The organism is Streptosporangium sp. NPDC006930 (genome assembly GCF_040635605.1).
Lineage (GTDB): Bacteria > Actinomycetota > Actinomycetes > Streptosporangiales > Streptosporangiaceae > Streptosporangium.
Window position 1 is genome coordinate 1 of sequence record NZ_JBEYID010000027.1, and the last position, 113359, is coordinate 113359.

111 protein-coding genes and 1 pseudogene (1 of these 112 cut by a window edge) are annotated in these 113359 nt (G+C 68.0%); 57 read left to right on the forward strand and 55 right to left on the reverse strand.

All coding sequences use genetic code 11. The features are described from left to right. The first annotated feature begins 81 nt into the window (after window positions 1-81). Together ABZ664_RS33705 and ABZ664_RS33710 are read left to right on the forward strand one after the other, a co-directional pair. The gene (locus ABZ664_RS33705) at window positions 82-336 is read left to right on the forward strand and encodes a hypothetical protein (protein WP_362519256.1); all 255 of its coding nucleotides are present in this window, start codon (window positions 82-84) and stop codon (window positions 334-336) included. 1255 nt (window positions 337-1591) lie between these two features. Beyond that, window positions 1592-3244, forward strand: coding sequence for a hypothetical protein (locus ABZ664_RS33710; RefSeq protein WP_362519261.1), 1653 nt, complete (start codon window positions 1592-1594; stop codon window positions 3242-3244). Window positions 3245-3297: 53 nt separating this feature from the next. On the opposite strand, the gene ABZ664_RS33715 is transcribed toward ABZ664_RS33710, so the two are convergent. The 7 genes and pseudogenes from ABZ664_RS33715 to ABZ664_RS33745 form a co-directional block, all read right to left on the reverse strand. Next, window positions 3298-3810, reverse strand: coding sequence for a Pycsar system effector family protein (locus ABZ664_RS33715; RefSeq protein ID WP_362519267.1), 513 nt, complete (start codon window positions 3808-3810; stop codon window positions 3298-3300). Then, window positions 3807-4568 (reverse strand): hypothetical protein, encoded by a 762-nt coding sequence (locus ABZ664_RS33720; protein ID WP_362519271.1) that lies wholly within the window; start codon window positions 4566-4568, stop codon window positions 3807-3809. The genes ABZ664_RS33715 and ABZ664_RS33720 overlap by 4 nt, the downstream gene beginning before the upstream one ends. Beyond that, window positions 4561-6513 carry a hypothetical protein gene (locus ABZ664_RS33725; protein ID WP_362519274.1) on the reverse strand — a complete coding sequence of 651 codons (1953 nt, stop codon included), beginning with the start codon at window positions 6511-6513 and terminating at the stop codon, window positions 4561-4563. Before ABZ664_RS33725 ends, ABZ664_RS33720 begins: the two co-directional genes overlap by 8 nt. Beyond that, the gene (locus tag ABZ664_RS33730; protein ID WP_362519277.1) at window positions 6506-7339 is read right to left on the reverse strand and encodes a hypothetical protein; all 834 of its coding nucleotides are present in this window, start codon (window positions 7337-7339) and stop codon (window positions 6506-6508) included. Before ABZ664_RS33730 ends, ABZ664_RS33725 begins: the two co-directional genes overlap by 8 nt. Window positions 7340-7428: 89 nt before the next feature. Beyond that, window positions 7429-7755 carry a helix-turn-helix domain-containing protein gene (locus ABZ664_RS33735; protein ID WP_362519646.1) on the reverse strand — a complete coding sequence of 109 codons (327 nt, stop codon included), beginning with the start codon at window positions 7753-7755 and terminating at the stop codon, window positions 7429-7431. Beyond that, window positions 7756-8103: pseudogene (locus ABZ664_RS33740) on the reverse strand (cyclic nucleotide-binding domain-containing protein); the annotation flags it as partial. Window positions 8104-8267: 164 nt separating this feature from the next. Further along, window positions 8268-8741, reverse strand: coding sequence for a transposase (locus tag ABZ664_RS33745; protein WP_362519282.1), 474 nt, complete (start codon window positions 8739-8741; stop codon window positions 8268-8270). A 55-nt stretch (window positions 8742-8796) separates the two neighbouring features. On the opposite strand from ABZ664_RS33745, the gene ABZ664_RS33750 reads away from it, so the two are divergent. Together ABZ664_RS33750 and ABZ664_RS33755 are read left to right on the forward strand one after the other, a co-directional pair. Further along, a complete protein-coding gene (locus ABZ664_RS33750) occupies window positions 8797-9075 on the forward strand; it encodes a CopG family transcriptional regulator (protein ID WP_362519285.1) in 279 nt (92 codons plus the stop codon). Next, on the forward strand, window positions 9072-9497 hold the full coding sequence (locus ABZ664_RS33755) for a PIN domain-containing protein (RefSeq protein ID WP_362519288.1): 426 nt from the start codon (window positions 9072-9074) through the stop codon (window positions 9495-9497). Before ABZ664_RS33750 ends, ABZ664_RS33755 begins: the two co-directional genes overlap by 4 nt. 199 nt (window positions 9498-9696) lie before the next feature. Here the strand turns inward: ABZ664_RS33755 and ABZ664_RS33760 are convergent, their stop codons facing one another. Then, the gene (locus tag ABZ664_RS33760) at window positions 9697-12003 is read right to left on the reverse strand and encodes a polysaccharide lyase 8 family protein (RefSeq protein ID WP_362519291.1); all 2307 of its coding nucleotides are present in this window, start codon (window positions 12001-12003) and stop codon (window positions 9697-9699) included. 287 nt (window positions 12004-12290) lie between these two features. Between ABZ664_RS33760 and ABZ664_RS33765 the strand changes: the two genes are divergently transcribed. From ABZ664_RS33765 to ABZ664_RS33810, 10 genes are all read left to right on the forward strand, one after another. Further along, on the forward strand, window positions 12291-13292 hold the full coding sequence (locus ABZ664_RS33765) for a sigma-70 family RNA polymerase sigma factor (RefSeq protein ID WP_362519294.1): 1002 nt from the start codon (window positions 12291-12293) through the stop codon (window positions 13290-13292). Between the two features lie 62 nt (window positions 13293-13354). Further along, a complete protein-coding gene (locus ABZ664_RS33770) occupies window positions 13355-13717 on the forward strand; it encodes a VOC family protein (RefSeq protein ID WP_362519297.1) in 363 nt (120 codons plus the stop codon). A gap of 137 nt (window positions 13718-13854) precedes the next feature. After that, window positions 13855-15360: a serine hydrolase domain-containing protein gene (locus ABZ664_RS33775; protein WP_362519299.1), complete on the forward strand. Its 1506-nt coding sequence runs from the start codon at window positions 13855-13857 to the stop codon at window positions 15358-15360. A gap of 70 nt (window positions 15361-15430) precedes the next feature. Next, window positions 15431-16126 (forward strand): response regulator transcription factor, encoded by a 696-nt coding sequence (locus tag ABZ664_RS33780; protein WP_362519302.1) that lies wholly within the window; start codon window positions 15431-15433, stop codon window positions 16124-16126. A 13-nt stretch (window positions 16127-16139) separates the two neighbouring features. Further along, entirely contained in the window at window positions 16140-17723 is a 1584-nt protein-coding gene (locus ABZ664_RS33785; protein ID WP_362519305.1) for a histidine kinase, read from the forward strand. A gap of 657 nt (window positions 17724-18380) precedes the next feature. Next, window positions 18381-19049: a Crp/Fnr family transcriptional regulator gene (locus ABZ664_RS33790; RefSeq protein ID WP_362519308.1), complete on the forward strand. Its 669-nt coding sequence runs from the start codon at window positions 18381-18383 to the stop codon at window positions 19047-19049. A gap of 103 nt (window positions 19050-19152) precedes the next feature. Next, window positions 19153-20079, forward strand: a complete 927-nt coding sequence (locus ABZ664_RS33795; RefSeq protein ID WP_362519311.1) for a hypothetical protein — start codon at window positions 19153-19155, stop codon at window positions 20077-20079. Between the two features lie 43 nt (window positions 20080-20122). Next, on the forward strand, window positions 20123-22093 hold the full coding sequence (locus tag ABZ664_RS33800) for a hypothetical protein (protein WP_362519314.1): 1971 nt from the start codon (window positions 20123-20125) through the stop codon (window positions 22091-22093). Then, window positions 22090-23214 carry a hypothetical protein gene (locus ABZ664_RS33805; protein ID WP_362519317.1) on the forward strand — a complete coding sequence of 375 codons (1125 nt, stop codon included), beginning with the start codon at window positions 22090-22092 and terminating at the stop codon, window positions 23212-23214. The genes ABZ664_RS33800 and ABZ664_RS33805 overlap by 4 nt, the downstream gene beginning before the upstream one ends. Beyond that, window positions 23207-24538, forward strand: coding sequence for a DUF4407 domain-containing protein (locus ABZ664_RS33810; RefSeq protein WP_362519320.1), 1332 nt, complete (start codon window positions 23207-23209; stop codon window positions 24536-24538). Before ABZ664_RS33805 ends, ABZ664_RS33810 begins: the two co-directional genes overlap by 8 nt. A gap of 154 nt (window positions 24539-24692) precedes the next feature. Here the strand turns inward: ABZ664_RS33810 and ABZ664_RS33815 are convergent, their stop codons facing one another. After that, a complete protein-coding gene (locus tag ABZ664_RS33815; protein ID WP_362519326.1) occupies window positions 24693-25235 on the reverse strand; it encodes a hypothetical protein in 543 nt (180 codons plus the stop codon). A 415-nt stretch (window positions 25236-25650) separates the two neighbouring features. Here ABZ664_RS33815 and ABZ664_RS33820 point away from each other — a divergent pair, with 415 nt between their 5' ends. Further along, window positions 25651-26526: a hypothetical protein gene (locus ABZ664_RS33820; protein WP_362519331.1), complete on the forward strand. Its 876-nt coding sequence runs from the start codon at window positions 25651-25653 to the stop codon at window positions 26524-26526. 195 nt (window positions 26527-26721) lie between these two features. Here ABZ664_RS33820 and ABZ664_RS33825 read toward each other — a convergent pair whose 3' ends face one another. Both ABZ664_RS33825 and ABZ664_RS33830 read right to left on the reverse strand, forming a co-directional pair. Next, window positions 26722-27201, reverse strand: a complete 480-nt coding sequence (locus ABZ664_RS33825; RefSeq protein WP_362519336.1) for a hypothetical protein — start codon at window positions 27199-27201, stop codon at window positions 26722-26724. Between the two features lie 177 nt (window positions 27202-27378). Next, on the reverse strand, window positions 27379-28383 hold the full coding sequence (locus tag ABZ664_RS33830; RefSeq protein ID WP_362519340.1) for a rubrerythrin family protein: 1005 nt from the start codon (window positions 28381-28383) through the stop codon (window positions 27379-27381). A 582-nt stretch (window positions 28384-28965) separates the two neighbouring features. On the opposite strand from ABZ664_RS33830, the gene ABZ664_RS33835 reads away from it, so the two are divergent. The 3 genes from ABZ664_RS33835 to ABZ664_RS33845 are packed head-to-tail and all read left to right on the forward strand — an operon-like array spanning window position 28966 to window position 31387. Further along, complete coding sequence (locus ABZ664_RS33835) at window positions 28966-30120, forward strand: RNA ligase RtcB family protein (protein ID WP_362519343.1); 1155 nt, start codon at window positions 28966-28968, stop codon at window positions 30118-30120. Then, window positions 30117-30740 (forward strand): peptide chain release factor H, encoded by a 624-nt coding sequence (prfH, locus tag ABZ664_RS33840; RefSeq protein ID WP_362519350.1) that lies wholly within the window; start codon window positions 30117-30119, stop codon window positions 30738-30740. Before ABZ664_RS33835 ends, prfH begins: the two co-directional genes overlap by 4 nt. Beyond that, on the forward strand, window positions 30737-31387 hold the full coding sequence (locus tag ABZ664_RS33845; protein ID WP_362519353.1) for an MOSC domain-containing protein: 651 nt from the start codon (window positions 30737-30739) through the stop codon (window positions 31385-31387). Before prfH ends, ABZ664_RS33845 begins: the two co-directional genes overlap by 4 nt. 191 nt (window positions 31388-31578) lie before the next feature. On the opposite strand, the gene ABZ664_RS33850 is transcribed toward ABZ664_RS33845, so the two are convergent. After that, the gene (locus tag ABZ664_RS33850; protein ID WP_362519356.1) at window positions 31579-31761 is read right to left on the reverse strand and encodes a hypothetical protein; all 183 of its coding nucleotides are present in this window, start codon (window positions 31759-31761) and stop codon (window positions 31579-31581) included. Window positions 31762-32031: 270 nt separating this feature from the next. Here ABZ664_RS33850 and ABZ664_RS33855 point away from each other — a divergent pair, with 270 nt between their 5' ends. From ABZ664_RS33855 to ABZ664_RS33865, 3 genes are all read left to right on the forward strand, one after another. Next, entirely contained in the window at window positions 32032-32877 is an 846-nt protein-coding gene (locus ABZ664_RS33855) for a peptidoglycan-binding protein (protein WP_362519359.1), read from the forward strand. 211 nt (window positions 32878-33088) lie between these two features. Continuing rightward, window positions 33089-33991 carry a peptidase inhibitor family I36 protein gene (locus ABZ664_RS33860; RefSeq protein ID WP_362519363.1) on the forward strand — a complete coding sequence of 301 codons (903 nt, stop codon included), beginning with the start codon at window positions 33089-33091 and terminating at the stop codon, window positions 33989-33991. Between the two features lie 57 nt (window positions 33992-34048). Next, window positions 34049-34999: a SpoIID/LytB domain-containing protein gene (locus ABZ664_RS33865; protein WP_362519366.1), complete on the forward strand. Its 951-nt coding sequence runs from the start codon at window positions 34049-34051 to the stop codon at window positions 34997-34999. A 165-nt stretch (window positions 35000-35164) separates the two neighbouring features. Here ABZ664_RS33865 and ABZ664_RS33870 read toward each other — a convergent pair whose 3' ends face one another. From ABZ664_RS33870 to ABZ664_RS33890, 5 genes are all read right to left on the reverse strand, one after another. Next, window positions 35165-36199 (reverse strand): NBR1-Ig-like domain-containing protein, encoded by a 1035-nt coding sequence (locus tag ABZ664_RS33870; RefSeq protein WP_362519370.1) that lies wholly within the window; start codon window positions 36197-36199, stop codon window positions 35165-35167. Between the two features lie 330 nt (window positions 36200-36529). Further along, on the reverse strand, window positions 36530-37033 hold the full coding sequence (locus ABZ664_RS33875; RefSeq protein WP_362519649.1) for an SRPBCC family protein: 504 nt from the start codon (window positions 37031-37033) through the stop codon (window positions 36530-36532). Then, window positions 37033-37389, reverse strand: coding sequence for a metalloregulator ArsR/SmtB family transcription factor (locus tag ABZ664_RS33880; protein ID WP_362519373.1), 357 nt, complete (start codon window positions 37387-37389; stop codon window positions 37033-37035). The genes ABZ664_RS33875 and ABZ664_RS33880 overlap by 1 nt, the downstream gene beginning before the upstream one ends. A 189-nt stretch (window positions 37390-37578) precedes the next feature. Beyond that, entirely contained in the window at window positions 37579-38457 is an 879-nt protein-coding gene (locus ABZ664_RS33885) for a bile acid:sodium symporter family protein (RefSeq protein ID WP_362519376.1), read from the reverse strand. Window positions 38458-38834: 377 nt separating this feature from the next. After that, on the reverse strand, window positions 38835-38999 hold the full coding sequence (locus ABZ664_RS33890) for a hypothetical protein (protein WP_362519379.1): 165 nt from the start codon (window positions 38997-38999) through the stop codon (window positions 38835-38837). 531 nt (window positions 39000-39530) lie between these two features. Between ABZ664_RS33890 and ABZ664_RS33895 the strand changes: the two genes are divergently transcribed. Then, window positions 39531-40586 (forward strand): transglycosylase SLT domain-containing protein, encoded by a 1056-nt coding sequence (locus tag ABZ664_RS33895; protein WP_362519382.1) that lies wholly within the window; start codon window positions 39531-39533, stop codon window positions 40584-40586. A 208-nt stretch (window positions 40587-40794) separates the two neighbouring features. Here the strand turns inward: ABZ664_RS33895 and ABZ664_RS33900 are convergent, their stop codons facing one another. The 5 genes from ABZ664_RS33900 to ABZ664_RS33920 form a co-directional block, all read right to left on the reverse strand. Then, the gene (locus ABZ664_RS33900; RefSeq protein ID WP_362519385.1) at window positions 40795-41166 is read right to left on the reverse strand and encodes an STAS domain-containing protein; all 372 of its coding nucleotides are present in this window, start codon (window positions 41164-41166) and stop codon (window positions 40795-40797) included. Between the two features lie 102 nt (window positions 41167-41268). Further along, window positions 41269-41862: a GNAT family N-acetyltransferase gene (locus ABZ664_RS33905; protein ID WP_362519388.1), complete on the reverse strand. Its 594-nt coding sequence runs from the start codon at window positions 41860-41862 to the stop codon at window positions 41269-41271. Further along, window positions 41859-43331 carry an APC family permease gene (locus ABZ664_RS33910; RefSeq protein ID WP_362519391.1) on the reverse strand — a complete coding sequence of 491 codons (1473 nt, stop codon included), beginning with the start codon at window positions 43329-43331 and terminating at the stop codon, window positions 41859-41861. The genes ABZ664_RS33905 and ABZ664_RS33910 overlap by 4 nt, the downstream gene beginning before the upstream one ends. A 27-nt stretch (window positions 43332-43358) precedes the next feature. Next, window positions 43359-44054: a GPP34 family phosphoprotein gene (locus tag ABZ664_RS33915; protein WP_362519394.1), complete on the reverse strand. Its 696-nt coding sequence runs from the start codon at window positions 44052-44054 to the stop codon at window positions 43359-43361. A 462-nt stretch (window positions 44055-44516) separates the two neighbouring features. Next, on the reverse strand, window positions 44517-45716 hold the full coding sequence (locus ABZ664_RS33920) for an esterase-like activity of phytase family protein (protein WP_362519397.1): 1200 nt from the start codon (window positions 45714-45716) through the stop codon (window positions 44517-44519). A gap of 699 nt (window positions 45717-46415) precedes the next feature. Here ABZ664_RS33920 and ABZ664_RS33925 point away from each other — a divergent pair. The 6 genes from ABZ664_RS33925 to ABZ664_RS33950 all read left to right on the forward strand — a co-directional run bounded on the left by ABZ664_RS33925 (window position 46416) and on the right by ABZ664_RS33950 (window position 52439). After that, window positions 46416-46667 (forward strand): hypothetical protein, encoded by a 252-nt coding sequence (locus tag ABZ664_RS33925; protein ID WP_362519401.1) that lies wholly within the window; start codon window positions 46416-46418, stop codon window positions 46665-46667. Between the two features lie 433 nt (window positions 46668-47100). Further along, entirely contained in the window at window positions 47101-48240 is a 1140-nt protein-coding gene (locus ABZ664_RS33930) for a glycosyltransferase (RefSeq protein WP_362519406.1), read from the forward strand. Further along, window positions 48237-49304 (forward strand): glycosyltransferase, encoded by a 1068-nt coding sequence (locus ABZ664_RS33935; RefSeq protein WP_362519410.1) that lies wholly within the window; start codon window positions 48237-48239, stop codon window positions 49302-49304. The genes ABZ664_RS33930 and ABZ664_RS33935 overlap by 4 nt, the downstream gene beginning before the upstream one ends. Window positions 49305-49310: 6 nt before the next feature. After that, window positions 49311-50795 carry a glycosylase gene (locus tag ABZ664_RS33940; RefSeq protein WP_362519413.1) on the forward strand — a complete coding sequence of 495 codons (1485 nt, stop codon included), beginning with the start codon at window positions 49311-49313 and terminating at the stop codon, window positions 50793-50795. 215 nt (window positions 50796-51010) lie between these two features. Beyond that, a complete protein-coding gene (locus tag ABZ664_RS33945) occupies window positions 51011-51568 on the forward strand; it encodes a helix-turn-helix domain-containing protein (protein WP_362519418.1) in 558 nt (185 codons plus the stop codon). Continuing rightward, window positions 51561-52439 carry an SRPBCC family protein gene (locus ABZ664_RS33950; RefSeq protein ID WP_362519421.1) on the forward strand — a complete coding sequence of 293 codons (879 nt, stop codon included), beginning with the start codon at window positions 51561-51563 and terminating at the stop codon, window positions 52437-52439. Before ABZ664_RS33945 ends, ABZ664_RS33950 begins: the two co-directional genes overlap by 8 nt. Window positions 52440-52478: 39 nt before the next feature. Here the strand turns inward: ABZ664_RS33950 and ABZ664_RS33955 are convergent, their stop codons facing one another. Beyond that, entirely contained in the window at window positions 52479-53591 is a 1113-nt protein-coding gene (locus ABZ664_RS33955; protein ID WP_362519424.1) for a M12 family metallopeptidase, read from the reverse strand. 559 nt (window positions 53592-54150) lie between these two features. Between ABZ664_RS33955 and ABZ664_RS33960 the strand changes: the two genes are divergently transcribed. After that, on the forward strand, window positions 54151-55932 hold the full coding sequence (locus ABZ664_RS33960; RefSeq protein WP_362519427.1) for a helix-turn-helix transcriptional regulator: 1782 nt from the start codon (window positions 54151-54153) through the stop codon (window positions 55930-55932). A 25-nt stretch (window positions 55933-55957) separates the two neighbouring features. Here the strand turns inward: ABZ664_RS33960 and ABZ664_RS33965 are convergent, their stop codons facing one another. Next, window positions 55958-58603 carry a CHAT domain-containing tetratricopeptide repeat protein gene (locus ABZ664_RS33965; protein ID WP_362519430.1) on the reverse strand — a complete coding sequence of 882 codons (2646 nt, stop codon included), beginning with the start codon at window positions 58601-58603 and terminating at the stop codon, window positions 55958-55960. 232 nt (window positions 58604-58835) lie between these two features. Here ABZ664_RS33965 and ABZ664_RS33970 point away from each other — a divergent pair, with 232 nt between their 5' ends. From ABZ664_RS33970 to ABZ664_RS33985, 4 genes are all read left to right on the forward strand, one after another. Beyond that, window positions 58836-60278: a S8/S53 family peptidase gene (locus ABZ664_RS33970; protein WP_362519433.1), complete on the forward strand. Its 1443-nt coding sequence runs from the start codon at window positions 58836-58838 to the stop codon at window positions 60276-60278. 66 nt (window positions 60279-60344) lie between these two features. Beyond that, window positions 60345-60923, forward strand: coding sequence for a sigma-70 family RNA polymerase sigma factor (locus ABZ664_RS33975; RefSeq protein ID WP_362519436.1), 579 nt, complete (start codon window positions 60345-60347; stop codon window positions 60921-60923). A gap of 168 nt (window positions 60924-61091) precedes the next feature. Next, window positions 61092-61526, forward strand: a complete 435-nt coding sequence (locus tag ABZ664_RS33980) for a hypothetical protein (RefSeq protein WP_362519439.1) — start codon at window positions 61092-61094, stop codon at window positions 61524-61526. Between the two features lie 136 nt (window positions 61527-61662). Beyond that, window positions 61663-62253: a hemerythrin domain-containing protein gene (locus tag ABZ664_RS33985; protein WP_362519442.1), complete on the forward strand. Its 591-nt coding sequence runs from the start codon at window positions 61663-61665 to the stop codon at window positions 62251-62253. Between the two features lie 136 nt (window positions 62254-62389). On the opposite strand, the gene ABZ664_RS33990 is transcribed toward ABZ664_RS33985, so the two are convergent. Next, on the reverse strand, window positions 62390-63514 hold the full coding sequence (locus ABZ664_RS33990; protein ID WP_362519445.1) for an iron-containing redox enzyme family protein: 1125 nt from the start codon (window positions 63512-63514) through the stop codon (window positions 62390-62392). 411 nt (window positions 63515-63925) lie between these two features. Between ABZ664_RS33990 and ABZ664_RS33995 the strand changes: the two genes are divergently transcribed. Together ABZ664_RS33995 and ABZ664_RS34000 are read left to right on the forward strand one after the other, a co-directional pair. After that, window positions 63926-64381, forward strand: coding sequence for a hypothetical protein (locus tag ABZ664_RS33995; RefSeq protein ID WP_362519448.1), 456 nt, complete (start codon window positions 63926-63928; stop codon window positions 64379-64381). Window positions 64382-64649: 268 nt separating this feature from the next. Continuing rightward, window positions 64650-65120 (forward strand): MarR family transcriptional regulator, encoded by a 471-nt coding sequence (locus ABZ664_RS34000; protein ID WP_362519451.1) that lies wholly within the window; start codon window positions 64650-64652, stop codon window positions 65118-65120. A gap of 171 nt (window positions 65121-65291) precedes the next feature. On the opposite strand, the gene ABZ664_RS34005 is transcribed toward ABZ664_RS34000, so the two are convergent. The 3 genes from ABZ664_RS34005 to ABZ664_RS34015 all read right to left on the reverse strand — a co-directional run bounded on the left by ABZ664_RS34005 (window position 65292) and on the right by ABZ664_RS34015 (window position 68257). After that, window positions 65292-66230, reverse strand: coding sequence for a sensor histidine kinase (locus ABZ664_RS34005; protein ID WP_362519454.1), 939 nt, complete (start codon window positions 66228-66230; stop codon window positions 65292-65294). 73 nt (window positions 66231-66303) lie between these two features. Further along, window positions 66304-66663 carry a DUF3140 domain-containing protein gene (locus ABZ664_RS34010; protein WP_362519457.1) on the reverse strand — a complete coding sequence of 120 codons (360 nt, stop codon included), beginning with the start codon at window positions 66661-66663 and terminating at the stop codon, window positions 66304-66306. Between the two features lie 256 nt (window positions 66664-66919). Further along, entirely contained in the window at window positions 66920-68257 is a 1338-nt protein-coding gene (locus ABZ664_RS34015) for an aminotransferase class I/II-fold pyridoxal phosphate-dependent enzyme (RefSeq protein ID WP_362519460.1), read from the reverse strand. A gap of 443 nt (window positions 68258-68700) precedes the next feature. Here ABZ664_RS34015 and ABZ664_RS34020 point away from each other — a divergent pair, with 443 nt between their 5' ends. The 5 genes from ABZ664_RS34020 (at window position 68701) to ABZ664_RS34040 (ending at window position 75780) form a co-directional block, all read left to right on the forward strand. Continuing rightward, window positions 68701-69309: a helix-turn-helix domain-containing protein gene (locus ABZ664_RS34020; protein ID WP_362519463.1), complete on the forward strand. Its 609-nt coding sequence runs from the start codon at window positions 68701-68703 to the stop codon at window positions 69307-69309. A 339-nt stretch (window positions 69310-69648) separates the two neighbouring features. Beyond that, window positions 69649-71382, forward strand: a complete 1734-nt coding sequence (locus tag ABZ664_RS34025) for an ABC transporter ATP-binding protein (RefSeq protein WP_362519466.1) — start codon at window positions 69649-69651, stop codon at window positions 71380-71382. Window positions 71383-71486: 104 nt separating this feature from the next. Further along, window positions 71487-73397 carry an ABC transporter ATP-binding protein gene (locus ABZ664_RS34030; RefSeq protein ID WP_362519469.1) on the forward strand — a complete coding sequence of 637 codons (1911 nt, stop codon included), beginning with the start codon at window positions 71487-71489 and terminating at the stop codon, window positions 73395-73397. A 285-nt stretch (window positions 73398-73682) separates the two neighbouring features. Then, a complete protein-coding gene (locus ABZ664_RS34035; RefSeq protein ID WP_362519472.1) occupies window positions 73683-74720 on the forward strand; it encodes an FAD-dependent monooxygenase in 1038 nt (345 codons plus the stop codon). A 199-nt stretch (window positions 74721-74919) separates the two neighbouring features. After that, complete coding sequence (locus ABZ664_RS34040) at window positions 74920-75780, forward strand: NAD(P)H-binding protein (protein ID WP_362519475.1); 861 nt, start codon at window positions 74920-74922, stop codon at window positions 75778-75780. A gap of 14 nt (window positions 75781-75794) precedes the next feature. Here the strand turns inward: ABZ664_RS34040 and ABZ664_RS34045 are convergent, their stop codons facing one another. The 4 genes from ABZ664_RS34045 to ABZ664_RS34060 form a co-directional block, all read right to left on the reverse strand. Beyond that, complete coding sequence (locus ABZ664_RS34045; protein ID WP_362519477.1) at window positions 75795-76973, reverse strand: hypothetical protein; 1179 nt, start codon at window positions 76971-76973, stop codon at window positions 75795-75797. Continuing rightward, a complete protein-coding gene (locus ABZ664_RS34050) occupies window positions 76970-77518 on the reverse strand; it encodes a DUF4365 domain-containing protein (protein WP_362519480.1) in 549 nt (182 codons plus the stop codon). Before ABZ664_RS34050 ends, ABZ664_RS34045 begins: the two co-directional genes overlap by 4 nt. 325 nt (window positions 77519-77843) lie before the next feature. Further along, complete coding sequence (locus ABZ664_RS34055; protein ID WP_362519483.1) at window positions 77844-78680, reverse strand: MBL fold metallo-hydrolase; 837 nt, start codon at window positions 78678-78680, stop codon at window positions 77844-77846. Continuing rightward, entirely contained in the window at window positions 78674-79249 is a 576-nt protein-coding gene (locus ABZ664_RS34060; RefSeq protein ID WP_362519486.1) for a dihydrofolate reductase family protein, read from the reverse strand. Before ABZ664_RS34060 ends, ABZ664_RS34055 begins: the two co-directional genes overlap by 7 nt. A gap of 95 nt (window positions 79250-79344) precedes the next feature. Here ABZ664_RS34060 and ABZ664_RS34065 point away from each other — a divergent pair, with 95 nt between their 5' ends. After that, on the forward strand, window positions 79345-79830 hold the full coding sequence (locus tag ABZ664_RS34065) for a helix-turn-helix domain-containing protein (protein WP_362519490.1): 486 nt from the start codon (window positions 79345-79347) through the stop codon (window positions 79828-79830). Here the strand turns inward: ABZ664_RS34065 and ABZ664_RS34070 are convergent. Next, window positions 79806-80393: a hypothetical protein gene (locus ABZ664_RS34070; protein WP_362519493.1), complete on the reverse strand. Its 588-nt coding sequence runs from the start codon at window positions 80391-80393 to the stop codon at window positions 79806-79808. The genes ABZ664_RS34065 and ABZ664_RS34070 overlap by 25 nt on opposite strands. Window positions 80394-80555: 162 nt before the next feature. Between ABZ664_RS34070 and ABZ664_RS34075 the strand changes: the two genes are divergently transcribed. Then, window positions 80556-81440, forward strand: a complete 885-nt coding sequence (locus tag ABZ664_RS34075; protein ID WP_362519496.1) for an NAD-dependent protein deacetylase — start codon at window positions 80556-80558, stop codon at window positions 81438-81440. On the opposite strand, the gene ABZ664_RS34080 is transcribed toward ABZ664_RS34075, so the two are convergent. The 3 genes from ABZ664_RS34080 to ABZ664_RS34090 form a co-directional block, all read right to left on the reverse strand. After that, window positions 81429-82157, reverse strand: coding sequence for an HAD hydrolase-like protein (locus ABZ664_RS34080; protein WP_362519499.1), 729 nt, complete (start codon window positions 82155-82157; stop codon window positions 81429-81431). The genes ABZ664_RS34075 and ABZ664_RS34080 overlap by 12 nt on opposite strands. Window positions 82158-82232: 75 nt before the next feature. After that, entirely contained in the window at window positions 82233-83120 is an 888-nt protein-coding gene (locus ABZ664_RS34085) for an endonuclease/exonuclease/phosphatase family protein (RefSeq protein ID WP_362519503.1), read from the reverse strand. A gap of 285 nt (window positions 83121-83405) precedes the next feature. Further along, window positions 83406-83864 carry a hypothetical protein gene (locus ABZ664_RS34090; protein WP_362519507.1) on the reverse strand — a complete coding sequence of 153 codons (459 nt, stop codon included), beginning with the start codon at window positions 83862-83864 and terminating at the stop codon, window positions 83406-83408. A gap of 261 nt (window positions 83865-84125) precedes the next feature. On the opposite strand from ABZ664_RS34090, the gene ABZ664_RS34095 reads away from it, so the two are divergent. After that, window positions 84126-84686 (forward strand): sigma-70 family RNA polymerase sigma factor, encoded by a 561-nt coding sequence (locus tag ABZ664_RS34095; RefSeq protein WP_362519510.1) that lies wholly within the window; start codon window positions 84126-84128, stop codon window positions 84684-84686. Next, window positions 84683-85630 (forward strand): hypothetical protein, encoded by a 948-nt coding sequence (locus tag ABZ664_RS34100; RefSeq protein WP_362519513.1) that lies wholly within the window; start codon window positions 84683-84685, stop codon window positions 85628-85630. Before ABZ664_RS34095 ends, ABZ664_RS34100 begins: the two co-directional genes overlap by 4 nt. 133 nt (window positions 85631-85763) lie before the next feature. On the opposite strand, the gene ABZ664_RS34105 is transcribed toward ABZ664_RS34100, so the two are convergent. After that, entirely contained in the window at window positions 85764-86126 is a 363-nt protein-coding gene (locus ABZ664_RS34105; RefSeq protein WP_362519517.1) for a helix-turn-helix domain-containing protein, read from the reverse strand. Window positions 86127-86179: 53 nt separating this feature from the next. Between ABZ664_RS34105 and ABZ664_RS34110 the strand changes: the two genes are divergently transcribed. After that, complete coding sequence (locus ABZ664_RS34110; protein ID WP_362519520.1) at window positions 86180-86569, forward strand: DUF4440 domain-containing protein; 390 nt, start codon at window positions 86180-86182, stop codon at window positions 86567-86569. 69 nt (window positions 86570-86638) lie between these two features. On the opposite strand, the gene ABZ664_RS34115 is transcribed toward ABZ664_RS34110, so the two are convergent. The 5 genes from ABZ664_RS34115 to ABZ664_RS34135 all read right to left on the reverse strand — a co-directional run bounded on the left by ABZ664_RS34115 (window position 86639) and on the right by ABZ664_RS34135 (window position 91344). Beyond that, window positions 86639-87424 carry a dihydrofolate reductase family protein gene (locus ABZ664_RS34115; protein WP_362519523.1) on the reverse strand — a complete coding sequence of 262 codons (786 nt, stop codon included), beginning with the start codon at window positions 87422-87424 and terminating at the stop codon, window positions 86639-86641. Between the two features lie 236 nt (window positions 87425-87660). After that, window positions 87661-88971 carry a sigma-70 family RNA polymerase sigma factor gene (locus ABZ664_RS34120; RefSeq protein WP_362519526.1) on the reverse strand — a complete coding sequence of 437 codons (1311 nt, stop codon included), beginning with the start codon at window positions 88969-88971 and terminating at the stop codon, window positions 87661-87663. Next, window positions 88958-89323: a YciI family protein gene (locus ABZ664_RS34125; protein ID WP_362519529.1), complete on the reverse strand. Its 366-nt coding sequence runs from the start codon at window positions 89321-89323 to the stop codon at window positions 88958-88960. The genes ABZ664_RS34120 and ABZ664_RS34125 overlap by 14 nt, the downstream gene beginning before the upstream one ends. 131 nt (window positions 89324-89454) lie before the next feature. After that, window positions 89455-90093, reverse strand: coding sequence for a class I SAM-dependent methyltransferase (locus tag ABZ664_RS34130; RefSeq protein WP_362519532.1), 639 nt, complete (start codon window positions 90091-90093; stop codon window positions 89455-89457). Between the two features lie 114 nt (window positions 90094-90207). Next, window positions 90208-91344, reverse strand: coding sequence for an epoxide hydrolase family protein (locus tag ABZ664_RS34135; protein ID WP_362519535.1), 1137 nt, complete (start codon window positions 91342-91344; stop codon window positions 90208-90210). A gap of 62 nt (window positions 91345-91406) precedes the next feature. On the opposite strand from ABZ664_RS34135, the gene ABZ664_RS34140 reads away from it, so the two are divergent. Further along, window positions 91407-92345: a YafY family protein gene (locus tag ABZ664_RS34140; protein ID WP_362519538.1), complete on the forward strand. Its 939-nt coding sequence runs from the start codon at window positions 91407-91409 to the stop codon at window positions 92343-92345. A 68-nt stretch (window positions 92346-92413) separates the two neighbouring features. On the opposite strand, the gene ABZ664_RS34145 is transcribed toward ABZ664_RS34140, so the two are convergent. Next, window positions 92414-93415: an ADP-ribosylglycohydrolase family protein gene (locus ABZ664_RS34145; RefSeq protein WP_362519541.1), complete on the reverse strand. Its 1002-nt coding sequence runs from the start codon at window positions 93413-93415 to the stop codon at window positions 92414-92416. 183 nt (window positions 93416-93598) lie between these two features. On the opposite strand from ABZ664_RS34145, the gene cpt reads away from it, so the two are divergent. From cpt to ABZ664_RS34165, 4 genes are all read left to right on the forward strand, one after another. After that, window positions 93599-94132: a chloramphenicol phosphotransferase CPT gene (gene cpt / locus ABZ664_RS34150; RefSeq protein ID WP_362519543.1), complete on the forward strand. Its 534-nt coding sequence runs from the start codon at window positions 93599-93601 to the stop codon at window positions 94130-94132. A gap of 272 nt (window positions 94133-94404) precedes the next feature. Then, window positions 94405-95466, forward strand: coding sequence for an ABC transporter substrate-binding protein (locus ABZ664_RS34155; protein WP_362519547.1), 1062 nt, complete (start codon window positions 94405-94407; stop codon window positions 95464-95466). A gap of 85 nt (window positions 95467-95551) precedes the next feature. Then, window positions 95552-96385: an ABC transporter ATP-binding protein gene (locus ABZ664_RS34160; RefSeq protein ID WP_362519550.1), complete on the forward strand. Its 834-nt coding sequence runs from the start codon at window positions 95552-95554 to the stop codon at window positions 96383-96385. A gap of 10 nt (window positions 96386-96395) precedes the next feature. Beyond that, the gene (locus ABZ664_RS34165; RefSeq protein WP_362519553.1) at window positions 96396-97253 is read left to right on the forward strand and encodes an ABC transporter permease; all 858 of its coding nucleotides are present in this window, start codon (window positions 96396-96398) and stop codon (window positions 97251-97253) included. A gap of 162 nt (window positions 97254-97415) precedes the next feature. Here the strand turns inward: ABZ664_RS34165 and ABZ664_RS34170 are convergent, their stop codons facing one another. Further along, window positions 97416-97925 carry a hypothetical protein gene (locus ABZ664_RS34170; protein ID WP_362519556.1) on the reverse strand — a complete coding sequence of 170 codons (510 nt, stop codon included), beginning with the start codon at window positions 97923-97925 and terminating at the stop codon, window positions 97416-97418. A gap of 425 nt (window positions 97926-98350) precedes the next feature. On the opposite strand from ABZ664_RS34170, the gene ABZ664_RS34175 reads away from it, so the two are divergent. Beyond that, window positions 98351-98938: a hypothetical protein gene (locus ABZ664_RS34175; RefSeq protein WP_362519559.1), complete on the forward strand. Its 588-nt coding sequence runs from the start codon at window positions 98351-98353 to the stop codon at window positions 98936-98938. Window positions 98939-99130: 192 nt separating this feature from the next. Here the strand turns inward: ABZ664_RS34175 and ABZ664_RS34180 are convergent, their stop codons facing one another. The 4 genes from ABZ664_RS34180 to ABZ664_RS34195 form a co-directional block, all read right to left on the reverse strand. Further along, window positions 99131-100129 carry an LCP family protein gene (locus tag ABZ664_RS34180; RefSeq protein WP_362519562.1) on the reverse strand — a complete coding sequence of 333 codons (999 nt, stop codon included), beginning with the start codon at window positions 100127-100129 and terminating at the stop codon, window positions 99131-99133. Window positions 100130-100131: 2 nt separating this feature from the next. Continuing rightward, window positions 100132-100263 (reverse strand): sigma factor-like helix-turn-helix DNA-binding protein, encoded by a 132-nt coding sequence (locus ABZ664_RS34185; RefSeq protein WP_362519652.1) that lies wholly within the window; start codon window positions 100261-100263, stop codon window positions 100132-100134. Window positions 100264-100269: 6 nt separating this feature from the next. After that, window positions 100270-100713, reverse strand: coding sequence for a sigma-70 family RNA polymerase sigma factor (locus ABZ664_RS34190; RefSeq protein ID WP_362519565.1), 444 nt, complete (start codon window positions 100711-100713; stop codon window positions 100270-100272). Between the two features lie 156 nt (window positions 100714-100869). After that, window positions 100870-101622 carry a DUF429 domain-containing protein gene (locus tag ABZ664_RS34195; protein ID WP_362519568.1) on the reverse strand — a complete coding sequence of 251 codons (753 nt, stop codon included), beginning with the start codon at window positions 101620-101622 and terminating at the stop codon, window positions 100870-100872. Window positions 101623-101755: 133 nt separating this feature from the next. Here ABZ664_RS34195 and ABZ664_RS34200 point away from each other — a divergent pair, with 133 nt between their 5' ends. The 3 genes from ABZ664_RS34200 (at window position 101756) to ABZ664_RS34210 (ending at window position 103580) form a co-directional block, all read left to right on the forward strand. Beyond that, window positions 101756-102007 (forward strand): hypothetical protein, encoded by a 252-nt coding sequence (locus tag ABZ664_RS34200; protein WP_362519571.1) that lies wholly within the window; start codon window positions 101756-101758, stop codon window positions 102005-102007. Between the two features lie 137 nt (window positions 102008-102144). Then, window positions 102145-102963, forward strand: a complete 819-nt coding sequence (locus ABZ664_RS34205; protein WP_362519577.1) for a sugar nucleotide-binding protein — start codon at window positions 102145-102147, stop codon at window positions 102961-102963. Window positions 102964-103136: 173 nt separating this feature from the next. Then, on the forward strand, window positions 103137-103580 hold the full coding sequence (locus ABZ664_RS34210) for a GNAT family N-acetyltransferase (protein WP_362519582.1): 444 nt from the start codon (window positions 103137-103139) through the stop codon (window positions 103578-103580). A 12-nt stretch (window positions 103581-103592) separates the two neighbouring features. Here ABZ664_RS34210 and ABZ664_RS34215 read toward each other — a convergent pair whose 3' ends face one another. Together ABZ664_RS34215 and ABZ664_RS34220 are read right to left on the reverse strand one after the other, a co-directional pair. Beyond that, the gene (locus ABZ664_RS34215; protein ID WP_362519586.1) at window positions 103593-104018 is read right to left on the reverse strand and encodes an SRPBCC family protein; all 426 of its coding nucleotides are present in this window, start codon (window positions 104016-104018) and stop codon (window positions 103593-103595) included. Beyond that, entirely contained in the window at window positions 104015-104353 is a 339-nt protein-coding gene (locus tag ABZ664_RS34220) for a metalloregulator ArsR/SmtB family transcription factor (protein ID WP_362519589.1), read from the reverse strand. The genes ABZ664_RS34215 and ABZ664_RS34220 overlap by 4 nt, the downstream gene beginning before the upstream one ends. Window positions 104354-104441: 88 nt before the next feature. Here ABZ664_RS34220 and ABZ664_RS34225 point away from each other — a divergent pair, with 88 nt between their 5' ends. Next, entirely contained in the window at window positions 104442-104930 is a 489-nt protein-coding gene (locus ABZ664_RS34225) for a DUF1579 family protein (protein WP_362519592.1), read from the forward strand. Between the two features lie 404 nt (window positions 104931-105334). Here ABZ664_RS34225 and ABZ664_RS34230 read toward each other — a convergent pair whose 3' ends face one another. After that, a complete protein-coding gene (locus tag ABZ664_RS34230; protein ID WP_362519595.1) occupies window positions 105335-105865 on the reverse strand; it encodes a DUF6879 family protein in 531 nt (176 codons plus the stop codon). A 659-nt stretch (window positions 105866-106524) separates the two neighbouring features. Between ABZ664_RS34230 and ABZ664_RS34235 the strand changes: the two genes are divergently transcribed. Then, entirely contained in the window at window positions 106525-107406 is an 882-nt protein-coding gene (locus tag ABZ664_RS34235) for a TIGR03619 family F420-dependent LLM class oxidoreductase (protein ID WP_362519598.1), read from the forward strand. 168 nt (window positions 107407-107574) lie between these two features. Here ABZ664_RS34235 and ABZ664_RS34240 read toward each other — a convergent pair whose 3' ends face one another. Beyond that, entirely contained in the window at window positions 107575-108450 is an 876-nt protein-coding gene (locus ABZ664_RS34240; RefSeq protein WP_362519601.1) for a phosphotransferase, read from the reverse strand. A gap of 646 nt (window positions 108451-109096) precedes the next feature. Between ABZ664_RS34240 and ABZ664_RS34245 the strand changes: the two genes are divergently transcribed. Next, window positions 109097-109897 carry a hypothetical protein gene (locus tag ABZ664_RS34245; protein WP_362519604.1) on the forward strand — a complete coding sequence of 267 codons (801 nt, stop codon included), beginning with the start codon at window positions 109097-109099 and terminating at the stop codon, window positions 109895-109897. A gap of 197 nt (window positions 109898-110094) precedes the next feature. Here the strand turns inward: ABZ664_RS34245 and ABZ664_RS34250 are convergent, their stop codons facing one another. From ABZ664_RS34250 to ABZ664_RS34260, 3 genes are all read right to left on the reverse strand, one after another. Continuing rightward, window positions 110095-111288: an IS701 family transposase gene (locus tag ABZ664_RS34250; protein ID WP_362519607.1), complete on the reverse strand. Its 1194-nt coding sequence runs from the start codon at window positions 111286-111288 to the stop codon at window positions 110095-110097. 178 nt (window positions 111289-111466) lie between these two features. Continuing rightward, window positions 111467-112510 carry an ATP-binding domain-containing protein gene (locus tag ABZ664_RS34255; protein WP_362519610.1) on the reverse strand — a complete coding sequence of 348 codons (1044 nt, stop codon included), beginning with the start codon at window positions 112508-112510 and terminating at the stop codon, window positions 111467-111469. Window positions 112511-112551: 41 nt separating this feature from the next. Continuing rightward, window positions 112552-113359, reverse strand: partial view of a DUF1998 domain-containing protein gene (locus ABZ664_RS34260; RefSeq protein WP_362519613.1) — the 3' portion only. The gene runs 1067 nt beyond the window's last position; 808 of the gene's 1875 nt are visible here — the last part of the coding sequence; its start codon lies beyond the right edge, outside the window — the gene reads right to left on this strand; the stop codon is at window positions 112552-112554.

The following is a 113359-nucleotide window of genomic DNA, read 5'->3' on the forward strand; positions in this document are numbered from 1 at the left end:
TATGGATCAACAAACCATCCACGCCCCTCCAGATCGAGACCTCAGCACAAACGCCACAAGTAGCCTGATGTCTCAGCAGGTTTGACAGGTTCCGGAGCGTTCATCGACGCGCACACCAGCTGGCTGCTGGTCTACCGGTTTCCCGCTCACGCACCCGAACTCAACCTGGCCGAGGAGGTGCGCGCCTGCCTGCGCGACAAGCTGCTCAACCTCGCCGTCGACGGCATCGACCAGCTCACCCTCGTCATCCGCAGCAAACTGAAACGGCTGCAATACCAGCCGACACTACTGGACGGCTTCGTCACCGAGACCGGGCTGTCCCTCCAACTGCCATAACGCCCAGCCTTCATCCTCAGTAAGGCGGGTGTCGCATGTTCGAATCATGCCGGGGGCACTCTTCTGACCAGCGATCACGCCCTTGAGCTGGGCGTGTTTGTTTGACCTCCACCCGCCCGCGCAGCCGTGTGCCACTGTAGGCAGCTGCATGTCAGAGCCCGTGGGATATACGCAAGATGGATCTTGAAGCGACTCCACAGAGAAGCGAAGGCAATACGGTGGAACCTTCCTAAAGATCTTCACGTTCGAGGCCGAGCTCCGAGAACTCTGCATGCCCTATCACATCACAGTGGCCGCGATCGTACACAGTTTCGCCACGGGAGTACTCACTCCGTCCCGCTGGCCTCCTGAAGGTCCTGCTTCCCTGTACGGCAGGCCGTTGCGGCGTTAGGATTCGGCGATCTGCCGCAAGATCTGCAAATTTTAGGATCTAATACGCTACCGCCATCCCCAACGATCTCCAAGAGGCCCCATGGCGCCAGACAACCGAAAAGTCCAGACAGCGGTCCTCGCTGACCCTCAATCCGATCACCCTTTTTCCCTTCCGGAAGATCATTGGAACGCCAAGCCCTATCTCATGAAGTATGAGGGACAGACATTCTGGTGCGGCGAGTTGCTCGGCGGATGTGGCTGGCGGCTCATGAGCAAGGTCTACAAGGACAGGGTGTGCCACTTCGCACACTTCCCCGACCTGGACGGCAGAGCCCCCGAGTGCAAGCGTAGGCATATCGGAGCCGACAGCGCTGACCACCTCTACATCCACCGAGGACTTAGTAACGCGTTCGGATCAACTCGACCACAGCGGTTCCAAGGACGTATGACTGACGGGCAGTGCACGGATCTGGTTGTAAGAGTTCCAGGAAACAGCTCTCTGATCCAGGTGCAGCTCACCAATATTTCCCAGGACAGATGGGACGAGGCGGACCGGAAACTCCGCCGGGGCGCTCGTAGAGTCGACTGGATAGTCGGACCGAAAGCGGGTCTCACTGCGCGATACCTCATCAATCGGGATGGATACGCCCTTTGGGTCCGATGCGAGACGGAGAATGGGGTTCGCATCGTCAAAGTGGGAACCGAAACTCGCGACGGCGATCTCATCTGGAACGATCTAAGCGAGTGCAATATCTCCGAACGAGGAATCGTCACCCCCGTCCTCCGGGATGCCCAGCGACTCCGTCTCATCGAATCTCGCGAGCAAACCACTGGACCTGAGGGTTTCCCTCTGCTCACCGAGGCATTGACGATCCTTCCCAAGATGGGTGTCATGAAGCCGGTCGGTGGCCCTGGAATTCTGCCAGGCTCGCACGCGGTGGCAGTGGACGCCATCTCTGAATCCACTGGAAGGATCATGGCGGCCCGTGTCATGCTTCCTGACGCTTTGCCCCTTCTGCCTGGAACCCCTTACGAATTGGTCGGTCCAGCCGTGGCCAACGCGGTATGGCAGGAGGAAAAATCTAAAATTATCTGGACCATCTACGCGCAAGGCCTCATCCCACTTGCCGAGGAGGAGACACAGACAAAGGCTGCCGCCGTCCAGCCATCTGCCGACGCGACCTCAACGGCTCGCATCGTCAATGATCGGATGCTTCCACAGGATGAGGAATGGGTCCGCGCCAACCTAATCTCGCTGACCAGCCAGCTTCGCAGAGCACAGAAAACTCGGGACACTGAGGTTGTGGCCCAATTACTCGCCAAGATAGACAACCTCTTATCGGTAGGCAACAGAGCGACATTGCTGGTGCTGCCGAGATTCCGACGCACACGTGAAGAGCTCATGGAGTTCAAGCGGTGGCTGTCGGCTCATAGGGCCTCGCAGGCGAAAGTCCCTCAAACGACAACACGCAAAACGCCTACTGACCAAGGAATGATCGCGAGCACTGAGTCTTCGACTAAAAGGCCGCGAACCATCCAGTTTCGCCAGGCAAGCCATCATGAGCAGCAGTGGGAAATCCGTGATCAGATGTACAACCTGCTAAGCCAGATGAGGAGCGCGAAGAAGCGGAAGAACACCGTTCTGATGACCGATCTGATCGTCAGGGCGAAAAATTTGATGACTGCTGCCCCGACCCAGAAGTTTAAGAGTGAGCGAAAGCAGATCGCAAGTTATGAAAAATGGCTGGAAACCTACCCTGCCTTGAATGAACGCACCATCAGGCCCGCGACAGCCGTCCCCCCTTTCACCAACACCAATTCCCAGATGGCGTCTCATGCAAATGTTAAGCAGCGGTTGCGTACCATCATCGACCAGCTCCAGGAGGCGCAGTTATCTGAGAAAAGTGATGGCGCACAGCCCTTGCTGTACGAGGCGACACGCATCCTCGCCAAGTCTCCAAAGTCGTCTTTCCCTCACGAACGGAAACAGATCGCAGACAGCGCCCGATGGTTGACTACTAGGTTGGCAGCGTTAAGAGAGGCCAGCCCGCCCGCACCCAAAAAAAGCCGAACGGCGCTTTTCGTAGATGAATCCCCCACGCCAAAATCAGTAAAACAAAAACCTGGAAGGCTTGAGAGGGAGCCATTTACGCCGGCAAAGAAACTGGCTTTGGTGAACGATGTACGCCGTCTCTTAATTGGTGTCGCACAGGACCAGTCAACTATCGGTTGGGAGCATGTCACAGATCAAGTGGCTGGGTCTATTTTCATAAACCGAACTGAGTGGGTTACGGTACTCGTTACCATGGACTTGTGGGCCGCTGACGTTCTCCCGATGCTGTCGGCGCTCATCACATTGCCTGACGGCAGTGTGGATCCGGCGTTTCGCCGCGTGCTGAAAGGGCTTGGATTCCAGGTTCCTCAAACAGATCGAGCACTTCACCTGGTATGGGAACGTGAAGTGGAACGCGCACATGCACGCTATGCCAAGCCGTCGCGTGTGATGCCTCCACGCCTGGTGCCACGACAATCTTGATACCTGAAGGCGAACACCTCGTCCGACCATACGAAGATATCGAAAGATCGGCGCTAATGTTGCGTCGCAAGGTCCACGAAAGTAACACATACGAAAATGGCCCAGCCGGACGCCATTAACCACAGGCCTCTGTTGATGTATTGGTATTTGATTTGACACAAGTGACTGACGTGCCAGATCTGATCAGCGAGTGCCTCAAGCCAGTCGTTCTGGCTCTGGCGCAGTATTTTGACGAGATCACCGGGACTCGATAGCCGTCGAACGTCGCCAAAATAAGCGATTCGTCCGGCGCTTGATGCGTAGTCACGGTTGATTCGCGGCTTGATCGCTGCGACCAGAAAGCCTGAGCTAACAGTAACAGCCATGACCGCCAACCACCAGGAGATCGCGATAAAGGGATTTAGGTGATAAGGAAGAGCACCACTAGATGAGGCTTTATTCAGTATGGCGCCGACACCGATTCCGTTCACTGCTAAAAGAATTCCAGCTTTGGAGTCAGCACGCCCCAGCTCTTCTCTCGTATATTCGAGGACAGCAGCCGCTTGCGGGGGAATATTGTTAGTCATAACGCCCCGTTGAATTGCCTAGTAGCCAGCATTTGTTCGGCCAGGTCTGGACGCTCGTAATTGCCGAGCATTTGAGCGAGTTGGGAGATGAGGTACTTCCTCGCTTCTGGTGTGAGCTCACGGACGAAGGTCTCGAGGATAGATGCCGCCTCATTTCGCTCTGGCGCTTCTTCCGGTGTGCCGCTGAGTAGCCTAACTGCGATTTCGAAAGGGTCCTTTTCGTCGCCGTTTGAAATCTTGGCCAGTTCGACCAGGCGACCAGGGTCGTCGTTCAACCACCAAAGCCGGGCCATCGAGGAGCTCGCCAAAATGTGTTCGCGCATGAAGCCGAGCCGTCGGGCCTGCTCCCGGGCTCGCATCTCAGCAAGCGCCGTCTCCTGGATAGCTGCCTCGCGCGACCGTGCTGCTTCGACCGCTCCCAAGCCAGCGGAAAGTCGAATCCGGACACCGTCGAGCCGTACATTAAGATCCGGCATTGAGGCGACCTGTTCACGGTTCAGTTCGATGGTGATGGCAGCGGCGGCCCCGTCCAAATCGAGTACTGAAAACGTGGCGCTGATAGCGGACGCTCGCTCCTCCAGCCTTCTGTGCACCTGTGCCTCTTGCGTCGCTTGATCGCGGTCAAGCAAGCCTAAGACCTCGATGGTCGCATCAAAGTTGGCGTGCTGGAGTTCGCTAGGAAGCCGAGTTCTATAGATGTACTCGTTCGAGTACCTTCCTGTCCATCCGGAAAACTGCCGCCAGAATCCGTTATTCATCGGCTTGCTCTTCCTGTTCCTCGTTCTTCATCAGAAGCGCGAGGGACATGGATTCTCTGGTCGCGGATCTGCTCACAGCCACGATACCGTCGATGACCTGATGGAAGATCGTTTCTCGCGAGACCACTGCCTCCCCCGACGTCTCGCGAATCCATCCGTAGATGGCACGGAAGAGCACGCTCTCATTGATAGCGCTGCGAGGAACCGAGCCCAGCACAGCGACGACCGTAGAGAGGGATGCCTCTGCTTGAGCTGCCGCCTCCAACCACTGGCACATGCCTGCCAGTACTGCCTCTTCCGATACAGGACTCTTCAGCAGTGATCTCCACGCATCCGACAGCACTTGCCTCCATCTGGGATCGGTGTCCACGAGCATCAAAAGATGGCCGTCGTCCAGGTCGCGGAGCTGCAGGATATTCAGCAGAGCCTCAGCGGCCGCAGTGCGACGCTGTTCTGGCGCGCTTGGATTCAGCCAGCGCACGAGTTCGTCGAGGACGTCGCGACGTAGTTGCGGCTTGCTGGCCAGGTGTATCAGGGCAGCCACTAACTGCTTTTGGATGTTGACATCATTGTTGATGGCCACGTGCTTGAGCCGGGTGAGTGCCACACGGGGGAACGCTTCGGCGAGCTGGCTGGAGCAGGCCGCTACTACGGCGGAATGTCGGGTCGGGGTGTTACGGGACCAGTCGTACAGCATGCGACGAGCAGCTCGGCCAAGCTCGTCGCTCGTGGCTGCGCGAGTCAGGAGCGCGACTCCGAGATCAAACGTTCCTGGGTCGTCCAGGTAACCGGTTGCCAGTGAGTTCAACAAGCCGAAATGTCGCTGTCGGATGGCGAGATCGGCCACCCTGTCCGCGATCAGTGATCCGTCGTTCGGCAGCTTCTGAGCGAGTCGGCGGAACCACTGTCGGAGATCGTCGTGCAGCTGCGGCCAATGAGTCCAGACGAAGTCGAGAGTCGAGGACGCGAATGCCGTGCGCGAGAACACGACACGACCGTCATCGTAGTGGGCGGAGATATCCTCCAGGCGCTTTCTGGTGCTCGGGCCGACCAATCCGTGTCCCGTTTCTGGAGAGAGGTCGAGGACATCGGAAAGCTCCCTGGCTGCTACGAACACCGACGTCGGCCCGCTCCCTTCCAGTATTGCCGCGGAAAGACGCAGAGCTCGACTCCTGCCTTCCTTATGCTCGTCATCGTGCGTCCCCACGGAGAATACGCGCTCAAGCTCTTCTTCCCAGTTGCTGTAGGCCTGGAGCACCTCGTTAACTGGCCGTTCCGTGAGACCGTGAGCTTTCGCCATAGCCTCCTCGACGAGGTCAGTAAGCCGTACGGCGTCACGGGGACCAGCAGATCTCAAACACTCGATGATGCCTGGGATGACGGTCCATTCGCGAGCCGCCATATCTCCGAGAGATAGCGCCAGGTGCCGATTGAAGATGTCAAGAGCTCGCGCGGGAACCACGGCAATCTCTGGCACCCCATCAATATAGATACGACGCCAGACATCCGGAGTGACGCGTATGACGATCGGTAGACCGCGCTCACGCGCCGATCCTATACAGGCGCGCAAAGGCTTAGGCCTACTTGCCAGATCGTCGGCGTAGACGATGTATCCCATGTTCGGTGGTCCGAGAAGTTCACCCGCGTCATCTTCATCGAGGGGGACCTCACGCGGCTGGAGCCCAATTTCAGCCAGCAGATTGATCGCTGTGATCCGCCGGCCGCTGCCTTTCGCGCCCACCAATGCGATTGCGCCGTGCATCTTGAGACGGTCGGCGAGGCCGTCCATAACAGCCGTCCTCACGAACAGTGCTCGCTGCCGCTTGATCTCTTTCTCGTCAAGCGCGTGGGATTGAATCGTTGAACTGTTCAGATAGATGCGTTCCGCGATGTTTGCCTGTGCTACGGGAGCATAGAATGCAGAGGCGGCTGGGTTCTCACTCACCGCGATCCCCTTCGGACTCTCGGCCGAAAAAATCAGATGGCAGCGTTTGACTTACGTGCATTTCGTGTGCGTTGTTGCTCTGACCGACAGGTCCATGGAAAACCGCTATCGGAGTGTCCCCCATGCTCCGCCGATCTACTTCATCCTTGTCGGAGGCCACTGTCGCGGAAGTGTCGTTTTCGCTGCTCGCGCTTCGTGAGGGACGCGGGACATATAGCCATGCGGGCTCGACGAAATCCTTCCCGGGAACCTCAGCCGTCACCGGCGTGAACTCGCTCGGATGTAGCGTCGTGTACCCCGGCCGGATGACATCTTCGAACACTCGCTGCGAAATGATGACCGCAGTCTGGGTCACACTGGGATGGGAGTGCTTCAGTGCGTTGTTAATCACGGTCGAACTGAGCAGGCGGAAGGTTGTGACGGTCGGTTCGCCGATGCGGTCGCGCCATGGATCGCCAGAATCGAGGACGGGGCCGACGTGGAGCGCGGCTCGCAAACGCAGGCGTAGGTCCCGATCGCGTGCGGCCAGCTCGTGATCCACTTCTTCGAGTACGATTTGAAGACTTCCCATAAGTGGAGAGATCAGGAGCGGCAACCATTTCGGATCGGTACCAAATACGTAGTCGTCTCCCGCGCTATCAGGGAAGCGGCGTGAACCCCATATCTCTTGGAGGCCAGACAGGCTCATGGCACGTTCTAGGACTTGGGGAATCAGCTGGCGCATATCTCCGAGGTAGATTCCCTGAGCGCGACTGAATTTGACGATATCCACGGCCAGAAGCGCTCTGTAGGGCGGCAACAACCGCGTCGAGCTGTTTTGCTCCATGCTCCCTCGCTCTCCTTGTGTTCTCGTCCACGATCACGGAGGTTGAGCGAGCTAACTATCCAGAATCAGACACAGGCTGGATGTTTCCGTTAGCGGTCCACGAGGATTCGTCGAAGCGCGATCGCGTCCAGAACTTCTAGGCGACGACGGCCAGTGGCGACCAGTCCGGCTTGACGCAACTCTGACAGTTCAGCGGCCACGGCAGCTCGTGACAGGCCAACGGCGCCTGCCAACTCGTCTTGGCTGATCTCAACCACCTGCGTTGCCGACCCATCGCAAGCGGAGAAGCGGAGAAGCGCAGCTACTACGCGACGCTTGGCGGAGAGCTGCGCCAGCTCGCTGCGGAGATCTTCGCCTTCCCTGAGACGTTCGACGACGTGACGGATGAGTCGATCGGTGAGTCGATAGCTGTCCACGATTGAACGGAAGCGCGCGGCGGGAAGTGCGTATGCGACGCAGCGTTGAAGAGCTATCACTGTCGCCGACCGCGGGCCTCCATCGATGACTGCGATCGCGCCCACCACTTCGCCTGGCCCGCGCACAGCGAGAAGCAGTTCTGATCCATCAGACTCACTGCGTGTCACCTTGACCCTGCCTGAAGTGAGGCACAGGACATACGTGCCCGCTTCTCCTTGCCGCATCAGGACTTCCCCGACGGCGTAGGACCGAGCTGCGCCGACTCTGATCAGCGTGTCCCATGCCTCTGCAGATAAAGCGCCACCGAGCCCTTGGAGTCGTCTACCGATGTTGACCACCCTCTCCATTTACACAGGTTTATTGGCACGATCAAGGGACGATCCGGGGAGAGATGCGTGAGACGCGCGGTTCGCTTGAATGGGCGGATTGAGAGGCGTTCCGAGACAGATATCGGATAAGGACGGCGATTGTTGGCGAGGTGCTCACGTCTACTGAGGATGAAGGCTGGGCGTTATGGCGGTTGGAGGGACAGCCCGGTCTCGGTGACGAAGCCGTCCAGTAGCGTCGGCTGGTACTGCATCTGTTTCAGTTTGCTGCGGATGACCAGGGTGAGCTGGTCGATACCGTCGACGGCGAGGTTGAGCAGCTTGTCGCGCAGGCAGGCCCAGACCCCCTCGGCCGGGTTGAGCTCAGGTGCGTAAGCGGAAAACCGGTAGACCAGCAGCCAGTCGGTGTGCGCGTCGATGAATGTCCGCGTCGCGGCGTAGACATGCGCGGGCAACCTGTCCCAGACGACCATGATCGGCCCGCCCGACCGCTGGTGCGCCGCGCTCAGCAGAGCGGTGAAATCCCCCGGCCCGAACCCCTTCGCCTCCCCTTTGCGGCGATGGTAGGTGATCGTCCGATAGATCAGCCTCGTGCGCATTCCCTGCTTGATGCGGACCAGCCTGGCGATCGACACCCTGCCCGACCCACTGCCCGGCACCCGCCGGAATGGATTAGCTGGTAAGAAGGTCGACACCTGAAGTATGGTCTTAAGTATGGCAACGAAGAAGGTAACGGTGACGATCCCCGAGGAGCTCCTTGACGAGATCCGCGCGGATGCGGCCGAGCGAGGCCTATCGGCGTACGTCGCCGAGGCTTTGCGCTTCAAGCGTGATCGGGATCGATTGCTGGAGCTGGTGAACTGGCTGGAGGAAGAATACGGGTCGGTCACCGATGACGAGCGCGCGGCGGCACTCGAGGAGCTGGAAGACCTCGACGCTGAGCACAAGCGTCGCCGTGCGAGCGGAAAGCGCAACGCAGGAGAAGCTGCGTGAGCCAGCGAAGCGGTGACCGCGGGCAGCCGCCGCTACGGATCTTCGTGCTCGACTGTCAGGCATTGTCCCTGGCCGTGCGTGGCGACAAGAAGATGATCGCCTGGCTCGACCTCGCGGCCCGGGGGCAGGCGGAAGTGGTGACGTCTCCGATGACGGTGGTTGAGGCCTACGACGGCAGAATCACCGAGCAACGCTGGGATTGGGTGCTCTCCCGGCTCAACATCCCCAATATCGGGAAGGACGAGGCCCGTCAGGCCCGCCGACTTCTGGCCGACGCCAAGCTGCACGGCCACAAGTACGCGATCGACGCGGTCCTCGCCGTTATCGCACGGCAGCAGAAGGGGCAGGTCACCGTCTTTACTTCGGACGTAGATGACCTGGAGAAGCTCGTCCCGGACACGATCGTCGTCAAGAAGGTATGACCTCGTAGGCTCGTCACCAGATCTGTGCTCGCCTTGAGGAAGGCTGGGGCGCTCTGCTTTTTCCCGACATGATGCCCAGACAGGGTGCCGGCCGCTCTGGGGGCAAGAACCACAAGCTGGATCAAGGTGCTCTTTGTCGTGATGCCGTACGCGATCCGCTCATCGGTCTCGTCCCCCATCGACTCCGAGCACCTCAAAGTCAGACGCGCACCTCCGCAGTATGCGCATGCCCGCGACTCCCCCCCACCTCCACCTTCAGTGCACCCCTGGCCTTCCGCACACTACGGTCGCTCTCCCTCACCGATTTCACCCGCCAGGGCAACGTCACCTTCACCTCGTCAACGGTCCTGGACGGGTCGGACACCGCGAGCCGTACCCGCTCCCCCACCCGCCGCACCAACAGCGTGCAGGGGCCGTCCACGCTGAGCGGCCCGTCCTGAGTCTCGACGGTCCCCGCGCGCCAGAAGACGGCCGCGATCACGCCATCACGCGAGATGGCCTGCACCGCTCCAGAGTTGGCGAGGATCTCGACCCGCCCCGCATATGCCTCCATCTGCGTGATGGAGGCGTCGGGCAGCACGGCGTAGGCGTAGCGCGCCTTGCGGGGGTTGACGCCGTGGTCGATGACGATCGTCGTGTAGTGCCTGGTGACAGGGGTGGTGTCGCCTCCGGTGGTGGCGCCCTTGTCGATGTCGCGCCAGCGGCCGGTGCGTTTCTTGCGGATCACCTTCGCGTCGGCGCCGTCGAGGAGCGCGTAACCGGCCACGCCGGGCAGGTGGATCCAGCCGTCGCCCCGGGTCAGTGTTGGGTGCCGGTCGTGGGTGTTGCGGTTCTCCACGATGGTCTCGATGCGACGGCCGTCGGAGGCGGTGATGCCGGTGCCGAGGGCGATCACCGCGTCGTCGAGCATGAACCACGCTTTCTTGGCTCGTAGCGAGGAGCCTCCGGCGATCAGTTTCATCGCGGCCACGCCGTACTCGCCGTCGAGGGCCACGCCGCCCGCCCACGGGGTGGGGGGCAGACGGCGGTGGTCGTGCGGGAGGTCGGCGCGTCTGCGGGTGTCGACCGTCGTTCCCGGTAGCCGGTACGGGTCGATCGTGGGCCACAGGTCGTCGTTCCAGTGGGTGAGGTCGCCGGTGTAGAGGTAGGTCATGCCGTCGCCGGTGTACCAGCCGTGCAGGTTCTCCCGGTTGATGGCCTCGGCTGCGCCGATGCGCTGCGAGCTCATCGAGATCGCGTACGCCCAGGTGGGGCGGCGGTGTACGACCCGGTCCATGTCGGCGAAGACGTACGTTCCCGTCGTGCGCTCACCGACCGGCACCGCGGGGTCGGTGAGCAGGGCCGTGGCTCTGGCGATGCTCGCCGGGGGTGCGTACGTGCCGTAGGGGATGGCCTGGTTGCGGGTGAGCCAGCCTTTGACGAGCGGTCGCCAGCGGCGGGCGTGGCGTTCGGGTGCCGTTTCCAGCAGGGTGAGGACGGCCTCGACCGCCTTGTGTCCCGAGTGGTGGTCGCGGTGGCCCTGCACCGAGATCTGCCGGCCGCGTACGCAGTCCATCATCAGCCCGTCGAAGACGAACGGCACGAACGTGCGGTTCACGAGGTCGTAAATGTTGTCGATTCCGGTGATCTCCCACGGCGATCTGGAGAGCATGGCGATCAGCTTGGCCACGCTCTCCAGGTAGTCCACGCCGTAGCTGCCTGTGTAGGGGTACACGTCGTGCTGGATGAACGATCCGTCGCGGTAGAAGCCGTCGCCCGGCCCCCTGGTCGGCCGCAGCAGATCGGAGACCGCCTTTCCCGCCCGTCTGACGAGGCGGGCGTCGTGGGTGAGCACTCCGCGCATCGCCACCGCCATCGCCTTGCCCGCGCGGTTGGCGCCGGTCTCGACGACGCCGGGGTGGCTGACGCGGCGCTCAGGGTCGGGGCACCAGCGGTGCAGGGGGCGTAGCCAGCGATCGAGGCGACCTGCGGGCAGGCCGTCGTACAGCAGGGCGCAGGTGTCGGTGAGCGCGCGGGGGACGCCGATCTCCCACCAGTACCAGTTGCTGCCCCGCCGGTCGAGCCCTTCGTGGTACGCGTGCTCGTACAGGAAGTCCAATGCTTGGACGGCGGTCTGGGCGACCTGGCCGTCGTGGTGCATCGCGGTGCCGGGTGTGGCCCAGGCGAGCGCGAGGGTGCGCATGCGGTTGTAGGAGCGGTTGAAATTGCCGGTCCGGGGGTCCGAGAGCGGCAGGTCGGGCCACAGGCTGGGGCGACCGGGAGCGGGTTTCAGCTTGCGCAGCACCGCGTTGGCCGAGCCTTCGAGCGCCCGCGCCCTGTCGATATAGGTGCTGTCGGTGTGAGCGGAGTCGTCCGCCCCACCGGCCATCAGGCTCACCCACCGCTCACGCGCGTCGTCGAACGCGGCGGTGCCGGCAGCCGCCTCGACCGGTCTGTCCCACAGGGCGAGACCGGCCACCGTCGCGGCGCCGAGCAGGGCGGACCGTCGACTGAGGGGGTGGTTCATGGCGGCTCTTCCGGCAATGGTGCAAATATCAGACGAAAAGATCATAAGTCGACATGAGGGTGGATCATCCGGCTCCTCTGACGGTGAGCGGCGGTGAGCGGCGGTGAGCGGGCGTACGAACGTCGTCGGGAACGCGCGCTACCCGGCTCGGGCGATGACATGCCGGACCGTTCGGCCGACGGCGTCTCACCCGCTGGAGTATCCCAAGCTTCCGGCCTACCCGACCGAACAACAAAGTCATCGGTCTCCCCCCGTGATGTGTCGGTGGCGGCGCATATGGTCGGGGAATGGCTGAGACGCTGACCGGTGAAGGCTCCCGGCTGGAGCCGTTCCGGGGCGAACTGACCGGTTACTGCTACCGGCTGCTCGGCTCCGGTTTCGAAGCCGAGGACGCGGTGCAGGAAACGCTGCTGCGTGCCTGGCGAGCGTTCGACCGCTACGACGAGCGACGGGCGTCACTGCGTACCTGGCTTTACAGCATCGCCACCAACATCTGCCTCGACATGCTGCGCAGCACGCAACGCCGGGCCTTGGCCACGGATCTCAGCCGGGCCGCGGACGGCGGACCGAGCATCGGCGAGCCGGTGTCGGAGCGGGTCTGGGTCCAGCCGGTTCCGGATGGTCTCGTGCTGCCGATGGACGGCGATCCTGAAGAGCTGGCCGTGCGGCGGGAGACGATCCGGCTGGCGTTCGTCGCCGCGCTGCAGCACCTGCCACCTCGGCAGAGGGCGGTGCTGATCCTGCGCGACGTGTTGCGGTGGAAGGCCGGGGAGGTCGCGGATCTCCTGGAGACCACCGTCGCGTCGGTGACCAGCGCGCTGCAACGGGCGAGGTCGACGCTCAGGACGGTCGACGCCATGCCCGGTGAGCCGTTCCGGCCGTCCGACCCGGGCCAGCGCGAGCTGCTCGCCCGCTACTGCAGCGCGTTCGAGCGTCACGACATCACCGCGCTCGTCGCCCTGCTGCACGAGGACGCGACGATGTCGATGCCTCCCTTCACCTGGTGGCTTCGCGGCCGTGACCTGATCGAGCGGGCGCTGCTGGACCCGAACGCGTCCTGCGCGGGCGCGCGCCTCGTCCCGGCCGCGGCGAACGGCTCGCCGGCGTTCTGGCAGACCAGACCCGGTCCCGATGGCGTTCACGTGCCCTTCGGGCTGGTTCTTCTGGACGTGTCCGAGGGTCTGATCAGCGGCATCACCACATACCTGGACACCGACCGGCTGATACCGCTTTTTGGCGCTCCGGCGGTGTCTTTCCCGCCATCGCGATTGTTTCCCGCACACCGATGAGTTTCGTGACGCCACGGCGTATCTCCATGGACGGCTACTCACCGCGAACCGGAGGAACAACCATGGCGACTGTCCAGCCCATCATCGTCACATCCGACCTGGGTCGACTGCGAGCCTTCTACGAGCGCCTGTTCGGGGCGACGGAGGTGAGCCGCTTCCCCGACGACGGACCCGCGTTCTTCGTGAACCTGAAGTTGGGTGACTCGGAACTCGGACTGGTCAGCGAGGCGGCGACCGACCTGTCCGCCCCGCAGCGGATCCTGCTGAGTGTGAAGGTCGACGACGTCAACGGCCTGCTGGACCGGGTCGAGTCGGTCGGCGGACGAGTGCTCGGCCCGTCCAACGACATGCCGTGGGGAGAACGTGTGGCCCATATCCACGACCCTGACGGAAACAAGGTCAACCTGACGCAGCCCCTCCAGTAGAACGCCGGACGGCTCAGGCGATGACGCGCCGCGGCGACACTGTCTCGATCGTCCTGCCCTATTTATAACGAAAGTCAGGTGAGGTCCGGTCGATCGTACGCTGTGTGGCCCTCCGCCCGGCTCCTAGCGTTCGTCCCATGTGGACGAAGACCTCTCAAGGGCTCTCGGTGACGATAGGAAAAGTCGCGGCGATCATCGGTGTGGTGCTCGCGATGGGGGTGACGGTGACGAGTGCCTTCGCGCGGGCGCCGGAGAGCGGCGGGCTGAGCGCGACCGCGATCGACCGGCACATGCGCGACTACATCGAGCGGACCCGGCTGCCCGGCGCCATGATCGCGGTCACCAAGGACGACCGGGTCGTGTACGCCGCGGGTTACGGCCACACGGCCGGCGGCGAGGCGATCACGAAGGACACGCCGATGCCGCTCGCCTCGCTCTCCAAGTCGTTCACGGCCCTGGCGGTGCTGCACCTCGCCGACGAGGGCAGGATCGGCCTGGACGACCCCGTCCGCAAGCATCTGCCCGAGTTCGCCATGGCCGATCCACGCGCCGGGAGGATCACCGTGCGGGAGCTGCTCCAGCAGACCTCGGGGATGAGCGACCGTACCTTCCCCGAGCTGACGCTCACCGCGCCGGACACTCTCGAAGACGCCGTCGCGATGCTGCGGACCGCCCCGCTCGCCGCCGACCCGGGTACCAGGAAGATCTACCACAACCCCAACTACTCTCTCGCGGCGCGGCTCGTCGAGGTGGTGGCCGGGGTGCCGTTCGGCGACCACATGACCACCGTCGTCTTCGACCCGCTCGGCATGACGTCCACCAGGACGGTGAACACCACCGTGGACCTCCCCGGCGCGGGCGAGGGTTACGTCCGCGCCTACGGCCAGGTCGTCAGGCGTTCTCATCCGAAGTGGTTCGTCAACGGCGCCTACGGCGTCGTGAGTACCGCCGACGACATGGCCAAGTGGCTGATCACGCAGAACGGCGCAGGCCAGGTCTTCCCCAGGGAGACCATCAAGATCGCCCAGACCGCGTCCGGCGTGGGCGGCAGCGGCTACGGCATGGGATGGGACACCGGGAGGACCGCGGGGGGAGCGCCCCGGCTCCGGCACACCGGCTGGCTGCTCACCCACAACTCCGCGCAGACCCTCCTGCCCGCGAGCGGATACGGCATCGCCGTCGTCACCAACACCGGGATGATCTCCGGTGACGACGCGGTCATCCTCACCGACGGCCTGGTCGACATCGTCGAGGGCCGCCCAGACGCGGGCACCGTACCCTTCAGCATGACCGCGGACCCCTGGCTGGGCGGCCTGGCGCTGCTCAACCTCGGGCTCGGCCTCGTGGGGGTTCACCGCGCCCGCACCTGGGCCCGCCGCCGTGCGGGCCGCCCCGCGTGGCGCCTGGTCGTACGGCTGGTCCCCTACGCGGTGCCGATCGCGCTCTTCGTCGGCCTCGCCGATCTGATGGGCTTCGTGATGAATCGGGTGGGCACGCTGGATCAGATCACCTACGTCTGGCTCGCGCTGTACGTCTGGGCCGGCACCGGCGCGCTCGCCGCCGTCGCCGTCGTCGCCTCCCGTCTCGTCCACACCGTTCTCGCCCGCCGCGCGGGCGTCTCCGCCCCTCCCCCCGTCGGGTAGCGTGCCTGCGTGGCCTGGCGGTATGCGGAAAGTGGCCTGGCGGTGTACGGAAGAACGAAGGCGGGGGCCGATGATCCGAGTGCTGCTCGCGGACGACGAGGCGATGATCCGGGCCGGCATCCGGGCGATCCTCAGCACGGCCGACGGCATCGAAGTCGTCGCCGAGGCGGCCGACGGGCACCAGGCCGTCGACCTCGCGCTGGGACACCGTCCGGACGTCTGCCTGCTCGACATCCGGATGCCTCGGCTCGACGGGCTCCAGGCCGCGGCCGAACTGCGCCGGGTCCTCCCCGAGGCCGCCGTCGTGATGCTCACGACCTTCTCCGAGGACGAGTACATCGCGAGCGCGCTCGGCTCCGGCGCGGCCGGCTTCCTCCTCAAGTCGGGCGACCCGCGCGAGCTGATCGCCGGCGTCCAGGCCGTCGCCGAGGGCGGCGCCTATCTCTCCCCCACCGTCGCACGGCGGGTCATCACCCACCTCGGTACGCGGCGGTTCGACAGGCAGGCGATCGCCCACGCCCACGTACGGGAGCTGAGCGCCCGCGAGCGCGAGGTCCTCGCCCTGGTCGGGGCCGGTCTGTCCAACGCCGAGATCGCCCGGCGCCTGCACGTCGTCGAAGGCACGGTCAAGGGGTACGTCAGCCAGATCCTCGCCCGTCTCGACCTCAGGAACCGGGTGCAGGCCGCGATCCTCGCGTACGAGGCGGGTCTCGTTCCCGAGCAGGAAACCTCAGAGGCGCCGGCGCGCGGGCATCGGCGGTCCTGAGCCCATGCGCGGCGTGCCCGGTCGGCTTTCCCTTCTCTTCGACCTCGGACTGTGGCTGACGGTGTGCGTGCCGCCGGTCACGGCGGCCGTCTCCCTGCAGGGACGGGACGTGATGACGGCCGCCGTGGGCGTCCCGCTGCTGGGGGCCGCGGTGACACTGAGCCGGAGATGGCCGCTGGCGGCGCTGGCCGTACCGGTGGCGTTGAGCCTCGCCCTGGACGCGCGGATGTCGAGTCCCCTGTACTGGACGGCGCTGGTGCTCTTCGGCTACCTGGCCGGGCAGCGGATGGCGAGTGCCCGTCCGGCGCTGTGGTTCTTCGGTGCCGTCGCCACCGCCGGGCTGCCACTGTGTGCGCTCGTCCTGCGGGACCTGTGGGCCTGGCCCATGCAACTGCTCACCCTGCTGCTCACGGTGGGGGTGCCGTGGTTGCTCGGCCGCTACCGCCGCCAGTACGCCGAGCTCGTCGGTACGGGCTGGCGGCTCGCCGATCGGCTGGAGCGCGAGCAGCGGGCCGTCGCCGACCGTGCCCGTATCCGGGAACGGGCCCGCATCGCGGGCGACATGCACGACTCCCTCGGCCACGACCTGACGCTGATCGCGGTGCGGGCCGGTGCCCTGGAGCTCGATCCCCGGCTGGACGCCCGGCAGCAGGCAGCCGTCGGCGAGTTGCGGGAGGCCGCAGGGGCCGCGACCGAACGCCTCAGGGAGATCATCGGCGTGCTGCGCGCGGACGACGAGCAACCGCCCAGGGTCCCGCCCGCGGAGAGCGTCGAGGTTCTGGTCGAACGCGTGCGGAACTCCGGGGTCACGGTCACGCTGGAACGCCTGGGCGACACGGGCGACCTGCCGCCCATGGTCGGTCTCGCCGTCCACCGCGTGGTCCAGGAGGCCCTGACGAACGCCGCCAAACACACACCGGGTGCCACCGTACACGTCCGGCTCGTCAGGGACGGGGCGACGCTCGGCCTCAGCGTGGTCAACGACCCGGCCACGGTGGCCCCGCTGCCGGGCGTGGCCTCGGGCGGCTCCGGACTGGTGGGACTCGACGAGCGGGTACGTCTCGCGGGCGGCACGCTGCGCACCGGTCCGACCCCCCAGGGCGGCTTCGAGGTCGTCGCCGAACTACCGGCCACGCGCACCGATTCGACCCCCGAAGGCGGCTTCGAGGTCGTCGCCGAACCGCCGGTCACCGGTAGTACGACCCCGCGCACCGCGATCCGGCCCACCGTCTCCGCCGGAGAGCTGGCCCGTGCTCGGCAGCAGGTGCGGCGTCGGCTGTTGCAGACCATCGTGGTGCCTCTCGCGGTGCTGGCCGGGATCTTCCTGCTCATGATCCCCATCAGCTTCGTCAGCTCCTCCCTCTCGGTCCTGGATCGGGACCGGTACGAGCGGCTGGAGGTGGGCGACACGCGCGACGAGGTGTGGTCTCGGCTACCCGCGTTCACCAGGGACGGCCCGCCGGACGGCGCCCCGCCCACGCCCAGGGGTGAGGAGTGCGTGTACTACGGCACGAGAACGGCCTCGGCCGACGCCTACCGGTTGTGCTTCACCCATGATCGTCTCGCTTCCAAGGCGATCGTCAGAGGTGCGCGGTGACCGGGAGACGCTGTCACGCAGGGCCGCCCATCCGATCCAGCCCGGCCGCGGACCACTTCTGGATCGACACAAGAAAATCTATTGTGCACTGAGTTCACGATGCGCTTTACTTGTGACGCACGCCCAGCCCGACAAGGAATCCCCGCGACGGACTCGCCCTACGGGTGCGTCTCGCGCGGCCTTCCATCGCGACCACCAGCCGAGCCTTCACGAGGACCCTGACGTGCCCATGGCTCCCCGTACGCGAAAACGAAGCGTCCTGAACGACAGCGCCATGCCGGAGGAGACGCCTGACGTTCCGCCGCCTGCCGGCCAGAGAAAAGGAAGGGCCTGCTGATCAACGAGATCGATCCAGTGCGGGATAACCGCGCATATCGCAAAAGCCCCAACAACAGCCCTAAAGGCACATAGGCCGCGAACCGCTGCCGACGTTCCGCCAGGTCAGGCCGATCACCGGAGTGCTGTTCCACCCCTGAAAATTCCGGCCCATCCTTCGCGGCAAGCCGGACAATATCTCCAATATCCACACCGATAGCCATCCAACCTGGCCACCATATATTCCAGGGTGTAGCTTCCAGCAGCTTCACATCGATGACTCAAGGCGCTTAATCCGTGATAAATGATCAAATCCCCGCCAGGTGGCCCGTCGGCACCCTCATGGACAGAATCAGCCCGGAGGAGCGGAAGGAACTTCTGAGTCTCGCGCCGCCGTCCCCGCGGCAGGCCGGCGAATCACTCATCTATCACGGAGACCCAGAGAGGTCCGAGGTCTATCTCCTGAGGTCCGTCCCGGGCCAGCGGATCACCGCGTGCGTGAAGGTGACGGCCTACCTGGAATCGGGCGCATCGGCCATATTGGGCATCCGGGTCAGCGGCGATGTGGTCGGCGAGCTGGCGGCTCTGCGCAGGGAGCCCAGATCGGCTGCGGTCACCGCGTGCAGTCCGATGTGGGTGCACGTCATCCGCGCGGAGGTGTTCACCGACTTCCTCGACCGTCATCCGGCGGCGTGGAACGCATTCGCCAGGATGATCGCCGACCGGCTCGACTGGGCCAACCGCAGAAGAACCGACTTCGCCCAGTTCAGCGTGCCCGTACGGGTCGCGAACGTGCTCGTGGAACTCTCCGGCCGGCATGGGGTCGACCGGACGGACGGCAAACGGGAACTGGGAGTCGATCTCACCCATGAGGAGATCGCCAATCTCGTCGGGGCCGGGAAGGACGCCGTCTTCAAGGCCATCCGACGTTTCAAGGAGCTTGAACTGATCGCCCCCGGTCATCGCCGGAAGATCGTCATCGACCCAATCGGTCTGTCCAATTATCGGTAAAACGTACTGGTACGTCTTGAGGCGATGCGACCTTCGCCAGACTCATCCCCGGCGATCTCCCCACCGCTCTGGTGGATCTTTCTCGCAACCACAAGGTGACGTGATGTTCGATTCTGATTTCAGCCGCCGCCTGGTCATGGCGGTCGACGCGGAGGGATACGGCCGCGGCGACGACCTACGGCACGACTCGATCCAGTCGGGCCTGGCCCAGATCATGGACCGTGGCGCACGAGAGGCCGGCCTGCGCCGCGAGACCTGGGCCCGCCAGGAGGCCGGCGACGGCGAGGTCATCGTCATCCCGGAAAGGGAGGGCGAGCTTCGGGTCGTCGACGACCTGGTCCACCGCGTGCGCAAGGCGCTCCACGACCACAACCGTGAACGCCGAGACGACGCCCGCCTGCGGATCCGCGTCGCGATCGGCCACGGCGTCGTGAAACGCGGTGCGATGGGTTTCGTCGGCCAGGTCGTGGTGACCACCGTCCGACTGCTCGACGCGGAGGCCGCCCGTACCGCCCTGAAGGTGAACCCGCGCGCCGACCTGGTGCTGATCCTCACCGATCGGCTCTACGAGGACGTCGTCCGACAGCTCCACACCTCCTACCGACCGGAGGCGTTCACCCGGTTGGAAGTACCGACCAAGGAACGCACCGAGATCGCCTGGATGTGGATTCCTTCCGAAGACCTGGCTCAGAGAGGAACTCTCGACATGGACAACCTGCCCGAGGTCGCCGACACCCTGTGGGCTCTCATCGCCGGGGGTGCCATCGAGCGTCTCGGCGCCTACGGCACCGAGACCGGCCTGGGTGGAGCACGCAGACTGCTCGCGAAGATCAAGAAATTCCGGTCCGAGCAGGGCCAGCCGGCCGCCCCGGAGTCGCGTGACGACCTGCTGGAGTCCCTGGAGAAGCTGGTGCGGGCCGACCCTACCGCGAAGCAGTTCGCGCAGCAGTTCAACGCCGAGCAGATGACCGTAAACATGATCACCGCTCCCATCTCCGGGGAGGAGATCAACTTTGGTATCCGAAACTGATTCGCCGCCCGATGGCGTCCTGATCGGCGAGGCGGCCACGCCGGTGGATCTGACCGATCAGGCCGAGGCGACGGACGAAGGTTTCGCGCAGGTCTCCCAGGTCCAGACCGTCATCAACCACATCCACGGCAACGTGGGAGACGCCTCTTTCGGCATCTCGGGTTCCCGCCCCAGATCCCGCCGCACCTCGGGACCCGTGTCCGCCGACGAGATGGCGGAGGCCCGCACCCGCCACGTGCGCCACGCCACCTACGAGGCCGCCGCCGAACAGCTGGGCAGATGCAACGTGGTGGCCCTGATCGGCACTGCCGGCACCGGCCGCCGGACGGCGGCGCTCAACCTGCTTCAGGACTTCGTCGCGGAACGGCGCGAGGTGGTGGAACTCAGCCCGGCCTACACGCTGGAGAAGCTGGCCGCCCGCGAATACCGGAAGGCCCACGGCTATTTGCTGTGCGACTGGCCCAAGGACGACGTCGACGGAAGCATCGCCGACTTCCACGTACGGGAGATCAGGCGCCGGGTGCGCGATGCCGGGGCCTACCTGGTGATCACGACGACGGAGACCTCGCTGCCGGAAAGAGACCGGATCGCCTGGCGACCGCCGCCGGCCCGCGACGTCCTGCTGGCTCACCGGGTGGCGCCCGAGGTCGCCGACGAGGCGGCCGCACAGATCACCGCCGACCATGCCATGGCCGACGTGGTGACACTCGCGCGCGATCTGGCCTCGGGGATTTCACTGGACGACGCGCTCGACAGGCTGGAGTCCGCCGGGCGGCGCGATGTGGTCGCCTGGTTCGACGGCTCGCGTACTCGGGGGGAACTTTTCGAGATGGCCGCCATGGCCTTCACCGCCGGCCTTCCGGAAGCCGGCTTCGAGTCGTTGCTCGCCCGGCTGGAGTCGATCGCCGGTATCGGTGCCGAGGGTGCGGTCACCGTTTCCGCGGACGATCCGATGCCGAGCCGCCGCCTGCTTCGGGTGGCGGAGGGCTCCCTTTTCAGCCTGTCGCCGGGGCGCAGGCTGGAGTTCAGGGTCCCGAGTCATCGAACGCACGTGATGCGGGAGCTGTACCGGCGACACGGCATGCGGTTGTGGGAGCCGGTCACCGAATGGCTCCATGAGTGCGCGGCTCTCCGCGACCCGAGCGCGCAGGCGGAGATCGCCAGGGGGGTGGCGGTTCTCGCCTCCGTCTCGGACTACTCGTACGTCGAGAGCACTTTTCTCACCCCGTGGGCCCGTGGAAGAGGCGTGATGCGCAGCCAGGCCACCGCCGCGATGGCCATCTCATGGTTGTGCCTGGACGAGACGACCCGTCCGGAGGTGCTGCGTACCGTCAGCTCGTGGACGAGGGCGTCCGCCGCCAGACCCAAATTCACCGCCACCCTCGCCTGGTCCGGTGAGCTGGGCATCCGGTTCCCGCTGGAGGCGGTCCGGATGCTCTGGATACAGATCAGGGGCAGTGAGAAGCCCGTCCGGCACGCGGAGATCGCGCTCGCCCGTCTGTTCACGGCGTTGACCGAGGCCACCGGCAACGCTCTGCCGATGCTCGACTGGCTGGCGCGTCAGATCGGCAACGACAGGCGGATCGGCCGTGCCGTCGATCCGCTGATTCGAGCGATCTTGAGTGTCCTGTCGGCTCGCGCGGACGGCGTCGGGACTCCCACGGTCACCGCTCATCTGCGCAGTTGCCCCGGTTCGGCCGTGCCTCTCGCCAGACTCTGGTCCGCGGTTCTCGTCAAGCGCCCTCACCGCAAGGACGCGCTGGCCGCCCTGTACGACGCCGTCTGCGCCTTCGATGACCGCGACGGCGATGACCGCGACCGTGTTCACGCCCTGTTCGCGGCACTCGTGGAGGCGCTCCCAGAGAAGGAACGACCACTGCTCGCCCATGACCTGCGGCGTTATGCCATCTCCCGCGACACCGACGAGAACCGGCTGGAGATTCTCCTGTCGCTGCTCCGGGTCTTCCTGAGCCCGGCTGTTCTGTCCCTCGACACCATCGGAAAGCGTCCATGACTTACCCCGTGATCAGCCAGGTCTCCCTTGATCCTGTCGCCAGGCAAGGGTTCCTGAGCAAACCCCGGCGGCCGATCACCAGCCTCCCCCGCCAGCTCCCGCACCAGCGGCTCGTCTTCGAGTACGACGGCACGTTCGTGCTGGGCGACCGGCTGCTGCGCGGCGACGAACCGCACGTGCTGCACGCCGCCAGCGTCAGCGTCGTGGACGTGACCAAGGATCACCCCACCATGATCCGGGTGCCGATCAACTCCTCCGGCGCCCACGACTTCATCGTCATGATCCACTTCCGCTGCACGGTCGACGAACCGATCGAGGTGGTGCGCGCCGGTCTGACCGACGTCACCGAGCACCTGTTCACCTACATCCAGGCCTACCACAAGCTCTTCGAACTCGGCCGTGGCCACGGGTTGCACGAGGTCCACGAGTTGTGGACACTCGTGCACGCCCAGGTGAAGGCGTACACGACCGTGGTGCCCTGTGTGCTGCCCGGCATGACGGCCGAGTTCTCCGGCCTCAACGTGCACGCCCCCGACGAGATCGCCCAGAAGCGGCGACACTACGAGACCAGCCTGCACAACATCCAGGGCGAACACGGCCTCCGCGACGTCAAACGCAAGCTCGATCGTGACTACGAACTCGACGAGCAGGATTACCTGCACGCCAAGGGCCACAGCGCGAACGACTTCACCCGGCAGGAGGCGGCCCTCGACCGGGATCAGCAGATCACCGAGGCCAAGAAGATCAGGGACCTCCTCAACAGCGGTCCCGGCGCCGCCGACGGCCTGTACGTCACCGTCCGCGGCCTCAGCGAACAGCAGATCGCCGAACGTTACGCCGCCCTGGGCGACCGGGAGTACAGCGCCACCCAGCGCGGAATCCAGCGGGAACACGAGTTGCAGGTCGTTCAGGCCCGTGCCCGGGCCGATGTCGTCCGGGCGGCGATCGCCCAGGGCCTGTTCAACGAGACGACCGGCAAGGAACTGCTCGCCACCTTCGACGACGTCGAGCCGGAAGCGGAGGTGAGAGACCTCGAAAGGCCCGCTTACGAGGCCCAGGCCGAGGTGACGGCAGGCGACAACGACGACGACTTCTTCATGGAGGAGGACGTCCGTGGTTGACATCCTCCACGGCCCCAAGGCGGCCCAGCAGCACAGACGGCACCCCCGGCGCCGGGAGAGGCCCGATCTTGGAAGGTTCTTCCGGCGGTTCACCGGAGTCGACGAGAAAATCCTCGCGAGCGTTCCTCAGGAACGCTCCCGCTACACCAGCCTCGGCGGAATCGTGGCCAGCACCGCGCTCATCGCGGGCGCCTCCCTGCTGGGCGCGCTGACCCTGATTTTTTCGGCGTCTCCGCTGTATCTGTTGCCGGTGGCGGCGCTGTGGGGCCTGAACATCGCCAACATCGACCGTTTTCTGATCACCAGCCTCGCCGGTGACAGCGACGGCTGGTCCCGCTGGGGCAACCTGCTGGTCCGGCTCGCCCTCGCTGTCGTCATCGGCGTCTTCATCGCCGAGCCGCTGACCCTCAAGCTCTTTCAGGAACGGCTCGACCGGCAGATCATGGCAGAACGCGACCAGGTGATCAGCCTGACGGAGAGCCGGTACAAGCAGTGCAACCCCCTCAAGGGACCGGCTCCCGGAGGTGTCGACTGCGCCGATTTCATCCTCGACGGCGGCGACCGGGCACTCGCCGTCGAAGGCAACATGACGCAGAGGCAGAGCGTCCTCAAGGCCGCGGAAGACCGGCTGGCAGCGGACACACAGGAGGAGGAGAAGCTGAAGGGACGCCGCGACCGGGAATGCTATGGCCTCAAGGTCCTGGGCCAGACCACGGGCGTGTTCGGCAACGGACCCGAGTGCAAGGTCAGAAAGAACGAGTTCGACACCTTCGTCGCCAACCATGACATCCCCCGGCAGCGGGCGGAGGTGGCGAGACTCAAGGCGGAGCTCGGCTCTCTCGCGGCCGATCGCGCCAGTGCGGAAACGGAACGCGCGACGGCGCTCAGCAAGAAGATCACCGAGCGCGTCGAGGAGAAGAAACGGGCCTACACCCACATCGGCCTGCTTGAACGATGGGAGGCATTGGGCACGGTCGCAGGGCAGAGCGGCATGGTCAACTTCGCCCACTGGTTGCTGCGCGTCATCTTCGTGCTGCTCGACTGCATGCCGATCATCTCGAAGATGCTGAACGGCAAGACCGAGTACGACCGCCTTCTCACTCAGGAGCTGCGCGCGGGCTCGGCCTGCCACGAGGCCGAACTGAACTTCACCACCCGGCAGAGGACCGGCGAGTACGAGATCAAACTGCGCGAGGAAGAGCGCCGGCTGAAAGCCGAACGCGGCCGGATCGACCGAGACCAGCGCGTGGACGAGGCTTCCAAGGACGACGAGATCGACCGCCTCGCCCGTACTTTCATGAGCTCGATGCCCACACATCGATAAGGACCGGAAACCCCATCCCCTCGGCATCCCCTCGACCGCGAGTCCTTTCGCGGACGCCCCGGGCGACTTCCTGAGGCGACGTGTCCTTCGGTTCGTCGGTACGAGGCCAGGTTCGCCGGACCGTCGGGCACCGCCGTCGTGCGTTCCCACCCCTCTAGAGATAGAGGATCACCAGAGCGGTGAGGCAGATGCTCAGGGCTATGAAGCCCGGCGTTCTGGGCTGCCGGGCGGCCTCCTTCCGTGAGGAGATCACCAGCACGGCGCCCACGGCCGCCGCGACCAGCAGGTGCAGGCCGTACCAGATGGGGATGGGCGGTTTCCCGAGGATTGTGCCGTACAGCAGATCGTCAGCGGCTCCGTAACCGAAGAGCCCGGCGAGCAGGGCCAGGCCCAGTGCCGCGAAGGCGTGCCGGAACCGGCCGAGCAGGACCCAGAGGATTGTTCCCAGGACGAGAAGAATGGAGGAAGTGTGGTGCAGTTGCCGGATGAACAGGCCACCGCGCACGTCGAAGCCGAGGTTCAGGAGCGAGTTGTAGGCGGCGCTCATGGGAGTTCCCCACAGGGGCTCGTAGGGGCCGCTGTAGATCACCGTCTGGCCGCTGGGCACGTAGAAGAAGGCCAGGAATCCCCCGCTCAGCAGAACGGCCACAAAACAGTAGACCAGCATCTCGCCCACCAACTGCCTCGCGCGCTCCATTCGGCATATTTCACCACATCGGACAGGCTTCGGCTCGGCGACAAGGACCGTGGGCGCGAGGAGGACAGAAGTTCGGGAACTCACTAACGGGGTTTCAGTAGTATCGATGGAATTTCCTAACTCGTTTCTCTAAGGCCTTTTGTCGTCGTATGTCGCACCGGCCTGGCAGAGAGGGGGACGGACGCGGGTGAAGCGCCGTTTCCGCATGATGGCGGCTGTAGTGCTGATGGGAGTCTGCGCCTGCGGACCCGCCGTACCGCCGTCGGCCACCGAGGAACAGGCTCCGATCCTCCCTTCCGGAATCGGCCGGCCGGAGACGCCCCCACCCGTGCCCCCTCCCGTTCGGAAGGCCGAAACGCCTTTCGCACGGGCCTATCCCCGGGCCAGGATCCTGTGGATCCCTGCCAGGGACACGATGTCCCGTTCCGTCATCGGTGCCCTGCCCGACGGGCGGTTCATCGTCCGCAGGTTCTCCCGCTACCTCCCGTACCTCGACCACGTCGACATCCTCGACCCCGCCACCGGCCGCAGCACGCTGTTGCACCGCAAGAACAGGGAGTCGTACACCGCAGCCGCGGCGGCGCACGGCACCCGCGTGGTGAAGGTCCTCGGAAACGACGAGCCCGGCGGATGGATTCTCGAGGTCACCGACATGCGCACCGGCCTGACCCGGCAGATGCTGAACACCTGGGGCGTTCCCGGGGGACACTGCGGGACCGGCTGGCGATACCCCGTCGACCTGCAGTTCCATCGGGGTGAGCTCTACTTCTCCAGATGCGTCACCGGCGCCACCGGAGACGTGGGCGTCTACCGCATGGGGCCCGGCGACAGGACTCCCCGGCTGTGGCTGCGCGGACTGTACGACATCGCCTGGGAGGGCGACACCTTCCTCGCGAGGTCCCCTGTCGTGGCGGATTCGTCGGATCCGGGGGAGTTCACCGGCTCACCGCCGGCCCGTTACGGCCCGGACGGGGCCAGGCGCGACGCTCCCGATCCGACCTCGTACATCGCCCGGGTGGGCAGGGACTGGAACAGCCTGGAGTACAACGACGGCACCGTCATCGGCCTGAGCGCGGGTGCCAAGAACGTCGGCATCTCGCTGTACGGGCGCTTCGCGGCGTGGCGTGAGGGCGGGGCCGGATGGCTTCTCGACGCACGGACACGGACCGCGGTGCGCCTGCCGGGCCGGAAGACGGACAAGGTGAGCATCTCCAATGCCCGGTACCTCCAGTGGAAGACGGCGGACGGCTACCACGTCCTGGACCTGGCGACCCTGAACAGCCGGGGTTGAGCGTCCTCGTCTCCGGCGAAAACCGGACTGTGCGGCCGGGCTCTCGGCAAGAACGCCCCCTCTTTCGTCCGGAGTGATGCCGTAGCACCGGAAGTCGATGTGGCGGACGAGCGACCGAGGGTTCCCCGGTAGTCCGGACTACCGGGGAACCCTCGGTGTCCGGACTACCGGGAAATCTCGGTGCGGGTGCGGGACTCACTTGCTCCAGACGCTCTCGGCTCCGCTATGGCCCGCCCGGACCATGGCGACGGTGCCTCCCACACCGCCGACCAGGGCGAGGATCACCAGGACGATCATCGCGCCGGTGTACCACCGCGGTCGCGTGCCGACGCCTTCGCGGGGCGAGTGCCTGCCGTGTCCCATGAACCGGGTCGCCAGGGAGAGGCCCAGCGCGGCCAGCCAGAGCACGATGGCGAACGGCAGCACCTGCTCGCCCTGCTCCTCGTGGGCCTCGATGAGCGCGTTCTCCCCGACCGTGTCCGCCAACGTCTCGCCGCTGCTGACCGACAGCGGCACGGCGATCAGCGCGACGGTGGCGACGAACAGCACCGCCGGCCACAGCCGGCGCGCCGCCGCGGGCCAGAACGCCATCAAGATGGTGCCGAGCGCCGCGAGCGGCAGGCACACGACGGCGGCGTGCACGACCAGCGGGTGCAACGGCAGGCCGAAGAACATGTCCGTCTCCTGATCTCGCGCGACGCCGGACACCGGATCGCGACCGGTGGGAAGCGCCGATGGCCGCGGGCGATGCCGACGGCCATGGCCTCTGAGAAGCGCCGATGGCCGCGGGCGGTGCCGACGGCCATGGCCTTCGTGGCCTCCGGTGTCGAGCGGCCGGAGCCCGTCATCTCCTCACGGTGAGTCCGCCGCCGGAGGCTGCTCGGGCTGCTCGGGAAGCCGATCCAGCGCACGCTGGAAGGCGCGGGCGTGTCCGGCCTCGTCCTCGGCGTTGTTCGAGAAGCGTTCGGCCGCCTGGCTGTCGCCCGCCGCCTCGGCACGCTTGGCGAAGGCCGGGTACATGGTCCGGGACTCGTACTGTTCGCCGGCGATGACCTTGGTCAGGTTGGCGTGCGTGCTGCCGACCAGCCCGGCCAGCTTCGCCTCACTGGCGAAGTGCTCGTGCAGCTCCACCTCGGAGGTGCCGCGGAACAGTTTCGCCACGGCCGGGTCCTTGGCGTGCTCGGCGTACTGGTGGTACTTGGCGTACGCGAGCGCCTCACCGTGCAGGGCCGCGTCCAGATCGGCCTTGGTCTGTTGTGCGCGGACCTCGGGCGGCCCCTGCGGGACCTGAACCTTGTCGGCCTTCGGCGGCTTCGGCACCGTGCCCTCGCCGGACTCGACGGCGCGTAGCGCGGCACCGAACGCCCGCGCGTGCCCGCCTTCGTCACGGGCGATCTCCGAGAAGCGGGCGGCCGCCCGGCTGTCGCCGCCGGCCTTGGCCTGCCGCGCGAAGCCGGGATACATCTGCCGGGACTCGTAGATCTCCCCGGCCACCGTGGTACGCAGGTTCTCGGCGTCGCTGCCGACCAGGCCGCTCAGCTGGGCCTCCTCCTTGAAGTGTTCGCCCAGTTCGACGTCGGCGGTGCGCTCGAACAGGCGCGCCACCGACGGTAGCTTCTCCCGCTGGGCCTGGGCCGCGTACAGGCGGTAGGAGGCGTTGGCGAACGCCTCACCGCGCAGCGCCTGTGCGAGGTCCTTCTGGGTTTGCGGGCTCGGTGGGTCCACCGGTGAGGCGGAAGCGGCGAGCGCGCCGCCGACGGGCACGCTCAGTGCGATGGTGAACGCGCCGGTGACGAATGCGCGCGCGAACGAGGTGATCATTTCAACCTCCCGCTTGGTGCGGCTGTCTCCTGCCATCAGGGGAGGGTTTACCTGGAGCGGGTGGTCGGTAACGGTCACTCTGGCAAAACCAGGTGAAGCATCCGGGCCGAACGCAAAGCGTGCCCCATGCGCGGGGCGAAGTACCCCCGGAGGGTCGTACGCCGGCGACTCTCCGTGACGTCGCTCGGCCGGGTCATCTCCGGGAAACCGAAAGCCGAGTGCCGAGCATCCGGTCGCCGCGAAGGCCGACCCGAGCGGTGAGATGCTCCGCGATCTATGGACCGCGTCCGGACGGGGTCCGCTTGCTCTGGAAGTAGGAACCACGAGCCGGATCTCACTCCGAGCCAGCCAAAGAGGGGTGCCCGAAACAGGGTGGCCAAAGAGGGGCGATCGAAAATCGTTTGCCTCGTGTGGTGGGGGTCCGGGAACGTGGTGTTCATGACGCTCTGAGGGACAGCGCCCCCGCGTATCCGAGATGCCACGGCGCTCCCTCGCGCCGTGATCCTGCCAGCCCCCTCCCGAGGGAAGCGAGCCTCTTTGTCTCAGCAGCACTCCCGGCGAGACTCCCCGCCGCCGTCCGCCACGGACACGACGGACACCACGAATACCGGGGACACCGTGAACACCAAGACCACGGGGTCGGCCACCGTCGCCGTGTTCGCCTCCCCTGCGAGCTGGATCGAGTCCGACGCACTCGCGCAGTGTCACCAGGTGGCCGCCCTCGACGGCATGACGCACGTCGCCGCCATGCCCGACCTGCACCCCGGCAAGGGCGCGCCCATCGGGGCCGCCATGGCGTCGACCGTGCTGTATCCGTTCCTGGTGGGCTCCGACATCGGGTGCGGCATCGCCGTGTTCCCCATGAAGCTCAGGCGGGCCGTGCCCGAGAAGCTCGCCGCCCGGTTCCCCGATCTCGATCGTGCGCTGGATCCCGAGCGGGATGCCGACGACCCGGCCTGGGCCATGGTGAAGGGTGAGATTCCCGCCGGTCACGTCGAGGGGCTCGGGACGGTCGGCCGGGGCAATCACTTCGTCGAGCTCGCACGGATCGAGACCGTCTTCGAGCCGGACCACGCGAGCCGGCTCGGGCTCGCGGCCGGCGACCTGGTTCTCATCGTGCACAGCGGTTCCCGAGGGTTGGGCGAGCGCATCCTGCGGGCGCACACCGAGGCTCATGGCGCGGGTCCCGCCCCCGATCCCGGCGCCTATCTGGCGATGCACGACGACGCCGTACGCTGGGGGTCGCTCAACCGGCGGTTGATGGCCGCCCGGGTCGCCCACGCCCTGGGGGCCGAGCCCACCGAGCCGCTCGTCGACGAGTGCCACAACCTGGTCGAGGTTCGTGACGGGGTCTACCTGCACCGCAAGGGAGCGGCACGGGGTGACGGCCGCGACGTGCTCATCGCCGGTACGCGGGGCACCCCCTCCTACCTCGTGGCCGCCCACGCCGGGCCGGACGCCGGTCATTCCGTCGCGCACGGCGCGGGTCGCAAGATGTCGCGGGCGGACGCCCTGCGCCGAGGACGGGCCAAGCACACGGTCGAGGAGCTGCGCCGTACGCGGGTGGGGTCGCTGGTGGTGTGCGGAGACCGCCAGCTGCTCTTCGAGGAGGCGCCGACAGCCTACAAGCGCATCGAGCAGGTGATCGCCGACCTCGTTCACCATGACCTGGCCACGCCCGTGGCCACCACGGTTCCTCTCGTCACCTACAAGACACCCGACCTCGGGTCCGCCTCCCAGCGGGACCGGCGCCGTGAGCGGGGGCGGCGATGAGCGTCCACCTGCTCCTGTCGGCCGGGCGTGGCCCGCAGGAGTGCGCCTGGGCGCTGGCCCGGCTGCTGCGCCGCCTGGAGGCCGACGCCACCCGGCAGGACGTGGAGACCCGTCGGGTCGAGAGCGTTCCCGGTGAGCGGCCGGACACCTACCGATCGGTCCTGATCCACATCTCGGGAGCCTGCGCCGAGGCGTTCGCCGCCTCGTGGACCGGGACGCTGTGCTGGCAGGCCCCCAGCCCGTACCGGACCACCACGAGCCGGAAGAACTGGTACGTCATCGCACAACCGTGCCAGGTCGACATCCCGCGCACGACGTTCACGGAAGCGGACGTCGACGTCGTCGCCTGCCGCACCGGCGGTCCCGGCGGTCAACATCGCAACAAGGCGAGCACGGCGGTGCGGGCGACCCACCGGCCTTCGGGGATCGTCGTCGTGGTCGACACCGAGCGGCAGTTCAGCCTCAACCGCCGCATCGCCATGCGGCTGCTGCGGCAGCGCGTCGAGGACGGCGACGAGGCTACGGAGCGCGCCGCCGTCACCGGCCGTTGGCGCATCCACGACGAGCTCGTACGCGGTAATCCCATTCGTGTCGAACGTCTGGAAAAATCGCCATCATGAAGCTGCTCTCCGTCAATATCGGCCGGCCTCGCCCCAACCCGTGGAAAGGGCTGGAATCGACGGGCATCGACAAGCGGCCCGTCGACGGACCGGTCGCCGTCACCGCCCCCGGCCCCAAGGGCACCGGCGCGGTCGGCCTCGCCGGTGACCGGGTCTACGACGTGAAGTACCACGGTGGTTCCGACCAGGCCGTCTACGCCTACGCCCGCGAGGATTTCGACGAGTGGGAGTCCGAGCTGGGCAGGTCGCTCTCGAACGGGGTCTTCGGGGAGAACCTCACGACCCAGGGGCTGGACGTCAACGGCGCCCTGATCGGTGAGCGCTGGCGGATCGGGCCGGACGTCGTCCTGGAGGTGTCGTGCCCGCGCATCCCGTGCGCGACGTTCCAGGGGTGGCTGGAGCGGGAAGGCTGGATCAAGCGGTTCACACAGGCCGTCCGGCCGGGCGCGTACCTGCGCGTGATCGAGCCCGGCGAGATCCGCGTCGATGACCCGGTCGAGGTCGTGCACCGTCCCGACCACGACGTGACCGTCGCGCTCGCCTTCCGTGCGATGACCCTGGAGCCGAAACTGCTGCCGCGGCTGCTCGTCGCCGACGCACTGCCGGAGAAGGACATGGAGATGGTCCGCCGACGCACCAACGCGTAGGCGCCGCTTTCAGTGGAATCCGGTGTGGAACCGGTGACGGCCTCCGTCTTCGCGGCGGCGGCAGGTGATCGTCCGCTGTATCGGTCTCGTACGCGTCCCCGGCCCGTCGCGGACCGGCCCGGTGGTCGCTACCCGGGCCTCTCCCATCGCCGCGTTCGAGTGCCGCTAGCGATGCCGGACACCGTGCGATCTCACCGTGTGACGCACACCTTGCACGGTGTCTTTCCTTCCGCCTCGGCGTCCGCGACGCTCACGCTCCTGATGCGGCGAATCTCGAAACCCAGGACTTCACCGCCCTGCTGGCCGGCTCGCAGACCCCAGCAGTCGGAGGCGTGGTAGCGGTCACCGGCATCGGTGACGAGGACTTCGGTCATGGCGTTCCTTACGGGAGGCGAGCGCGTGGCCGCTGTACGGCCATGTTGTCCTGCCTGGTCACTGCCCTGCGCGACCGCTGTACGGCCACGTTGTCCTGCTCGAATACTGCCCCGCGCGGTCGCGGGTCACGCGTCGGATCGCCTGTCAGGCCTGTAAGGAAGCCCTTCGAACAGGCTGACAACACGATCTCGTTGTGGACAGCACGAGCGATCCGAAACTGTGGATCCCGCCGCAGAAATCCCGCTCAGTGTCCGAAACCAGGAGAACCCATGAAGCTGCCCTCATACGCCGCCGCCCTCGTGGCGGCCGCCCTGTTCGCCCCCTTGACGGGAGCGTCCGGGGTGTCGGCGGCACAGGCGGCCGACGCGGGAGCCCTTCCGAGCGTGAACATGGAAGCCACCCTCAAGGCGGCCCAGATCGACCCGCGACGGCCTGACGACACACTGACCCCGGGGGCGAAGGCGAGCGTGCTCCTCGTCGAGCGGGCGCTGCGCGACCGGCGCCTGCTCGATTCCAAATGGGTGGACGGTTACTTCGGCAGCACGACGGTCACCGCCTTCGCGAAGTTCCAGCGGTCGCTCGGCTTCACCGGTCTCGCCGCCAACGGCCTGCCGGGCAAGGCGTCGCTCACCAAGCTCGGGGCCGGCCGCTTCAAGGTCACCCACGTCATCGGGCCGGGGGCCCGGGTGTCGTTCGGCGGGGGCGTCGTCAACGCCCGCACGCGGAGCATGCTGGTCGAGGCGAATCGGCTGCTCGGCCGCGATCTCGTGCTGTTGCAGGGGTCGTACAACCGGGGCGGGGACCCCACGTCCGCGGGTACCCACGACGGCGGGGGCGCCGTGGACATCTCGGTCAAGGGGATGAGCTCCGCCACCCGTACCGCGGCCGTCCGCGCGTTGCGACGCGTCGGCTTCGCGGCATGGCTGCGCAGTCCCGATCAGGCCGACTGGCCGTGGCACATCCACGCCGTCGCCATCAACGACACCGACCTCTCCGGCCAGGCCCAGAACCAGATCGGCGACTACTACCTCGGTCTGAACGGGCTCTCCGGCCGTGGTCCCGACGACGGCCCGAAGGTGGCCATCCGCACCTGGGAGGAGTACCGGCGTCGCTGACCATTCGAAGCCCCGACCGCGCGGACACCCGGACCGCACGCACCCCAGGCGCCCTGAGCCGTACGCATTCCACCTCGTACGCGCTCCAGGCCGCACGCATTCCACCCCGTACACACCTCGAGGCCGCACTCCTGGGCCGCCCTGCACCTCGGGCCCACACACCAGGCCGTACAGGACACCCCAGGCCACAGATACAAGGAGAAAGAACATCATGAGAACGCGTAACAGGATCCTCGCCGCCGTGGCCTCCGCGATGGTGCTCGGCGGAACGGCCCTCGCCACCGCCCCGCCCGCCTCGGCCGCCGACCGCAACGGCGTCTGCGAGAGCGGCGAGTTCTGCTACTACTTCAACAGCAACAACCAGGGATCGGTCTCCGACTTCACCGGATCCGTCAACGACTACGGCACCAAGCAGCCCTCCTGCTTCGACTACAAGGGGCCAGGCAACGGCAAGGGCAAGTGCATCAAGAACGCCGCCGCCTCCGTCTGGAACCGCACCGCCAAAACCGTCCGGGTCCATTTCAACAGCAATTACGGCGGCAGCGTCTACCAGGACTTCAAGCCCGGCGCGAAGGGCAACCTCAAGCCCGGCCTCAAGAACGAGAACGCCTCGCACCAGTTCAGCCCGTCGTCGTCGTCACCGGGGCGCGTCAACCTGTCGTCCGCGCTGTACAAGACCAGCGGCGGATACATCAGCTGCGCCTTCGACGGTTACACCAACACCCCCGGCCGGCATGAGGGCATCGACTTCTACCGCGGCATCGGCACGAATGTCCACTCCCTGGTGAGCGGTCAGGTCATCCACCTCGCGCGTGGGGCCAACGGCGGCTCGGGGCTCTCCACGATCTCCATCTACAACGCCTCGTCGAACAGGACGGTCATCTACCTGCACTCCGCTCCGCGCTCCTCCCTGCGCGTGGGTCAGCAGGTCACGCGCGGCCAGCTCATCGCCAACGAGGCGTGGCGCGGGGTGTCGTCCAGCGGGGCCGCGCACACCCACGTCGAGGTGCGTCCCGGACGGCAGAAGCTCGCCGCCAAGAGCGTCGGCGACCCGGTCCTGAGCAACCCGAACCCGACCTCGTTCTGGGTCTCCCAGGGCTACAACCTCCGCTGAGCGCAGCGCGGCTTTCGATTTTCGATGAAGACGACGATGAAGAAGAGGAAGGCGACCGTGTCCCCACGAACCGCACGGCCGATATCGCGACTCGCCGCCGTGGCCTCCGCGATGGTGCTCGGCGGAACGGTGCTCGCCGTCGCCCCGCCCGCTTCGGCCGCCGGCCGTAACGGTGTCTGCGAGAGCGGCGAGTTCTGCTACTACTTCAACAGCAACAACCAGGGATCGGTCTCCGACTTCACCGGATCCGTCAACGACTACGGCACCAAGCAGCCCTCCTGCTTCGACTACAAGGGATCAGGCAACGGCAAGGGCAAGTGCATCAAGAACGCCGCCGCCTCCGTCTGGAACCGCACCGCCAAAACCGTCCGGGTCCATTTCAACAGCAACCACGCCGGTAGCACCTACCAGGACTTCAAGCCCGGCGCCAAGGGCAACCTCAAGCCCGGTCTCAAGAACCAGAACGCCTCGCACCAACTGATGGGCTCCTCGTCGCCGACCCACTGCAAGACCGACGGCACGCACAGCAGGATGCCCACGACGATCCTCGTCTACCGCAAGTCCCTCAACCGCGTGGACCGGGTACCGTTCAAGACCTACATCAAGAACGTCCTGCCCAACGAGTGGCCGTCGTACTGGCCGAAGGAGTCTCTCAGGGCCGGGGCGATCGCCGTCAAGAACTTCGGCTGGTACTGGGCGCTGAACTCGGCGAGCAGGACGCCGAGCGGCGAGTGCTACGACGTCTCCGACCACACGTCCAGCCAGGTGTACAGGCCGGGCTCCGCGACGGCGGCGACGAACGCGGCGGTGGACGCGACGTGGGGCACCCGGTTGACGCGCAACGGGAAAATCTTCAGGGCCCAGTACTGCGCGACGACGACGGCGTGCGGCCACTGGGTCACCGGTGACTGGATGTCGCAGACCGGCTCCCGCGACAAGAGCAAGGCGGGCTGGAGCCACTCCAGGATCCTCAAGTCCTACTACAAGGGGATCGTTCTCGGTTCCTGATCTCTTTCGAAGACCTCCCCGCGTTCCCCGCCGTGCGTCGCACGGCGGGGAACGGGCGTTCGGTGCTGAGCACCGAAGGCGTCCTCCCGATGCGGCCGGCGAGCTTGGAAGCCGGTCGGTCGACGGGGCAACCCCGGTGGGAGGTGCTCACCTGCATCGTCTCCGTCAGTCGACGATGACCTGGAAGTTGAGCGGTCGGCCTCCGGGAAACGCGACCCGTCCAGAACCGTCCATCATCTTGAACCGCACGTAGCACAGGCCCGGGTTTCTCGGCGTGGTGATCTCGGTCCGGATGTCGACGATCTCTCCGGGTCGGGTGTCCTTGATCGGTACGTCGGAGATGGTCTGGCATTGATCGGGTTGCTGCGGAAGGTCGAGGCGGCGCAGCGAGTATCCCTTCCATGGCACGGTCCCGGCGTTCTTGATCCGCCACACCTTGGTCCTGGTCCGGCCGGGGCCGACGCTCGTGCAGTCGGGGAGCGTGATGTCTCCGATGAACACCGCGGAATCGCCCTCGTTCGCGGGCGGATCGTACGGCGGGTTGGTCGGGACCACCGGGCAGTCGGTCGCCGCCAGTAATGCCTTCGACGGGCTGCCTGACGGGGCCGGGCCGCGATCGTCGTTCCCGGAGTCGCGGTTGACGGCCACCGCGATGAGGACCGCCGTCCCCACGCCGACGGCCGCTGTCGCGAGCGCCGCCGCTGCCGGGCGGGGCAACCGGAATCGCCCTCGGCCTCGGGGAGTGTGGGAGACCTGCCGGGCGTCGCCCACGATCTCGCCGGGCGGTGGCGGCGGCGTCGTGGGCACGGGTGCCGGGGTCGCACCGGCCGCCGGTGGAACGTACGACCCGACGGCGATGCGCATGGAGCGATCTTCCGCGGCTGCCGCGGCTTCCGGGGCCGCCGCGGCTTCCGGGGCCGCCGCGGCTTCCGGGGCCGCCGCGGCTTCCTCGACCTGCGGGGCGGGGACCGCGAGCCCACCGGGCGGACCGGCCACCGGGGTGCCGACGCGGTTCGCAGGATCCCCGGCGCTCGCCGACCTGACCGCCAGGTTCGCCCTCTCCCAGCGTTCGCGGTACGCGGCCGGGTCCGCGCCGCACGCCCTGACGAACTCGACGGTGGTCTCCCAGCTCGGGAGCCGGTTGCCTTTCGTGGCTTCGTGCAGTGTCGTGTGCGAGATCACCCCCGACCGACCAGACATCTCCCGAAAAGGTGGGTTGCCGACAGACTTGCGAAGTTCTCGCAGAGCCGTCGCGAAGCCCTCGATCGCCTTCACCCGTGCAGGCATGTCATCCACCGGAGTGAAGCTAACAGCGCCCACGGTGTTTACTCAAGCTTGACCCCACGGCGACGGGGGAAGTAAGGCGGCCGGTCTCGATGCCGCTCAGCACCAGGTACGGGCCGTACGGCGCGCCGCGACCGGCATGCCGAGAGCCGTCGCGGACCGGTCAAGGACTGCGTCGGGAGTCGGCCAAGGACCGTCGAGGGCCACCGGGCACCGTCGCGAACCGGCCAAGGATCGTCGAGGGGATCACCGCCCGACGTTCACGGTCGTCTCGCCCAGCATCTCGTCGAGACGGTCGTACGCCTCGCCCGCGCCGCGTTCCATGGGCGTGCGGAGAACGCTGTCGCGGATCTCCCGCGAGGAGTAGCGCACCGTGGTGGTCATCGTGGTCCGGCCGTCGCGCTCGTCGAAAACGGTGGTGATGAGGGCCTCCCCCACGGCCCAGCCGTCGTGGACCTCGCTCTGGACCAGCCGAGCGGGCGCGTCGACCTCGTGGAACACCCCGCCGTGGCCCAGCTCGGCACCTCCCGGCCCACGCGACACGAAGCGCCAGGCACCGCCCGGACGCAGGTCGATCTCGCAGACCACGAGGTGCCAGCCGCGCGCGCCGTGCCATCGCCGGAGCAGCTCGGGCCGGGTGAACGCGTCGAAGACGAGCCGCCGGGGAGCGGCGAACGCCCTGGTGAGCAGGAGGTCGGTGTCGGACACCGCCCGCACCGTCAGGCCTTCGGTCCGCTCATGCCGTGGCATCACGGGCTTTTCCGTTCGGCGGCGTTCGCTCCGCCGGGTTCGAGCTCGCCCAGCAGGTCGTCCAGCTTCTGGTAGCTCTCCTCCCAGTAGGAGCGATAGTTCTCCAGCCAGCCCATGGCGTCCCTGAGCGGGCCGGCCTCCAGCCTGCGGGGCCTGCGCTGGGCGTCGCGTCCGCGAGAGATCAGCCCGGCGCGCTCCAGCACCCGCAGGTGCTTGGAGATGCCCGGCTGGCTCATCGCGAACGGCTCGGCCAGCTCGGTCACCGTCGCCTCGCCCTCCATCAGCCGGGCCAGGATCGCGCGCCGGGTCGGGTCGGCCAGCGCGGCGAACGTCGCGTCGAGAACGTCGGCAGACACTTTTATCGCCTTTCGGTTCTATAACCAGATGGTTTTACCGTGCCGGATTCGGCCCCGTCAAGGATGTCGGACGTGGCGTCCAGGCCGGCGGGGTCCTCCCCCACGACCTGCGGGATCGACTCCCACCAGATCGTGTCACCACTTCTACGCCCCGGCGCCCCGGTGACGCACCGGACTCACCGAGCCGCGTCAGGGGCGAGCCTCGTCATAAGGGACCTGGGTGGTACGGGACGACCTGAGAAGGAATCCGGCCGCGGCGGCGGTGAAGAACATCAGCACCCCGTAGGTCGCGGCGGGGATCGCCATCTGGGTGTTGTTCAGCAGCGTGAGCGCGACCGCGATGGACAGCGTGGCGTTGTGGATGCCGATCTCCATGCAGGAGGCGACGGCCTGGCTGCGCTCGATCCTGGCCAGGCGCGGCCCCCAGTAGCCGATGGCCAGGCTGATCACGCTGAACAGCAGTGTGATCAGGCCGACCGAGCGGATGTAGCCGCCGAGGTTGTCCAGCTCCTGCAGCAGGGCGCCGATGATCACCAGGACCAGGATGACGGCGGAGGCGATCTTCACGGGGGTGTTCATCCGCTCGGCGAAGCGCGGCACCCACGCCCGGACCGCCATGCCGATCGCGACGGGGACGAGCACGATCGCGACCACCTGGACGGTCTTGTCGAACTGCAGGCCCAGCGCGGCGGAGTCGGCGGCGAAGTAGTTCAGCGACAGGTTGGTGACCAGCGGCAGCGTGACGACGGCGAGCACGGAGTTGATCGCGGTGAGCGTGACGTTGAGCGCGACGTCGCCGCCGAACAGGTGACTGTAGAGATTCGCCGTGGTCCCGCCGGGAGAGGCGGCCAGGAGCATCATGCCCACGGCGAGCGCGGGCGGCAGGCCGAAGGCGAGCACCAGACCGAAGCAGATCACGGGCAGCAGCAGAACCTGACAGGCGAGCGCGACCACGGTGGCCTTGGGATAGGCGGCGACGCGGCGGAAGTCGGCGATCGTGAGGCTCAGACCGAGACCGAACATGATGATCGCGAGGGCGATGGGCAGGAAGACACCGGCAAGGGCCATGGGGGGTGGTCCTCTTTCCTCTTTTTCCGCGGATTTCCTTGGACGTCTCCTCGGGGTGGGGCGAAGTCGGCGTGGAAGGAGCCGGTCATCGCGGGCGACGCCTGCGCGGCGTCCGCGATGTCACGGGAGATCGGGGAAGGTGACCGCGCCCACTCCCGCGGAGACGGTACGGACAGGGGGCACGGTGCCAGGTGGGTCCAATGATCACCCACATCTAGGGATAACGCCAGGAAAGAACCCCGATCTAACCGAATGCGTATTCAAGTGGTGATCGTTCGATTTCGCGGATCGGTTCTCGCTTCATCCGGCTTCGGCGGGACGGGGAGGGGTCGGGGTCGCCGTGCGGAACGACCTGACGAGACGCGCGGTTCGTCGCCTTACCGGTCGGTGTTGTCCGGAGTAGCCGGAGCGTCGGATTGCTCGGTCGGCTTGATCGGCTCGGGCAACTCCGGTGACTCGGATGACTCGGACGGCTTGATCAGCTTGATCGATTCGGGCGGCAAAAGTCGATCTTCAATCACGGTTGCCGCGACGACGCCCACCAATGTCATGATCGCTAGAACCGATCCGAACAAGATTCCTCCCAGCACCGGCCTCACGTCTCCCCCAACAAGCCAGATGTGCTGCTTCCCTCACATATCAGGATTATTCGGACATGGTTCATGAAAATAGGGCTGTTCGACTTACCGGATCAGGACCAAAGTCCTTCGGCGCGTGTCAGAAAGGTGATCGTGACGCGAGGGCCGCGTCCGCCGGCCGTCGCGGGCTGCGCCGGTAGGCCGGGAGGTCGTCGCTCGGGTACGTTGGGCCCGATGAACGATCAGCGCGCGGAGGTTTCACGGCCGGAGCGTGACCACCGGTCGAACAGACGGACGATGCCCGCACGGCCGGATGCCTCGGAGGGTCCAGGCCCCTCACAGGGGCGGAATGCCTCCGGGAGGCCGAACACTCCAGAGAAGGCGAACGCCTCCAGGATGCCGAACACCTCGAAGAGAACGGATGCCTCAGGAGGTCCGGACGCCCCGGAGGGCGGGTCGCCGGGTTCGCGCGTGGGCCGGTCGCGCGGGAGGCCGGTGATCGCCACTCTCCTCGGCCTGGTCGTCGCGATCTCCGGCTGCGCCACCTCGCAGAGCGCCGCCTCACAGGATGCCGCCGCACAGGGCTCCACCTCCCAGGACACCTCCCCGAACACCGCCTCGCAGGACAGCACCTCCCAGGGCTCCCCCTCACAGGACACCGCACAGGACTCCGCCTCCCAGGGCGCTCCCTCGCGGAGCACCGCCCCACCGGCTGCTCCCGGCCAGGAGACGGCGTCACCGGCGGAGGAGTCCTCGCAGCAGACGCCGCCCGCAGGTCAGGTGCCCACCCCGCCCTCCCCGAAAGCGGCGATCCCCACCGATCCTGCGCAACTGGCCCGTTCCCTGGCCACGACCACCGCGGAGCTCCGACGCGCCATCGACGCCTGGAGGCGCGACGGCGATCCCGGCAAGGGAGAACCCCCCGAGTCGGTGGTGCTGCTCGCCCTGCACCAGCAGCGGATCTACCGTTACCTCGTCCTCAACCCGAAGGTCGCCGACCGCACCTACGCCAAGCTGCCGAAGGCCCTGGCCGGGCAGGCGAAGGACAACGTGACGGCCGGCCGGGATCTGCGCTCCCTCGTCCGGCCCATCAGCGGGGCGGTGAAATTCCGTGTCCAGCCGCCCAAGCCCGCCGACTTCCTGCTCGGCCACTTCCGGTACGCCGAGCGGCGGTTCGGCGTGGAGTGGGAGGTGCTGGCGGCGGTGATGTTCGTCGAGACCAAGTTCGGCCGCGTACGGTCACCGAGCCACACGGGCGCCAAGGGCCCCATGCAGTTCATGCCGAGAACGTGGGACGCCTACGGGATGGGCGGTGACATCCAGGACACCCGCGACTCCCTGCTCGCCGCGGCGAACTATCTTCGCGCGTCGGGGGCGCCGCGCGACTACCGGCGCGCGCTGTACGCCTACAACCACTCCCAGGCGTACGTCAACGCGGTGTTGCTGCACGCGCGCCAGATCAAGCAGGACATCAGAAACTACTACGCCTACTACAACTGGCAGGTGTTCGTGGTGACCACCCGTGGAGATCGCCGCCTCACCGGCCCCTGACCCCGCACACCCTGCGCCACATGCCCGTGAAGGACACGGGTGTTCACGGTGACCGCCCGTGGGAGACCCCTTGTCCTTCACGGGCGTTGCCTCCGCGCCACGTACCTGTGCGGGGTGACCCCCCGTGGAGACCTCTGTCCTTCACGGGCCCTGCCTCCGCGCCACGTACCGGCGCGGATCTTCGAACCTTGGGAGCGTGGAGAGTGCCTCACTCCGGGGGGAGCAGGCTGGCGACGGCCTGTTCGATGTCGTCGCGCACCTCGAAGTGGGACAGCAGGCCGGTGCGCAGCAGCAGGTGCGCCAGCCCGTCGGGGACGCCCACGAGAACGAGCCGGCCGGTGGCGGTGTCCTGGACGCGCTGCCGGGTCTGAGCCAGGACACCCAGGGCGGTGGAATCGTAGAAGGCCAGCTGTGACAGCTCCAGCACGAGGCGGGGGCCGTCGCTCATCTCCCAGACCTCGTCGACGTGTTGGGCGAGCGTGGACGCGGTGACGAAGTCCAGGTGCCCGCCGAACTCCAGCACGCTGCAGTGCCCCCGATGGTTCGCCCGTACCCACAGCGCCTGACCGCGGTGATCCACTCAGCCCTCCCGAACCCCGTACCGTTGGTGGACCCCCGCGATACCCGATCGAGAACGGCGCTACCCTCCAGCACGGATTCAAAACTCACGGGGGTCCCGCGGTCAGGGGTTCGGCGGGCGCCACATCGGATACATCGGCGGGCCGCCGGGCATGAAGATCGGGTCGCCGAGGTCCTGATAGCCGTGGCGCAGATAGAGCCTGCGGCTGTCGACGCTGCTCGCCTCCAGGTACGCGGGTATCCCCTCCTCGTCGAGCCCTCGGTGGTACTCCTCAAGCAGCCGGGTCCCCGTCTTCCGCCTCTGGTGTCCCGGGAGCACGGCGAGGAACGCCAGATAGTGGTGCGGGTCGTGGGGGTGGCGCTTGTCCATCTCCTCCCCCATCAGTTCGATGCGCTCGGCGTGGGGACCGGCGAACGACTCGACCCGGGCGGTCCGGTCGGGGATCTCGGGAAGCGGCTCGACCCCCTTGTGGAACCACACGGCGACGGCGGACATGTCCGCCGTCGCGAGGACCTCGCCGTGGACGAGGGCGCTCTCGCTGGTCATGGAGAAGAAGGGGGGCATCACCCGGCGGCGGTCGTCGTCCGACGGGATCATCCAGGCGGAGATCTCCTGCTCGTGGAAGGAGGTGGCGATGATCGCACCGATGGTATCCGCGGCTCCCGGCGCGTTCGGGACACGAATGATCTCGGTCATTCGCTTCCCTTCACGGCCGCCTGGGCACCGAGCCCGATGTTGGCGTACACGTCCGGTTTGCTGGACCGCAGCGCGAGTCCCCACATGACGCCGAATCCCGCGGCGACGAAGTAGATGGCGGGCATGATCCAGCGGAGCGGGGAGTCGGGGGCCACGCCGAGCACGGTGTCGAAGTTGAGCATGACGAGCACGATGACGACGAACAGCAGGACGGAGGAGATGGCCGGGGCGATCCGGGTCCGCCAGGCGTTCTCCGGGGCGGGATTCCTGGCGAAGAAGGCGAGCACCGAGATCGAGGTGGCCGCCAGCATCATGAGCAGTCCCAGGCCGCCGAACGATCCGACGGTGAAGAACAGCTGGATGACCGGGTCCAGACCGAAGAACGCGTAGATGACGATCGTGGCCAGCCCGATGACGCTCTGCGCCACCGAGCCGTTGACCGGGGCACCGGTCCGCGGGGAGGTGCGGCCGAAGGCCGCGGGCAGGACCCGCTCCCTGCCGAGGGCGAAGATGTAGCGGGAGATCGTGTTGTGGAAGGCGATCAGCGCGGCGAAGAGGCTCGTCACGAACAGGAGGGCGCCGAGGGTGGCGATGGTCGCCCCGAGGTGCTGTCCGGCCAGGTTGAACAGGAGGTTCGAACTCTGCTCGCGCGTGGCCTCGACAATCTTGTCCGATCCGACCGGCACGGTCATCGCCCAGGAGGACAGGGCGTAGAGGCCGGAGATGACGGCGAGTGCGACGTAGGTCGCGATCGGCACCGTGCGCTTCGGGTCCTTGGTCTCCTCGGAGAACACCACCGAAGACTCGAAGCCCGCGAAGGAGGCGATGCAGATCGCGACCACCGCTCCGATGCCGGGAACGAAGAGGTTCGCCGGGTTGAAGACGTCGAGGCTGTAACCCGAGGCGGCCGGGTTGATCAGGTCGGCGATGTCGAACAGCACGACGATGGCTATCTCCGTCAGCAGCAGGACCGAGAGGACCTTTCCGTTCACGTCGACCCGCATCAGCCCGAGCACCCCGGTCAGCACCCAGGCGACCAGTCCGATGACCCACCAGGGCGGGGAGCTTCCGAACCAGTCGGCGATCAGCGGCTCACCCGCCGCGCCGATCATGCCGTAGAGGCCGACCTGGAGCGCGTTGTAGGCGAGCAGCGCGACCCAGGCGGTCGCCACTCCCAGCGGCCGGCCGAGGCCTTTCGCGGTGTACGCGTAGAACGCCCCGGCGTTGACGACGTAGCGGGCCATCGTCACGTACCCGACGGCGAACAGGCCCAGGATGGCTCCGAGCAGGATGAAGGCGAGCGGGACGCCGATCACGCCGGTCGCGGCGTACGCGGCGGTCACCGAGCCGCCGATGACGGTCAGCGGCGCCGCCGCCGAGATGACGAAGAACACCACGGAGGGTACGCCGAGGCGGTCCTGGGCGAGCGCCTCGGAAACGGCGCTCACCCTGCGTTCTGTCACGGACATGGGGGGATTCCTTGAGGTGAGGGGGGTTCAGCGGCGGCTGATGACGGCGTCACCTACGGCAGCCTCGGTCTGGGCGATCAGTTCCTGGAGCGGCGCCGGGAGGGCGGCGATCGCGTCGGAGAGGTAGCCGGGGTTCTGCTCCCACAGGACGAGCCGGTTGCCGCCGGTCGCGACAAGCAGTCCCAGCAGGACGCTGTCCTGGACGTTGAGTGGCTCACGGCGTTGGATCGCGAGGTTGACGCGTCCCGCCGGCCACGCCGCGACGTTCACGTCGACCGGCACCCGCCTCCGTGACGGGCGTCTGCCGGGCGGGCGCAGCAGTCCGTCGTCGACCATCCTGGCCGCCACGTCGGTGAGTGCCGTACGGGCGAGGAAGTGCAACCAGGTACGGAAGCGATGCGAGGGTTCGGCGACGATGTGCTCCAGGGCGGTCCCGGCGACCCGGTCTCCGGGCGGCGCCTCGTCGAGAACGACGAGTTGTATCTGTCCCGCCACCAGTCCCACGGTTATCCGTCCGGCGAGCATCAGTTCTCCCAGAATGGCTGCGGCCAGTCCTAAATCGGTCAGGCGGGCATGAAGCCGCATCCGGCCGGTCGCGTTGTCATGCATGACAAAGAACAGGTCGTTGCCCAATCGGGTTCCTGAAAGATCCACTCCAACCACGAACGGCGATCGTATAGGTAAATCGTTAAATTTGTCATTATGTGAACAAGGTTCTAGCACCCGACATGGATCGGCTCGGCAAAAACTAAAGAAACGGACAGATGGCCGACAACCTCCAGTTACGTCAAGGGATGTATCGGAGGAACGGACGAATCCAAGAATTTACATATTTTTGGCCACCGGAGGCGGCGGCAGGGGGGCCGGGGTCCCGGGACCCCGAAGCCGGAACACGCCCTGGTCAGAAGGCTCAAGAAAGCACGATCTTGTAAATCCCCGCGAATCGTCGCGAGGTTTGATGCGGGCATTTTTCGAAGTTTGGGACCGGCGTAATGCCGTACAGGCTTCCGCCACCCACACGGCGGTGGTATCGGACGGCGTACGCATCCGCGCCGAGTCCGAAACCGTGCTCGGCCACCTCGTCGTTTCACGAGTTCAGCCCGCCGGCACCACCGTTTGCACGTGGTATCGACGGGCTGAGCCGTTTCAGTGCCGCACTTTCCAGGCGGCTTCAAGGTGGCGCTTTCAGCAACCTCGGGCCGCGAAGGCGAGGAACTTGGTGACCTCGTTGCTGTCGAAGTTGTCGTCGGAACCGATCACCAGCGTGCACTCGCCGTTGCGCAGGCGCGGCCCCCAGGCGAGGCTCTCCAGGTTCTGCACCGGCGGCCGCACCGTGCTGAGGTCGGAGACGAGACGCTTCGAAACGGGGCGGTACGGCTGTCCGCCGACCAGGCTGTCGCGGGTCAGCACGTTCGTGGCACCGCGCAGGTCGATCTCGTACAGCTTGGCCCTGTAGTTGGCACCCTCGATCCAGGAGCGCTCAAGGGCGAGGTAGCGGTTCTCGTCGATCGCCAGGATCTCCGAGACCCCGCTGTCCGACTTGCCGTTCGCCGGGACCGGTGCCGCCGGCAGCTTGTCGACCGGGTAGGCGTACTGCCCGCGCGGCCGGCCGTCACGGCCCCACACGGTGATGCGGGCCGTGGCGCCCTTGTCGACGGTCGGCAGCGGGCCGTCCTCGTACCTCGGCCCCTCCGTGATGGCCGCGATGCTCCGCTCCGTGAAGGTGAGCCCCTCGAACCCGAAGTTGCGCCGGGGGCCCTTCTCGGTGGAGGTCATCTTCAGGTTGCGGGGAACCGCCAGCTCCCCGAGGTAGCGGCCGTCGGCGCCGCTCCAGCGGACGGACATATCGGACACCGGGATGTTGGGATTCTCCGCGTCGGGCCGGTCGCCCTCGTTGGCCCACAGCAGCTTGCGGCTCCACCGGTCGTAACGGATCGCCTCGGGATCGGCGGACCTGGGCCGGCCGTAGGCCGGGTAGGGGCTCCCACCGGGGCGCCGCAGGGTGGTGACCCCGGTGAGGTTCACCCCGGTGAACGCTCCGGTGACCGGGTGGATGTCAAGACGGCCGGTGTAGAAGCGCGCCGGGTTGTAGCGCCACCGGTCGTCGGAGACGAAGTACCAGGTGCCGGTGCGCGGGTCACGGTCAAGACCGGAGAGGCCGCCGACGGTGGTTCCACGGAAGCGCATCTTGTGCGGCAGGCGCTGCTCGCCGAGGAAGCGGGTGATCCGGAGCCCTTGCGGCGGAGCGGCGACCTCCACCGCGGGCTGTGCGGCCGCTGTCGAGGGGTGCGCGACCGCCGCCGACGCCTGCGCGCCGACGGCCCCGAGGCTGACCGCCGTCGCGAGCGCGGCCGCGAGTGCCGTGATTCTTCGCGAATTGGTCATATGACTCTCCTCTTTCCAGAAATGATCCCGAAAGAACTGGCTGGAATATGAGACCGCGGTTGACGGAAAATTTCCACGAGAATCAACAATTCAATGCTCATTGGCCGCTCAATGACAGGGCAGAACAAGCCATTTGTCATGCATTTTCAGTCACTGAGTCGGCGATCAGGGCAAGACACTTCAAAGCATGCGTGCGCGGACGCCGGGGACGTCGCCGCACGGACGGCTCACGCCCCGGACGCGCACCAGGATCAGGCCCGGCCGGTACGGGCCATGGAGCGCTCACACCCCGGACGCGTACGCGCACGGATGTCCGGTCACGTCCGCAACCGTCACGTCCGAGGCGGATCCGGCCGGGTGGCACGCGCCCGTATGACAACGGCGCGCGTCATTCCCCCGGCGCGCGAATCGCACCGAATTGGATGGCGATCGGCCTGTCATGACATGGAGAAGTCATCGTGGCGCACGAAATCCGATTCCGGGGTTCATCTCTCGATCGCGGGAACGCGTACATGAACGCAATGCGCCGGTAGTTGACCTGCCCTGCTGACGTTCTTGTTCTGGTTCGGGGGCAATTGTTCTGGTTCGGAGGGTGAGGGGCAGGGCTTGGGCGGGCGGCTTCCGGCGCGAGGAGTACGCTCAAGAGGAGGCCGACAACTTCGCCGGGTCTACTCCATATGGATATCTGGATGGCGAAACATGGCGGATACCGAACCCACATGCGAGCTGCACCTGCGAATCTTCGGGCAGCCCCACGACCTGATGCTGCGTCTGCACGGCCCCGAGCCCACCGAGGACGAGCTGGCGGGCTGGATGCGAGACGGGGCGGTGATCAGGCTCAAGGTCACAGAAACGGCCGGGCGGACACCTCACACCATGCTGGTGAATTTCAGCAGCGTGGTTTTTGCCTGGATCTGTCGTTATCAGTCCGGTAGAGGGGTGAATCGGTGAGGTCGCGGGAGGGCTGGAAACGGGTCCGCGCCGGATCCGGTGACCTGTGAAGGTGGCCTCCAGGCTGAGGTGACCTCGACGGAGGCGACTCGGTCGGAAGCGGCCCGGAGTCCCCGCGATTTCGCGCGTCGGCGCGATCGGCCGGGCGCGGGGTGCCGTGCCCGGGCCGAACGCAGATTCGACGTGGACAGAGTGGTGACCAATTATTTACCCATCTACCGCCATATAGCGGACGGAGCGTAAGCCCCTGATACTGTCAGGGTGACGTAGCCCCCGCGATCCGTTGCGGGGTCGCGGCAGCCGGGCCCCGATGAGGACGGCACCCGGCGCCAGGCTTCAGCTCCATCCGTCACCACGCTGGCCGATGGACGTCTTCACCGCGTGAGGTCCGCATCCGTGAGCCGGAGCGGCCGATGACCGGAAGGCTTGGCAGTTGGCCTGTACATACGGATTTCTCAGCACCCACCCGCCCACACAGTGCGGGCTGGCCACCTTCAACTCCGCCCTGGCCGCCCACCTCACCGAGGGCGGTGCCCTCGGCGGGATCGTCCGCGTCACCACGGACGTCGACGACAAACGCCCCGTACCCGGGGTCGTGCACACCTGGGCACCCGGTGGGCACGAGAGCTGGAAGGCGGCCACCTCCGCCCTGGAGCGGTTCGACGTCGCGGTGGTCCAGCACGAGTACGGCATCTATCCCGGCACGGACGGGCAGGACATCCTGCCGCTGCTGCGGCATCTCACGGTGCCCAGCATCGTGGTCCTGCACACCGTGCTGACCCGGCCGACCCCCCGGCAACGGCGGCTGCTCGAACAGATCGTGGACGCCGCCGGCGCGGTGGTCACCATGACCGGTACCGCCCGCGACCGGCTGCTCGCCGGCTACCACGTCGCCTCGGCCAAGGTGTCCGTCATCCCGCACGGTACCGCCGACCACATGCGTGTCCCCGCCCAGCGCCGCCTGCGGCCGCACCTGCTCACCTGGGGGCTGATCGGCCCCGGCAAGGGCATCGAGTGGGCGTTGCGGGCGCTCGCCCTGCTCGGGGACCTCTCTCCCTCGCCGACGTACACGATCGCGGGCAGGACCCACCCCAAGGTGCTCGAACACTGCGGGGAGGCCTACCGCACCCGGCTGCAGCGGATGGGGACGCGGCTCGGCGTGTCCGCCTCCGTGCGGTACGACCCCGTCTACCGCGACCAGGCCTCGCTGATCCGGCTGATCCGCTCGGCCGACGTGGTCGTGCTGCCGTACGACTCGCACGAGCAGGTCACCTCCGGCGTCCTGATCGAGGCGGTGGCGGCCGGGGTCCCGGTCGTCGCCACGTCCTTCCCGCACGCCGTGGAACTGCTCACCGACGGACCCGGCCTGCTCGTACCTCACGAGGACCCCGAGGCGCTCGCCGCGGCCGTACGCCGGATCCTCACCGAGCCCGGCCTGGCCGACGATCTCAGGAACCGTACCCACTCCCTGGTCCCGACCCTGCTGTGGCCCGCCGTCGCGGCGCGCTACGAGGAACTCGCCCGGGGCCTCCTCGCCGGACGCCCGGCAGCGGTGGCGGCGGCCCTGCCGTGACCCCCGCAACCCCCATACCCCTCGACGCCCCCGCCCTGCCCGGCTTCAGGCACCTGGCGCGGCTGAGCGACGACACCGGGCTGTTCGAACACGCCAGGCACGCCGTCGTCCGCCGCCAGCACGGCTACTGCACCGACGACGTCGCCCGCGGGCTCGTCGTGACCAGCCGCGAACCGGCGCCGCCCCCCCGGATACGACGGCTGGCGGAGTGCTATCTGGCCTTCCTCACGCACGCGCAGGACGGCTCCGGCGCGTTCCACAACCGCCTCTCCCACGACCGGCGCTGGACCGACGAACCCGGCCTCGGCGACTGGTGGGGGCGGGCGCTGTGGGGCCTGGGCACCGCGGCGGCCCGCAACCCCGCCCCGTGGATCCGCGACGCGGCCCTGATCTCCTTCACCGCCGGCGCCGTCGGGAGGTCCCCGCATCCGCGCGCCATGGCGTTCGCCGGGCTCGGCGCGGCGGAGATCCTGCGCGTACTGCCGGGCAACGCCCCGGCCGCGGCCCTGCTCGCGGACGCCGCCCTCGCGATCGGCGCCCCCTCTGCCGATCCCGACTGGCCGTGGCCGCAGCCGAGGTTGACGTACGCCAACGCCGCCCTCGCCGAGGTGCTCATCGCGGCGGGCCACCTCGGCGGCGACGGCGCGATGCTCGCCGACGGCCTGCGGATGCTGGCCTGGCTGCTCGACATCCAGACCAGGGAGGGGCGGCTGTCGGTCGTGCCCGTCGCGGGCTGGCGGCGGCACGCGCCTCGGGACCGCTACGACCAGCAGCCGATCGAGGTCGCCGCGCTCGCCGACGCCTGCGCCACGGCGGGCGCCGTCACCGGCGATCCATCCTGGCAGGCGGGCGTGTGGCAGGCGTCGGCGTGGTTCCAGGGTGCCAACGACCGGAGGACGACCATGTGGGACATCGCGACCGGAGGGGGGTACGACGGCCTGACCCTGGCCGGCCCCAACCTGAACCAGGGCGCGGAGTCGACCATCGCGCTCATCTCCACCCTGCAGCACGCCGAACGCCTGGTGCGCGAGACGCCACGGCCCAGCATTCTGCCCGATGGATGAGGTGCCATGACCATCCGAGACCTGGCCACCCGGCTCGACCAGACCCTCGCCTCCGACCCGCGAAGAGTGATCATCAAGTTGTTCGTGCCCGGCGAGGACGCCGCCGTGACGCGCAGCCGGACCTCCGCCCTGATCGACCGCATCGCGCTCCTCGGCCACGACGAGACCGCCGCGCTGCTGGAGGAGACACTGCGGAGGTTCGGCGACCGGCACCGTGATCTCGCGGCGACCTTCCTGCACCACTACGACCTGGTCCACTTCCGGGTTCCGAGCCGCCTCGACCTGCCCCCCGCGGCCCGCCTCCTGGTCGGCGCCTACTTCAGCCACGAGTACGCGGTGGAGGGCGCCGCGCTGTGCAACCCCTCGATGGTCGCCCACCCCGACCAGTCCGGCCTGATCCCCGGACGGCTGCGCGTGGTGATCAGCACGCGGCAGATCGGCGAGGGCCACCTGTCGTCCATCGGCTTCGCCACGGCGGTGCTCGGCCCCGGCGACGAGCTCGTCATCGCCGACCGCTCGGGACCGCTCACCACCGGGCCCCGGCACGGTGTCCCCCACCGGCGCGACCTGCTGGCCGCGGCGCTCGCCGACGAGGACCGGGACAACGAGGTCTCCGCCACCGTGCTGGGCTCGCTACCGGAGATCTTCGACGACGACGACTTCGAGCAGGCGGTCACCCGGCTCCCCACCGACCTGCTCACCCGCACCACCACGTACGGCACCGTGGCGGAGCTGCGCCGGGCGACTGCCTCCGACTACGCCGTGACCTTCCCCGCCGACGTCCCCCTTGAGCGGCGGGTGCTCTGGCCCGCCAGCGCGGCCGAGAGCAACGGGATGGAGGACGCCCGTTTCGTGAGGATCATCGGCGAGGACGGCACGTCTTCGTACCGTGCCACCTACACCGCCTACGACGGGCGGCACATCCGCTCGCACCTGCTCGCCAGCGACGACCTGCGCACCTTCGAGGTCACCCCGCTGCGTGGACCCGCCGCCGTCAACAAGGGGATGGCGCTGTTCCCGCGTCAGGTGAGCGGGCGCCGCCTGGCGCTGTGCCGCTCCGACGGCGAGACCCTCGGCCTCACCTCCCTCGGCGAGGACGGCAGGTGGCGGCGGCCGATGCCGCTCCACTCCCCCCGCGGCGGCTGGGAGCTGATCCAGGTCGGCAACTGCGGATCCCCCCTGGAGACCGGGTCCGGCTGGCTCGTCCTGACCCACGGCGTCGGCCCGATGCGCCGCTACGCCATCGGCGCGCTGCTGCTCGACCTGGACGAGCCGCACCGCGTCATCGCCGAGCTCCCCGGCACGCTCCTCACCCCCGGTGACGCCGAGCGCGAGGGGTACGTGCCCAACGTCGTGTACTCCTGCGGCGGTCTGCTGCACGCGGACGCCCTCTGGTTGCCGTACGGGGCGAGCGACGCCCGGATCGGATTCGCCCGCGTCACCCTCGCGACCCTTCTGAGGGCGATGCGATCGCCCCCAGAAGGCAGGTGAGCCCCGCACCTCCCGCCCACCTGCCCGCCCTGCCTCGCTGACCGCCCTGCCTTCCCTCCGCCCGCCTTCCCTCCGCTTGCCTTCCCTCCGCTTGCCTGACCGGTCGCCGGTCGACGGTCCTGTGAGAGGGAGCTCCGGCCCCTGCACGACGTCGAGCGAGCTTCTCACCTCAACCATTGACAAAAAATAATTTTACGTACAAGGTTGATTTTGCGATGAGAGACGTCCTGTACCTGGAAAAGATCGAGCAGGCCGAGGCCCTGCTCAAGCCGCAGCGCATCGAGGTGCTGCGGCAACTCGCCGAGCCGCGCTCGTGCACCGAGGTCGCGGCCCTGCTCGACCAGACCCCGCAGCGGGTCTACTACCACGTCAAACGCCTGGTCGAGGCAGGTCTGGTGACCCAGGTGACCGAGCGCAGGGTGCGCGGCATCCACGAGGGCGTCTACCAGGCGAGCGCCCGCTCCTACTGGCTCTCCCCCCGCCTCGTCGGCCGGATCGGCCTGCGCCCGACCGGGAACGAGCTGGGCCTGGGCTACCTGCTGGACCTCATGGAAGAGGTCCAGGCCGATATCGGCGCGCTCGACAGGACCGCACCTGAGCTGCCGTCCGTCGGCGTGTCCGGCGAGATCCGCGTGCTCCCCGAGCGGCGTCAGGAGTTCCTGAACGACCTCCAGGCGGCACTGCAAGACCTTTTCACCCGTTACGGCGGCGCCGAGGGGGACGCCTTCAAGCTCGCCGTCGCCTGCTACCCCAAGGGAGAACCCCATGAGTGAGCCGATGAAGCTGAGCGCGCGGGTGGCCGCACCGCTCAAGGAAGTCCACCACGCCCTGACCGACCCGGGCGAGCTGCGCGTCTGGCTGGCCGAGCACGCCGAGGTCGAGCTGCCGCACCGGTACGAGTTCTGGGGGCGCCACACCCCCGAAGGAGACGCGCCCCACCAGCGCCCGCTGCACGTCGACGACCACACGCTGCGCTTCTCCTGGCTGCTCGGCGGCGAGGAGACGACCGTCGAGATCACCCTGGAGGAGGAGAACGCGGAGTCGACCGTCGTGTCACTGACGCAGACCCACTTCGACCGGGAGACCGCGCTGGCGGAAAGCGGCGTCCTGGGGATGGTGCAGACGTTCTGGTGCCTGTCGATCGCGAACCTGGTCGACCACCTGGAGGGCCGAGAGCTCACACCGAAGGCCGACTTCACCTCCCCGGTCATGCGGGAGCGGCTCGTCGTCGGCGACTCGCCGGAGGCGGTGTTCGACTCGCTCGTCGACTCGGAGAAGTTCAGCCGGTGGTTCGGCTACAAGATCGACATCGAGCCGTACGTCGGCGGGCGGTTCGCGATGGGCGGCTTCGAGGCCGACGGACAGCCCGCGAAGATCGTCGAGCTGGAGCCCGGCCGCGGTCTCACCCTGGAGTGGCCGGGTCTCGGTCTCGTCACCTGGGAGCTGGAGGGCTCGGGCGGCGCGACGCGCCTCACCTTCATGCAGAGCAGCTTCAATGAGAAGAAACCTCCGTACGCCGGGTGGATGGGCTGGCTCAGCGGCCTCGCCGAGCTGCGCCGCTTCCACGAGCTGAGCGACTGGCGCCCGATCTGGCTCGACCCGAGCGCGCCCGAATCCCCGGAAGCGGCGACGATGAGCGGCTGACCGCGCACCCGCGACTCCGGCCCTCTCCGCGTCCGGCGCTCACCAGCACATGACGGCCGCCTGACCGGGGCCCCAGCAGGAGTGGACGCGGACGCGAAGGACGTAGCGGCGGTCCCTGAGCAGGTGGACGCGCAGGGACGCGTTGCGCGGACGGCCTCCGTCGTCGTCACCCGCCAGGTAGCGCAGGTCACCGCCGACCTCCTCGAACAGCACCAGCACCGTGTCGCATTCGCCGAAGACACCGACGGCGTAGTCACGGGTCGCGCGGGGGATGATCGTGAAGTCTCGCTGTTCCCCCGCCCCGGCACCGAGCGGGGCGGAGCGGAACGGCGGCAGTTCGGAGGGCGGCTCGGCGCCCGGAGGCGGATACCAGCGGCGGGCGAACGCGGCGTCGAGTGCGGAGACGGTGCCCGGTGACACGATCCCCGCCCGGTAGCACGGCGGCTCCAGGATGAGCCCCGGGCCGAACCGGTATCCCATCACGGACAGTGGATCCCATACCAGGCCGTTCGCCTCGCTCTCGTCGAGCCTGCGGATGACGTTGTGGAACGTCCGCGACCTGGGCCAGAGGTTCGGCGGTCCCGCGAAGTCCTCGTAGACGGCCTCCTCGTCCCAGAGGATGCCCGAGTACGGGCTCTGGTGCTCGTGGACCATGCCGATGACGTGGCCGATCTGGTGCAGCACGGTGCCCCGGCCCGACGCCCCGGTGAGATCCCAGCCGAAGTTCACCGTGCGGGAGGCGGTCCCGACGCGGAGCGCCTCGCGTCCCACGGCCGACCACGATCCGGCGTCCCACCGGAACCCGATGCGCAGCTCCGCCTCGCTACGGTCGGCGACCTCGGTGAACTTCAATCCGATGCCGAGGTCCTTCCACTCCTGGAAACCTCGGCGCACGGCGTCACGCTGCCCGTCGTCCCCCCGCTCGCCGTCACACCATCCGGCGTCGCCCTGCCCGCCACGGTGCTCGCCACGGTGCCCGCCGTCATGCTTTTCGTCCAGGAAGCAGTAGTGCAGGACCGTACCGTTCAGCCACACCCGCCGCCCCGAGAGCAGGGCCGCGCGTCGTCTCCCCTGTAGCCCCTCCGGCGGCGCGTGGGCGGGGTACGCGGGAAGCGAGCAGTGCCGGACGCGCTCGCCGTCGCCCGCCCTCATCGGCGTTCCCTCGGCGTGCGGGCCCCGGCCCCCGGACGTGAGGAGGAGATCAAGGAAACCGTGTCCACATGCCACGAGACTGGAGACGGAACCCCTGACGCGCATGAGTAGGGGGTACTCAATTCGACGTGTATCACGGACGGGGAACCCGGCTCATACAGCTGTGAGAAACCCACGGTCCCCCTGGCCGTTTACGGCCAGGACTGAGGAACTCGATCTCGTACGGCGAAACCTGGCGGCCGGCCGCCGGGGGGTCGTCGTGACCGGCGCGGCGGGGAGCGGCAAAAGCCGCCTCGCCGCCGAGGCCGTCCCCGAGGCTGTGACCGCCCCTGTGAGCAACCCTGTGAGCAACCCCGTGAGCAACCCCGTGAGCGACCCTGTGACCATCCCTGTGGCCGCCCCCGTCCCCCCTCCTGTTCACGCCCACGCCTCCGTTCGCGCTCCTGTCCACGCACGGATCACCGGAACGCACGACACCCGGAACACCCCGCTCGCCGCCTTCGCATCTCTCCTTTCCCACCCCTCGCTTCTCACGGAGTTCTCCGCCTCTCATGAGGCGGTGCCGCGCCTCACACCCTCCCCGCGTCTCGCGGGACTTCTCTGCCCGCCGGACCCCGTCGAGGCGCTGGACGGGGTGCGCGTGCTCGTCGTGGACGACGCCCACCTCCTCGACGACTCCTCGGCCGCGCTCGTCCTCCGCCTCGCGCTCAAGGGGCGTACCCGCCTGCTCGTCACGGTCAGGGAGGGCGTCCCCGTACCGCGGGACGTCTCCCGGCTCTGGGAGGAGGGCCTCCTGCCGCGCATGACACTCGCCCTTCTGGGGGAGAGCGAGTGCGGGGAACTGCTCTCCCGTGCGGTGGGCGGCTACGTGGACGCCCTCACCGTCAGGCGCCTGCATCGGGCGAGCCGTGGCGACCTGCGACTTCTGCGCGAACTGGTCGTCGCCGTCCACGCCGGAGGGGATCTGAGCCACGTGTCGGGCACGTGGACCTGGCGCGGAGTTCCTCCGATGACGGCGCGTGCCAGGGAGTTGGTGGAGGAGACCATCCGCGACGTCGGCGGGGACGAACGGGAGGTACTTGAGCTCATCGCATCAGGCAGGCCGCTGAAACTTGTCACACCCGGCGCCGGGGTGACCTGCGGCGTCCTCGAACGCCTGCGGGCGAGAGGGCTGGTCACCGTGAACGACCGGTTCTCGATACGGCTCGTCCACCCGCTGCACGGCCCGGTGCTCCGAGCCGCCGCGGAACGCCGCGTGGCAAGCGACCCGTCCGGCGCGCGACGGCTCCTTCCCACCTCGGCCACGACGCTGGAGGCCGAGTGCGAGGAGCTGGCCGTACGCGCGTACTCGGGAAGACTCTCGGGGATACCCCGGGGCGCCGGCGAGCGGATGGCCGAGGACGACACCGGCTGGGACGAGCCCGCGATGCCGGAGTTCTGCGCGCGGCGGGCCCGCGTCGCCCGCCTTCGCGGGGAGACCCGCGAGACCATCGCCTGGAGCCGCGAAGGGCTGCGCCGCTCCCCCCACCACCGCGCCTGCCTGGCCGAACTCGCGCACGCCTCCGCCTACATCGGCGACCTGACGACGGCGCGGCAGGCCCTGTCGCGCGGTCCGGCCCCCCGAGGAGACGCGCGGACGCGCATGAGCGGAGACGCGCGGACCGGCATGGGTGAAGACGTGCGGACCGGCATCGGCGGATACGTGCGGACACGTATGTGGCTCGCCACCGAGCGGGCACGGACCTGGACACTCGCCGCCGAGGGAGACCTCGACGGTGCCCTGCGGTCGGCGCTGCGCGCCGCCGGGGACGACCCGCTCGAAGACGACATGTTCGCCCTGCACGACGTGGCTCGACTCGGCACACCCGAACTGGTCGTCGACCGGCTCGCGGACCTCGCCGACCGTGCCGAGGGAGACCTCGCCCCCCTGCTGGCGCAGCACGCCCGCGCTCTCGCCGGGCGTGACGGGGAGGCGCTGGACAAGGTGGCGCGGGGTCTCGCCGATCTCGGACTGGCACTGTACGCGGCGGAGGCGTTCGCGCACGCGGCCCTCGTCCACGACGACCGGCGCGCCTCACAGTCCTCCAGGAACCGGGCCGCCGCGCTGGCGGGAACGTGCCAGGGGGCGCGCAGCTCCGCCCTGGTCAACCTCGCGCTGCCGAAGCTGACCGCACGCCAGCGGCAGATCGTGAGCCTCGCCGCGGCGGGCCTGACCAACCGGCAGATCGCCGAGCAGCTCACGGTGTCGATCCGTACGGTGGCCAACCACCTGTGCGACGCCTACGCGCGGCTCGGCAGCAGCGACCGCGCCGACCTGGGAAGGCTCTTCACCGTTGGCTGACGCGGAGCCCGCCCGGCCGGGACCTTCAGGCCGCGCCGATGGCGGAGAAGGACCAGCCGGTCGCCCGGTTGAGCGCGTCGCCGGGCATCGCGAGCCGCGCGTCGCGCAGGGCCTCGGCCATGCTCAGGCCGCGCCGCAACCCCTCGTGCAGGGCGAGCATCAGCGGCACCACGGCCTCGTCGTCGACGGGCACCGAGCTCGCCACGATCCCGGCCGTGCCCAGCGGCAGCAGCGCCGTGGCGAGGCCGAGCAACTCGTTCGCGCCGACCGGCTGCAGCCTGCCGGAGTCGCAGCTGGACAGGACGATCCGGTACGGGGCGCTGTGCAGCCGTTCGAAGTCGTGCACCGTGAGCGGGCCGTCGTCCATCCGCAGGGAGGAGAACATCGGGCTGTCGGAGCGGAAGGTGCCGTGCGCGGCGATGTGGGCGAGCCTGCTGCCGTCGAGCGCCGTGAGCACGGCGGGGGCGAGCGCGGTGCCCTCCTCCAGCACGGTCGCCTCCCCGTAGCGCGCGGCCAGGAGCGGGACCTCGGCGCCGCCCGTCGCGAGCCCCGGCCCCCTCACCAGCACGACCCGCTCCCTGGACGGCGACGGCTCGATCCGCCGGGCGCGGAGCCAGGCGCTCGCGGACGGCGAGACGCTCAGCACCCGCTCGCCCAGCGCCGGCAGCAGCGCCCAGGGGACGCCGTGCAGCCTGCCAGGCGGTACGACGACCACGGGGCCGTCCCCGAGGTGGCGTACGGCGGGGCCGAGCAGCGACTCCTGGAGGCGGCGCCCGCCCGCTTCGAGGACGGTCAGCCTGTCCTGCGAGCCCCCGTACGCGATAGAGCCCCCGTACGCGATCCGTCCGAGACCGGCACGGGCGTGGTCGGCGTCGATCGCCGCGTCGGCGAGTCGTCCCGCGGCGAACCTGCGCACCCGGCCCCGGCCGCAGAGCAGGACGTACAGCTCGCCGTCGACGGCGACGATCTCGATCAGCCATCCGTCACCGAGCCCGTCGAGCAGCGGACCCGCGTCGAAGCGGTGCCCGTCGAAGCCGCCCGTGCTGCGGGTGCGGAGCGTCCGGGCGCGGATCTCCTTCTCCAGTCTCCGCTGTTCGCGTTCCAGCGCGGGGGCCGGCACGCCCCCCGGTCTCGCCGTGTCGATCCGGCTGCTGATCTCGCGGAAGGCCGTCACGTCGCGCAGCAGCTCGGGGTCGTCGGGGGGACGGGTGGGCGGGACCGCGAGCACGGTGGCGCGCCAGCGTTCGCTCCAGTCGAGGAAGCGGCGGGGGCCGCCCCGCGCGAGGGTCGCCCGCTGCGCGAGTACGGCCAGCTCCGCCCCCTGCGCGCTCGCCCGCGCCCGCAGTTCCGAGGCGCCCAGGGTCATCCTGTGTTCGTCCAGCAGGTCGAGCCCTCGGCGGCAGGCGTCCAGCACACCGCGCGTACGTTCCGCCGCGGCGGCTCTGAGCGCCTGGGCCACCCAGCCGTCCACCCGGGCGAAGGCGGGCCCGCGCCCTCGGGTCTTGGCGGCGGCGGCGAGGTGCCGTTCGGCGTCGGCCTCCCAGCCGAGGGCGAGGGCGGTGCGTCCGGCGAGCAGCGAGGCCTGGACCGCCTCGGGGGAACGCAGCTCCGCCAGCCGCAGGGCGACCTCGGCGGCGTCGCGTACCGAGCGGCCAGAGACCTTTCCCGCCGCGAACCTGGCCTGGACGAGCACGAGCCGGGCGTGGGCCTGCCACCAGTCGCGGCGCTGGCTGGAGAACAGCCGGATGGCCGCGCTCGCGCGGGCGATCGCCGCGTGCGGCTCGCCCGCCGCGATCGCGGCCCGCGCGGCGACGAGGAGGAGTTCGGCGCTGCGGGTCGTCTGGCCTCCCATCCGGTTCAGCTCCTCGGTGGCGGTGTCGGCCTCCTCCAGCGCCTCGCGGGCCAGCCCCGCCGCCAGCAGCACCCCGCACCGGCGGATGTGCAGGACGAACATGGGCGTGCCGAGGGCCTCGTAGCGGCGCGCGGCCTCGTCGAAGAGACGCAGCGCCGCCGGCAGGTCGCCGGACCTGAACGCCGCCAGCCCTCGGCTCTCCACGGCGTCGGCCTTGTCGTGCTCCTGGTCGGTGGTCTCCCACAGCCGCTCGGCGGCGACGAAGTCGGCCTCGGCCCGCTCGACGGATCCCATCGCCAGGTGGACGGTCGCCCTGAGCGTGAGCGCCCGCGCGGTCCAGATCGTGTCCTGTGCTCTGCGCAGGGCGGGAATGGCCCTTCGCAGGTCGTCGAGCGCCTCGCGGTGCCCACCGAGAACCCACCAGACGTAGCCCCGGCGGAACAGCACGCGGGCGCCGGTGATCCCGCTTCCCCTCTCGACGGCCGTCTCCAGCGCCGCCAGCCCCTGTCTGGTACGGCCCGCGTGGATGAGGGCGGCTCCCAGGGTGGCGAGCACGTCCGCCTCACGGTTGGAGGACCCCGATCTGGCGGCGAGGGCGCGCGCCTTCCTCAGGTGGCCGATCGCCGCCGTGAGGTCGCCGAAGTCGCGTTGCCAGATGCCGATCACCTGGTGGGCGACGGAGGCGTCGTGCGGGGAGGGGGAGTCGGAGAGCACGGCCCGCGCTCCGGCCAGCGCGTCCGCCGGACGGGCGAACACCAGGGGCAGCAGATCGAGAGGGTCTCCCGCGGGCCGCGGGATCCGCGAGCTTCCCCCGGTCACGGATCGATGTTAGACGTGGTGTGTTCAGGGCGTCCATGCCGCGGAGCCCTCCCCGAGAACACCCCCCGTCCGGCTCCGGACTCCCCCCTCCGTATCGGGCAATTCGTTCGTCCGTGCCGGGTGACTCCCCCGGTTCGTATCGAGTGGATCGCTCGGAAGGTGTATCAGTGAGACATCCGGTGGCTCTTAACCCATGGCGACGTCAGGACATCTGCGAAACAGGATGGCGAATATGGCACCAGACAGGTTCCGGGAGCAGTTCGACCAGATCCAGGACGCCATGGGAGAGGTGGTGCTCGCGGCGGGTTTCGAGGGGTCACAGCCCATGTTCCTCTACGAGAAGGGCTACGTCCTCGCCCGTGTGGAGGACGCCGACGAGGTCGCCTCGACGGTCAGGGACGCGTTCGCCAGGGATCGCGGCGACCGGGACGCGGACGTGCGGGTGGAGCGGGAGGAGAGTCCCGGCGGTGTGCTCAGGATCCGGGTCGGGGAGCCCGACAGGAGGGAGCGCTTCGGCGACCGGGACGTGTCGGACGCGTTGAAGGCCGTCGAGGGCCTGGAGCGCGAGAACAGGCGCCGCATGGTGTCCAGGAACCACATCGTCTCCATCGCGGTGAACTGCTGCCCCGGCGACGAACCGGTGCCGATCTCCCGGTGCGAGTCGCCCAACCCGGCGGTGGCCGAACTCGCCGACGAGGAGGGCGCGCCGGTGTCCGTCCTGGTGGTCGACACCGGACTGGTGGAGAACTACCGGTCGCACCCGTGGATGCACCGCGTCGTGGGCGAGGGCAAGGAGATCGAGCTCGACCACGAGGGCATCCTCAAGCAGTACGTCGGGCACGGCACCTTCATCGCCGGGCTGGTCAGCGCCGTCGCACCCAACACCGACGTCACGGTGCACGCGACGCTCGTCAACGCGGGCGCGATCAGCGAGAAGGAGCTGGGCGACAGGCTGCTCGGGGGGATGCTGCCCGAGGGGAGGTGGCCCGACATCGTCAACCTGTCGGCGGGGACGCCGAGCGCCGACGCGCAAGCGCTCCTGGGGCTCGAACGCTTCATGGACACGCTGACCGGTCACCCCGAGACGCTGCTCGTGGCGGCCGCGGGCAACAACGGCAACGACGTGAGGTTCTGGCCCGCGGCCTACGCCGACCACCCCGACTACGCCGGTGCCGTCGTGTCGGTGGGCGCCCTGAGGAAGGACGGCGCGGCCCGCGCCTGCTTCAGCAATCACGGGCCGTGGGTGACGACGTACGCGCCCGGAGAGCGTCTGGTGAGCGCCTTCACCGCGGTGGACCCCACTCCCGCGGCGTACGACTACCAGCACTCCACCTTCCCCTCCTGCAGGTACGGCCACCTGTACGACTGCACCTGCCAGTTTCCCCCGCACCGGGGCGAGCTCACCGAGAAGATGGCGTCGTCGCCGAAGGCCATCCGCGAGCGCGTCGAGTTCGACGGCCTGGCGGAGTGGAGCGGCACCTCCTTCTCCGCGCCCCTCGTGGTCGCCATGATCGCCAATTACATGGCGCGGAACCCGGGGGTCGGCTCCCGGGAGGCCGCCGGAAGGCTTCTGGACGAAATCCCCGTCGGCAGGCTGTCCGGCATCACCACCCCGGCCCTCGTTCCCGCCACCTGGACGCCACGGAGCGTACAAAGTGTCCCGGCCACGCCCTGAAAACCAGTGCGGGCGGATCGGTCCTCCGACGTACGATGACAGTCCAGAAAGCAAGGGGACGTCACCGTGGATCGAGACTCGATCGGCATCCTCTTCCGCGCCGCGGTGGACTCAGACGACGCCGCCGCGTGGAAATCCCTGGTGGAGGGCCTCAGCCCGCTTGTGTGGTCCGTCGTGCGCGCTCACGGACTGAGGGACGCGGACGCGCAGGAGGTCTACCAGACGACCTGGTTCCGGCTCGCCCAGAATCTCACCCGGATCCGCGAACCGGACAAGGTCGGCGCGTGGCTGGCCAGCACGGCGCGCAACGAGTGCGTCAAGGTGATCAGGGCCGCCCGGCGGGTCTCCCCGAGCGACGACCAGGAGACGTTCGATCGCGTCGCCGACGACCGTACGCCGGAGCAGGCATTGATCGACTCCGAGGACGCCACCCGGGAGCGGGAACGGGCGCGGGCGGCCTGGCAATCCTTCCAGGAGCTCGGTGAGAGCTGCCAGCGGTTGCTGCGGCTGCTCACGGCCTCTCCGCCGTTCAGCTACCAGGAGGTGTCGGCGACGCTCGGCATCGCCGTCGGGAGCGTCGGGCCGATCAGGCAGCGCTGCCTGCGACGGCTGCGCGTCCTTCTGGGCAGGAGGGGTTTCCGGTGAACCTCCTGGGCGGACGGGATCTCCGCGTGGATCTCCTCGGGTGCGCTTTCCGCGCGGACCTCCTCAGGTGTGCTTTCCAGGTGAATCTCCTGGCGGACGGAGTTTCCGGGTGGACCTCCTCGGCAGGCGGGGTTTCCGGGTGGACCTCCCTGGCGGATGGGGTTTCCGATGAGTGACGACGAGCTGGAGGCGGAGCTGCGCCGCGCCATCGAGCTGTTCGACCCCGTTCCCTCGCATCTCCTGCAGATCGCGGTCGAGGCCTACACGCTGCGCACGCTCGACGCCGAGCTGGCCGAGCTGGTCTTCGACTCCCTGGGCGGATCCTCGCGGGTGCGGGGGGAGCGGCAGCCGCGCATGCTCACCTTTCAGGGCGCGGGGCTCACCGTCGACCTGGAGATCACCGTGACCGCCGTCGGCGGCCGGGTGGTGGGCCAGCTGATGCCGCCGCGTCCCCTTGAGGTCGAGGTCCTTGGAGGTCGTCCGGTCACGCTGACGGCCGACGACCTGGGCAGGTTCATCTACGACGACGTTCCCGCCGGGCCGTTCAGCCTCCGCTGCCGTCTCGGCGACGCGACGGTCGTCACCGAGTGGATCACCGTCTGACGGAGGCTCACCCGCTGGGTGGCGAGGCGAGGTTCCCCGCGTACGCCCGTCCGCGCCACCGCCGCCTTCGCGGTGCCGGTCCCCGGGTTTCGGTGCCCGGGTGCGGGTAATCGACCTGGTAGTCGAAGGGGGACCCATGAACGACCGCCGGACCGTGCCCGAGCTGATGAGCGAGAACGATGTCGTGGACCTGCTGGTGCGCCAGCACGCGATGATCAGAAATCTGTTCGACGAGGTCGAGGAGGCTCCCGCCGGGGCGCGGCGGGCCGAGGCCTTCCATCGTCTCGTACGGATGCTCGCCGTGCACGAGACCGCCGAAGAGGAGATCGTGCACCCCTACGCGCGCCTCAAGATCAAGAACGGGGGTGAGGTGGTCGACGAGCGCCTCGCGGAGGAGAGGGAGGCGAAGCAGTTACTCGTCGACCTGGAGAAGCTGGGTCCCGGGGACCCCGAGTTCTCCGCGCGTCTCCAGGTGTTGCGTGCGGCGGTGCTCGCCCACGCCCACGCCGAGGAGAGCCACGAGTTCGCCCAGCTGCGCGCCCGCACGAGCGTGGCCGAGCGCCGGGCCATGGCGGCCGGGGTGAAGGCGGCCGAGGCTCTGGCACCGACCCATCCGCATCCCGGTACGGAGTCGATGATGATGAACCTGCTGTTCGGGCCGCCTCTCGCGATCGTGGACCGGACCCGCGACGTGATCCGCCAGGCCATGCGCGGCTCGGGCGGCTGAGCGGGGGCGGTCACAACCTCGGTGCCGCGCCCGCCTTTCGCGACGGGAGTGCTCACGTCCTCGGCGCGGCACCCGCCTCTCACGGCGAGAGTGGTCACAACCTCGGCGCCACGCCCACCTCTCGCGACAGGGGCGGTCACAACTTCGCCGCCGCGCCCACCTCTCGCAGCGACGAGGCACCGCGACGCCAGCGGCTCATGACGTGCTCGGCGAAGAGCCGATCCAGGGTGAGGGCGCAGGCCGCTCCGTACAGGACGTCACCGACCCGTGTGGGGTGCCGCGTCACGAACTCGCCGCACATGTCGTGCGCGGCGGCCTGTTCGTGGACGGCGCCGGCGCGTGCGTGCTCGTCGTAGAAACGCCTCGCCGCCTCGTCGCCTCCCAGCCTGCCCAGTCCGGTGGAGTGGCGACGGTTGGAGATCGAGGAGATCGTCTCGAACGCCGCCAGGTGGCCGAGCAGCGCCCCGAGATGACGTCGGTGAAGACCGAACAGCGACATGGTGTTGGAGATCGCCAGCGTGATCGCCGGGACCCGGTCGAGGTAGGCGCCGTAGGAGTCGTCCAGGCCCAGGCCGCGCATGGTGGCCCGAAACAGCTCCGAGCGCGTCCGCCCCGCGCTCCCCCCGCCGTACTCGTCCGCCTGGATCTCCATCGGCGCCGCCTTGGGGCGGCTCCCTCGCCGGGGGATCGCCCAGGTGTGCGGGTCGGCCTCCCTGAGGTGGTGGATCGACCGGTGCGCGACGAACTCGCGGAACTGCTCCAGGTCGGCCTGGCCCTGGAGGAACCCCGCGAGGTCGGACCCGTCGACGGCCGCGACCACGAGTTCGGCGAGGGCCTGGCGGGCCTGCTCGGGCCGCGAGGCGGGTGGGTACGGTATCGCCCGCGCCAGTCCCTCCTCGAATCGCGCCTCCAGGATCTCCCGCACTTCCAGGAGGGAAGGGCTCCACTCCCACCGGTCGTCCACCCCCTCGAAGCCCCGGTAGTGCAGCTCGTAACAGACGAAGAGCGCCAGTTGCACGTCCTCGTCCATGAGGACGGGGCCCGCGAACCGGGCGGGGAACGACAGGAGTGGGAGCGAGAGGAGGCCGAAGCGGTGCGGTGGTCGTACCAGCCGCTCGAAGAGCATGGAGGTGATCGGACCCCGCACGGCGGGCAGCGCCGGAGCCCTGCCGGGGAGTGGATCCTTCACCGCGATGCCGTCGTCGTGGACCTCGGCGATGCGCCGCCCGTTGTGAGCGGACGCGTCGAACTCACGCGCCATGCGTCCCCCGTTCGATACCCGGAGCGATCCGCTGCCCGACCCGGAGCCGGCGAAACGCCGCCAAGATCATTCTTTCCCCCCGATGAGCTGCGGAAACAGCGAAATACTCAGCTATTCCGTAGCCCTGAGGTACTCCTGCCGCCAGGAGGTCCGCCGAAGACGAGCAGCGGATCGAGCGGGCGGCACCCGGCGGGGCCGCCGGTTCCGTACCGATCGGCGGAGGCGGTCAGGGTGTTCCGCGCGAAGCCCCGCCCGTAGGGGCGGTGCGACGTCTTCGGCCGTTTCCGGCGGCGGAGAGGAAGTGATGATCCTCACCGAGAACCGGTGAAAACGCCGGTGAGAACATGGTGTCCCGGCGCGTGGGAACGGTGGAAGCGTCGGTCTATCGGTACGGGAAGGTACGGTCGGCTCATGTCCGAGCGCAGCATGCCGCATGACCTCGCCGCCTGGGCGTGCCCCCACGGGCAGGACGCTCGCCGGGGTTGCACGACCTGCTACGAGGAGTCCATCGATCCCGACACCTCGAATCCCTTCTGGGAGGTCGCCGCGTGGTTCACCACCTCACGGCCGCTCCCGATCAAAACGCTCCAGGACGCGCATCATCACGACCGCCATTTCGCCCTCGACCAGCCGTCCACTCCCCTGGTCTACCTCCTGACCGGCCGTGCCCGTGCGAGCGACAGCGTGCAGGCGATCGCGGGCGTCGTCGGCTTCCTGATGTACAACCGGCACGTGGTGTCCGACTTCACCGTGACCGAGACCCGTGCCACCCGACGCTCTCCCGGCACTCCCAGCGCGCCCAACGCGACCCGCCAGACCGACAAGTGGCTCCAGGACCGGCGCCGCCCCGACGGGCGCGCACCGTGAAAGCCCTCCCGCCGCGCTGCGGATGAGCGCATCGCGGATGAACGCGCCGCAGATGAACGCGCCGCGGATGAGCGGGGCCACAAACGGGCAGGGCCGCGGATGGGCGGGGCTGCGGATGGGCAGGGCTGCGGGAATCCCGCCGCACCACCGATGACAGGCCGGTCCTCTCGATCCTCCGCCGCGGCGTGCCGCCGAGGATGACAAGGTACGGCGACAGTCCCTAAGCTCGACAACACCATTGTCGGAACGTCGAGGCCGGGAGGCGAACGTGGCGGCCGACCCTCCGGGCTTCGAGCTCCCCCTCCGGCTCTTTCTCGGCTTCCGGGTGCTCATCGACGAACTCCACGCGGAGCTCGCCCGCCAGGGGCATCCCGACATGCGGCCGATGCACGGCTTCGTTCTGCAGGCGATCGGCCCCGAGGGCACCACGGCGGTGGAACTCGGCCGACGGCTCGGCGTCTCCAAGCAGGCGGCGGGCAAGACGGTCGACACCCTGGAGCAGTTGGGCTACGTCGAGCGCGGCTCCGACCCCGGCGACGCCCGCCGCAAGATCGTACGGCTCACCGAGCGGGGCGTCGACAGCCTCGTCCGGTCGGCGCGCATCTTCGAGGACCTGCGTGCGAGCTGGGCGAGGACCATCGGCGAGGACCGGCTGCGCGCCCTGGAGTCCGACCTGCGCGCCGTGACCCCGGAGGAGGTCTTCCGCCTCGACGTCCCCGGCTGGTTCGGCGGCCACTGAACGTTCCGGGAGCGACGGGCGACGGGACCGCGAAAGGCCGGTTCCAGAGAGGCGAATGCTCTCGGACGATGCTTTCGGGAATGCCGAACACGCGCGGACACCGGTTCAAGGCATGTCGAAACAGACGCGGACGCCGATTCAAGTGACATCGAAACAGGCGCGGACGCCGGTTCAGGGGTTGTCGAAACAGACGCGGACGGTGGTCCCGCCCTGCTCGGTGTGGACGCGGACCAGGTCTCCGAGGAGGTTGGTCACGAGCAGTCCCCGCGAGCCCCGCTGCCGGGAGTCGGCCGGGCGGCGTCCCGCGAGTGGATCGACGATGTGGCCCGAGTCGCTGACGTCGAGCACGATCCGGCGGTCTTCCGTCCAGATCCGCAGGACCCCGGAACCGCCTCCGTGTTCGATGCTGTTGGCGGCCAGCTCACTGGCGATCAGCCGCAGGTCCTCCAGGCGCACCCCCGACAGGCCCGCCCGCTCGGCGTACCGGACGGCGAAGGCGCGCACCCGCCACAGGTCCTCGCCGCCGAAGGGGAGAACGTCGGCGTCCTTCGGTTCGGGCAACGGCCCGCCGCACTTACGGATGACGCGTTCCGGCGCGTAACCGGCGCTGGTGCGTGTCCCCGAGCCGTCCGTGAGAACGGGATGGGCCGCCTCGGCGAGCTCGATGATCTCGGCGTCCAGCCCGTCCAGGTCGTACGGGCACAGGATGACGGCGTCCCGTCCCAAAAAGGCGAGGTTGATCAGCGCCTCGTGCAGCAGGCACGCGTCGTGCTCCGACCGCGGCCGGTCCGGCCAGACAGGTTCGCCGACGATACGGACCCTGCGGCCTGGGTGGAGGTCGGCGAAGGCCCACAGGACGGCGGGGATGATGCGCCCGGGGTTGCGGCCGACCTCCTCCATGTCGAGGAAGTGCACCTCGTCGGCCGCCGCGCCCAGCTCCGCCTGGATGAGTTTCAGGTTCTGTCCCGGCACGGCGACCGCGACCGGCTCTCCGGCCTCGACGCCCTCGCGGACGAAGGGCACCGTACCGTCCAGATACTGCCGGAAGCCCCGGTAGAACAGTGCCGGATGGGCGAACAGCTCCACCTCGGTGGTCGTCGGCGCGTTCACGGCGTCTCCATTTCGATCGGGGAGGGTTCAGAGGCTTCCTGTTGCTTTGCACCTCCGGCTTCCTGCCGATTCGTCATCCTCCCAGTCGTGACGGTCTGAGCGGGTTGTGGCCGACCTCCAGCAGCGCCCGTCGCCGGTCGTCGTCGTCCTCGTCGACCGTCCCCTCGGCCAGCGTGTCCTCGACGCGGTCGACGGCCTTTCGCATCGTCTCGATGTCGTCGGTGGTCAGGTCGGCCTTCCGCTTGCCGAGAACCTGGAGCACCTGACGCCCGAGCGGCGGCATGGCCGCCTCGGGGCTTACGGCGACGGCCGCGTCCTGCGACGCCGAGGCCGACGCGAGCAGGAAGGCCCTCAGTTCCTCCGATGTCATGTTCACGACCTCGTGGAACTCCTGCCACACCAGGTCGAGGATCAGATCCGACTCTTCGGCCACCGTGCTCTCCTCTCATGCCGGGCCGGTAAGGCCACGCCCCGGACACGAACCGGTCACCGGCGCGGATCGGACCTCCCACGGGTGGAGGCGCGCGGTGACGGGCGCACGGCCCGCCCTACCCCGGCTTCCATCCCGTTAACACGCGGACCGGGGTACGGGCGGGAAAAGAGCCCTGATGATCAAGTAGGCCGAGCCTCTCGGGCGGCGGTGTTCCCGGCCGTTCCTGGAAAGCCCTGGACGGCCGGGCAAGCCCTCCTCAGGCGGGGTTGTCCACCGTGAAGTGCACTCCCGAGAAGCGGCTCCGCCACTGGGTGACCTCCGGTGCCACGGTTCCCGGGTCGACGTTCTCGTCCAGGCCCCGGGCGATGAACGACGCCAGCTCCGGCATGTCCGCCTCGGTCATCCCGAGTCTGACGATCTCCGGCGTACCGATGCGCAGGCCGTTCACGTCCCCCTCGACCGCCTCCGTCGGCAGGCCGATGCCGCAGGCGAGAAGGTTCGCCTCGCGCAGCCGCCGGGCGGCCCGCTGGCCGCCGCCGTAGCGGTGGGCGAGGACGGCGAACTGGTGGGAGCGGGTGCACCCGCGCTCGGCGGCGAAGACCGGGACCCCGAGGGCGAGCAGTTCGTCGGCGAGCCTTCGCGCGGTCGCGACCATCGCCTGCGCGTAGGCGGGGCCCGCGGCCTTCCAGTCGAGCATCGTCATGGCGAGTGCCGCGGTCTTTCCCGCGTCGAAGTTCGCGGTGAGCCCGGGGTAGGCGATCGCGTCGAGCCGCTGGGCCAGCTCGGCGTCGTCGGTCACGATGAGCCCGCCCGCGGGACCGCCCAGGCTCTTGTACGTGCTCATGGTGATCAGGTGGGCGCCCTCTTCGAGCGGCTGCGGCCAGGTCTTTCCCGCGATCATCCCGCACAGGTGGGCGGCGTCGAAGAGCACGCGGGCACCGACCGAGTCGGCGATCTCGCGGATGCGCGCCACGGGGTGGTGGAACAGGTTGAGGCTGCCGCCGATGGTGATCAGCTTCGGCCGTACCCGTACGGCGAGCTCGCGCAGGGCGTCGACGTCCACCGTGTAGCCGTCGGACGTGACGGGGGCGGGAACGGTCTTCAGCCCGTACAGGCCGGCCGCGCCGGGCTGGTGGTGGGTGACGTGGCCGCCGATGCTCGCGGGTGGGGCGATGATCGTGTCGCCGGGTTCGCAGACAGCCATGAACGTGTAGAGGTTCGCGAGCGCTCCGGAGCCGACGCGCACCTCGGCATAGCCCGCGCCGAAGACCTCCGCGGCCAGCTCGGCGGCGACGATCTCGATCTGTTCGATCGCCTCCAGGCCCATCTCGTACTTGTCGCCCGGGTATCCCAGCGACGCCCGCGACCCGAGGTTGGCCGAGAGCAGGGCCTCGGCCCTCGGGTTCATGATGTTCGTCGCCGGGTTGAGGTTGATCGACTCGACGTCGTGGATGCGGTGGTTCTCGGCCACCAGCCGTTCGATCTCACTCTGGACCGAGGAGGCCGTCTGGTCCGTCACGGCCTTCAGGACGGACTGGACGCGATCCTCGGTGGTGGCGGGCACCCACGGGCGGTGGGCGAGGGCACGGGGCATCGGGTGTTCTCCTGGTCGACAGGCAGACGGCTGTCGCGGTGACGTCAGAATGTCTGCCAGACGACGTTAAAACGCAGACGACGACCAGCGCATCGGGTGAAAGACGGGCTTTCTAGCTGCTTTTTCCTACATTTGCCGGAAAAATACAGCCAACTTCTGCAGAAAAGATCACTTCTTTCACACGGGCCCCATCCCGCACCCCCGTATCCTCGAACCGGCACCCCACAGGCCCGGGCGACCACATCGCACCGAAGCCTCACACCGAACCCTTCGCACCGACGCCCCGTCACCCCGAACGAGCCGCACCGAAACCCCGCCACCTCGAACGAGTGCACGCCGAAATCCCACGGCCGGACCACCTCGAACGGGTCGCGCCGGAGCCTCACGGCCGGACCGCTTTAAATGAGTGAGCGACTCACTCATTCATTCGCTAGGATGCCGACGTGATCTCGACCTCCCAGCGCGCCGCACCCCTCCCCCCCGACGAGCGGCGCGCGGCGCTCATCGCGTCCACCCTGTCGCTCGTGCTCGCCGAGGGTCCGGACGTGAGCACCCGGCGGATCGCGCAGGCGGCGGGCGTGGCCGAGGGGACGATCTTCCGGGTCTTCGCCACCAAGGACGAGCTCGTGAGCGTGGCGATCGCGAGCGCCTTCGACTCCTCCTCGCTGCTTGGCGAGCTGAAGACGATCGACCGTGCGGCCCCTCTGGACGTCCGGCTCGTCTCGGCGGTCGAGATCCTGCAGCGACGCACCGCGCGCATCTTCCGTCTGGTGGACGCGATAGGGATGAAGGCCATCGAGGCCGGTCACGAACACCGAAATCTCTCCGAGGAGAGCACCCTGATCAGGGAGGCGCTCACCGGCCTGATCGAACCCGCCGGGGAACGGCTGCGGTGCGAACCGAACGAGGCCGCCCGCCGACTGCAGTTGCTGGTCATCGCGTGCACCCACCCCCGGCTCGTCGAAAGCGATCCGCTGGCCGCCTCGGAGATCGTCTCCATGTTGCTCGACGGGATACGCCTCACCGCCGCTCCCCCGGAATCGCTCCCCTGACCTCCTGCCCCACCCTCCGGAACCGCTTTCCCGACATCGTCCTCGGCGTCCTCGGCGCCTCCGGCGGCCCCAGCCCCCCGACCTCGGCGATCCCGACCCTGGTGGTCCCGACGAGCCGGGGCCGCGACCTCCCGACTTTCCGTCCTTCCGTTCTTTCCTCCTGCCTCGACGTCCTCCTCGGCTTGACCTCAACCGAGCTTCACCTCGCAGGCTGATCCTCACCATTCCCTTGAAGGAGATCCCCATGATCCCGGTTACCGGGGCGACGGGCACGACCGGCCGACGGCCGGATCCCCGGCATGACGCTCCTCGCCCGGCCACCCCGCGCGAGGAGCCCTCATGTTGATCCGGCTACTCCGCACGTACCTGCGCCCCTACTCGTGGGCGCTGACAGCCGTGGTGGTTCTGCAACTGGTCGGCACCATCGCCTCGCTGTACCTGCCCAGCCTGAACGCCGACATCATCGACCAGGGCGTCGCCACCGGCGACACCGGCTACATCCTGTTCGCCGGTGGCTGGATGCTGCTCGTCTCCCTCGTGCAGGTCGCCTGCTCGATCGCGGCGGTCTACTACGGTTCCCTCACGGCCACGGGGTTCGGGCGGGACGTCCGCTCGGCCGTCTTCCACCAGGTCGGCGGGTTCTCCGCCAGGGAGGTCTCCCGGTTCGGAGCCCCCTCGCTGATCACCCGCGGCACCAACGACGTGCAGCAGGTCCAGATGCTCGTCCTGATGACCTGCACGATGCTGGTCGCCGCGCCGATCATGGGCATCGGTGGCATCGTCATGGCCCTGCGCCAGGACCTCGGCCTGTCCTGGCTCATGCTGGTCTGCGTCCCCGTGCTGCTGGTGTCGATCGGCCTGATCACCGTCCGCATGTTCCCTCAGTTCCGCGCGATGCAGGACCGCATCGACCAGGTCAACCGGGTGCTGCGCGAGCAGCTCACCGGCATCCGTGTGGTGCGCGCCTTCGTCCGCGAGCGCGAGGAGACCCGCAGGTTCGCGGACGCCAACGCCGCGCTGACCGAGACGTCGCTGCGCGTCGGGCGACTGACCGCGCTCATCTTCCCCACCATCATGCTGATCCTCAACATCTCCAGCGTCGCCGTGATGTGGTTCGGCGCCGCACGGGTGGACAGCGGGGAGATACAGGTCGGCGCCCTCACCGCGTTCCTCATGTACCTGGTCCAGATTCTCATGTCGATGATGATGGCGACCTTCATCTCGATGATGATCCCGCGCGCCTCGGTCTGCGCCGACCGCATCGTCGAGGTGCTCGACACCGACTCGTCGGTGACACCGCCCAGCGACCCCGTACGGCAGGTGAGCGGGCGTGCCGAGCTGGAGATGCGTGACGTCGAGTTCCGCTATCCGGGTGCGGAGGCGCCGGTACTGTCCGGTGTCTCCTTCCGCGTGAGCGCGGGACAGACCACCGCCGTCATCGGCAGTACGGGCTCCGGCAAGACGACGCTGATCTCCCTGATACCCCGGCTGTTCGACGCCACCTCCGGCACGGTGTCGGTCGACGGCGTCGACATCCGCGACCTGGACCCCCAGACGCTCTGGACGCGCATCGGCCTGGTGCCGCAGAAGCCGTACCTTTTCAGCGGCACCGTCGCGAGCAACCTGCGCTACGGCGACCCGGACGCGAGCGACGCGGAACTGTGGGAGGCGCTGGAGGTCGCCCAGGCCCGCGACTTCGTCGAGGCGATGCCGGAGGGCCTGGAGGCGCCCATCACGCAGGGCGGCACGAACGTGTCCGGCGGGCAGCGGCAGCGGCTCGCCATCGCCAGGGCGCTGGTCAGCAAGCCCGAGATCTATCTGTTCGACGACTCGTTCTCGGCTCTCGACCTCGCCACCGACGCGCGGCTGCGCGCGGCCCTGCGCCCGCACACCGCCGAGGCCGCCGTCGTCATCGTCGGCCAGCGGGTCTCCACCATCGCCGACGCCGACCAGATCATCGTGCTGGACGACGGCGTGGTCGTCGGCCTGGGGACTCATGACGAGTTGCTCGAGTCCTGCCCCACGTACCTGGAGATCGTCGAATCCCAACTGGCCTCGGAGGCCGCAGCATGAGCAACCGGCCCATGACGACCACGCGACCGCGTCCCCCGGTGTCCGGCGGCCCCTTCGGGCGCGGCCCCTTCGGGGGGACCGCCGGGATACCCGCGGAGAAATCGATGACCTTCGGGCCGTCGGCACGCCGACTGGCACGGCGCCTGGCCCCCGACCGCCCGAAGCTGCTGGTCGTGATCGCCCTCGCCGTGACCAGCGTGGTGCTGAACGTTCTCGGCCCGAAGATCCTCGGCCGCGCGACCGACCTGATCTTCACCGGGGTGATCGGCAGGCAGCTGCCCGCCGGCACGACCCGGGAGGAGGCGATCGCCGCCGCCCGCGCCGCGGGCAACGACAACTTCGCCGGCCTGCTCTCGGGAATGGACTTCGTACCGGGCCTGGGCATCGACTTCGGCGCGCTGGGCACGGTCCTGCTGTGGGTCCTGGGGATCTATCTCACCGCGTCGGTCTTCTCCTGGCTCCAGGGCTACCTGCTCAACGACGTGGTGCAGCGCACCGTGTTCCGGCTGCGCGAGGAGGTCGAGGACAAGCTGAACCGGCTCCCGCTGCGCTTCTTCGACGGCCAGCCGCGCGGCGAGCTGCTCAGCCGGGTCACCAACGACATCGACAACGTCTCCCAGAGCCTGCAGCAGACGATCAGCCAGCTACTGGTCTCGCTGCTGACCGTGATCGGCGTACTGGCGATGATGTTCGTGATCTCGCCACTGCTGGCGCTGATCGCCCTGATCAGCATCCCGCTGACGATGTTCGCCACCACGCTGATCGCGAAGCGCTCGCAGAAGCACTTCGTCGCGCAGTGGACCCACACCGGCAGCCTGAACGCCCACATCGAGGAGACGTTCACCGGCCACGAGCTGGTGAAGGTGTTCGGACGCCGCCCCGAGGTCGAGGAGGTGTTCAGGCAGCGGAACGAGGAGCTGTTCAAGGCCGGCTTCGGCGCCCAGTTCGTCTCGGGGATCATCATGCCGATGACGATGTTCATCGGGAACCTCAACTACGTCGTCATCGCCGTCGTCGGCGGCATGCGGGTCGCCACCGGGTCGATGAGCCTGGGTGACGTGCAGGCGTTCGTCCAGTACGCGCGGCAGTTCACCCAGCCGCTGACCCAGGTGGCCTCGATGGCGAACCTGATGCAGTCGGGGATCGCCTCGGCCGAGCGGGTCTTCGAGTTGCTCGACGCCGAGGAGCAGGCGCCGGATCCCGCAGCCCCGGTGCCTCCCACCGTCAGGCGGGGCCGCGTCGAGTTCGAGCACGTGTCCTTCAGCTACGACCCCGAGCAGCCTCTCATCGAGGATCTGTCCCTGGTGGCCGAACCCGGGCACACGGTCGCGATCGTCGGCCCGACCGGCGCGGGCAAGACCACCCTGGTCAACCTCGTCATGCGCTTCTACGAGCTGAACTCCGGACGGATCACCCTCGACGGCGTGGACATCACCGCGATGCGCCGCGACGACCTGCGCTCGCACATCGGCATGGTGCTCCAGGACACCTGGCTGTTCGGCGGGACCATTCGCGAGAACATCGCCTACGGCAATCCGCTCGCCACCGAGGAGCAGATCCAGGCCGCCGCGCGGGCCACGTTCGTCGACCGGTTCGTCCGCGCCCTGCCCGACGGCTACGACACCGTGATCGACGACGAGGGGGGCAACATCAGCGCCGGGGAGAAGCAGCTGATCACCATCGCCCGCGCCTTCCTCGCCGACCCGTCGCTGCTCATCCTGGACGAGGCCACCAGCTCGGTCGACACCCGCACCGAGGTCCTGGTGCAGCACGCGATGGCCGCGCTCCGTTCGGACCGCACCAGCTTCGTCATCGCCCACCGGCTGTCCACCATCCGCGACGCGGACCTCATCCTGGTGATGGACGCGGGTCGCATCGTCGAACAGGGCACCCACGACGAGCTGCTCGCCGCGCGGGGCGCCTACCACCGCCTGTACTCGGCGCAGTTCAGCGGCGCCGTGGTCCTCGAAGGCGACGAGCCCGCCGGGGAGGCGGTGGCCACGACAAGAGGATGATCGCGACCGGGGCGACGACCACGAAGAGCGGTTGACCGCGACCGGAGCGACGACCACGACGGGCGGATGATCACGGCCGGAGAGCCGGTGACCACGACGAAAGGAACGGCCGGGAAAGCGGTGATCACGACGAGAGGTCGACCGCGGCCGGGGAACCGGTAACCGGCCGCGTCGATCCCGCTGCCTCACCCTGCCGCCCCTCATCGTTGCCACTTGCCCGATGCACCACAGCAGTGGTACCACAGATGTGGCACCACTGCTGTGGTGATTAGAGGGGAGCGGGACATGAGGGGAAGAGCCGCCATCGTGGGGGCCGGGATCAGCGGCCTGACGACCGCCATCGGGCTGCGCGGCATCGGGTGGGAGGTGCACGTACTCGAACGCTGGCCGAAGATCAACACACAGGGCACGGCCCTAGGGGTGCGCCCCGACGCGCAGGCCGCGCTCGCGCGGCTGGGACTGGGCGAGGAGCTCCGTCGCCGTACGGTCCCCTACCGGCGGGCCCAGATCCGCACGCCGAGTGGCCGCCGGATCGCCGATCTCCCCCTGGAGCGCATCGAGCGCAAGGGCGGCGCGCCCGTCCTGATGCTGTCCAGGATCTCTCTGATGGACATGCTGCTCGACGCCGTGGGAGACGCCTCGATCACGACCGGCACGGAGATCACCGATCCGGAGGCGCTACGCGGGGAGTACGACCTGGTGGTGGGGGCCGACGGGTTGCGCAGCACGGTCCGCACGGCGTATTTCGGCACCGCCGTCCGGCCGCGCTACACCGGGATCGTGGCCTGGCGGGGCGTCGTGGGGTTCGAGCCGGACCTACGCGGCGAGACCTGGGGACCCGGCCAGGTGTTCGGCATCACTCCCCAGGAACCCGGGTCCACCAACTGGTACGCCGCCGTGTCGACACCGGAGGGCCACGGGGAAACCCTTGACGAACTGCGTGCCCGCTTCACCGGCTGGCACGACCCGATCCCGCGGATCCTCGCAGAAGCCGACGAGGAGACCGTTCTGCGGCACGAGATCCACGAGCTGTCCTCGCACCTGAGATCCTTCGTGACGGGCAACGTCGCCCTGGTCGGCGACGCGGCGCACGCCATGTCACCGGCTCTCGGGCAGGGCGCGTGCCAGGCCCTGCTGGACGCCGTGGCTCTCACCGACCGCCTCCGGACCGCGGACGAGGTCGAGACCGCGCTGCGCGAGTACGACGCCAGACGCAGAAAGCCCGCTCAGCGTCTCGTGACGATGTCGCGCCATATGGCCCGTTTCTCGAACCACCACCTGACAGGACCGCGCAACGCCCTCATGCGCCTCCTCCCCGCCTGACCTCGGCGAAGACTTCCCGCCTGACCACCGCCAAGGACTCCCCGCCTGACCACAGCCGAAGACGCGACACCCTCATGCGCCCCCTCCGCCCGACCTCGGCCGAAGCGGCAACGCGCCCATGCACCTCCTTCCCGCTTGACCTCAACCAAAGATGAGGTCGCAAGCTGGTCGGGACATCCCATCCACGAAGGAGATCCGCATGATTCTGGTCACCGGAGCGACCGGCAAGGTCGGCGGGCAGGCCGTGTCCCAGCTCCTCGACGCGGGCGTCGCCGTGCGCGCGCTCACCCGCGACCCCACCTCCGCCTCCCTCCCGAAGGGCGCCGAGGTCGTACGCGGTGATCTGGCCGACCCCGCCACGCTGGACGACGCCCTGGACGGGGTCGAGTCGGTGTTCCTCGTCTGGCCCACCCTTTCGGCCGACCACGCGGCGCCCTCGACCATCGAGAAGATCGCCAAGCACGCCCGCCACGTCGTCTACCTCTCCGCCCGCGGTGTCCTCGACCCCGTACCGGGCACGCCCGAGCCGGACCCGAACTCGATCCTCGGCTCCCACGCCCTCATCGAGCGGCTGATCGAGCGGTCCGGGCCGGAGTGGACGTTCCTGCGGCCCGGCGGGTTCGCCACCAACACCCTGATGTGGGCCTCGCAGATCCGCGACACCGGCACCGTCCGCTGGGTGCACGGGGGTGCCACCAGGGCACTCATCCACGAGCGGGACATCGCCGCCGCCGGGGTGAGCGTGCTCACCGGCACGGGCCACAGCGGGGCGAGGTACGTGCTGAGCGGTCCCGAGACCCTCACCCAGATCGAGCAGGTGACCGCCATCGGCGAGGCCGTCGGCCGGGCGGTCCGCTGGGAGGAACTCCCGCCCGAGGACGCGCTGCGCGAGCTGGTCGACCAGGGCTGGCCGCCCACGGCGGCGAAGGGAATGATCGACGGGCACGCGCGGATGGCGATGTTCCCCGAGTCGGCCACCTCCACGGTGGAGGAACTCACCGGAAGGCCGGGCACCCCGTTCCGGCAGTGGGCCGCCGACCACGCCGACGCCTTCCGCTGACGCGCCCCGGCCCGCTATTCGTCGTCGATTCCCGGCAACACCGAGAAAGAGGTGAGCCGACGAAGAGAGCGGCGTGTTCCGCGAATGTCGAGATCACCGGTGGCGGTGACCTGAAGACCGGTCCCGTGGGCTCTCACCGCCAACCTGTAATCGGATTCGTCCAACTCGACGCGGAACCTCCTCGCGCTCCCCGTGTCATCGTCGATCCCTTGGATGACCACTTCGCCCTTCCCGAACTTTCCTTCTCGGAACAGGCGAACCACCAGACCGATAACCGTGACACCCGCCCTCGGTTGTCTCGTCCGCAAGAAGTCCGCGGCCTCCCCAAGGATTCTTTGCTGACCAGGCGTGATCCTCAGGCGGGTGGGTTCGTGGGACCCTGCGGCGAGCGGTGACTGCGAGAAGCGGATCTGATAAACGTCATGATCCGGCCCTCCCAGACAGCTCAACGCCTCCAGTTCGGTCGCGTTGGCGGCCCCCTGACCGGGGTGCCCGAAAGACGACAGCGGTTTGTCCCCCTCGCCGACCTCTCTCGCGAGGCGTTGAGCCTTCTGGGCCGCGGCGAGCATCCGACTCGTCACCTTGCGACCGAACGGCAGGGGGCGAACATCCAGCAATTGCTCCTGACCGACTGTCGGCGGCGACACCGTCTCCGTGTAGGCGTCTTCCAGCGGAAGGGACAGGGAAAGAACGAAGCTTCCGGGCTGCGTGGAGATCCGGGCCTGAGCGGCATAGGATTCCGCTCGTTGCGGACGGCGGGGAGGAAGGACAAGGGAGTCTGCGTCCAGGGCCGCAGCCGATGCGATCACGTAGTTCCGCAGCGCGGATATGGCGGAATGCGCCACGAGCAAGGGGGCTTCTCCCGCTGGAGCGTTCGGGGTCAGCCGTACGGACACATTGTCCGCACCACCGAAACTCATGTCCGCGGCCACTTCCTGTGGAAGCCGTTGCTCCACATAGGCCAACACCCTCAATGCCTCATTGATACGACCGGCGTAGTCACGAACTTCCTGACTGACCGGAAGAACGACTCGCGCGTTCGTTTCCGTATCGGACAGGCGGGACCGCCACAGCGTTGTCCGGCCGTCATCGTCGTCGAGGACCCATCCGGCTCCCCTGAGATAGTCAGCGAAAACGGACAGCGAGGGAACCGACGCCCCCTTCTCCCCCGGGATGTCATGCGACCCGCTCACGCCGTCCCCCATGCGTCCACGTCCGGCACGGGAGTCGACCTGCGGACCCCATAGGTGCTCAACATCAGGTGAAGCCCACGGCGATCCAGGGTGTGAGCGGCCGGAAGACGTACGACCTGAGTCTTGGCGTTGTCGGATGCCGGCATGCCCTCCAGCGAGACCCATGCGCCACGCCCCACCAGAAGCGTTCCGTCCGCGTGCAGGCGCACGTTCTCACCGCCTTCTGATACTCCGATGACGGCAAGTATCCGCCGGATCGCATGATCATCTCGCCTCAACACGTCATAGGTCTCGATGTCCAGGTCATAGTTGTATGTTCCGCCGTCCCGGCGCAGGTCTACCGTGGTCTTGACCTGAATGAGAACAGCCGGGTTGTACGTACCATGCTGAACACCGCGCTGAAAAAGCTGTACGTCCGCCTTCTGCAGGTCCAGGGTCGCGGGTCGCCCATGCAGGAAACCGCAGCCCGCGGCGACCACTTCCAGCCATGCCTCCCCGAAGTCCCCTTGTGGCGCATTCTGTTCGTGTCCTCGCGGAGAGACCATCTTTCCTCAAATTTTCGACAGCCGGAAAGCCTCCCGAGCGAGGGTATAGGCGACTACTCGCCACTACCTGGCAATCAATATATTTTTCATAACACCGCCAATCTCAGCAGCATCCCCTATCTACCTATCCCACCTAAAGCACCATTAAATACGTAGCGCTAATAGAACAGCGAGAAATGCAGCATCCGGCGCTGTTCACGAGTCCGGGGTGCCGTCCGCTTGCATCCGCAGCAGTGGCCGGAACGCGCCCCGATCATGCTTGCGATCGCGACGTGCGCGACCGACGCGCGGTCCTCCCTCTTGGCGTCGTGCCGCACACCGGTCGCTAGCGGGGCGTCCCTTCGCGCTCGCTTCGTTGGGCGAGGCGTTGGAGTTGCCCTTCGTGCACGTCGCTCACCCACTCCCAGCCGGGCTTGGCCGATGGGCCGACCCGTGGGTCGGCGGGGACGTGGCCGTCTCGCAACGCGAGTACGTACGCCCGATCCCGGTCGATCCGTGTCTGCACCTGGTCGGATCCGCCGACGGACCCGTGGCCGGGGACGACGACGTCAACGCCGTCCGCCACGTCCTCGATCAGGGCCAGCGCGGTGAGGTATTCCTCGATCGGGTCGGCGGTGGCCTCCATGTCGAGCATCGGAACCAGGACGTCGGAAAGCATGTCGCCGGCGACGAGAACCCCGCGTTCCTCGATCAGCAGCGCCGCGTGGCCAGGGGCGTGCGCCTGGTGCTCGACGATCCGGACCCCAGGGCCGTCCCAGGGGATCCGGGCGGTTTCCGCGGGCAGGCCGGTGATGAGGCCCAGCAGGTCCATCGGCACCTGCCCGGCGATCTCCGTTTCGAGCAGGTGGTCGGCGATGCGGTCCTTCGCGCCTGCCTCCGACAGCTGCTCTCGGATCGTGGCCGCGCAGCGTGCCGTGCCGTAACGGGGCGCCTCGCCGAGCCGGGCGTGCCAGAGCAGGTGGTCCCAGTCCGGATGCGTGGAAAACCCCGCCACCACGGGCCGGCCCAGCTCACGAAGGTCGTTCGCGAGGCAGTCGAGCTCGGAGCCGGTCACGCCGGGGTCGATGAGCAGCACACCGGCCCGGCCCTGCACCACAACGGTGTTGGTCCGCACGAACTCGCTCTCGTGGACCCACACACCCTCCGCGACCTGCTTCAGCACGAGCTCGTCTCCTTCGCGTCCCGGACGGCGTAGTGATGCATCGTGACGCCCTGCTCGAACGATCGTTGCTCCAGCAGGTCGAGATCGATCGGCAGGTCGTAGTCGTCGAACAGCGGCCTGCCGAAGCCGAGGATCGAGGGATGGGTGAAGAGCAGCAACTCGTCGAGCAGCCCTGCCCGGAGCAGCTGCGTCGCGAGCGCCGCGCCGCCCACACCGATGGTGCCGTCGGTCTGGTCACGGAGAGCGGCGAGCTGCTCGATCGCGTCGTCTCCACCGATGATCCGGGTGTCGTGATCGGCGCTGTGGCGGGTGCGGGAGACGAGCACCTTGGGCGCCGCGGTCCAGATCTCGCCGTACTCACGCAGGAAGTCCGGCAGCGACGCGTCCTCGCGCGCCCGCGGCCAGAATTCCTCCATCGTCTCGTACATGACCCGGCCCTGGACCATCATCGCGAGCGCCCGCGCCCGCGCGTTGAACTCGCGGTGCAGCTCCTCGCCGATGCGCAGCCACTCGCCGGCCCCGTTGTCCCCGGGAACCTGCTCGATCCGCAGGTCGAGGGACACGTTCATCCAATAAAGGAAGCGACCCATCAGCTCCCCTTCCCCATAGTGCTTGCATTTTGCAACTACTATATTGGCAACGAAACAACCGTCAAGGAGGAGTCGTGGAACCACGGTCCGGGTGTCCGATCAACGCCGGCGTCGAGCTGCTCGGAGATCGCTGGTCGTTGCTCGTGCTGCGCGACATCATCTTCGGCGACCGCCGATACTTCCGCGCGCTGCTCACCGGGTCGATCGAGGGCATCGCCTCGAACATCCTCGCCGACCGCCTCAAGCGGCTCATCGACGCGGGGATCCTCACCCGCGGCGCCGCGGGCCGCGGGCAGCGCGCGCGCTTCAGCCTCACCGAAGCCGGCATCCAGACCCTGCCGATCATCTACGCCCTCGGCAACTGGGGCCTCGACTGGACCTCCGGCAGCGCCGAGCTCCGCAGCCGGCAACAGCTCATGCGCGACGAGGGTCCGGCGTTCGTCGAGGAGCTCATGGACGAGCTCCGCGTTCGCCACCTCGGCGCCCCGCCGAAGCCGCACCAAGGGCCGGGCGCGTTCGAGCGCCTCAGCGCCGCCTACGCCGGCTCCGGCGGCTCCTGATCCCGTCCGTAGACCGTGTCCAGGAGGTCCCGGACGAACCGATCGAGATCGTTCAGCCCGGCGGCGGCCAGGGTGTCGTGGCCGCCCGCCAGCAAGTGCGGGACGGCGGCGTGCAGGGCCAGCGTGACGGCGGCGGCGCGACGCGGGGTGACGGGCAACCCGGCGGCGCGCTGGGCCCGCTCGAAGTCGGTGAAGTCGGCGGCCGCGATCGCGTCGAGTATGGTCGCCAGCCACGGCCTGCGCGCCGCCTCCGTCTGGAGCTCCAAGTAGGCGAGCAGACGAGAACGGCCGGGGCCCGCGACGTTCTCCAGAAGTCCGCGAAACATGGCCACCAGACCGTCCCGATCGACGGGTTCCCCTGCCGGCACCTGGTGGTACAGCTCGACACAGCGCTCGGCGATCGCCCGCAGCAGGGAGTCTCTGGTCGGGAAGTAGTTTTTCGCGGTGCCGGGCGGGGTGGTCGCGGCGGCGTCGACGGCCCGGTGGGTGAGGCCGCGTCCCCCGGTCTCCGCGAGCACCTCGATGGCCGCGTCCCGCAGGCGGTCTCGCCGTTCCCGATTCATCTCGCCGACATTACCACCACACCCGTGGTGACTTCTTCCTGCCACCTTGAGACGCAGCGACCTTGAGACGGTCCCGTACCCGTCGGTCGCCTGGCGTTCGCCGGCCTGGACGAGATCACCCAGGAAGACGCGGCGGGCCCCGCGACCGCCCGACCCGTACGGATGGGGCAGCATGGAGGGGTGAGCGAGGGTACGAGCACACTGGCGAGACTGCTGACCGGGGGCGGCGTCCTGGTGCTGAGCGGGGCCGGGATATCGACGGAGTCGGGGATCCCCGACTACCGGGGACCTGGCGGAACCCTGAACCGGCACACCCCCATGACCTACCAGACGTTCACCGGCGATCCGGTGGCCAGGCGGCGCTACTGGGCCCGCAGCTACATCGGGTGGCGGGCGATGACCAAGGCCGCGCCGAACCACGGCCACCGCGCGGTCGCGTCCCTCCAGCGGCGGGGCCTGGTCTCCGGCATCGTGACGCAGAACGTCGACGGCCTGCACCAGGCGGGCGGCGCCCGGTCCGTCATCGAGCTGCACGGAAACCTGCGGGAGGTGGTCTGCCTGGGCTGCGGCCACTCCAGCCCGCGCGAGGAACTGGACCACCGCCTGACCGAGGCGAACCCGCGCTTCGGCGCCCTGCCCACCGCGATCAACCCGGACGGCGACGTCGAACTGCCGGACGAGGAGATCGACGGTTTCCAGGTGGTCGGATGCCGGGCGTGCGACGGAGGGATGCTCAAGCCCGACGTCGTCTTCTTCGGGGAGACCGTTCCCACGGAGCGGGTCCGCGCGTGCTTCGCCCTCGTGGAGGAAGCGCGACTGCTCCTGGTCCTCGGGTCGTCCCTGACGGTGATGTCGGGCCGCAGGTTCGTGCTGCACGCCGCGAAGCTCGGCATCCCCGTCGCGATCGTCAACCAGGGCCCGACCCGGGGCGACGGCTACGCGACCCTCACCGTCGACGCCCCTTTGGGCACGGTCCTTCCCGAGTTGGTTCGCCTCGTCGACACCGAGATCGACACCGAGACGGTGCCCACCGGCTCACCCCGCTGATCCGCCCGTCCGGTCCGACACGCCCAGCACGGCCCGTACGACGGCGTCGGTGTCGGCGAGGTCCTCCAGCACCAGCTCCGGACCCGCCTCGCTCAGGACGTTCGCGTCGTTGAAGCCGGTGGCGACCGCGATCACCCTCGCTCCACCCTCATGACCCGCGCGGACGTCGTTCGGCGTGTCACCGATCAGCACGGTGTTGCGTGCGGTGAAGGAGTCCCCGTACTTGTCCGCGGCGCGCCGCTGCGCGCCGGCCACCAGCGCGGCGCGGTCCTCGTGGTCGGTGCCGTACGCGCCCACCTCGAAGTCCACGAAGCCGTCCAGCCCGAACACGGTGAGCTTGCCGATCGAGACCGCCTCGGTGTTGCCGGTGAGCACCGACTGCACCACGTCCTCGCGTTCCGCCAGCGCCGCGAGCACCTCGCGTGCCCCCGACAGAGCCCGGCCGCGCTCCCGCATGACGGCCTCGCGCACCACGAACGCCTCGGCGAGGGCGACGTAGAAGGAGTCGAGGAGCTCGTCCGACACCTCGACGCCGTGCATCTGAAGGATCTCGGAGATGATCGCCCGCTCGGTCCGCCCTGCCACGCTCACCGGGTGTTCCATCCTGCGGCCGGTGGTGGCGTGCAGCGCGTGGTCGTAGGTGTCGGCGGTGACGCCTCCGGCATCGATCAGCGTGTGGTCGATGTCCCACAGTACGAGCGTTCTCGGGGAGTTCACCGCCCGAGCATAACCAAGCCCGGATAACCGGGTTCCGACGGCCGGAGGCGCTCCCCCACCCTCACCGAAGAGCCGTCAGAGATCGACGCGGGCGATGAGCGGCAGGTGGTCGCTGCCGGTGGCGGGCAGGGTCCAGGCGGCGACGGGGACCGCCGTACGGGTCATCACGTGGTCGATCCGGGCGAGAGGGAGGGTCGCGGGCCAGCTGAAACCGAACCCCCTCCGCGCCGAGACCATCCGCGAGGTGAGCGGGACCAGGCCACGGTCGTCGAGGGTGCCGTTGAGGTCGCCCAGCAGAACGACCCTGTCCAGCGTTTCCGAGGCGACGGCCGCACCCAGCGCGGCGGCGCTCTCGTCCCTGCGGCCGGACCCGAAACCGTCCGACGGCCGGATGCGGATCGAGGGAAGATGCGCGACGTACACGGCCACGTCCCCCTGTGGCGTCCGCGCGGTGACCCGCATACCGCGGTTCCAGTCGGGTCCGACGTCCGCGGGCCTGATGTCCACCGGCCGCGCGTCCGCCAGGGGGAACCTGGACCAGAGGCCGACGGTGCCCACGACCGCGCGGTGGGGGTGGCCGGAGGCGAGAACGTCCTCGTAGAAGGGCCGGACGGCAGGCGTCAGCTCCTCCAGGGCGATGAGGTCGGCCCCGGCCCTCGCCAGCGCGAGCGCCGTCCCCTCGTGGTCGGGATTCTCCTCGCCGACGTTGTGCTGGAGCACGGTCAGATCGCCCGCCGCCTCCCGGTCGGCGGGCAGCGCCCGCCCGCCGAAGACCATGGCCCAGACCGCCGCGGGGAGCACCAGGGACACCGTCGCGAGGACCGAGCGGCGCAGCAGCGCCAGACACAGCAGCGCGGGAACGGCCAGGCCCGCCCACGGCAGGAAGGTCTCCAGCAGGCTGCCGAGATTGCCCACGCTGTTGGGTACGACGGCGGGGAACGCGAGCAGCGCCGCCACCAGCACGGCGACCGACGCGAGAACCCGTCCCCGCGACCGTGTTCCCGAGGACCCCGAGGACCCCGAGGACCCCGAAGACTCTGAGGACCTTGAAGACCCTGAGGACTCCTCGGAGGCTCCGTCCGGCGCGTCCCGCCCCCGTCTTGCTCCCCGTTCCCATGCCCGGAGCCCGGCCCGGCGAGCGTCCTTCTTCCCGCCCTCCCCGCAGCCGACCTTTCGATCTTCGATGCTCATGCGTCCGACCGTACGATCATCGCGGTCCGGCCGGGCCTCCTATCGCGAAACGGACATCTAGTCGGCTGAGAGACGTTCGGCGAGCCGGTCCAGGCCCTGCCTGATCATCTGCCCGTACCCGTCGTCATCGAGTGCGCCAACGGCGGCGCGTCCGCGTTCGAGGTGGTCGCGTGCCCGGTCGAGGTCACCGAGCCTTCGGTAGGCGTCACCCAGGTTGAGGTGCAGGGAGGGGTAGAAGCCGCTCACGGAACCGGCGACACCCACCTGCCGGGCCCGCTCGTCGGTGACAAGGTCGGCCGCCTCCAGGGCGCGAAGGTCCCAGAGCAACTCCTCCTTCACCTCGTCCTGGACGTCGGCCATCCAGTGAGCGAGAGCGCACCGGTACAGAGGGTCGCCCGTCACCCCGATCTCCTCCCACAGCTCGGAGAACAGCTTCCGAGCGGCCTCCCGCTCACCCCGCCTGCCCAGATCGGCGGCTTGGCCGATCCTGGCCATCATCACATCGGGCTCGGTCATGCGGTCTCCTCGGCGGAAGGTCAACGGCCAACAGTGCGGGACTGTAGCGGCGGCCACCGACACAAACCGCTGTGAACGTTCGGCACCGTGGCGGCGGTTCACGGTGACACGCACCCGCCATCGCGTCTGACCTGCTCACACCCCTCGCGTCGAGTAAGGCGTGGTGAGACGGGACAGCTTTTTCGTGGCAACCGGAAATGATGTCTCATCAGCACACATAAGGAGGATTGTCAGTCAAGTGAGTTGATGAGGAGAGTCGCCATGGGACCGCCCGTGGACAACGAGCGGCTGGTCAGATTCGAAGCCGTCTACAACCGGGCCTACGGCCAGATCACGGCCTATGCCGCGCGCCGCTGCGATTCGCCACAGGACGCGGCGGACGTCGTGGCGGAGACCTTCACCACCGCCTGGCGGCGGGTGGACGAGCTGCCGGAGGGAGAGGAGGCCACGCTCTGGCTGTACGGCGTGGCACGCAAGATACTGGCCAACCACTACCGAGGTGACAACCGCCGACGGGCGCGCCGCACCGAGCTCGATGCCAAGATGGCCGACCTGTACGGAGACTCCCCGGACAGCAAGGTCGAGCTCGGGGCGATCGGCCAGGTCTTCCTGACCCTGTCCGACGAGGACCGCGAGCTGCTGTCGCTGGTCGCCTGGGAGGGCCTGGATCGCGAGGAGATCGCGACAGCGCTCGGGGTGTCGCGCAATGCCGTACGCATCAGGCTTCACCGTGCCCGCAGACGCTTTTCCCGAGCCCTCGCGGAGGCCGAGGTCCACTTCACGTCAGAGAGCCGGTTGATACCGACGGAGAGGTCGCTGTGAAGGACATCGACGAGATCGAGGCGGTGAAGTCGCTGGCCAGGGTCGCGCCTGGCAGGCGGGGAGGTGACCCGAACGACGCGGAGGCGCGAGCGTTGCTGGCCGCGATCACCTCGGAGGAGCCGCGCACGGTGGCGAGGACCCGCAGATACGCTCCCCGAAGGCTCGCCCTGGGACTCACGGCCGCGGTCGCGCTCGCCACGGGGTCGATGGTGGGCCTGAACGGTTTCGGAGCGTCGAGCTCCTGGGCCGTCACCAAGGCCGCCGACGGGACGGTGACCATTCAGGTCCGCGACTTCCGTGACGCGGCGGGCCTGGAGAAGCGGCTGAAGGACCTCGATGTTCCCGCCGTCGTCGACTACGTTCCCTGGGGGCGGCAGTGCCGCCAACCGCGCGGTAAGCATGTGACGGACATCCCCCGAGGTCTATACAGCCTGCCGGAGAACATCCCCGGCGAAAAGCACGGCTGGCAGATGCGGATCGACACCAAGCTCTTCAGGCCGGGCCAGACCTTCGTCTGGACCATCAGCGCCCCCGAGAGCGGGCAAGGCAGCGACACCACCACCTATCTCATGGAAGGGCCGGTAGCGCCCTGCGTGCCCGCACCCGCCTCCGCCCGGGGGGAGGGCAGCGCGGAATTCCGGAGCGCGACGCTCAAGGGCCGTTCGCTGGAGGGCTTCCGGGTGGACGAGAAGACCGTCGGCGAGGTCCTGCCGGAGCTCAGGAAACGCGACAGGAAGGTCATCTTCCTGATCATGGCCGTCCCGCCGGGGAACCCCGGAGGTTTCGGCGAGGAGCGTACGCAGGAGGAGCCCGTCGGTGACGACTGGATCGTCTGGGAGGCGGAGGAGAACGCCGAGGGGGTGATCCGCCTGCTCGTCACGGAAGAGCGCTACGACGACAACCCCGTCTACGGAGGCCCGCGAGACGCCGTCGTCACCGAGTAGCCATGCCCCTGCCAACGGCCGGCCGTCGGCGGGGGGACGTACAGGGTTCGGTCCTGCGCGCGGGGATCGCGTCGGCTCCGTAGATCGCGTCGGCGAGACCGCCGGTGACCCTGGCGACAACGGTCGAAGCGATTCACGTGTCCGGCGCACCCCAGTCCCACAGTGCCTGGAGGACGGGGCCGAGATCGCGCCCGCGGGGGGTGAGGCTGTAGCGCACCCGGGGCGGCCAGTCGGGGCGGCGGTGGCGATCCAGCACACCGGCTTCGGCCAGGTGCGCGAGCCGATCGGACAGCACCTTGTCCGACAGTGCGGGCAGCGCCTGGCGAAGCTCGCTGAACGTACGGTCGCCCCGCAGCAGTTCACGGATGATCAGGGTCGTCCAGCGTCCGTGCAGGGCCGCCAGGGTGATCTCCACCGGACATGACGGGGTGGGTTCTGTGACGTTCGCGTGGGGATGGTCGGGCAGGCCCGAATAACCAACCGTTTGGTGAGCCACGAAGGCGCCTCCTAGCGTTGCCGCGTCCGAGTTGTTTCTACCGAAACGGAGCGATGATGCGACAGCTTGCCGAACGTCCGGAGGATGTGCCCACCGTCTTCGCCGAGCGCTTCAACGCCGGTGACGCCGAGGCGGTGGCGGAGATCTACGAGAGCGACGCCGTGTTCGTCTCGGAATCGGGCGCGCCGCTGACCGGAGAGCAGATCAACGCCGCCAACGGCCGCTTCCTGGACCTGGGACTGCCGATCACCGTCCGGCCACGACACGTCCACACCACGGGCGACCTCGCCCTGCTGATCGTCGACTGGGTGATCGACGGCCCGGACCGCGACGGCCGGCCCGTGCACTTCCAGGGCACCGCCACCGACGTCGCCCGGCGCGGACAGGACGGGTACTGGAGGTACGCCATCGACAGCCCCTTCGGCGTGGCGGAGAAGGTTTGAAGGTCTCCTCGGTCACCGGAGCGACCGCGGGATCCACCACGCCAAGGGGAAGTCGGCGGAGAGTCCCTCTCAGCTCAGAAGATCTGAACGCCCGCTGCCTCGGTCGTCGAGAACGAGGGCGGCCCTCCCGTTCACGGTGTAGCGGATGTGCGTGACCTCGGGGGTGTGGATCACCCTGGTGGGGATGAGCTCGATCGCCTCCTTCTCCGGGAGGCCGAGTCCGAGATCGGCGCCCGGCCTCGCGCCCGCGCCCAGCCCCGCCCCCAGGTCGGTCCCCGGACCCGCGCCCAGGCCCGCGCCGATGTCGGCGCCGAACAGGCTCATCCCCCTGCCGAGCACCACCGGGACGATGTGCAGTTCCAGCTCGTCCAGCAGACCGGCCTGGAACACCTGGCGCAGCAGGGTGCCGCCTCCGGCGATCGCCACGTTCTTGCCCCCCGCGACGGCGCGTGCCTGCTCCACCGCGCGGGCGACGCCGTCGGTCACGTACGTGAAGCTCGTCCCGCCCCGGCGCATCAGGGTCTCGCGGGAGCGGTGGGTCACGACGAACACCGGCGCGCGGAACGGCGGCTCGTCACCCCAGGGAACCTCGCCTCCGTCCGCCATGTTCCGCCCCATGACGTAGGCCCCCGCGGCCTCGAACGACTCGGCGATGATGTCGGAGTTGACGTCCTTCTCACCGCCCGCGAAGCCCTGCCGCTCGCGCCAGGCCGTGGCGTCGATCACCCACCGGGTGACCCGGAAGAAGCCCGCGGCCTCCTCAGACTGCAACCAGCCCGACCGCTCGCCGGTGTGTCGCGGACCGGCGTAGTAGCCGTCGAGGGACACCGACATCTGTGCCGTCACCTTTGTCATATCGCTTCGCTCCCGTTCCGGCGGCCCCCCGCTGGGGTCCGCTCGGTGAAGGATCGGAGCCGCGGACCGGATTTCTACCTGCCCGCGCAAATATTTCTTCGCGGCCTCGGCTCTCACAGCGGACGACGCGATCTCGCGGTCGGTCGGTCCGGCTCGCGCGGCGGGTGGCGCGACCGGCTGCCCGGGCCGGCTACCGGTTCACGCCACCGGACGACGCGATCTCGCCGCCGGTCGGCTCAGCTCGCGCAGCGGGCGGCACGCAGCAGGAGAAACCGCTGCTCGGGCCGGCTACCGGCCAGACGTGCGGCCTCCCGGTACGCCGAGGACGCGGCAGCGGTCTCCCCCGCCTGGTCGAGCAGGTAGGCGCGGACGGCGAGCAGCCGGTGATGACCGGCGAGCATCCCGGATTCCAGCTCGTCCAGCAGCGCCAGTCCGGCACGCGGGCCGCGCGCCATCCCCAGCGCGACCGCCCGGTTGAGGGTGGTGACGGGGTTGGGGTGCAGGCGCTCCAGGATCTCGTACAGCTCCAGGATCTGCTTCCAGTCGGTCGCCTCGGCCGACGGCGCCTCGTCGTGTATCGCCGCGATCGCGGCCTGGACCTGGTACGGGCCGAGCCGGCGGGTCGCGAGCGTACGGGTGAGGATCTCGGTCCCCTCCGCGATGGCCTCGGCGTCCCAGCGGGACCGGTCCTGCTCCTCCAGCGGCACGAGCACCCCGTCGGGGCCCGTACGCGCCGCGCCGCGTGCCTCGGTGAGCAGCATCAACGCCAGCAGGCCCGCGACCTCGCCGGAGTCGGGCAGCCGCGCGTACAGCCGCCGTACCAGATTGACGGCCTGTCCTGTGAGGTCGGGCCGACGCAGGTCCGAGCCGGAGCTGGCGCTGTAGCCCTCGTTGAACATCAGGTACAGCACGTGCAGCACGACCCGCAGCCGAGGCCCGTGCTCGGGATCCGGGGGCAGCTCGAACCGCGCCCCGGCCTCCCGCAGGCGCTGCTTGGCCCGCGAGACGCGCTGCCCCATCGTCTTCTCCGGCACCAGGAAGGCCGCCGCTATCTCGCCGGTGGTCAGTCCGGCGACCGCCCGCAGCGTGAGCGCCAGCTGCGACGAGACCGTCAACGCCGGGTGGCAGCACAGGAACAGCAGTTCCAGCAGGTCGTCACGGGCCACCTCTGCGTCCGGCGGTGGCGCGACCAGAGCGTCGCGCGGCATGGCGTCGAGAGCAGCCCGTTCCCGACGCTCCCGGGCGCTGTCGGCCCGAACCCGGTCGATGTACCGATTCGCCGCGACCTTGTTGAGCCAGCCCAGCGGGCGGGCCGGGACACCGTCGCGCGACCAGGCGTCCGCCGCGGTGATCAGCGCCTCCTGCACGGCGTCCTCACAACGGTCGAAGTCCCCGTACCGGCGCACCATCGAACCGAGCACCCGGGACGCCGACGACCTCAGCAGCTCCTCGACCGACCCAGCCGACTCAACCGCCTCGTCCGCTTCGACCGGCTCATCCGGCTTGACCGGCTCATCCGGCTCGAAAGGCTCGTCAGATCTCGCCACTCGCCCAGTCACGTCCCATCAGCGGCCACACCTCCAGGCCACCGCCGTACAGCGTCCCCGGATAGGCCCGCGCGATCTCCAGCGCCCGCTCCTCGTCGTCCACCTCGACCACGAAGTAGGAGCCGACGAACTCCTTCGCCTCGACGTACGGGCCGTCGGTGACGACCGCGTCACCGCCCACCCACCGAACCGATCGCGGCCTGGGCATCAACCCTTCGGACTCAAGAAGCTCTCCCGACTCGCGCAGCGTCTCGTTGAACCCGTCGACCTTGGCGATCAGACTCGCCATGTCCTCCGGCGCGAGGGCGTTCCAGATCTCCTCGTTGCCGTAAATCAGCATCAGATACTTCATCGTGCCGTCCTCCTTGTTGATAGCGGACCGTATCGTGGCAGCACGGCGCTCCTTGGGGAAGCCACCCCGCGGTGCGGGGAAATGCCCGGGCTCCGACTCGATACGCCGCCCGTCGTCGGCTTACCAGGCACTCATGCGGTCGGGTAGGCCGTTCCCCGGATGAGGAAGGACATCGGTGTACGCACCGCGGGCAGCATGAAGCGCTCCAGAGCGGTGATGGTGAACCCGGCCTGCTGGATCACCAGCGCGCTGTCGCGGCCGGTGTGACAGCCACCGGCCAGGCGCGGCCAGACGGTGGCGTCCAGCAGGTCCTGCACCCGCCTCATCCCTGCCGAGTCGGCGCGTACGTGCTCCAGGAACCGCAGCTGCCCACCCGGAGCCAGCACCCGGCGCATCTGGCTCAGCGCCGCGTGCGGGTCGGGCAGCGAGCACAGCACCAGTGAGGCCACCGCGGCGTCGAAAGTGCCATCGGCGGCCGGAAGGTGCTCGGCCAGGCCCTCGCGGACCTCGACAGGGACCGGTGCCCGTACGGCCGCGGCACGGGCCAGGTGGCGCAGCCGCGGCTCCGGCTCGATCGCGAGCACGCGCGTGACGGTGGACGGGTAGTGGGCGAAGTTCAGCCCGTTTCCCGCACCCACCTCGATCACCTGACCGGACAGGCCCTCCAGCAGCGCCTGGCGATGTCCGGCCAGCCCTCGCTTCTCCATGACCCGGCTGATGCGGGCGTAACAGCGGGCGAAGAGCGGATGGTCGACACTCGTGGCAGCCATGCTGTTCTTCTTCCCGCTCGTCACCGTCTCACCGGGTGGGGGCGGGAGCAGACGGTGTCCCCGTGGAGGAGTGGCCGGTCCGCGCCGTTCCGCCGTCGCGCTCGGTCAGCGCGGTCATACGGTCCGGAAGAAGTGCCGAATGTCCGAGATCAGCAGGTCCGGGGCCTGCAGCGAGGCGAAGTGGCCGCCTCGGGGGTGATGAGACCAGTGGGTGATCGTGTTCGACGACTCCGCCAGCCCGCGGATCGCCCGGTCGCCGGGAAAGTTCGCCACACCCGTCGGGACCGGTGAACGCTCGGGAGGCCGGCCCCACGTCTCCCCGGCTTCCAGGTAGAACCGGGCCGCCGATCCGGCGGTCGCGGTCAGCCAGAAGATCGTGACATTGGTCAGAATGGTGTCACGGTCGACGGAGGTCTGCTCGGTTCTGCTGGGGTCCCAGTCCACGAACCACTCCAGGTTCCAGGCGAGCTGACCGGCCGGGGAGTCGTTGAGCGCGTACGCCAGGGTCTGCGGCCGGGTACCCATCTGCGTGGCGTAGCCGGAGCGGCCGTACCACCACATCTCGTTCTGCTCGGCCTGCTCCCTCTCCGCCTCCGAGAGCGTGTCCAGCATGCCGGGATCGGCCGGGGTCGCGGCGTTGGCCAGCGCGTTCACGTGGATGCCGATGACGCGCTCGGAGTCCACCCGGCCGATCTCCGGGGAGACGACGCTGCCCCAGTCGCCCCCCTGGGCGCCGTAGCGCCGGTATCCCAGGCGTCGCATCAGCTCGGCCCAGGCCCGCGCGACGCGGGTGACCCCCCAGCCGGTCTCCCGCGTCGGCCCGGAAAACGCGAAGCCCGGCAGCGACGGGATGACGACGTGGAAGGCGTCCGCCGGGTCCCCGCCGTGTGACCGCGGGTCGGTCAACGGCCCGATGAGGTCCAGGAAGTCGCACACCGTGCTCGGCCACCCGTGGGTGATGATCAGCGGAGTGGCGTCGGGCTCGGGCGAGCGTACGTGCAGGAAATGGATGTTCTGCCCGTCGATCGTCGTGGTGAACTGCGGGACCTTGTTGAGGCGGGCCTCGTGCTCCCGCCAGTCGTAGCCGGTGCTCCAGTGCTCGACCAGTTCGACGAGGTGGTCCTTGTTCACGCCGTAGGACCAGCCGACGCCGGGAAGTTCGTCCGGCCAGCGGGTACGGGCCAGGCGGTCTCGCAGGTCGTCGAGTTCGGTCTGCGGAATGTCGATGCGGAAGGGCGTTTCTGTGCTCATGCCGCCCACCCTGTGCCCCGTGTAGGACAGCTCCGTTCCTACACAGGGGCGATAGTGGAGGAATGTTGGAAACACCCGCTCGACTGCTGCGACTGCTGTCGTTGCTGCAGACGCACCGCGACTGGTCCGGTACGGAACTCGCCGAGCGGCTGGGAGTCACCACCAGGACGGTACGGCGCGATGTCGACAGGCTTCGTGAGCTGGGCTACTCGATCCGCGCCTCGATGGGCCCGGCCGGCGGTTACCGGCTCGGAGCCGGTTCCTCGCTACCCCCGCTGTTGCTGGACGACGAGGAGGCGGTCGCGGTCACGGTCGGCCTGCACAGCGTGGCGGGGGTCGAAGAGGCTTCGCTGCGCGCCCTGACCAAGATCGAGCAGATGCTGCCGTCCCGGTTGCGACACCAGGTCATCGCGCTGAGAAGCGCGGTGGTCGCGATGTCGCCCGAGAGCGGCCCGCCGGTGAAGGCGGCGGTGCTCACCGCGATCTCGGCCGCGATCCACGCTTCCGAGGGGCTGCGTTTCGACTACGTCAGCCATCACGGGGCCGAGTCCCGACGCGGCGTCGAGCCACATCGCCTCGTCTGCTGGGGACGGAAGTGGTATCTGGTCGGCTGGGACGTCGAACGGGCCGACTGGCGCACCTTCCGGGTCGACCGGATCTCGCTGCGAACGCCCAACGGCCCCCGGTTCACCCACCGGGAACCACCCGACGGTGACGTCACGGCCTACCTGTGCAGAAAGATGGGCTTCGAGATGTGGCCACTCCGCGCCCGGCTGCGGATGCACGCCTCCGCGACGGACATCGCCGGACGCGTCAGCGGAATCGTGACACCCGTCGACGACCACACCTGCCTGCTGGAAATCGCCACGGACTCGTTCGATCTCGTCGCGTTCACCGTAGGCATGCTCGACGTCGACTTCGAGGTCGAATCTCCCCCGGAACTCGCCCAGCATCTCCGCGAGCTGTCCCACCGCTTCGCCAACGCGACCGCCCTCCCGTGACGAGGATTCCGCCCGTCAGGAGAACGTCCTGGACAGCGGCGACGCGCCTGCTCCACGAGGCCGTACCCTCACCTCACCAGACGCTGTGCGAGATCGACCAGCTCCGGCAGGCGCAGCACCCGCTCACCGGCCCCGGGCAGCGGGACGTGCAGGGGTTCGGTCCAGCGTACGGGGATCGCGTCGGCTCCGTAGACCGCACCCGCGAGACCGCCGGTTACCGCGGCGACGGTGTCGGTGTCACCGCCCAGGTCGATCGCGACGCGTACCGCGTCCGCGTAGCTGGAGGTGGTACGCAGTGCCCAGAGCGCCGAGCCGAGGCAGGGCCAGACGGCGCCGTTGGGCTCGGTGGCGTCGTCGGGGTGCCAGTGTGACGCGAGAACGACGGAGTATCGCTCGCGCTGATCGGGATCGACGAGGGCGAGGCTGTCCGGCAGCGCGGCGACGGGGTCGGCTCCCTCCAGCGCCACGCGCAGCAGATCGTGGAAAATGGCCGTTCCCTCCCAGGCCGCGGGGTCGCCGTGGGTGAGCGCGGCGATGCGGCGGGCGGCGTCCATGGTGGCGGTCTGCCCGTGACGGGCGAAGTAGACCGCCGAGGTGGTGGCCCGCATCAGCGAGCCGTTCCCCGCGGCGCGGTGGTTGATCTGGAAGTGGGTCGCGGCCGCGCGGTCCCAGGGCATGCCGTTGGTGAGGACATCCTTGGTCTGCAGCCCGATGTCCTTGGGCTTGGAGACCGCCCAGCGCTGAAACCGGGCGAAGATATCCGGCAGGTCCAGCCCTTCGCGCTCCAGCAGCGACTCCGCCAGGTGCAGGGCCATCTGCGTGTCGTCGGTCGCCTCCCCGACATCCCAGCCGCCACCCCCGCACATCTCGTTCTCCTTGCCGGGAACGTCGCCGGGAGCGCTGCCGGGAGCACCGCCTGGAACATCGCCGGGAACACTGCCTGGAACGCCGCCTGGAACGGGAAACCGGGCGGAGAACGCCCCGGCAGGACCGAATTCGAAGGGAGCGCCAAGCGCGTCGCCCACCGTCGAGCCCACGACGGCACCGATGGCACGGTGAGTACGGTTCATCGCGGCAGCCTACAGAAAGACATCTCCGGCACCGAGCCTCAAATCCTCTGATTCGACGGGAGCGGTGGCGCCCCCGTCGGTCGAAGGCGGCGGTACTCACCGCGATCTTCGACCGCGATCCGAGTCTCCGAGGGGCTCGGAAATTCGCTTCGTGTCGGGTGGGAGAGGCTCTACTGTGGCCGGATGGCGACTCAGATGATCATCATCAACGGTGGCTCCAGTTCGGGGAAGTCCGGGATCGTACGGTGCCTGCAGGCTGTTCTTCCGGATCCGTGGCTGGCGTTCGGTGTCGACTCGTTCGTCGACGCGATGCCCGCGAGGATGCGGGCGTCGACCGAGGGGCTCGAAATCACCGCGGACGGCGGGGTGAGCGTCGGAGCGGACTTCATGGAGCTGCAGACGGCCTGGATGCGGGGCGTCGTGGCCATGGCCCGTGCCGGCGCCAGGGTCATCGTCGATGACGTCTTCCTCGGTGGAGCCGCCACCCAGCAGCGGTGGCAGAAGCTTCTGGGCGAGCTGGACGTGCTGTGGGTCGGTGTGAGGTGTGAGGGTGCGGTCGCCGCGGGCCGCGAGATCGCGCGTGGCGATCGGGTCCAGGGGATGGCCGCGTCGCAGGCGGAGATGGTTCACGACGGCGTGGTCTATGACGTGGAGGTGGACACGACGCGTACCGAGTCCCTGGCGTGCGCGCGCACCATCGCCGCCCAGGTCGGCTGAGCGACGAACCGGCCCCGTACGGCGACCATCTCCAAGATCAGAATTTGACCACGACCATCGGCCCGTCGAGCTCTCCCCGCCGGCCACAGACGCCCTAATGCGACATATCGGCCATAACGCCCAATAGGCGGATATGCGGGACGGCGCCGAAGCCCCGAGGAACACGAACCGGTAACGGCTCGTGCCCGTGCGATCACAACGCTTGACAGGAGGGCCCGTTTGCAATGTTATGCACTTAACCGACTTATTAAGTAGGAATTAAGGAGTAATCCATGAAGGTTCGCAGGCTCCGGGGGACGGCAGTGGCACTGGCCGCGGTCACGGTGACAGCCCTCGCGGCGGCCTGCGGAGGAGGCGGGGGGTCCTCCGGCAGTGACAGCGCCACGGCGAAGACAGAGGTCCGCCTCGGCTTCTTCCCCAACATCACGCACTCCACGGCCCTGGTCGGCGTGCAGAAGGGACTGTTCGCCAAGGCGCTCGGCAACGACGCGTCGCTGAAGATCTCGACCTTCAACGCCGGCCCGGCCGCGACCGAGGCGATCTTCTCCGACGCCATCGACGCCACCTACATCGGGCCGAACCCGGCCATCAACGCCTGGTCGAAGTCCAAGGGCGAGGCCATCAAGATCGTCGCAGGCGCGGCGTCCGGTGGCGTGTTCCTCGTGGTCAAGCCCGAGATCAACGGCATCGAAGACCTCAAGGGCAAGAAGATCGCCACGCCTCAGCTCGGCAACACCCAGGACGTCGCGCTGCGCTACTGGCTCCAGGAGAAGGGGATCAAGACCGACACCAAGGGCGGCGGCGAGGTCTCCATCCTCCCCCAGGAGAACGCCCAGACCCTGCAGACCTTCGCCACCGGCGACATCGACGGCGCCTGGGTGCCCGAGCCCTTCGCCAGCCGCCTGGTCCAGGAGAGCAAGGGCAAGATCCTCCTCGACGAGACCGACCTCTGGCCGGACAAGAAGTTCGTGATCACGCACCTGATCGTGCGGCAGCAGTTCCTCAAGGAGCACCCCGACCTGGTGAAGAAGCTCGTCGATGCGCACGTCGAGGCCAACGACTTCATCCAGTCCGACCCGGCGGGCGCCAAGGAGTCGATCAACGCGGAACTGAAGGAGCTGAGCGGCAAGCCGATCGCCCAGGAGGTCCTGGACAGCGCCTTCGGCAACATCACCTTCACCAACGACCCGATCGCGTCCTCCCTCGTCGGCAGCGCCGACCACGCCCAGAAGGTCGGCCTGCTCGACCCGGTGGACCTGAACGGCATCTACGACCTCACGATCCTCAACGAGGTCCTGAAGGCCAAGAACGAGCCTGCCGTGAGCGACAGGTGACCGGCCAGAGCGAGCACCACAGAACAGAAGAGTCGAGGCGGCACCCCCGGTCACCATCCGGCGAGCCGCTGGTCAAGGAGGCGAAGTGACAGCTCCGATCCAGGAGCTGCGCCCCGGCCGGACCGACGGGCACGAGCCCGCGGTCCGGCTGGACGCGGTTTCCAAGGTGTACGGCAGAGAGCTCCTGGCCCTGGACCAGGTGACGCTCTCGGTGGACAAGGGCGAGTTCGTCTGCCTGCTGGGAGCGTCCGGCTGCGGCAAGAGCACGCTGCTCAATCTCGTCGCAGGTCTCGACCGTCCCACCGCCGGGAAGATCGACACCAAGGAAGCCCGAATCGCGATGATGTTCCAGGAGCCCGCCCTGTTCCCCTGGCTCACGGTCTCGGGGAACATCGAACTGGCGCTCCGGGTGACGAGTTCGGGCAAGAACACCACGAAGAAGGAGCGCCGCGCGCGGGCGACGGAACTCCTGGAGATCGTCCACCTCGCCGACTTCGGCCACAAGCGCCCGCACGAGCTCTCCGGCGGCATGCGCCAGCGGGTCGCGCTCGCCAGGGCTCTCGCCCAGGAGGCCGACGTGCTCCTCATGGACGAGCCCTTCGGCGCCCTCGACGCCATGACCCGTGACCTGCTCCACGACGAGCTGGAGCGGATCTGGCGGGAGCGGGAACTGGCCGTCCTGTTCGTCACCCACAACGTGCGCGAGGCCGTACGGCTCGGCGACCGGGTCGTCCTGCTGAGCAGCAGGCCCGGCACGGTGATCGAGGACTTCCCCGTGACGCTGCCGCGGCCTCGCCGTACCGACTCCGCCGAAGTGGCCGAACTCGCCTCCACCATCACCGACCGGTTGCGCCAGGAGGTGTTGCGCCACGCCCAGCCGACGGCGCAGCGGCCCGTCAGCGCCGGGATCGAGAAGTAGCGGGTGACCAATGACTGCTGATCTTTCCCAGCACATCGCCGGCCTGGACGCGCTGGAGCTGTCCCACCGGGAACGGCAGAGCCTCGCCTCCAGGATCTGGGCCAGAACCTGGCCGATGCTCTCGGCGATCGCCCTCGTCCTCGCCGTCTGGGAACTGGTCGTGCTCAGCGGCTGGCGCCCGGAGTACGTCCTCCCCGGCCCCGTGACCGTCCTGGCGGATCTGTGGAACCGCCTCGGTGAGGCCGAGTTCTACGAGGCCTTGGCCGTGACGATGCGCCGCGCGATCACCGGGTTCGCGATCGCGGTGCTGGTCGGGCTCGTGGTCGGCGCGGCCGTGTCACGGGTCCGGCCACTGCGGGCCGCGCTCGGCTCCCTGATCACGGGCCTGCAGACCATGCCCTCCATCGCGTGGTTCCCGCTCGCGATCCTGTTCTTCAAGCTCAGCGAGAGCGCGATCCTGTTCGTGGTCGTCCTCGGGGCGGCACCGTCGATCGCGAACGGACTCATCGCCGGCGTGGACTACACGCCGCCGATCCTGCTCCGCGCCGGGCACATCCTCGGCCTGCGGCGCCTCGCGCTCTACCGGCACGTCATCCTGCCCGCGTCACTGCCGTCGTTCCTGTCGGGACTCAAGCAGGGCTGGGCGTTCGCGTGGCGGTCCCTGATGGCGGGCGAGCTGCTCGTGATCATCGCCCATCAGGCGTCGATCGGCGAGCAGCTCGACAACGCCAGGGAACTCTCCGACGCCCCCGGTCTCCTCGCCACGATGATCGTGATCCTGGTCATCGGCATCGTGGTGGACATGTGCTTCGGCGCGGCGGACAACGCCCTGCGGCGCCGCTGGGGACTCGACCAGGGCGTCGGCTGAGAGCGAAGCGACTCGGCTGAGAGCGAAGCGACGACAGCGGCGACAGCGGCGACACGGTCACCCTCATGCGACCGGTCGCCGCTGCCGGACCACGATGGCGTCCCGCAACCGTCAGCAGCGCCGGCCCTCAGATCACCGCCGCGAGCAGGCCGAGGAGCCGCCTCACACGTCATCTCGCGCGAGGGCGCCGGCGCGGAGCAGTCGCCACAGGCCGACGAAGGCCAGCGTGGCCGTCACCGCGCTCATCCCGAGCCGCCCCCAGTGAGCGGTCTCGAACTCGAACGCGGTCTGGCGCAGCACCTCCACGGAATGAACGGCGGCGCCCTGCTCGAACATGATGTCGTTGCGCGGCCAGAAGTACAGGACCGAGAACAGGAACTCGCCCAGCAGCAGTGACAGCAGGCTGCCGCCGGCCCACAACCGCGTGTCCCGGATGGGCCACGCCAGAATCAGGGTCGCCACGGAGGCGATCACGGTCACCGCGCCCATCGGCGGGAAGAAGTCGGCGGGACCGCTCACCACGAAGAACTCCACCGTCTCGGCCAGGGAGGCCGGCACGTCGTGGAACACGTTGGGGTAGATGACGATCGTCTCTACCGCGACACCCCCGAACGCCACCATGGCGATCCAGACGTACGCGGTAAGGACGGCAAGAGAAAGTCGATGTCGCATCAGCAGGCTCACTTAACGGACGGGAAACTCGGACCCGGTCACGCTACGAGTCCGCACCTCGCCCCGTCGTCGGCCTGAAAGCCCGATGCGCGTACGCGTTTCGACGTACCCGCTCACGGTCGACGCTTGATGGTGCGGGTAGCCGCACCATCCTGAGAGGGCGTTCCGCGAGCTGATGCCCTGTTCGTCGTGGGCGTTGGGATAGGCCGGCTGGCCGGAGGCTCACCAATCCATACGATCACACTGCGACATCACGGGCACAACCTCGCGAACCGCACTCTGAGCTCCGCAGGACCGAAGGTCCCACCGGAAGGGGACCTTCGGGACCTGAGGGGGAGCCGTAGAGCACTGCATCCGCGCTTCGGAAAGCGATGTTATGGAGGTGTACAAGAAACAGGAAAAGAAACCAGGAAAGGGGAGCCGTCATGGCCACCACCCACGGACGAGTTCACACCAGGCCGGCCATGCACGCCGCTCCCGTCACCCCCGCAGCCCCCGTCACCGCCGCGGCAGCCGCCGTGACCGGCAGGCGTCCGGTCGACTACGTGTGGGCGATCGCCCGCATCGCCATCGGATGGGTGTTCCTGTGGGCCTTCCTGGACAAGACCTTCGGCTGGGGATTCGCCACTCCCGCCGAGCGGGCGTGGGTGGCCGGGGGCAGCCCGACCACCGGGTTCCTCAAGGGCACCGGCGAGAACGCGCTCGGCGGCCTGTTCACGACCCTGGCGGGACAGGGCTGGGTGGACTGGCTGTTCATGCTCGGCCTACTCGGTATCGGCACGGCCCTCATCGTGGGGGTGGGTCTGCGGATCGCCGCCGCCACCGGCGGGCTGATGATGCTCCTGATGTGGGCGGCGGCGCTGCCGCTGACCACCAACCCGTTCATGGACGAGCACCTCATCTACGCCCTCGTGCTGGTCGGCCTGGCGATGACCCAGGCCGGCGACACCTTCGGCCTCGGCCGCTGGTGGGGCGCCACCCCGCTGGTGCGAGACCTCCCCATCCTGCGATAACCATCCACCACAGCCGACAGCCCGCCCCCGGAAAGACCCGGGGACGGGCCTTTTGCGTTGTCGAGGACGTACCGGGCGCGGCACACTCCGGACCCGGCATGAACCCCGCTCACTCCTCGGGGTGTTCGGGGTCGCGCAACGGCCGGCGCCGGTGCCGACCGCATCGCGCGAGCGGGTGGCCCCAAGATCACGTCAGCGCAGATCGCCGAAGAACTCGTTCGCCTCGGGCTGCTTCCAGACGATCCTGCCGGGTTGGTCGGGAGCCGGGAGCCAGGGCACCACGAGGAACGTCGCCTGGCTCTCGCGTGCGCTTTCGGCGATCACGGCCATCGTGCCCAGATCCATGTCGCTTTTCACGCTCCTGGACGCCGCGGAGAGGAACGACTGGAGCCGGGCAGGGCCGGTAATCCCCTGCCCGGCCTTTTTCAGCATCGCCCGCATGAGCGCGGCCTGGCGTTTGATCCGCTGGATGTCCGAACCGTCGCCGTAGTTGCGCAGCCGCACGTAGGCGAGCGCCTGCTCGCCGTTGAGCATGCTCTTGCCCGCGGGGAGCGTCAGCTTGGCCTTCGAGTCGTTCACAGGTCTGGGCAGCCTGACCTCGACGCCGCCAAGGGCGTCGACCACCTCCCTGAACGCCTGGAAGTCGAACTCCATCGCGTGGTCGATCCGCACGTTGGTCAGCGTCTCGACCGTCTTGACGGTGCAGGCGAGCCCGCCCTTGTTGAACGCCGAATTGATCATGTCCCTCCGGCCAGGCACCGCTCCGCAGGCGGGGATCTGGACGATCGAGTCGCGTGGCAGGTTGACGAACGTGATCCGCTCCCGGTTCGCCGGCAGGTGCGCCAGCAGGATGGTGTCACTGCGCGCGCCTCCCGTACGGAAGCGGGGGGTACCGGCCTGGCTGTCGGTGCCGACGACAAGGATGTTCAGCGCGCCGGTCACCTTGACCGGTCTGACCCCGGCCGGGGCGATGCTCCCCCCGCCGTTCAACACCAGCGTGGGCACGGTCACGGCGACCACGGTGGCGGCGGCTGCGGCGGCGGCTGCGGCCAGGCCCATGGTCGGCCAACCCACCCGCAGGCGACGACGGGACCGGGCGATCAACAGGCGGTCGCGCCGGCGGGCCAGCGTCGCCGGCGGCCGGTGCTCCAGCTCGGCGCCGAGGTCGCGCAGCATCTTCAGGTCGTCCATCGTCACGCCTCCTCATCGAGCATCGGATTGGTGTCGCCCAGCGCCGCCCGTACCTTCCGCCTGCCCCTGTTGAGGCGGGAGCGCACGGTGCCGACCGGGATGTCGAGTGCCCGCGCGACCTCCTCGTACGTCAGATCGCCCTAGGCGATCAGCAACAGCACGTCGCGATCCTTGGCGGGCAGCACCGCGAGCGCGCTGATCAGGGCGGGCCGAACGGCCTGCGCGCTCACCCCGTCGGCCACCCGGTCGGCGGGCGAGTCCTCGTGGTCGTTCACGGGCGCCCGTAACAGCGCCCGGTAACGGGCCGCCTCGCTGCGGTGCCGACGGGATATGAGCTTGGTGAGGATGCCGAAGAGCCAGGGCCGGGCGTCCGAATAGGACAGGTCGTAACTCCTGCGCCGGGAGAAGGCGACCAGGAACGTCTCTCCCACGAGGTCCTCGGCCGGTTCGGGGCCGAGCCGTTTGGAGACGTACCGGTAAAGCATTCCGGAGTAGCGGTCGAACAGCTCGGCGAACGCTTCCGGCTGCGTCCAGGAGGCGCTGACGAGGTCGGCGTCACCCCGAGTGGCGGGTTGTGTGATCATCTCCGCCCTTCTGTAGGGAAGTGGTCAGGGATGTATCGCCACAACCCACCACCCGGGTTCACGACGGCGAGACCCGAGGTGGCCGAGCATGTCATCCGTTCCCGTTCCGCGCCCTGACGGTAATCGCTCGCCTCCCCCGGCCTCAGAAGGGCTTGCTCATCCAGCCGGGAGAAGCTCACTCAGAGGTCCGCTGGGGAGCGCGATCCATCCCTCGGATCGCGCCGAGTGAGCTTGGTCCTGTGTCGGGACGTTCACGAGACCCTGAGCCGCGGCGCGGGCGGTGAGCGCGGCGATGACGGCGTCCGTCGCATGGTCGGACGTCCGACAGGTCCGTTCGTGTTCCCCCAGGTCCAACCATGGCGCCGCTTCCTGGAGTTCATCGACCAACCGCGCGAGCCCCTCACGATTCGCCGGGCTTTTATAGCGGCCGTGGGGCAGGCCCCAGCGTCTGAGCGAGGCCGCAGGGTAGACCTCCGCCACGACGCCGGTGCCGCTACGGTCGACCGGCTGACCCTGCCGGGCAAGCTCGGCGAGCAGGGCCGCGCAACGCAGGGCCGTGCTGCCGATGAGATTCGCGGAAACGCTCAGAGGATAGAAGTCCAGGACTTCCTTCACCTCGTAGTCGGTGACCCGCATGGTGAACTGCCTGCGCCAGGCGACGTCCGTGCTGCCCCCGGGCACAGCGACATGTCCCGTGCGGTGAGCCGTGATGAAATCAACGAACTTGTCCGGCCAGCCAAGCGGACAGTCGATACCGGCCTTGTCCGCGCCTTTGATCGCTTCGACGATCAGATCATCGTCCGCCACGATCTCCAGCCTGCGGACGCGGGCCCTGTCGGCAGACCAATCAAGCCAGGCCACCGCCGTCTTATTTGCTTTTGTCGCCAGGTCAACACCAACCGTGAGCACCGTTTCACGATAAAACACCAGCTGCTCATGGCGTCATCGGTTCTGGCTCACTCGCGACTACCTGCCCGAGGTCGCGGACCTCCTTGTCGGCCGACCTTCGGTGACCGAGCAGGCCGATGCGATCGGAGCCCGGATGGAACCGGTGCTCATCCCGTGGGACTGCGCCGACGGCTTCCTGGAGGCCCACTGGCGTCGGCCCGAGGCATACCTCGACGAGAACGTCCGTCGCGGAGGATCGGTCTGGACCAGAGTCGGGCCGGACGTCGAGCAGCGCGCGGTGCGCAGCCTCCGTGACGACCTCGCATCCGGCCGGTGGGCCGAACGCAACCGAGACCTCGTCGATCTCGACGCGGCAGAGCTCGGCCTTCGCCTGCTGATCGCCTGAACCTCCCCGCAGTCCCGTGCGTCAGCTCGGGCGGGACACACCGGGATCTGGTTCGCGGCGCCGCAGACACGAGACCGGCCATGAATGCATGATGAGCCGGTGGGCACTTCTTTCAGCGAATCCGGCTCGGACCGGCCATGAGATTCCTTGTCGTCGGCGGCAGTGGTTTCCTTGGCGGCGAACTCGTCCGGCAGTGTCTGGTGGCCGGGCATGAGGTGGCCGCGACCTACCTGACCCGGCCGGGAGAGACCGCGGGTGCCGAGTGGTCGCCGCTCGACGTGCGCCGACGAGACGACGTCGACGCGCTGATCGACGCGTTTCAGCCGGAGGTGGTCGTCAACACCGCGTACCTGCAGTCAGACTGGGCGACCACGGCGACCGGAGCCGTGAACGTGGCTCTCGCCGTCGCTGCGGCAGGTGGGCGCCTGGTTCATGTGTCCAGCGACACGGTCTTCTCCGGTGCCGCGATTCACTATGACGAGACGTGCCTCCCCGACCCGATCTCCCCGTACGGTGCGGCCAAGGCCGCCGCCGAGACAGCGGTGAGCGCGATCGCGCCGACCTCGGTGATAGCCCGGACATCCCTGATCATCGGTGACGGTGGTTCTCCGCACGAGGCGCTGGTGCATTCACTGGCCACCGGCAGGGCGAGCGGAGTGCTGTTCACCGACGACGTGCGATGTCCCATACATGTCGTCGATCTCGCTGCGGCGCTCCTCGAACTCGCCGCATCCGAGTATCACGGTGTCCACCATGTCGCCGGCACCGACGCGATCAGCCGGTACGAGCTGGGGCTGCTCATCGCCCGACGCGACGGGCTCGACGCCGACCGGTTGCCTTCGGGTCGGCGAGCGGACACCAACGTGCCCGGCCCGCTGGATGTGCGCTTGGAGTGCGACATGACCCAACGACGACTTCGGACCAGGCTGCGTGGCGCGCGGCGGTTTCTGGGGTGACGTTTCCATCGCCGACGTCCGGCGTCGCGGAGTGCGCCGGACCCGCCCCCTGCTTTCCACACGTGACTTGTCTTCAGCGGAGACCTGGCGCCACCGGCCGATTGGCTGCCGCCCAAGGGCCGAATAGGCTCGGGCGCGTCACTTCATGCCGAGCACATCAGGGAGCCCCATAAGTGGTGATCATCGCTCAGGAGACGTCGTTCGACGAGGCCGAGATGTTCGAGCTCTACGACTCGGTCGGCTGGCGCCCGTGGACGCACGACGTCACCCGGGTGTGCCGGAGCCTGGCCAACTCGCACCTGGTCATCACCGCCAGGGACGAGTCGGGCAGGCTGCTCGGCCTGGCGCGGACGGTATCCGACGACGAGATCGTCTGTTATGTGCAGGAGTTGCTGGTCAATGCCCGACACCACGGCAAGGGCGTCGGCCGCCGACTCCTGGAGCACCTCAAGGACCGATACGCGCACTGCCGCTACTTCGTTCTCACCACCGACCACGAGTCCACCCCGGCAGGCCCCGCGAACCACGCCTTCTACCGCCGCCTCGACCTGATCGAGCACCACGAGCAGGGCTTGTCGGCCTTCGGCCTGCGGGTGCGCGACCCGCGGAGCCTCTAGATTCGACCAGGTTCAGCGGAGTTCCTGGCGTTCTGCCGTTTCGCCCAGACGATGGAGCAGGTGCGCCCAGCCATCGCTGGTCTCCTCTTCGAGCAGGGCCGGCAGACCACTGTGGCGCAGGGTGAGCTCGGTGCCATCACCGTCCGGGGTCAGGGTGATTTCGACTCGGGATGCCTCTGGTGCCATGTCGGGCGCTCCCGGTGTGGCCTCCCATCCGAAGGTGAAGACGAGACGCTCGTACGGCACGAACTCCACGAACCGTCCGCGCATCACCGGGCGTGGGCCCTCGTGCATCGCAACCTGCAAGGCGCCACCGGGGCGGACGTCCAGCTTGGCCGTTCCCCACCATCGCGCCAGGCGTGCCGGGTCGGTGAAGAACCGCCAGATCGTCTCGGGACGCGCACGGATGTGCAACGTCTGCTCAATCGTCCTGCTCACAACGATCCCTTCACGTCCTGGGCACCAGTGTGCGCGCGTTCTTCTTGCTCGGCTTCGTACTGGAGGTGGCTGAGCGAGGTGGACCACATCGTCTCCAGGAACGTCACCGCCTCGGCCAGCCCTTCCGGACGTAGCCGATAGAAGCGGCGATTGCCTGCGCGGCGGACGTCGACGAGGCGGGCTGCTGTCAGCGTTCGCAGATGCTGGGATACCGCAGGGCGACTGATATCGGGAAAGCGCTCGGCGATCTCGCCTGCCGATACCTCACGATCCCGCACCAGGACGAGGATGGCGCGGCGGGTCGGGTCCGCCACCGCGCGAAGCGCCTCGTCCATGGTCCACCGCCTTCGTTTTGCGCACCGCCGGGACAGCGTGTAAGTGTTTAAGCAACATCTTACACACCATCGACGACGAGGATCCGCCATGTCAGGAGACGACAACACCCGTGCCCCGCGATCGGAGAACCAGCGCCTGAATGCGCTGGTTGGCCGTTGGCGTTCGCAGGGGCGTATAGCGGCCACCGCGATCGACCCGGCGATCCGCATCGCCGGGTCGGACACCTACGAGTGGCTGGCGGGCGAGCACTTCCTCATTCACCGTGTGGACGTGCGCATGAATGAGGAGCACATCGAGGTCATCGAGATGATCGGGCCCTACGATCCAGCGAGCCGGACCTACCCCATGCGCTCCTTCGACAAGCACGGCAACTTCGTCACCATGCGGGCAAGCGTCGACGACGAGGGTGTCTGGACGTTCGCCGGTGAGACAGAGCGGGCGACGCTGGTGATCGCCGAAGACGGCGACTCCATGACGGCCGAATGGGAGCGCACTGACAACGGCTCGAACTGGCGGCACTGGATGGACATGAACTTCACGAGGGCTTCCAGCCCCAGTGCCATCCCGCGCCGCTGATTCCCTCGCAGATCAGAACAGCCCCGTACGAGAATCCCGGCGAATCGCCGCGAATACCTCCACCTTGGACTGGGGGTGTATCACCAGCGTCTCCTCACATGGAGTAACGCCTCGATACTCGCACCGCTAACCCTCAGGTAGCTCTGGAATTCGCTGACACGGCTCCCCCACCGAGCGCCACAGAGCCACTGACCGACATTCGGCTCTTGAATTCACCTACAGAGCCAAGGGGATCCTGTCCCGCAGCCGACGTGGAGTACACGGTCGGTCCGCGCCCAACTCAACCGCCCACCCACCCGCCGCCTCTGGCCGGGTGGTGGCCTGCGAACCGGTCGCCACGTCCAGCAGGGCGACCTCCGCACCGCCACCCAGCCTCACCGCCGACGGCCGCATGCCCGCGGATGTCACTCGACTCGCTTCACGAATTCCTCGTGGGAGACCGACAGTTTCCGGGCGAGATCGAACCATCCGCGGTGTTCGGCCACGATGTCGGGATCATCGATCAGCTCGGCGCCCAGCATCGACCCGTCCTCTTCGTCGAAGTGCAGGACCGCGGACAGGGAGCGGTCGAAGCACCACACGTCGAGCTGAGGGACACCCGCCCTGAGCGCGGTGTCGCGATCCAGGTATCGGATGTCCTCCCCCGCCGCGTTGTCGGCCATGGCTCCGTGCAATCCGAAGCGGGCGTAATCCGACAGCGGGATGGAGACGACCCGGACCCTCTGGAAGTATCGCTCTTCCATCACCGCCTGACGGACCGCGTGAAGCCACGGCCTGTCCGCCCACTCCGGATCGGGACTCCCCTCCAGGAACCGCCGCAACGGCTCCTGCTCGACCGGCGAGTTGTAGCGGTCGCGCGTCTCCAGACGCTGTGCGGTGGACCGGAACGAGGCGAACAACTCCTGGAAGCGGTCACCTCTGACGAGTTCCGTCACCCTTGCTACTCCTTCGGAATGAACGTGAGCATCTCGCGGGGGATCTCGACGATAGCCTCTCCCAGCCCGAGGTTGACGGCGTCGCCGAGCGCCTGGGGTCCAGGATGAGCTTGCCCTGGATGGCCACCGTGCCACCGGAGGTCTCGTAGGCAGCGGGACAGTCACCGTTCTCGGAGGACGTGCCAAGGAACCGCAGACGCATGTGCATGATCCTTCCCTGAGATTGCTACAGATGGCTAGCAATCCCGACAACGAGTGACGGGGCACATGGCGTCAAGGTTCTGCACCTACGAGTCTTCGCAGCCACTCGGCAGAAAGCGAGTGAATTCTCTCCAAGAGCTCGCTGCCGCCCTGTCACCAGAGCGAATGTGCCATGAACGGTCACGGTCGTTCCTCCAGGAGTAGATCGGCGAGAGCCGCGACGATCGGCAGACCGGTGGCGGCTTCGATCGATGTGTCCGGCCGGTCAGGTGGAGCGATGATGCGTCCATGCTCGCTCTGCCTTGCCTTGACGCCGGTGACAGGGTTCTAGTGTGGCCGCGACAGACGGGTGGGGACGTCGTCGACGCATGGTGAGGCCATGACGCCGCCTCGGTACCGGCCATACCGATCTGCGACCGCCCATCCATCGCACCGACCGGCCGACCGAAGGAACGACGATGAAGTTCGCAGTCAGCTACAGCACGCCCTACCACGGCGTCGACCCCGACACGATCGTGGCCTACGCCCGGCACGCCGAGGACTGCGGCTTCGAGGCGCTGTATCTGCCCGAGCACATCGCGCTGTACCCCGGTGCGGCGGTCGGGCACTTCGAGTTCCCGCCGTCGCTACCGTACTTCGATCCGCTCGATTGCCTGAGCTTCGTCGCCGCGGCCACGCGACGAATCCTGCTCGGGACGGGTGTGCTGCTGCTGCCGTACCACCATCCGGTGATCCTCGCCAAGCGCCTGGCGACCATCGACGTGCTGTCCAAGGGGCGGATGCGGCTGCTGACCGTGGGGCTCGGCACCCTGCCCGGTGAGGCCAGGGCGACGGGCGTCGACTTCGGCACCCGTGGGCGTCGCGCCGACGAGGCGATCGACGTGATGCGGCTGCTCTGGGCCGGCGGCGAAGAGGGGGTCGACTTCGACGGGGAGTTCTTCGCCTTCGACAAGCTGTGCCAGTTTCCGAAGCCATACGGGGTCACCCACCTGCCGATCCACGTCGGCGGATCGAGCCGGGCGGCCGCACGCCGCGCCGGACGACGCGGCGACGGCTACTTCCCGGGTGGCGCGCTCACCCCGGACGAACGCGCCCTCCAGATGGACCTCGCCCGGGCCGCCGCCACCGAGGCGGGCCGCAGCCCGGAAACGCTGGAGTACACGCGATCAGGGGCGATCGACATGACCGCCGAACAGGTCGAGGCGTTCGCCGCGCAAGGCGTGACCCGCATCGTCGTGAGTGCCACCGCCACCGAACCGGAACGGCAACGCGAGGAGATGTCCGCGTTCGCCCAGCGGTTCGCCCTTCTCGACACCACCGAGGCGGGTGCGCGCGTCTGACGCCTGCCACGCTTCTCGGCCGTGGTAGCCGCCACCACGCTGTTCTGCCGTGTTGACCGGCTACCGCGGTCGCGCGGTCCGGGAGAGAGGTCGAGTCCCCGCCGGAACAGGGCGTTCTGTCGCGCCGGCCTCTGAGGAGGGTTCGGGACCGGTGCTTGACGCGGCCGGTCAGGTGGAGCGATGGTGCACCCATGCTCGCCCGGCGTCGGCTGCCCGCGTACGGAAATCGCGCCCTTCCACTGGGCCGAACCGCGCCTTGTACCGGCGAAACAGTGTCCACAGCGCGGCCAGGCCGGTGACCGCGTCCGCGGGTGCGGACCGCCAGGCCGGTACGCGGGCCAAAAGCGCCTCGGCCTGCTCCGGGGTATGGCCCGCCTCGATGAGACGAGGAGCGAGCATGACCGCGTCCACCCACGCGGCACCGCGCGCCGCGAACGCCCAGTCGATGACGTACGCTCGCCCGTCGTCGATCCGGAAGTTGCCGGGGTGCAGGTCGTAGTGGAGAAGGGTGTCCCCCTTCAGCGCGTCGAGGCTGAACGCGGTGAGCGCCTTCTCGTACATGCTCCGGTCCGGCAGTTCCCCTGCGAGCAGGCTCGCGGCCTTGGCCTGGAGTCCCGCGATGTTCACCGCGACCTCCGGAAGCCCGTCGGGGCACGGGGTGAGCGCCTCGTTCAGGACGGTCAGGGTGTCCAGCACAAGCGGCACATCCGGCGAACCGGGCGACAGGTCGGCGTCCCGGCCGTCGACGTACTCGTGCAGCAGCACGATCCACCCGTCCACCTCACCACTCCAGCGCAGGCTGGGCGTGGGCAGGGCGGGCGGCAGTACGGCACCGGCCCGTCGTTCCCGCTCGTACAGGGTCGCGGCCGGGCTGGCGGTGGGGACGGCCTTGAGGAAGACGGTTTCGCTGTTTTCCGTGTGCAGCCGGGTGGCGAGGCCGGGCATGAGTCCCTTGGTCACGGGCTCGGCTTTGAGGACTTGGCCGACCTGCTCCTCGACGGTGACGCGCACGTTGGCGGGGAGGTCGTCCCACTGGGGTTTCACAGTCGGCTCTCCCTGGGGTCGTCGGCGCAGCCCGCGTAGCACTGGCTGCATTCGCCGACGGGGATCCACCCTCGGGGATGACTTTCAGGCCGGCGGCTTGTATGGCCTCGACGGTAGTCCCGATCGTGGTCATGGGGTGGGAGATCTGGGCGGTGGGCACGATTGGCCGCCGACCTTCTCCCCGCAGGTACGGGGCTGCGGCGACACTCACTCGGTCATTAACGAGTGGGACGGTCGATGGGAGGCCACCCTTGGGTTACTTTGTCCGTATGAGCGGACAGCGGAACGGGAGGGCGGAGGTGATCCGCTATGTGGGTGTGGCCGGTGTCGCCGCGTGGTTCGAGGTGTCACCGAGCACGGTAACGAAGTGGCTGGATCGATACGCGGAAACACACCCACACCCGAAGCCGGACGCGGAGATCGGGGAGGGCAGGTCGGCGGTGAAAGGCTGGTTGCCAGAGCGGGAAGCGGAGTGGCGCGAATGGAGTGCAGGCCGACCGGGGCAGGGGGCAGGCGGGGGCCCGAAGCCGAAAAGGTAGTCGCCGAGTCTTGCGTTTGAGCGAGACTCTTTTTCTTTGTCTGTCCTCTTGGACAAAGTCTCACCCTCTAACATTGTCCGTCTAGTCGGACAATGTTAGGAAGCTACATGGACAGCTACAAGAACCAGACCACCACCCCGGTGGAACCCGTGACGACCGACCTGCGCACCCCGGCTCTCACCGCCCGGACCACCGCGAACGCCACCCGGGCCGCCTGGGCTGCCCACGCCCGCGTCTGCCGCATCGGCCAGACTCTCCTGTGCGTCGAATGCGAGCTGCTCGGCACCGCTTTCAGCAGCGCTGCCGCCGCCGCGCGTGCCGCCTATGAGGCGTACGCACCAGCTGGCAGCACCGTTACCTACCACGGCACGAAAACTCAACACCACGGCCCCGGATGGACTGTTTGTGGTGTTACCCACTGCTCCTGCGGAACGGCATACACAATCGTCCGCAACACCGGCCACGCCCAGGACGACGTCCTGAGCGGCGTCCACATCGAGTGGATCACTCCGTCACAGGACGACGTACGGCGCACCGACCGGCGAAGCCGTGCCGACGCCCTAGCCGACGGCACCCTCATCGACGTCCCTCAAGCGTTACGCGCCGAGATCGGCTTCCCGCTCGTCGCGTTCACCGTCGCCGCGTGGGCCGACACCGTGACGTGGACCGACGAGGACACCACCCGCACCGGCATTCCACAGAATGAGGACGACCGTCTGTTGGACGTGCTCGCCATGGCTCGCACTGTCGTCCGCACGGTCCGACACGACAAGCCGGTGGTGTTCTCGCTGTCCCGCTACCCCCGCAGCGGCATCGATGGCTTTGACTTTGAAGCGTCGAAGGCCCTGCTGCGGTTAAGCCTCGAAGACGGTCCGGCATTCACCATCAGCCTGCTCGGCGAAGACTGACCGGTACTACATCCGTAGATCGCGTGGTAGCGGGTCGCCTCGTCGGCGGTAGTGGCTGATCAGCGCGCGGGTTTGATGGGCTTGCCGGAATCTGGACCAGGCCAGGACATGCTCGATAGCGCTGGTGGCAGGCACGACGAGACGGGCGAAGACGCGGCGGATCTCGGCCACCGATGGCTGGATCAGCCGACCTGGAGTCAGCTGAGACTCTCCCGGTGTCGTGGATCTTTTCCCTGATCGGCAGCGGGCGGAACCGGCTCGGGGGTGGTCTGGTCACCCAGGTCAGCGCGGCTGACAGCGAGGAAGGCCAAGGCGAGCATGGCCGTGGTGACGTGGCGGTGCCAGCCGTCCCACTTGCGGACCTGGTAGTCGGTCAGGCCGAGCAGGTCCTTGCCGGTCTCGTTGTTCCCCTCGATCTTCCAGCGGAGCCCGGCGACGGTGATGAGTTCGGTGATCGGCGTGCCGGTCAGAGCATGGGACAGGAAGAACTCGACGTCGACAGAGTCGCTGACACTCCGGCCGATCAGCAAGGTGTGCGCGTGACCGCCGGACGGAACCTGCCCCGCCAAGGCCACCGCGACCGCCGCCCAATCGTAGGCGCGTCGGCCCTTGCTGCCCTCGCCGCATGAGCGGCGCTCCCACAGACCCGGGTCGGCGTGAGCCAGTAGCCGGTCCAGCACATGTCCGGCCCGCTCACCACTCCCGCGTACGTCCAGCAGCGGCAGACCCACCGGGACGGCCATCACGTAGGCGATCTGATGGGTGTGGCAGTAGGCGCGCAGTCCCAGATCACGGCCGTAGCCGGAGTCGGCGGCCAGATAGCGAAACGGTGTGCCCGCCCGCCGTTCCTCCTCCAGCATGTCGATCACCTGCTGAGGTTTGGTCGCGAACGTCACTCGCTCCGGCACACCCGCCACCTTGCGCCGTTCCTCGTCATCGGCCCAGTTTTCGGGCAGGTAGAGCCGCCGGTTGATGAAGGCGTGCCCGACAGCGGAGGCGTAGGTGAGCATCGGCATCACCTGGCAGTTCTCGACCTGGCCAGTCAACCCGCAATACTGGCGGGCTACCCCGACCGACCGGTCATCCTTCTTGATCGCTTGCGTGTCATCGGCGATCAGCACCCCATCCGTACTCACCAAATGCTCCACGACGTAGGCGCGCACGTCATCGCGGAGCGCGTCGGCGTCCCACTTGGCCCGTGCCAGCAGCCACTCGATCGGATTGGCAGTCGGATGCCCGACATGGTCGGCCAACTGCCAGGAGTTCTTACGCGGCACATCGGCCAGCAGCCTGCGGACCAGATCGCCGAAGGTCGCCTTCGGCTCGGGCCGCTTGAACAGCCGATCAGCGATCCTCGAGGTCACCGCTGTGAGCTCGGTATCCCAGGACACGAAGAGATCGTAGGTGAGGCACAAGGTCACTCGCAGACCATCGCCGATACACCCGCAGCCACACTGGCGAACGACTTAAAGATCTACCGATTTAGTACCAGTTGCTTGGCCTTTTCTCGCTGATATCACCCAAGTGCTGGAGTTATATAGGGCGCGAAGCAGGACACGCTCTTGAAGATCACAAAGTGCGACGAAGAGTGGTATGCGGAATACGGGAAACAATCGATGGCTCTGCGGATCCACGGTAGAAGAGGTGTAATTCCTCGCGAGCGCGGGTCGTCAAAACATACATTTGCATTCGTGCCGCATGGTCGGCTGCATCCGTCGAATATGTCTCAATATCCGTGACGAAGACGGCGTCGAACTCAAGCCCTTTCATCGACTTAGACGTGAGAATTTTTATACCCCGCTTCGCGAAGTCAATCTTCGCTGGAGCGCTCCCATTTCGGACATAAATTTGGGCCGAAGATACTTTTCGCCTGTCCAATTCCATCCATAGACCTTTGATCGTCTGCTGATGCTGCGCGGTAACCGCTACCTCATATCCAGGATTTTCCTTGATATACTTGACGATCCTATCAATGATCTCTTTGGTAGTTGAGTACCAATGTAGCTCCGGATGCTTTCCGCGTCGTGTAGGCAACGAGAGATTCTCGTCTACAAAGATCTCTGCGAGCCTCGCAATCTCCATGGTGTTACGGGAGTTAGAACTAACGCTGTGATGGACGGTCCCATCCCCGAGGAAGGACTTGATCTCTTTCAGAGTGCTCTGGCTGTCTGAAATACGCTGGTTCTCATCAGCGAAGACAGTGACATTCTCGGCGAGAATCGTTGAGACGAGATAGAACTCATGTGGCAGGTCTTGACCTTCATCTATAACAAGATCTTCGATCTCTACCTCTGGATGACCTGCCCGGCCCAATTCAAGGAGGATCGCACTCCAGTCGAAGGTAAATTCTTCGATTCCACGGGGTGGCCTCTGGTTGAAACGCTTCTTCCAATACCCAGAGAACCACTCATGAAACGTCATCACCGTTGAGTCGAGTTCGAGCCTGCTGGCTGCGATAAGGCAATAATTTTTGAGTGGTCTGGAGTAAGTCATAAGCACCGGTTTCCGTCCCTGCATGACCAGAGTCCACACACGGTAGAGTGCCATGATGGTCTTGCCGGAACCTGCGGGACCACTGATGAGGAACCTTCCGACTGCGGGCAAGTCGATCACGAAACTCTGTTCCTTGGACAGATCCAGAATGGAAGGTAGCTTCACTCGCCTGCCTTAGATGCCGAGTCGACTGCCGCTTTTAGAACCGGTTCGAAGAAGCCCGGGACAGTTCCATTACCGGTGACAAGAGTTCTATCCAGAAGAGTGTTGCTGGATTCGCAACTCGTTTCCGGTAGGAGCGCGCAGGCATGGCAGGCAGCACGATTGAGATTGCCGAGGCCTTGTCCTGAGTTCTCCGAACAGAGGGGATCGTTGGAACACCATGCGCTGGCTTCGAGCGCACGAAGAAGTATTTCAATCAAGAACGAGGGTTTCCCCTGACGGACTAGGCCACCCAACGTTCCTTCCGTATCACCGGCGGCGGTGTAGATCAAGAATCCAGCCATTGGGTTCGTGTTGGATCTGTCCGCAGGAAGCCTGCTGTAGACCCGTTCGCGCAGCGAAGCCGTGTTGTAACCGGACTCGAAGGACAGTTGCCGGATCAGCAGATGGGCGAAGGTGTGGAGGAGCGGGTAGCGCGGAAGCATCGGCATACCCGACCGGTCTCGTAGACGGTCCCGTTGGAAGGACTTCGCGAGGTCCGACTCATGTTTGGCTACGTGACTTCCGACTTGATAAATCTCCTCCCATTCGCTGAGTTCCCGCTCGTCAAAGGCTAGGAAGATGCCCTCGCCGAACGTCTCCACAGCAGGAAACCACTTAGCCCTGCTGGACCTCATATGGACCGGAATGATGTTATTTCCGGGATTGTAGCGAGAGAAGCCCGTCAGCGCCCTGACCTCTCTGATCCTGTCGGCCAGCACGATGCTGCTGATCCTCGCGCTCAAGCCGTGCGCGGGACCCCTAGGG

Bases quoted from the DNA above. Each gene is read 5' to 3' on its own strand.
- ABZ664_RS33710 (WP_362519261.1), top strand. From the start codon at position 1,592: ATGGGTGTCATGAAGCCGGTCGGTGGCCCTGGAATTCTGCCAGGCTCG.
- ABZ664_RS33715 (WP_362519267.1), bottom strand. From the start codon at position 3,810: ATGACTAACAATATTCCCCCGCAAGCGGCTGCTGTCCTCGAATATACG.
- ABZ664_RS33720 (WP_362519271.1), bottom strand. From the start codon at position 4,568: ATGAATAACGGATTCTGGCGGCAGTTTTCCGGATGGACAGGAAGGTAC.
- ABZ664_RS33730 (WP_362519277.1), bottom strand. From the start codon at position 7,339: ATGGAGCAAAACAGCTCGACGCGGTTGTTGCCGCCCTACAGAGCGCTT.
- ABZ664_RS33750 (WP_362519285.1), top strand. From the start codon at position 8,797: ATGGCAACGAAGAAGGTAACGGTGACGATCCCCGAGGAGCTCCTTGAC.
- ABZ664_RS33760 (WP_362519291.1), bottom strand. From the start codon at position 12,003: ATGAACCACCCCCTCAGTCGACGGTCCGCCCTGCTCGGCGCCGCGACG.
- ABZ664_RS33765 (WP_362519294.1), top strand. From the start codon at position 12,291: ATGGCTGAGACGCTGACCGGTGAAGGCTCCCGGCTGGAGCCGTTCCGG.
- ABZ664_RS33770 (WP_362519297.1), top strand. From the start codon at position 13,355: ATGGCGACTGTCCAGCCCATCATCGTCACATCCGACCTGGGTCGACTG.
- ABZ664_RS33775 (WP_362519299.1), top strand. From the start codon at position 13,855: ATGTGGACGAAGACCTCTCAAGGGCTCTCGGTGACGATAGGAAAAGTC.
- ABZ664_RS33780 (WP_362519302.1), top strand. From the start codon at position 15,431: ATGATCCGAGTGCTGCTCGCGGACGACGAGGCGATGATCCGGGCCGGC.
- ABZ664_RS33790 (WP_362519308.1), top strand. From the start codon at position 18,381: ATGGACAGAATCAGCCCGGAGGAGCGGAAGGAACTTCTGAGTCTCGCG.
- ABZ664_RS33795 (WP_362519311.1), top strand. From the start codon at position 19,153: ATGTTCGATTCTGATTTCAGCCGCCGCCTGGTCATGGCGGTCGACGCG.
- ABZ664_RS33805 (WP_362519317.1), top strand. From the start codon at position 22,090: ATGACTTACCCCGTGATCAGCCAGGTCTCCCTTGATCCTGTCGCCAGG.
- ABZ664_RS33815 (WP_362519326.1), bottom strand. From the start codon at position 25,235: ATGGAGCGCGCGAGGCAGTTGGTGGGCGAGATGCTGGTCTACTGTTTT.
- ABZ664_RS33820 (WP_362519331.1), top strand. From the start codon at position 25,651: ATGTCCCGTTCCGTCATCGGTGCCCTGCCCGACGGGCGGTTCATCGTC.
- ABZ664_RS33825 (WP_362519336.1), bottom strand. From the start codon at position 27,201: ATGTTCTTCGGCCTGCCGTTGCACCCGCTGGTCGTGCACGCCGCCGTC.
- ABZ664_RS33830 (WP_362519340.1), bottom strand. From the start codon at position 28,383: ATGGCAGGAGACAGCCGCACCAAGCGGGAGGTTGAAATGATCACCTCG.
- prfH (WP_362519350.1), top strand. From the start codon at position 30,117: ATGAGCGTCCACCTGCTCCTGTCGGCCGGGCGTGGCCCGCAGGAGTGC.
- ABZ664_RS33845 (WP_362519353.1), top strand. From the start codon at position 30,737: ATGAAGCTGCTCTCCGTCAATATCGGCCGGCCTCGCCCCAACCCGTGG.
- ABZ664_RS33850 (WP_362519356.1), bottom strand. From the start codon at position 31,761: ATGACCGAAGTCCTCGTCACCGATGCCGGTGACCGCTACCACGCCTCC.
- ABZ664_RS33855 (WP_362519359.1), top strand. From the start codon at position 32,032: ATGAAGCTGCCCTCATACGCCGCCGCCCTCGTGGCGGCCGCCCTGTTC.
- ABZ664_RS33860 (WP_362519363.1), top strand. From the start codon at position 33,089: ATGAGAACGCGTAACAGGATCCTCGCCGCCGTGGCCTCCGCGATGGTG.
- ABZ664_RS33870 (WP_362519370.1), bottom strand. From the start codon at position 36,199: ATGTCTGGTCGGTCGGGGGTGATCTCGCACACGACACTGCACGAAGCC.
- ABZ664_RS33875 (WP_362519649.1), bottom strand. From the start codon at position 37,033: ATGCCACGGCATGAGCGGACCGAAGGCCTGACGGTGCGGGCGGTGTCC.
- ABZ664_RS33885 (WP_362519376.1), bottom strand. From the start codon at position 38,457: ATGGCCCTTGCCGGTGTCTTCCTGCCCATCGCCCTCGCGATCATCATG.
- ABZ664_RS33905 (WP_362519388.1), bottom strand. From the start codon at position 41,862: ATGACCGAGATCATTCGTGTCCCGAACGCGCCGGGAGCCGCGGATACC.
- ABZ664_RS33910 (WP_362519391.1), bottom strand. From the start codon at position 43,331: ATGTCCGTGACAGAACGCAGGGTGAGCGCCGTTTCCGAGGCGCTCGCC.
- ABZ664_RS33920 (WP_362519397.1), bottom strand. From the start codon at position 45,716: ATGACCAATTCGCGAAGAATCACGGCACTCGCGGCCGCGCTCGCGACG.
- ABZ664_RS33925 (WP_362519401.1), top strand. From the start codon at position 46,416: ATGGCGGATACCGAACCCACATGCGAGCTGCACCTGCGAATCTTCGGG.
- ABZ664_RS33940 (WP_362519413.1), top strand. From the start codon at position 49,311: ATGACCATCCGAGACCTGGCCACCCGGCTCGACCAGACCCTCGCCTCC.
- ABZ664_RS33945 (WP_362519418.1), top strand. From the start codon at position 51,011: ATGAGAGACGTCCTGTACCTGGAAAAGATCGAGCAGGCCGAGGCCCTG.
- ABZ664_RS33950 (WP_362519421.1), top strand. From the start codon at position 51,561: ATGAGTGAGCCGATGAAGCTGAGCGCGCGGGTGGCCGCACCGCTCAAG.
- ABZ664_RS33955 (WP_362519424.1), bottom strand. From the start codon at position 53,591: ATGAGGGCGGGCGACGGCGAGCGCGTCCGGCACTGCTCGCTTCCCGCG.
- ABZ664_RS33970 (WP_362519433.1), top strand. From the start codon at position 58,836: ATGGCACCAGACAGGTTCCGGGAGCAGTTCGACCAGATCCAGGACGCC.
- ABZ664_RS33980 (WP_362519439.1), top strand. From the start codon at position 61,092: ATGAGTGACGACGAGCTGGAGGCGGAGCTGCGCCGCGCCATCGAGCTG.
- ABZ664_RS33985 (WP_362519442.1), top strand. From the start codon at position 61,663: ATGAACGACCGCCGGACCGTGCCCGAGCTGATGAGCGAGAACGATGTC.
- ABZ664_RS33990 (WP_362519445.1), bottom strand. From the start codon at position 63,514: ATGGCGCGTGAGTTCGACGCGTCCGCTCACAACGGGCGGCGCATCGCC.
- ABZ664_RS33995 (WP_362519448.1), top strand. From the start codon at position 63,926: ATGTCCGAGCGCAGCATGCCGCATGACCTCGCCGCCTGGGCGTGCCCC.
- ABZ664_RS34015 (WP_362519460.1), bottom strand. From the start codon at position 68,257: ATGCCCCGTGCCCTCGCCCACCGCCCGTGGGTGCCCGCCACCACCGAG.
- ABZ664_RS34025 (WP_362519466.1), top strand. From the start codon at position 69,649: ATGTTGATCCGGCTACTCCGCACGTACCTGCGCCCCTACTCGTGGGCG.
- ABZ664_RS34030 (WP_362519469.1), top strand. From the start codon at position 71,487: ATGACCTTCGGGCCGTCGGCACGCCGACTGGCACGGCGCCTGGCCCCC.
- ABZ664_RS34035 (WP_362519472.1), top strand. From the start codon at position 73,683: ATGAGGGGAAGAGCCGCCATCGTGGGGGCCGGGATCAGCGGCCTGACG.
- ABZ664_RS34040 (WP_362519475.1), top strand. From the start codon at position 74,920: ATGATTCTGGTCACCGGAGCGACCGGCAAGGTCGGCGGGCAGGCCGTG.
- ABZ664_RS34050 (WP_362519480.1), bottom strand. From the start codon at position 77,518: ATGGTCTCTCCGCGAGGACACGAACAGAATGCGCCACAAGGGGACTTC.
- ABZ664_RS34060 (WP_362519486.1), bottom strand. From the start codon at position 79,249: ATGAACGTGTCCCTCGACCTGCGGATCGAGCAGGTTCCCGGGGACAAC.
- ABZ664_RS34070 (WP_362519493.1), bottom strand. From the start codon at position 80,393: ATGAATCGGGAACGGCGAGACCGCCTGCGGGACGCGGCCATCGAGGTG.
- ABZ664_RS34075 (WP_362519496.1), top strand. From the start codon at position 80,556: ATGGGGCAGCATGGAGGGGTGAGCGAGGGTACGAGCACACTGGCGAGA.
- ABZ664_RS34090 (WP_362519507.1), bottom strand. From the start codon at position 83,864: ATGACCGAGCCCGATGTGATGATGGCCAGGATCGGCCAAGCCGCCGAT.
- ABZ664_RS34095 (WP_362519510.1), top strand. From the start codon at position 84,126: ATGGGACCGCCCGTGGACAACGAGCGGCTGGTCAGATTCGAAGCCGTC.
- ABZ664_RS34110 (WP_362519520.1), top strand. From the start codon at position 86,180: ATGATGCGACAGCTTGCCGAACGTCCGGAGGATGTGCCCACCGTCTTC.
- ABZ664_RS34115 (WP_362519523.1), bottom strand. From the start codon at position 87,424: ATGACAAAGGTGACGGCACAGATGTCGGTGTCCCTCGACGGCTACTAC.
- ABZ664_RS34125 (WP_362519529.1), bottom strand. From the start codon at position 89,323: ATGAAGTATCTGATGCTGATTTACGGCAACGAGGAGATCTGGAACGCC.
- ABZ664_RS34130 (WP_362519532.1), bottom strand. From the start codon at position 90,093: ATGGCTGCCACGAGTGTCGACCATCCGCTCTTCGCCCGCTGTTACGCC.
- ABZ664_RS34135 (WP_362519535.1), bottom strand. From the start codon at position 91,344: ATGAGCACAGAAACGCCCTTCCGCATCGACATTCCGCAGACCGAACTC.
- ABZ664_RS34140 (WP_362519538.1), top strand. From the start codon at position 91,407: ATGTTGGAAACACCCGCTCGACTGCTGCGACTGCTGTCGTTGCTGCAG.
- ABZ664_RS34145 (WP_362519541.1), bottom strand. From the start codon at position 93,415: ATGAACCGTACTCACCGTGCCATCGGTGCCGTCGTGGGCTCGACGGTG.
- cpt (WP_362519543.1), top strand. From the start codon at position 93,599: ATGGCGACTCAGATGATCATCATCAACGGTGGCTCCAGTTCGGGGAAG.
- ABZ664_RS34155 (WP_362519547.1), top strand. From the start codon at position 94,405: ATGAAGGTTCGCAGGCTCCGGGGGACGGCAGTGGCACTGGCCGCGGTC.
- ABZ664_RS34165 (WP_362519553.1), top strand. From the start codon at position 96,396: ATGACTGCTGATCTTTCCCAGCACATCGCCGGCCTGGACGCGCTGGAG.
- ABZ664_RS34170 (WP_362519556.1), bottom strand. From the start codon at position 97,925: ATGCGACATCGACTTTCTCTTGCCGTCCTTACCGCGTACGTCTGGATC.
- ABZ664_RS34175 (WP_362519559.1), top strand. From the start codon at position 98,351: ATGGCCACCACCCACGGACGAGTTCACACCAGGCCGGCCATGCACGCC.
- ABZ664_RS34180 (WP_362519562.1), bottom strand. From the start codon at position 100,129: ATGGACGACCTGAAGATGCTGCGCGACCTCGGCGCCGAGCTGGAGCAC.
- ABZ664_RS34190 (WP_362519565.1), bottom strand. From the start codon at position 100,713: ATGATCACACAACCCGCCACTCGGGGTGACGCCGACCTCGTCAGCGCC.
- ABZ664_RS34200 (WP_362519571.1), top strand. From the start codon at position 101,756: ATGGAACCGGTGCTCATCCCGTGGGACTGCGCCGACGGCTTCCTGGAG.
- ABZ664_RS34205 (WP_362519577.1), top strand. From the start codon at position 102,145: ATGAGATTCCTTGTCGTCGGCGGCAGTGGTTTCCTTGGCGGCGAACTC.
- ABZ664_RS34220 (WP_362519589.1), bottom strand. From the start codon at position 104,353: ATGGACGAGGCGCTTCGCGCGGTGGCGGACCCGACCCGCCGCGCCATC.
- ABZ664_RS34225 (WP_362519592.1), top strand. From the start codon at position 104,442: ATGTCAGGAGACGACAACACCCGTGCCCCGCGATCGGAGAACCAGCGC.
- ABZ664_RS34235 (WP_362519598.1), top strand. From the start codon at position 106,525: ATGAAGTTCGCAGTCAGCTACAGCACGCCCTACCACGGCGTCGACCCC.
- ABZ664_RS34245 (WP_362519604.1), top strand. From the start codon at position 109,097: ATGGACAGCTACAAGAACCAGACCACCACCCCGGTGGAACCCGTGACG.